Origin of the sequence: Pseudomonas sp. NPDC087817, from assembly GCF_044742875.1 — a bacterium.
Lineage (GTDB): Bacteria > Pseudomonadota > Gammaproteobacteria > Pseudomonadales > Pseudomonadaceae > Aquipseudomonas.
On sequence record NZ_JBIUVJ010000011.1, the window covers coordinates 12,686 to 120,685 of the forward strand.

General features: G+C 60.6%; 72 protein-coding genes, 1 tRNA gene, 1 rRNA gene and 1 pseudogene. 21 read left to right on the forward strand and 54 right to left on the reverse strand.

Annotation, left to right across the window (positions count from 1 at the left end):
- The 5 genes from cysW to dibA form a co-directional block, all read right to left on the reverse strand.
- The coding region (cysW, locus tag ACIONG_RS11450; RefSeq protein WP_401299324.1) for a sulfate ABC transporter permease subunit CysW at window positions 1–762 on the reverse strand (762 nt) is incomplete at its 3' end.
- A gap of 13 nt (window positions 763–775) precedes the next feature.
- A complete protein-coding gene (cysT, locus tag ACIONG_RS11455; protein ID WP_401299327.1) occupies window positions 776–1,594 on the reverse strand; it encodes a sulfate ABC transporter permease subunit CysT in 819 nt (272 codons plus the stop codon).
- Window positions 1,595–1,664: 70 nt separating this feature from the next.
- Complete coding sequence (locus ACIONG_RS11460) at window positions 1,665–2,678, reverse strand: sulfate ABC transporter substrate-binding protein (protein WP_103306516.1); 1,014 nt, start codon at window positions 2,676–2,678, stop codon at window positions 1,665–1,667.
- Window positions 2,679–2,816: 138 nt separating this feature from the next.
- Window positions 2,817–2,999, reverse strand: a complete 183-nt coding sequence (oscA, locus tag ACIONG_RS11465) for a sulfur starvation response protein OscA (RefSeq protein ID WP_034151822.1) — start codon at window positions 2,997–2,999, stop codon at window positions 2,817–2,819.
- 299 nt (window positions 3,000–3,298) lie between these two features.
- Window positions 3,299–5,218, reverse strand: coding sequence for a phosphodiesterase DibA (gene dibA / locus ACIONG_RS11470; RefSeq protein WP_103306515.1), 1,920 nt, complete (start codon window positions 5,216–5,218; stop codon window positions 3,299–3,301).
- Window positions 5,219–5,364: 146 nt separating this feature from the next.
- On the opposite strand from dibA, the gene desA reads away from it, so the two are divergent.
- Together desA and ACIONG_RS11480 are read left to right on the forward strand one after the other, a co-directional pair.
- Window positions 5,365–6,549 (forward strand): delta-9 fatty acid desaturase DesA, encoded by a 1,185-nt coding sequence (gene desA, locus ACIONG_RS11475; RefSeq protein ID WP_103306514.1) that lies wholly within the window; start codon window positions 5,365–5,367, stop codon window positions 6,547–6,549.
- A gap of 235 nt (window positions 6,550–6,784) precedes the next feature.
- Window positions 6,785–7,774, forward strand: a complete 990-nt coding sequence (locus ACIONG_RS11480) for a GGDEF domain-containing protein (protein ID WP_401299332.1) — start codon at window positions 6,785–6,787, stop codon at window positions 7,772–7,774.
- Between the two features lie 120 nt (window positions 7,775–7,894).
- Here ACIONG_RS11480 and ACIONG_RS11485 read toward each other — a convergent pair whose 3' ends face one another.
- The 3 genes from ACIONG_RS11485 to gabD form a co-directional block, all read right to left on the reverse strand.
- Window positions 7,895–9,106 carry an HDOD domain-containing protein gene (locus tag ACIONG_RS11485; protein ID WP_401299335.1) on the reverse strand — a complete coding sequence of 404 codons (1,212 nt, stop codon included), beginning with the start codon at window positions 9,104–9,106 and terminating at the stop codon, window positions 7,895–7,897.
- A 141-nt stretch (window positions 9,107–9,247) separates the two neighbouring features.
- Entirely contained in the window at window positions 9,248–10,525 is a 1,278-nt protein-coding gene (gene gabT / locus ACIONG_RS11490; RefSeq protein ID WP_401299337.1) for a 4-aminobutyrate--2-oxoglutarate transaminase, read from the reverse strand.
- Window positions 10,526–10,710: 185 nt separating this feature from the next.
- Window positions 10,711–12,153, reverse strand: coding sequence for an NADP-dependent succinate-semialdehyde dehydrogenase (gabD, locus tag ACIONG_RS11495; protein WP_093440380.1), 1,443 nt, complete (start codon window positions 12,151–12,153; stop codon window positions 10,711–10,713).
- A gap of 442 nt (window positions 12,154–12,595) precedes the next feature.
- Between gabD and ACIONG_RS11500 the strand changes: the two genes are divergently transcribed.
- Both ACIONG_RS11500 and ACIONG_RS11505 read left to right on the forward strand, forming a co-directional pair.
- A tRNA-Arg gene (locus ACIONG_RS11500) sits at window positions 12,596–12,672 on the forward strand.
- A gap of 203 nt (window positions 12,673–12,875) precedes the next feature.
- A complete protein-coding gene (locus tag ACIONG_RS11505; RefSeq protein WP_401299339.1) occupies window positions 12,876–13,916 on the forward strand; it encodes a virulence RhuM family protein in 1,041 nt (346 codons plus the stop codon).
- 53 nt (window positions 13,917–13,969) lie between these two features.
- Here the strand turns inward: ACIONG_RS11505 and ACIONG_RS11510 are convergent, their stop codons facing one another.
- From ACIONG_RS11510 to ACIONG_RS11530, 5 genes are all read right to left on the reverse strand, one after another.
- Window positions 13,970–14,242: a hypothetical protein gene (locus ACIONG_RS11510; protein ID WP_401299342.1), complete on the reverse strand. Its 273-nt coding sequence runs from the start codon at window positions 14,240–14,242 to the stop codon at window positions 13,970–13,972.
- A gap of 21 nt (window positions 14,243–14,263) precedes the next feature.
- The gene (locus ACIONG_RS11515) at window positions 14,264–14,869 is read right to left on the reverse strand and encodes a hypothetical protein (RefSeq protein WP_401299345.1); all 606 of its coding nucleotides are present in this window, start codon (window positions 14,867–14,869) and stop codon (window positions 14,264–14,266) included.
- Window positions 14,866–15,447, reverse strand: a complete 582-nt coding sequence (locus ACIONG_RS11520; RefSeq protein ID WP_213028725.1) for an RNA polymerase sigma factor — start codon at window positions 15,445–15,447, stop codon at window positions 14,866–14,868. The genes ACIONG_RS11515 and ACIONG_RS11520 overlap by 4 nt, the downstream gene beginning before the upstream one ends.
- A 30-nt stretch (window positions 15,448–15,477) precedes the next feature.
- The gene (locus tag ACIONG_RS11525) at window positions 15,478–17,157 is read right to left on the reverse strand and encodes a von Willebrand factor type A domain-containing protein (protein ID WP_401299347.1); all 1,680 of its coding nucleotides are present in this window, start codon (window positions 17,155–17,157) and stop codon (window positions 15,478–15,480) included.
- Between the two features lie 87 nt (window positions 17,158–17,244).
- Complete coding sequence (locus ACIONG_RS11530) at window positions 17,245–17,808, reverse strand: YbhB/YbcL family Raf kinase inhibitor-like protein (protein WP_401299350.1); 564 nt, start codon at window positions 17,806–17,808, stop codon at window positions 17,245–17,247.
- Window positions 17,809–17,947: 139 nt separating this feature from the next.
- On the opposite strand from ACIONG_RS11530, the gene ACIONG_RS11535 reads away from it, so the two are divergent.
- Window positions 17,948–19,471, forward strand: a complete 1,524-nt coding sequence (locus ACIONG_RS11535) for an FAD-dependent oxidoreductase (RefSeq protein ID WP_401299353.1) — start codon at window positions 17,948–17,950, stop codon at window positions 19,469–19,471.
- 46 nt (window positions 19,472–19,517) lie between these two features.
- On the opposite strand, the gene pgaD is transcribed toward ACIONG_RS11535, so the two are convergent.
- The 13 genes from pgaD to ACIONG_RS11600 all read right to left on the reverse strand — a co-directional run bounded on the left by pgaD (window position 19,518) and on the right by ACIONG_RS11600 (window position 34,786).
- Entirely contained in the window at window positions 19,518–20,051 is a 534-nt protein-coding gene (gene pgaD / locus ACIONG_RS11540; protein ID WP_401299356.1) for a poly-beta-1,6-N-acetyl-D-glucosamine biosynthesis protein PgaD, read from the reverse strand.
- Complete coding sequence (pgaC, locus tag ACIONG_RS11545; RefSeq protein ID WP_401299359.1) at window positions 20,048–21,403, reverse strand: poly-beta-1,6-N-acetyl-D-glucosamine synthase; 1,356 nt, start codon at window positions 21,401–21,403, stop codon at window positions 20,048–20,050. The genes pgaD and pgaC overlap by 4 nt, the downstream gene beginning before the upstream one ends.
- A 1-nt stretch (window position 21,404) precedes the next feature.
- A complete protein-coding gene (gene pgaB, locus ACIONG_RS11550) occupies window positions 21,405–23,402 on the reverse strand; it encodes a poly-beta-1,6-N-acetyl-D-glucosamine N-deacetylase PgaB (RefSeq protein WP_401299362.1) in 1,998 nt (665 codons plus the stop codon).
- Window positions 23,403–23,414: 12 nt separating this feature from the next.
- Window positions 23,415–25,895, reverse strand: coding sequence for a poly-beta-1,6 N-acetyl-D-glucosamine export porin PgaA (pgaA, locus tag ACIONG_RS11555; RefSeq protein WP_401299365.1), 2,481 nt, complete (start codon window positions 25,893–25,895; stop codon window positions 23,415–23,417).
- A gap of 259 nt (window positions 25,896–26,154) precedes the next feature.
- On the reverse strand, window positions 26,155–27,660 hold the full coding sequence (locus ACIONG_RS11560) for a YdgA family protein (protein WP_103306499.1): 1,506 nt from the start codon (window positions 27,658–27,660) through the stop codon (window positions 26,155–26,157).
- A 317-nt stretch (window positions 27,661–27,977) separates the two neighbouring features.
- Window positions 27,978–28,613 carry a hypothetical protein gene (locus ACIONG_RS11565; protein ID WP_047290746.1) on the reverse strand — a complete coding sequence of 212 codons (636 nt, stop codon included), beginning with the start codon at window positions 28,611–28,613 and terminating at the stop codon, window positions 27,978–27,980.
- Between the two features lie 93 nt (window positions 28,614–28,706).
- A complete protein-coding gene (locus ACIONG_RS11570) occupies window positions 28,707–30,149 on the reverse strand; it encodes an efflux transporter outer membrane subunit (RefSeq protein ID WP_401299369.1) in 1,443 nt (480 codons plus the stop codon).
- Window positions 30,146–31,048, reverse strand: coding sequence for an HlyD family secretion protein (locus ACIONG_RS11575; RefSeq protein ID WP_103306497.1), 903 nt, complete (start codon window positions 31,046–31,048; stop codon window positions 30,146–30,148). The genes ACIONG_RS11570 and ACIONG_RS11575 overlap by 4 nt, the downstream gene beginning before the upstream one ends.
- A complete protein-coding gene (locus ACIONG_RS11580) occupies window positions 31,045–31,254 on the reverse strand; it encodes a DUF1656 domain-containing protein (RefSeq protein WP_401299372.1) in 210 nt (69 codons plus the stop codon). Before ACIONG_RS11580 ends, ACIONG_RS11575 begins: the two co-directional genes overlap by 4 nt.
- Window positions 31,251–33,314, reverse strand: a complete 2,064-nt coding sequence (locus tag ACIONG_RS11585) for an FUSC family protein (protein WP_401299375.1) — start codon at window positions 33,312–33,314, stop codon at window positions 31,251–31,253. The genes ACIONG_RS11580 and ACIONG_RS11585 overlap by 4 nt, the downstream gene beginning before the upstream one ends.
- Window positions 33,311–33,739: a MarR family winged helix-turn-helix transcriptional regulator gene (locus ACIONG_RS11590; protein ID WP_103306495.1), complete on the reverse strand. Its 429-nt coding sequence runs from the start codon at window positions 33,737–33,739 to the stop codon at window positions 33,311–33,313. The genes ACIONG_RS11585 and ACIONG_RS11590 overlap by 4 nt, the downstream gene beginning before the upstream one ends.
- 185 nt (window positions 33,740–33,924) lie before the next feature.
- Window positions 33,925–34,170 (reverse strand): DUF2789 domain-containing protein, encoded by a 246-nt coding sequence (locus ACIONG_RS11595; protein ID WP_401299379.1) that lies wholly within the window; start codon window positions 34,168–34,170, stop codon window positions 33,925–33,927.
- A gap of 154 nt (window positions 34,171–34,324) precedes the next feature.
- Complete coding sequence (locus ACIONG_RS11600; protein WP_103306493.1) at window positions 34,325–34,786, reverse strand: aminoacyl-tRNA deacylase; 462 nt, start codon at window positions 34,784–34,786, stop codon at window positions 34,325–34,327.
- A gap of 175 nt (window positions 34,787–34,961) precedes the next feature.
- Between ACIONG_RS11600 and ACIONG_RS11605 the strand changes: the two genes are divergently transcribed.
- Together ACIONG_RS11605 and ACIONG_RS11610 are read left to right on the forward strand one after the other, a co-directional pair.
- Complete coding sequence (locus tag ACIONG_RS11605) at window positions 34,962–35,492, forward strand: NfeD family protein (RefSeq protein WP_401299383.1); 531 nt, start codon at window positions 34,962–34,964, stop codon at window positions 35,490–35,492.
- Between the two features lie 2 nt (window positions 35,493–35,494).
- Entirely contained in the window at window positions 35,495–36,253 is a 759-nt protein-coding gene (locus ACIONG_RS11610; protein ID WP_003220464.1) for a slipin family protein, read from the forward strand.
- 17 nt (window positions 36,254–36,270) lie between these two features.
- On the opposite strand, the gene ACIONG_RS11615 is transcribed toward ACIONG_RS11610, so the two are convergent.
- The 7 genes from ACIONG_RS11615 to ACIONG_RS11645 form a co-directional block, all read right to left on the reverse strand.
- Window positions 36,271–37,215 (reverse strand): sulfotransferase family protein, encoded by a 945-nt coding sequence (locus tag ACIONG_RS11615; RefSeq protein ID WP_103306491.1) that lies wholly within the window; start codon window positions 37,213–37,215, stop codon window positions 36,271–36,273.
- The gene (locus ACIONG_RS11620) at window positions 37,203–37,988 is read right to left on the reverse strand and encodes an aspartyl/asparaginyl beta-hydroxylase domain-containing protein (protein WP_401299386.1); all 786 of its coding nucleotides are present in this window, start codon (window positions 37,986–37,988) and stop codon (window positions 37,203–37,205) included. The genes ACIONG_RS11615 and ACIONG_RS11620 overlap by 13 nt, the downstream gene beginning before the upstream one ends.
- A complete protein-coding gene (gene cysC / locus ACIONG_RS11625; RefSeq protein WP_103306489.1) occupies window positions 37,985–38,590 on the reverse strand; it encodes an adenylyl-sulfate kinase in 606 nt (201 codons plus the stop codon). The genes ACIONG_RS11620 and cysC overlap by 4 nt, the downstream gene beginning before the upstream one ends.
- Window positions 38,574–40,091, reverse strand: a complete 1,518-nt coding sequence (locus ACIONG_RS11630; RefSeq protein ID WP_401299390.1) for a TolC family protein — start codon at window positions 40,089–40,091, stop codon at window positions 38,574–38,576. Before ACIONG_RS11630 ends, cysC begins: the two co-directional genes overlap by 17 nt.
- A gap of 46 nt (window positions 40,092–40,137) precedes the next feature.
- Window positions 40,138–47,364 (reverse strand): Ig-like domain-containing protein, encoded by a 7,227-nt coding sequence (locus ACIONG_RS11635; RefSeq protein WP_401299475.1) that lies wholly within the window; start codon window positions 47,362–47,364, stop codon window positions 40,138–40,140.
- Between the two features lie 139 nt (window positions 47,365–47,503).
- The gene (locus ACIONG_RS11640; protein ID WP_213027176.1) at window positions 47,504–48,349 is read right to left on the reverse strand and encodes a sulfotransferase; all 846 of its coding nucleotides are present in this window, start codon (window positions 48,347–48,349) and stop codon (window positions 47,504–47,506) included.
- A 150-nt stretch (window positions 48,350–48,499) separates the two neighbouring features.
- The gene (locus ACIONG_RS11645; RefSeq protein ID WP_401299393.1) at window positions 48,500–50,080 is read right to left on the reverse strand and encodes a glycosyltransferase family 39 protein; all 1,581 of its coding nucleotides are present in this window, start codon (window positions 50,078–50,080) and stop codon (window positions 48,500–48,502) included.
- Window positions 50,081–50,318: 238 nt separating this feature from the next.
- Between ACIONG_RS11645 and ACIONG_RS11650 the strand changes: the two genes are divergently transcribed.
- Together ACIONG_RS11650 and ACIONG_RS11655 are read left to right on the forward strand one after the other, a co-directional pair.
- Window positions 50,319–50,906 (forward strand): phage tail protein, encoded by a 588-nt coding sequence (locus ACIONG_RS11650; RefSeq protein WP_103307298.1) that lies wholly within the window; start codon window positions 50,319–50,321, stop codon window positions 50,904–50,906.
- Window positions 50,907–50,960: 54 nt separating this feature from the next.
- Window positions 50,961–51,272, forward strand: a complete 312-nt coding sequence (locus tag ACIONG_RS11655) for a DUF6916 family protein (protein ID WP_103307297.1) — start codon at window positions 50,961–50,963, stop codon at window positions 51,270–51,272.
- Between the two features lie 16 nt (window positions 51,273–51,288).
- Here ACIONG_RS11655 and ACIONG_RS11660 read toward each other — a convergent pair whose 3' ends face one another.
- Genes ACIONG_RS11660 through ACIONG_RS11675 form a run of 4 tightly spaced genes read right to left on the reverse strand, consistent with a single transcriptional unit; the run spans window position 51,289 to window position 55,988 of the window.
- A complete protein-coding gene (locus ACIONG_RS11660) occupies window positions 51,289–51,783 on the reverse strand; it encodes a GNAT family N-acetyltransferase (RefSeq protein ID WP_401299398.1) in 495 nt (164 codons plus the stop codon).
- A 12-nt stretch (window positions 51,784–51,795) separates the two neighbouring features.
- A complete protein-coding gene (locus ACIONG_RS11665) occupies window positions 51,796–53,892 on the reverse strand; it encodes a biotin/lipoyl-binding protein (RefSeq protein WP_401299401.1) in 2,097 nt (698 codons plus the stop codon).
- Window positions 53,893–55,212 carry an efflux RND transporter periplasmic adaptor subunit gene (locus tag ACIONG_RS11670; protein ID WP_401299404.1) on the reverse strand — a complete coding sequence of 440 codons (1,320 nt, stop codon included), beginning with the start codon at window positions 55,210–55,212 and terminating at the stop codon, window positions 53,893–53,895.
- Window positions 55,209–55,988, reverse strand: a complete 780-nt coding sequence (locus ACIONG_RS11675; protein ID WP_401299407.1) for an efflux RND transporter periplasmic adaptor subunit — start codon at window positions 55,986–55,988, stop codon at window positions 55,209–55,211. Before ACIONG_RS11675 ends, ACIONG_RS11670 begins: the two co-directional genes overlap by 4 nt.
- Window positions 55,989–56,475: 487 nt before the next feature.
- On the opposite strand from ACIONG_RS11675, the gene ACIONG_RS11680 reads away from it, so the two are divergent.
- Complete coding sequence (locus tag ACIONG_RS11680; RefSeq protein WP_401299410.1) at window positions 56,476–57,165, forward strand: NYN domain-containing protein; 690 nt, start codon at window positions 56,476–56,478, stop codon at window positions 57,163–57,165.
- Here the strand turns inward: ACIONG_RS11680 and ACIONG_RS11685 are convergent.
- The 12 genes from ACIONG_RS11685 to ACIONG_RS11740 form a co-directional block, all read right to left on the reverse strand.
- Window positions 57,146–58,729 (reverse strand): efflux transporter outer membrane subunit, encoded by a 1,584-nt coding sequence (locus ACIONG_RS11685; protein WP_401299413.1) that lies wholly within the window; start codon window positions 58,727–58,729, stop codon window positions 57,146–57,148. The two genes, ACIONG_RS11680 and ACIONG_RS11685, sit on opposite strands and share 20 nt — an antisense overlap.
- Window positions 58,726–59,796, reverse strand: a complete 1,071-nt coding sequence (locus ACIONG_RS11690) for an HlyD family secretion protein (protein ID WP_401299416.1) — start codon at window positions 59,794–59,796, stop codon at window positions 58,726–58,728. The genes ACIONG_RS11685 and ACIONG_RS11690 overlap by 4 nt, the downstream gene beginning before the upstream one ends.
- 27 nt (window positions 59,797–59,823) lie before the next feature.
- Entirely contained in the window at window positions 59,824–61,362 is a 1,539-nt protein-coding gene (locus ACIONG_RS11695; RefSeq protein WP_401299419.1) for an MFS transporter, read from the reverse strand.
- Window positions 61,363–61,585: 223 nt separating this feature from the next.
- Entirely contained in the window at window positions 61,586–62,503 is a 918-nt protein-coding gene (locus tag ACIONG_RS11700) for a LysR family transcriptional regulator (RefSeq protein WP_401299421.1), read from the reverse strand.
- A 61-nt stretch (window positions 62,504–62,564) separates the two neighbouring features.
- Window positions 62,565–63,422, reverse strand: coding sequence for a hypothetical protein (locus ACIONG_RS11705; RefSeq protein WP_401299424.1), 858 nt, complete (start codon window positions 63,420–63,422; stop codon window positions 62,565–62,567).
- 128 nt (window positions 63,423–63,550) lie between these two features.
- Window positions 63,551–64,417 carry an ABC transporter permease gene (locus tag ACIONG_RS11710; protein ID WP_401299427.1) on the reverse strand — a complete coding sequence of 289 codons (867 nt, stop codon included), beginning with the start codon at window positions 64,415–64,417 and terminating at the stop codon, window positions 63,551–63,553.
- A 20-nt stretch (window positions 64,418–64,437) separates the two neighbouring features.
- Window positions 64,438–65,298 carry an ABC transporter ATP-binding protein gene (locus ACIONG_RS11715; protein ID WP_401299430.1) on the reverse strand — a complete coding sequence of 287 codons (861 nt, stop codon included), beginning with the start codon at window positions 65,296–65,298 and terminating at the stop codon, window positions 64,438–64,440.
- Between the two features lie 5 nt (window positions 65,299–65,303).
- Window positions 65,304–66,329, reverse strand: a complete 1,026-nt coding sequence (locus ACIONG_RS11720; RefSeq protein ID WP_098966545.1) for an ABC transporter substrate-binding protein — start codon at window positions 66,327–66,329, stop codon at window positions 65,304–65,306.
- A 19-nt stretch (window positions 66,330–66,348) separates the two neighbouring features.
- Window positions 66,349–67,245, reverse strand: a complete 897-nt coding sequence (locus ACIONG_RS11725) for a TauD/TfdA dioxygenase family protein (protein WP_401299433.1) — start codon at window positions 67,243–67,245, stop codon at window positions 66,349–66,351.
- Window positions 67,246–67,614: 369 nt separating this feature from the next.
- The gene (locus tag ACIONG_RS11730) at window positions 67,615–68,982 is read right to left on the reverse strand and encodes an HlyD family type I secretion periplasmic adaptor subunit (protein WP_401299435.1); all 1,368 of its coding nucleotides are present in this window, start codon (window positions 68,980–68,982) and stop codon (window positions 67,615–67,617) included.
- Complete coding sequence (locus ACIONG_RS11735; RefSeq protein ID WP_103306856.1) at window positions 68,972–71,128, reverse strand: type I secretion system permease/ATPase; 2,157 nt, start codon at window positions 71,126–71,128, stop codon at window positions 68,972–68,974. The genes ACIONG_RS11730 and ACIONG_RS11735 overlap by 11 nt, the downstream gene beginning before the upstream one ends.
- Before the next feature lie 34 nt (window positions 71,129–71,162).
- Window positions 71,163–72,515, reverse strand: coding sequence for a TolC family outer membrane protein (locus ACIONG_RS11740; RefSeq protein WP_123529544.1), 1,353 nt, complete (start codon window positions 72,513–72,515; stop codon window positions 71,163–71,165).
- A 355-nt stretch (window positions 72,516–72,870) separates the two neighbouring features.
- Here ACIONG_RS11740 and ACIONG_RS11745 point away from each other — a divergent pair, with 355 nt between their 5' ends.
- The gene (locus ACIONG_RS11745) at window positions 72,871–89,406 is read left to right on the forward strand and encodes a LapA family giant adhesin (RefSeq protein ID WP_401299440.1); all 16,536 of its coding nucleotides are present in this window, start codon (window positions 72,871–72,873) and stop codon (window positions 89,404–89,406) included.
- Between the two features lie 147 nt (window positions 89,407–89,553).
- Window positions 89,554–89,892, forward strand: coding sequence for a tryptophan synthase subunit beta (locus tag ACIONG_RS11750; RefSeq protein WP_103306853.1), 339 nt, complete (start codon window positions 89,554–89,556; stop codon window positions 89,890–89,892).
- 135 nt (window positions 89,893–90,027) lie between these two features.
- On the opposite strand, the gene lapD is transcribed toward ACIONG_RS11750, so the two are convergent.
- Both lapD and lapG read right to left on the reverse strand, forming a co-directional pair.
- Complete coding sequence (gene lapD / locus ACIONG_RS11755; RefSeq protein WP_103306852.1) at window positions 90,028–91,974, reverse strand: cyclic di-GMP receptor LapD; 1,947 nt, start codon at window positions 91,972–91,974, stop codon at window positions 90,028–90,030.
- Between the two features lie 14 nt (window positions 91,975–91,988).
- Window positions 91,989–92,681 (reverse strand): cysteine protease LapG, encoded by a 693-nt coding sequence (lapG, locus tag ACIONG_RS11760; RefSeq protein WP_401299446.1) that lies wholly within the window; start codon window positions 92,679–92,681, stop codon window positions 91,989–91,991.
- A gap of 196 nt (window positions 92,682–92,877) precedes the next feature.
- On the opposite strand from lapG, the gene ACIONG_RS11765 reads away from it, so the two are divergent.
- From ACIONG_RS11765 to ACIONG_RS11785, 5 genes are all read left to right on the forward strand, one after another.
- On the forward strand, window positions 92,878–93,588 hold the full coding sequence (locus ACIONG_RS11765) for a GntR family transcriptional regulator (protein ID WP_401299449.1): 711 nt from the start codon (window positions 92,878–92,880) through the stop codon (window positions 93,586–93,588).
- 771 nt (window positions 93,589–94,359) lie between these two features.
- Window positions 94,360–95,136: a DUF3050 domain-containing protein gene (locus ACIONG_RS11770; RefSeq protein WP_401299452.1), complete on the forward strand. Its 777-nt coding sequence runs from the start codon at window positions 94,360–94,362 to the stop codon at window positions 95,134–95,136.
- Window positions 95,133–96,062: a diiron oxygenase gene (locus ACIONG_RS11775; protein ID WP_401299455.1), complete on the forward strand. Its 930-nt coding sequence runs from the start codon at window positions 95,133–95,135 to the stop codon at window positions 96,060–96,062. The genes ACIONG_RS11770 and ACIONG_RS11775 overlap by 4 nt, the downstream gene beginning before the upstream one ends.
- Window positions 96,063–96,075: 13 nt before the next feature.
- Window positions 96,076–99,471: an amino acid adenylation domain-containing protein gene (locus ACIONG_RS11780; protein ID WP_401299458.1), complete on the forward strand. Its 3,396-nt coding sequence runs from the start codon at window positions 96,076–96,078 to the stop codon at window positions 99,469–99,471.
- A gap of 24 nt (window positions 99,472–99,495) precedes the next feature.
- Window positions 99,496–99,963, forward strand: coding sequence for an SRPBCC family protein (locus ACIONG_RS11785; protein WP_401299461.1), 468 nt, complete (start codon window positions 99,496–99,498; stop codon window positions 99,961–99,963).
- Window positions 99,964–100,098: 135 nt separating this feature from the next.
- Here the strand turns inward: ACIONG_RS11785 and ACIONG_RS11790 are convergent, their stop codons facing one another.
- Both ACIONG_RS11790 and ACIONG_RS11795 read right to left on the reverse strand, forming a co-directional pair.
- The gene (locus ACIONG_RS11790; RefSeq protein ID WP_371857642.1) at window positions 100,099–100,884 is read right to left on the reverse strand and encodes a methyl-accepting chemotaxis protein; all 786 of its coding nucleotides are present in this window, start codon (window positions 100,882–100,884) and stop codon (window positions 100,099–100,101) included.
- 69 nt (window positions 100,885–100,953) lie between these two features.
- Window positions 100,954–101,979 (reverse strand): annotated as a pseudogene (locus ACIONG_RS11795) (cache domain-containing protein); the annotation flags it as partial.
- 329 nt (window positions 101,980–102,308) lie between these two features.
- Here ACIONG_RS11795 and ACIONG_RS11800 point away from each other — a divergent pair.
- The 4 genes from ACIONG_RS11800 (at window position 102,309) to ACIONG_RS11815 (ending at window position 107,658) form a co-directional block, all read left to right on the forward strand.
- Entirely contained in the window at window positions 102,309–102,809 is a 501-nt protein-coding gene (locus ACIONG_RS11800) for a sigma-70 family RNA polymerase sigma factor (protein ID WP_401299464.1), read from the forward strand.
- A complete protein-coding gene (locus tag ACIONG_RS11805; protein ID WP_401299467.1) occupies window positions 102,809–103,810 on the forward strand; it encodes a FecR domain-containing protein in 1,002 nt (333 codons plus the stop codon). The genes ACIONG_RS11800 and ACIONG_RS11805 overlap by 1 nt, the downstream gene beginning before the upstream one ends.
- 87 nt (window positions 103,811–103,897) lie before the next feature.
- A complete protein-coding gene (locus ACIONG_RS11810; protein ID WP_401299470.1) occupies window positions 103,898–106,402 on the forward strand; it encodes a TonB-dependent siderophore receptor in 2,505 nt (834 codons plus the stop codon).
- 77 nt (window positions 106,403–106,479) lie between these two features.
- Window positions 106,480–107,658 (forward strand): PepSY-associated TM helix domain-containing protein, encoded by a 1,179-nt coding sequence (locus ACIONG_RS11815; RefSeq protein ID WP_401299473.1) that lies wholly within the window; start codon window positions 106,480–106,482, stop codon window positions 107,656–107,658.
- A 72-nt stretch (window positions 107,659–107,730) separates the two neighbouring features.
- Here the strand turns inward: ACIONG_RS11815 and rrf are convergent.
- Window positions 107,731–107,846, reverse strand: a 5S ribosomal RNA gene (rrf, locus tag ACIONG_RS11820).
- Window positions 107,847–108,000 lie beyond the last annotated feature (154 nt).

Genomic DNA, 108,000 nt, shown 5'->3' on the forward strand with positions numbered 1-108,000 from the left:
GGCCACGTGGTTGTATTCGTTGTAGAGGATCTCGACGTGCAGCGGCAAGGTGTTGGTCACCCCGCGAATGTGCCCGGAGACCACCGACACCGCACCGAATTCACCCATGGCCCGCGCAGTACAAAGCACCACGCCATAGATCAGGCCCCATTTGATGTTGGGGACGGTAACGTGCCAGAACATCTGCCAGCCGTTGGCGCCGAGCAGGCGCGCGGCCTCCTCTTCTTGCGTGCCTTGTTCCTGCATCAGCGGGATCAGCTCACGGGCCACGAACGGCACGGTGACGAAAATCGTCGCCAGCACGATGCCCGGCAGGGCGAAAACGATCTGGATGTCGTGATCCTGCAACCACGGCCCGAACAGGCCCTGAGCACCGAACATCAACACATAGACTAAACCTGCGATCACCGGCGATACCGAGAACGGCAGGTCGATCAGCGTCACCAGCATGCTCTTGCCGCGGAATGAATACTTGCTCACGCACCACGCAGCGCTGACGCCGAACACCAGGTTCAGCGGTACCGAAATCAGCACGGCGAACACCGTGAGTTTCAGCGCCGACAGTGCATCCGGTTCAAAGATCGCCGTGAAGAATGCGCCGAGGCCATTCTTCAAGCCTTGGGACACGACGATGAACAGCGGGAGCAGCAGAAACAGGAAAAAGATCAGCCAGCCAAGACCGATCAGGATTCTGCGCGAAGTGGCGCTGCCACGGCGCGCAGCGTTGGCCGAGGACGCGGCCGCAATAGACGATTGGGACATGGTTCGCGCCTCCTTATGGGGTTTCGATGCGCCGCTGCAGCAAGTTGATCAGCAGCAACAGGACGAAGGAAACCACCAGCATCTGCACGCCGATGGCGGTAGCGACGGTGTAATCGTACTGGTCGAGTTTGACCATGATCAGCAGCGGCAGGATCTCGGTTTTCATCGGCATGTTGCCGGCGATGAAAATCACCGAACCGTACTCGCCGACGCCACGGGCAAAAGCCAGGGCGAAACCGGTCAGCCAGGCGGGCAACAGCGCCGGCACCAGAATGTGGCGGAACACTTGCAGCGGTTTGGCACCGAGGCACGCGGCGGCTTCTTCGACTTCACGGGGAATGTCGGCCAGCACCGGTTGCACCGTGCGCACTACGAACGGCAGGGTCACGAAGGTCAGCGCGAGGGTAATGCCCAGCGGCGTGTGGGCAATCTTGAAACCGAGGTCGGCGGCGAACTGCCCGACCAGACCGGTCGGCGTGTACAGCGCGGTCAGGGCAATACCGGCGACGGCCGTCGGCAGCGCGAACGGCAGGTCGATCATCGCGTCGATGACCTTGCGCCCCGGGAACGTGTAGCGCACCAGCACCCACGCCAGCAGCGTACCGATAATGCCGTTGATGATCGCCGCACACAACGCGGTGCCGAAGCTCAGCTTCAATGCGGCCAATACGCGCGGTGCGGAGATGATCGTCCAGAACTGTTCCCAGGTGAGTTGGGCGGCGTGGACGAACATCGCCGCCAGCGGGATTAGCACAATCAGGCTGAGGTACACCAAGGTGTAACCCAGCGTCAGCCCGAAGCCGGGTATGACGGGGGAGATACGACGCGACATAAAAGTCCTTGGTTAAAAAACGCGCGAAGCCCCGAAGGTAAATCCGGGGCTTGTTTATGGCTATGAAAACTTACTGCGCCTGATAAATCTGGTCGAACACGCCACCGTCGTTGAAGAACTTCGGTTGCGCGGTTTTCCAGCCGCCGAAGTCCTTGTCGATGGTCACCAGGTCCAGTTTCGGGAACTGCTGGGCGTACTTCGCCGCCACGTCCTTGTCACGCGGGCGGTAGAAGTTCTTCGCGGCAATTTCCTGACCGGCCGGGCTGTACAGGTGCTTGAGGTAGGCTTCGGCGATCTGCTCGTTGCCCTTCTTCTCGGCGTTCTTGTCGACCACGGCCACTGGCGGCTCGGCGAGGATCGACAGCGACGGCACGACGATGTCGAACTTGTCGGCGCCGCCATCTTCTTTCAGCGCCAGAAACGCTTCGTTTTCCCAAGCCAGCAACACATCGCCCTGACCGTTGTTGACGAAGGTGATGGTCGAGCCACGAGCGCCGGTGTCCAGCACAGGTACGTGTTTAAACAGGGTCTGCACGTACTCTTTGGCTTTCTCTTCACTGCCGCCGTTGGCTTTCAGGCCGTAGGCCCAGGCGGCGAGGAAGTTCCAGCGCGCACCGCCGGAGGTTTTCGGGTTCGGCGTGATCACCGAGACGTCGTTCTTGACCAGGTCGCCCCAGTCCTTGATGCCTTTCGGGTTGCCCTTGCGCACCAGGAACACGATGGTCGAAGTGTACGGGGTGCTGGCGTCCGGCAGACGCTTCTGCCAGTCGGCTGGCAGGGTCTTGCCGAGTTTGGCGATTTCGTCGATGTCGCCGGCCAGCGCCAGGGTCACGACGTCGGCGCGCAGGCCGTCGATCACAGCGCGGCCCTGTTTACCGGAACCGCCGTGGGATTGCTGGATTTTCACAGTGTCGCCGGCATGATCCTTCTGCCAGAACTTGATGAATTCGGCGTTGTAGTCCTGATACAGCTCGCGCGTCGGGTCATACGACACGTTGAGCAGTTCGTAATCCTTGGCAACCGCGGAACCGGCAAACACAGCGCTGGCCAGGGCGGCCAAAGCGTAACGGCGAATCGACGACATGGTGAAAGCTCCTGGAATTCTTGGTGGTGGCTTTTTCTTATGTACTGCTGGAATCGGGTTGCCCGCTGGTAAAAGATCGCAGCCTTCGGCAGCTCCTGCCCACAGCCCCCTGCAGGAGCTGCCGCAGGCTGCGATCTTTCAGCCCGGTTGTTTGCCGGGTTGCTGCAAACGGAATTTCTCTTTGCGTTCGATCTGGACGACTTGCGCGTTGTGCACAGTGATCTCCACCGCGCCGAAACGCAGATCGCGCAGGGCGCTCTGGATTTCACGCAAGATGGTGGTTTCGTCCTGACCGTCAACGCTGCGAAGGGATGCGCTCATGGTGCTGCTCCTTTGAATGGGATATGCCTGGCAGTGGGCGGCACTGCGTTCGGCGTGGGAGCAATATAAGAGAGGCGCGGATATTCTTAAAAAGACTATTTAAGAATGTTTATATAACTAGAAAACATTATCTGGCGGAGCAAGGGTTTGCGCGTATCCGGGGCCGACAGATAACCCTGTGGTGAGGGGATTTATCCCCGATGGACTGCGTAGCAGTCCCGATTTTTTGGGGCCGCTGCGCGCGCCATCGGGGATAAATCCCCTCACCACAGGTTTTGTGTCAGCCATAACAGGACTTGTTAACCGATAACGGGTGCTTTCGCCCAATCAATCTCCATCGCCGGAACCGGCCGCCCAAACCAGTACCCCTGCCCCAGATCACATTCCTGCTGCAGCAGAAACGCCGCCTGCTCACCCTGCTCGATCCCCTCGGCATGCACCTGCATACCCATGCTCCGGGCCAGCGCGATGATCACCCGGACAATCGCCGCGTCATCCTCGTCCCACGGCAACCCGGCAACAAAGCCCTGATCGATCTTCAATTTCTGCACCGGCAGACGCTTGAGCCTCAGCAACGACGAGTAGCCCGTACCAAAATCATCAATCGCCAGGCGAATGCCCAATTCACGCAAACGATGCATCTGCTCCAGCGCCACTTCCGGGTCGTCCATCACCGCGCTTTCGGTGACTTCCAGTTCCAGACAGGCCGGATCCAGCCCGGTGTCGCGCAGCACCTGCGCGACCTGCTGATACAGTTCGCGTCGGGCAAACAGTCGCGACGACACGTTCACCGCGACAAACGACAGCACCACACCGTCCAGTTGCCATTGGCACATCTGCCGGCAAGCCTGCTGCATCACCCAGGCGTCGATTTCGGCAATCAACCCGGTGCGCTCGGCGATTGGAATGAACTCGGCCGGCGACACCAGCCCGCGCTGTGGATGCTGCCAGCGCACCAAAGCTTCGACACCGATCAGACGGCTGGTTTGCAGATCATGGACCGGTTGGTAATAGACCCGCAGTTCCTGCTGTTCCAAGGCCCGGCGCAGTTCAAAGGCGATTTCCACCCGTTGCTGGGCGTGGGCGGTCAGTTCTTCGGTGTACAGCGCGTACCCATTACGTCCGCTGCCCTTGGCCTTGAACAGCGCCGCGTCAGCATTACGCAATAACTGATCGGCGCTCAGCGCGTCGCTGGGGAACAGGCTGATGCCGATGCTGGCGTTGATGAACAACTCGTGGCCATCAAAGCAGAACGGCTCCTTGAGCGCGTCGAGAATGCGCTGGGCCAGCGCCGCCGCCTGGCCGGGCTGTGGACAACTTTCCGCCAGCACGGCGAATTCGTCGCCGCCCAGGCGCGCCAATGTGATGCCCGGCCCGAACAACGCCTGCAAACGCGCGGCCACCGCTTTGAGCAGGCGGTCGCCGACGTTATGCCCGAGGCTGTCGTTGATCATCTTGAAGTGGTCCAGATCGAGCAACAGCAGCGCACAACCGCGCTTATGGATCTGCGCCGACGCCAGCGCCTGCTCGGCACGGTCGCCGAACAACAGGCGATTGGGCAGATCGGTCAGCGGATCGTGGTGGGCGAGGTGCTTGAGCTCATGTTCGGAATGCTTGATCGCGCTGATGTCGGAAAACACCGCCACGTAATGGCTGAGCCGGCCCTGATCATCATGAATGACGCGGATGGTTTGCCACTGTGGATAAATTTCGCCGCTTTTACGCCGGTTCCAGATTTCGCCACTCCATTCGCCCAAGGATTCCAGCGTAGTGAACATCGCCTGATAGAAGCTCGGCGGATGATGGCCGGATTTGAACAGGCTCGGTTGTTGGCCGAGCACTTCTTCGCGCTGATAACCGGTGATCTCGATGAACGCGCGATTGACGTGAACGATCAGCCCATGATGGTTGGTGACCAGCACCCCTTCACGGGTGCAATCGAACACGGCGGCCGCTTGGCGCAGGCGCTCACGGTCGGCATGACGCTCGCGCAATCGCGCACCGATCCCGAGAAACTCACACAGCCGCGCCCGCGCCAGAAAGATCAGCCCGGCGCTGACAGCGGCGAATACATAACCGTTGATCAGTTGCCATCGCGCAATATCGGCGGAGTTATCGAAGAAACTGTTTAATAAATGATCAGTGCCCAGCAGCCACACGGCGGCAAGCACAAGATAGAGCAGCGCTGCACGCAAAGCATCGCGATAAGTGGCAGACATTCGGCTGTCCATGTCCCTACAAAAAGGTTGGAATTATAGGTCAAGAAACATCCAGCGACTCTTATCTGAAAGGGCGACTGGTTTTATCTGTGTGCTTGGTGATAATGCAACGGCTGTTTTTATCTTTATCGAGGGCCCTATAGCCTATGTGGTACGAAGGTTTTCTTGGCTTGTCGGCCTGGTCACTGGTCGCAGTCACCCTGCTGATGACTCACGTGACAATTGTCGCCGTCACGGTCTATCTGCACCGTTACTCGGCCCATCGCTCCCTGGAGCTGAATGCCGGCCTTAAGCACTTTTTCCGCTTCTGGCTGTGGCTGACCACGGCGCAGAACACTCGCGAGTGGACCGCCATCCACCGTAAACACCACGCCAAATGCGAAACCGAAGATGACCCGCACAGCCCGGTCATCAAGGGTTTGTCCACCGTACTGCGTACCGGCGCCGAGCTGTACCGCGCCGAAGCCCAGAACCCGGAAACCCTGCGCATCTACGGCAAGAACTGCCCGGAAGACTGGATCGAGCGCAACGTCTACAGCCGCTACCCGCTGCTGGGCGTGGCGATCATGGGCGTCATCGACCTGCTGCTGTTCGGCACCATCGGCATCACCATCTGGGCGATCCAGATGATGTGGATCCCGGTGTGGGCTGCCGGCGTGATCAACGGTCTCGGTCATGCGGTCGGCTATCGCAATTTCGAGTGCCGCGACGCGGCGACCAATCTGGTGCCCTGGGGCATCCTGATCGGTGGCGAAGAATTGCACAACAACCATCACACCTACCCTAACTCGGCCAAGCTGTCGGTGAAGAAGTGGGAGTTCGACCTCGGTTGGGCGTGGATCAAAGTCTTCAGCTTCCTGCGTCTGGCCAAGGTGCAGCGTGTTGCGCCGATTGCTCACCGTGTCGAAGGCAAAGGCAATCTGGACATGGACACCGCGATGGCAATCCTCAACAACCGCTTCCAGATCATGGCCCAGTACCGCAAGCTGGTGATCGGGCCGCTGGTCAAGCAGGAACTGGCCAAGGTCGATCATTCGGTGCGCCACCAGTTTCACCGGGCCAAACGCCTGTTGTCGCGGGAAACCAGCCTGCTGGAGGATCGTCACCACGCACGCATCCAGAACATCCTCGAGCACAGCCAGGCGCTGAAAGTCATTTACGAAAAACGCCTGGCCCTGCAGCAGATCTGGGTCAAGACCAGCGCCAATGGCCACGACATGCTCGCCGCCATCAAGGAATGGGTACACGAGGCCGAGGCCAGCGGCATCCAGTCCCTGCGCGAATTTGCCGATCAGCTGAAAACCTACTCGCTGCGCCCCGCCGCAGCCTGATTGTGTTGAATGAATCCCCTGTGGCGAGGGGATTTAGCCCCGATCGGTAGCGTAGCTAGCGCAATTTTGACGACGCGTTCTCATTGTTGAAACGCGTCGCCACTACCGCCCGGCAGAACCCCTCTGCCGCTGGGAACTTCGCTTCCATTCCCCTATCTCAAAGACACTTCGCCATCCCGGCGGGCTGTACTGTGGCCGTTGTCGAATTGCGGCACGCCCTTTGAGAACTGTGCCGATGGTCAACAACAATCAAAAAGACTCATCCCTCCCGCAATGGCCCGAGGCCGCGCAAACCCTGATGGCGCTGATGCACGCCCAAGGCGAAGTGGCGCGGTTGAGCGAGCGCGAACAACTGTTCAGCTCGCTGCTCGTCAGCGTCAACGCCGTACTCTGGGCTTTCAACTGGGAAACCCGTCAGGTGCTCTACGTCAGTCCTGCCTATGAACGGATTTTCGGTCGCTCTGCAGGCCTTTTATTGGCCGACTCCAACCAGTGGCGCGACAGCATCTACCCTGACGATCTGGATTACGCCGAACGCAGCCTCGCCGAAGTCCTGCACACCGGGGCCGTCGAAAATCGCGAATACCGCATCATCGCCGCTGACGGCCAAGTGCGCTGGCTCAGCGATAAATGCTTCATCAATCGTCAGGACGACCCCGGGCAACCGGTGATCATTGTCGGCATTGCCGAGGACATCACCGACAAAAAGCAGATGGAAACCGAACTGCAGCGTCTGGCCACCACCGACGTACTAACGCAAAGCAGCAATCGTCGGCACTTCTTCGAATGCGCCAATCGCGAGTTTGAAGAGGCGCGTCTGCAGGGTGCACCACTGGCTTTCCTGCTGCTGGATATCGATGATTTCAAAGTGATCAACGACAGCTACGGTCATCCCATGGGCGACTCCGTGCTGCAACAGATCGCCGAGTGCGGGCGCAGTTCTTTACGCCGGGGTGATCTGTTCGGGCGAATTGGCGGTGAAGAGTTTGCCGCAGTATTTCCGGGCTGTGCGCCGGACATGGCCATGCAGGTAGCCGAGCGACTGCAACAGGAGATTCAGCGTTTGAGCTTCAGTCATGAAGGCCAGACGTTCGGCATTACTGTCAGCCAGGGTCTGGCCCGTCTCAGCGAAGGCGACGAAAGCCTCGACAGTCTGTTCGCCCGCGCGGATGCGGCGATGTATGAGGCCAAACGACAGGGCAAGAACCGCGTTATCTCTGCATAACCTTTATTCAAATGATCCACAAAACCTGTGGGAGCTGGCTTGCCAGCGATGAGGCCAGCACATTCAGCAATGATGTGTCTGCGCCTACGCCATCGCTGGCAAGTCGAATCGTCGCACGAGTTATTTGCGCATCCGCATCAACTCCGGCAATCCGATCTTCAGCAACCGCGCCGTGCGACTCTTCGCCAGTTCTTCAACACCTTCATGCTCGGTCAGACGCGCCAACTGCGCAGCCATGTTCATCACCAGCGCCTCACGGGAATACACCCCGCCGCCAAGCTGATAGACCGAGGCAATCAACTCGCGCAGTTCCAGCGGCAACCGCCAGCGTGTGCGCAGCGCCGAACCATAAGCGGCGCCAAACTCGGCCAACGCTTCACCGACCTCCTCCAGCTCATCCAGCGCACCACCGGCCTGCTGCCACTCCTGCAAACAACGCAGCAATGCCAGATCACCCAAACGATGCAGCATGCCTGCGCAGTAGCAGCGCTCCTGATCCAGATCCAACAGGCGCGCGAGCGTACGGGCGTATTCGGCCGTATGCAGCGACAGCCCCCAATATCGCTCGGCGTAATCCGCCAGGCACGGGTCACTGAGTCTGGCGCTGCGCTTGAGCGCCAGCCCCAGAATCAGATTCATGCTCTGCCCGGTGCCGAGTCGATGCAGTGCCTGCGCGAGCGTTTGAACCGCGGCGCCATGGTGCTGTGCCGCACTGTTGGCCGCTGCGATCAGTACTGCCGTGATTTGTGGATCGGTTTTGATCTCATCTTCCAGCAGCTTCAGATCGAGGCCATTGGGATTGAGGCTGCGTTTGACCGCCAACTGCACATCGGTCATCAACGGTGCGCCATCAGCCTGCTCACGGCGCCGCTCAAGAAAGACTGACAAGGTCATGCCCGGCGCCAATGCCGGGATCTCACAGAACACTTCTTCCCCGGCATTGAGCAACAAACCCTGCAAACGCTTGGTCAGACTTTCCATGTTCAGCGGTTTGGTCAGATACGCCGTGGGCGCCAGCGGTATGGCTTCGCGCACGCTGGCGCTGTCGTTGCGGCTGCTCATCAGAATGAAGGGCAGCGGCGGATTGCGTTTACGCTGACGCACGCTGCGCAAAACACTCAAGCCATCGATACCGGGCAATTCCCAGTCGACGATGGCCAGGTCATAAGGGACTTCGCTGAGCATCGACATTGCTTGCTGGCCATCGGCACACAGGTCCAGCCGCGCATCGCAACGTACGTTCAGCAGCACTTGTTTGAGCAAATCGCGAGACCATGGATCGGCCTCGGCAATCAGCACTCGGGGTACGGCGGGTAAATCAACGGCAGTCATGCGCGCTCTCCCTTGCAATGCCTGAACCTTAGCCAATGCTGGCCTTTCGATACAGCGCTAAAGCGCTCGATGTGTTTCAAGGGGCATAAAAAAACCCGCCGAAGCGGGTTTTTTGTCGATCAAGTCACATCGCTCAGAGCCTTACAGCTCCGAGAAGCACTCTTCGATGATCGCCAGACCTTTGTCCAGTTGCTCATCCGGCGAGGTCAGCGGTACGAGTACGCGCAGCACGTTGCCGTAAGTGCCGCAGGACAGCAGGATCAGACCCTTGTCGCGAGCCTTGGCCACCACGGACGCCACTGCAGCCGCGTTCGGCTTGTGGCTGTCGCCGTTTTCGAACAGCTCAACAGCGATCATGGCGCCCAGGGCACGGACTTCACCGATGACCGGGTACTTGGCCTGAATGGCTTTCAGGCCAGTGACCAGACGCTCACCGACAGACTTGCAGCGATCCAGCAGTTTTTCTTCTTCGAACACTTCCATCACTGCCAGGGCAGCAGCACAAGCAATCGGGCTACCGGCGTAGGTGCCGCCGAGGCCGCCTGGCGCGATGGCGTCCATGTATTCGGCCTTGCCGCAAACACCGGCCAACGGGAAGCCGCCAGCGATGGATTTGGCGAAGGTGGTCAGGTCGGCAGCAACGCCCATCTGTTCCATGGCGAAGAAAGTACCGGTACGGCCAGCGCCGGTCTGTACTTCGTCAGCGATCAGCAGAATGCCGTGCTGGTCGCACAGCGCGCGCAGGCGCTTCATGAATTCTTTCGGCGCGACGTAGAAACCACCTTCACCCTGTACCGGCTCTATGATGATCGCGGCGATGTCTTTCGGCTCGGCGTCGTTCTTGAAGATGCGTTCGATGGAAGCGATCGAGTCGTCGATGCTCACGCCGTGCAGTTCGTTCGGGTACAGCGCTCGGAAGATGCCGCCTGGCATCAGGCCCATGCCGGCCGAGTAAGGCACGACTTTACCGGTCAGACCCAGGGTCATCATGGTGCGACCGTGGTAAGCGCCAGTGAACGCGATCACGCCGGCACGGCCAGTGGCGGCACGGGCGATTTTCACGGCGTTCTCTACAGCTTCGGAACCGGTGGTGACCAGCAGGGTTTTCTTGTCGAAATTGCCTGGCACCTTGGCGTTGATTTTTTCGCACAGCTCAACGTACGGCTCGTAAGCCAGAACCTGGAAGCAGGTGTGGGTCAGCTTGTTCAGCTGTTCGGTCACGGCAGCAATGATTTTCGGGTGCACGTGGCCGGTGTTCAGCACAGCGATACCGCCGGCGAAGTCGATGAATTCACGACCTTCAACGTCAGTCACGGTAGCGTTCTTTGCCGACTCGGCGAAGATCGGGTGAATCTGGCCAACACCACGTGGAACAGCTGCGGTACGGCGGGCCATCAGTTCAGCGTTAGTCTTGCTCATTACAGTCCTCATTCACCGCTCATCGGGCGGCGTGGTTCAAGGATTAAGCGGGAGGAATCGGCGGTGGCAGCATGCGATGATCGACTGCCACGGCGTTCCCGGCCGCAGAGAAAATTCCGGTTTGAAACGACGCAAAGGGACAGCGCTCTCGTGCCCTTTGCGTTTACAGCGATCCCTTTCCCGGCTTAGATGCCCAGGCAGAGGTATTTGATTTCCAGATAATCTTCGATGCCGTACTTGGAACCTTCACGGCCCAGACCCGAGGCCTTGATGCCGCCGAACGGCGCGACTTCGTTGGAGATCAGCCCGGTGTTGACGCCGACCATGCCGTATTCCAGCGCTTCCGCTACACGGAACACACGACCAAGGTCACGAGCATAGAAGTACGAGGCCAGACCGAACTCGGTGTCGTTGGACATCGCGATCACTTCGGCTTCGTCTTTGAAGCGGAACAGTGGCGCCAGCGGACCGAAAGTTTCTTCCTTGGCCACGGCTGCGTTCTTCGGCACGTTGGTGAGGATGGTCGGCTCGAAGAAGTTGCCTTCCATTGGCTTGCCACCAGCCAGTACGGTGGCGCCCTTGGCCACAGCATCAGCAATGTGCTCTTGCACTTTGGCCACGGCTTTTTCGTCGATCAGCGGGCCAGTGGTGGTGCCGTCTTCCAGACCGTTGCCGATCTTCAGCTTGGCCACAGCCACTTTCAGCTTCTCGGCGAATGCGTCGTAAACCGAATCCTGAATGTACAGACGGTTGGCGCAGACACAGGTCTGGCCGTTGTTGCGATACTTGGAAATGATCGCGCCTTCGACGGCCTTATCCAGGTCCGCGTCGTCGAACACGATGAACGGCGCGTTGCCGCCCAGTTCCAGCGAGACTTTCTTGATGTCCTTGGCGCATTCCGACATCAGCTGACGGCCGATTTCGGTGGAGCCAGTGAAGGACAGCTTGCGCACGATCGGGTTGCTGGTCAGCTCGCTGCCGATATCGCCAGCGCTGCCGGACACCACGCTGAACACGCCGGCAGGAATGCCGGCACGCTGAGCCAGTTCGGCCAGTGCGAAAGCGGAGAATGGAGTTTGCGAAGCAGGCTTGAGCACCATGGTGCAACCGGCAGCCAGCGCTGGGCCAGCCTTACGGGTGATCATCGCGGCAGGGAAGTTCCACGGGGTGATCGCCGCAGTTACGCCGATTGGCTGCTTGATCACGATCAGGCGCTTGTCTGGCTGATGGCCCGGAATCACGTCACCGTAGATGCGCTTGGCTTCTTCGGCGAACCATTCGATGAACGAGGCGGCGTAAACGATTTCGCCCTTGGCTTCGGCCAGCGGCTTGCCCTGTTCGAGGGTCATCAGGCGCGCGAGGTCGTCCTGGTTCTCGATCATCAGTTCGAACCAGCGACGCAACTTGCCTGCACGTTCTTTGGCGGTCAGTGCACGCCAGGCCGGCAGCGCCTTGTCGGCGGCTTCAATGGCACGGCGGGTTTCGGCAGCGCCCATTTTCGGCACGGTGCCGAGGATTTCGCCGGTGGCCGGGTTGTTGACCTTGATCGTCTGACCGTTGTCCGCATCGACCCAAGCGCCATCAATGAAGGCTTGCTGGCGGAACAACAGGGTGTCTTTAAGCTGCATGTCGGCTTTCCTTAACAGCACCGCGGCCTGCGCGGAGCAAATTATGATTGTAGAAAGGCGCCTCGCAAGGCTGCCGTCAGGGAAATCTGTGAGCGGGTGAGGCGCATTGATCGTGCTCGACTCGAAACACCTACGCTTCAACACCCGATCAACGAGCGTTTGAAATCTCAAACGGATCGTAGGAGCAAAGGGGTTAAAGGACAATAGGGCGTTCGAAAAAAAGAACAAAAACGCCGCGTTTGTGGAAATTTTCAGATCAACGCGCAAAAAGCATCCGCCGCAGCGAAACCATAGATCAGCCCCGCGAAAGCGCCAAGCGAGGGATTTGCAGGACGTTACAGCTTTATGGAATGCAGGCACTCAAACCGACACGCGCACTGACAAAACCCGCCGAAACCCAGCATGGACGCCCCGAGCCGACCTAGGTATGATGTCGCCCGCTGCACCAGTAGCTCAGCTGGATAGAGTACTGCCCTCCGAAGGCAGGGGTCGTGGGTTCGAATCCCGCCTGGTGCACCACTGGTTTAAACGAGAAAGCCCCGGACTGTGATGGTCCGGGGCTTTTTTGTGGGCAATGAACTTATGAAAAAATCGAGTCTGGAAACAAAATTTCACGACAATTGGGTTCATTAGGTCAGCGGTTTTCGCCACACTATGCAGCCTCCCCCGAGTCCTTTCCAAACAATTTATAGACTCGCCAGAACTGGTCGCGGAATAACTCAATGACTGATCAGAACGACACAGACTATCCTGCCGCCCCTCAAGGAGAGCTTTTGCTTTTTCAAAGCTCCGACGGCCAGGTCCGCCTGGAATGTCGATTCGGGTCCGAAACGCTTTGGCTATCGCAGTCCATGATTTGCGAACTGTACGGTAAGGCCAAGGCTACTATCAGCGAACATATAAGCCATATTTTTGCCGAGGGCGAGTTGTCGGAGGATTCAGTTGTTCGGTTTTACCGAACAACTGCCGCCGACAACAAACCTTACAACGTCAAGTATTTCAGCCTGCCCTTGATTATCGCGGTGGGATACCGTGTCCGCTCCAAACGAGGAACCCAATTCCGTCAATGGGCCACGCAAGTACTTCAAGGGTACCTGATTAAAGGCTTCGTCATGGACGACGAGCGATTGAGAAACCCTCCCGTAGGGCACTCACAGGTACCTGACTACTTTGATGAGCTGCTTGAGCGCATCCGAGATATTCGAGCCAGCGAGAGGCGGGTTTATTTGAGGGTGAAGGATATCTTCGCGATGGCGGCCGATTATGTGCCATCCAACAAGGACACGACTGCGTTCTTTCAGATCATCCAAAATAAACTTCATTTCGCCAGCACCGGCTTGACTGCCGCTGAGTTAATAGCACAGCGCGTTGACGTCTCAAAAGCGCATATGGGTCTAACCAACTTCAAGGGAGATGAAGTGCGTAAAAGCGATGTCACAATCGCTAAAAACTATCTCACTCCAGAGGAGATCAATGCTCTTAATCGTATCGTTACGATGTGGCTGGATTTCGCAGAAGATCAAGCATTGATGCGCAAGCAGATTTTCCTGCGTGACTGGCAGGAGAAACTGAACCAATTTTTGGAATTCAACAGCCGCCAGATTTTGCAGGGATCGGGACACACCAGTAATCAAGCAGCAGAAGAAAAAGCCCGAGCTGAATATGAGATCTATGCCGAACGGCGCAGAGCTTTGAAAGAAACAGAGGGCGAACGGTCCGCCATTGAGGCACTTCGCGGCATTTCAAGAAAGAGTCGGCCCTGACCCCGCAGCCTTGGATCAGGCAACTACGCGCTGGACCCGCACCTGAAGCTCATTTACTCCGTCGTCCAATCAAACTCATCGTAATCCTCATCCTCGTCTTCTTCCCCCTCAACCTCCCCCTCAAAGACGTCCTCTTCCTCAAGCACATCCTCTTCCGGCTGATTCAGGAGAAACTCCTTACGCGCTTCGGTAATCGCGCGGCGCATCTCTTCGCCCTTTTGCGGGCAATTGAGGAGTTGGGCGATGCGGTCGATTTTTGGTGCCACAGTGTTCTCCAGCGATTCAGCTATGGCCCGATAGTGCGCGTTTTTAAGGGGCAATGCCAAATGGCTGGACGAACAGAGCGGTCAGTTCTTCTGGATTTGTTCGAGCCGGGCGTCGAGGTCGGCGTTTGGGTAGCGTTTGTGCAGGTTGTTGAACAGGGTGTCGGCGGCTTGTGATTGGCCGGATTCGCGCAGGCGCAGGACTTCGCGCAGTTGTTCGTCGAGGCCGTTGGCCGAGGCGGCAGCGCGTTTGGCTGTTTTGGTTTGGTCGGCGGTGTCGGCGCTGAAGGCATCGCTTTGCATTGGCGCAGCGAGTTCCATCATTGGCACAGGTGCGGGCCGAGGGGCTGCCGGGGCAGACAAGCGGTGCAGTTGCGCGCCACCCGGTTCGGCCATGGGTACCGAGAGGCTGGGGGCCGGAGTGTATTCGTATCGAGGCAGCGGCTCGGGCGTGCGTTGAACCAGCGATAACATCAAGGTCACGCCCACCACGCTGGCGAACGCGACTTGCCAGCGCGGTTTGCGGCTGGCGTCGAGCCAGCGTTGCCACAGGCTTGGCTTCGGTGTTGGCGCTGCACGGTGAGCTGCCTTGAGAATGCGCGCGTCGAGGTGCGCGGGCGGTTCGCCGTGGTGTTGCTCGCGATAGTGCTTGAGCAGTTGTTCTTCGGGTGTCTGGCGGGCGTCGTTCATGTCAGTACCTCCTCGGCCAGCAGCCGACGCAGTTTTTGCTGGGCGTAGCGCAAGCGGCTCTTGACGGTTTCCAGCGGTGTTTCGGTAAGGCTGGCGATTTGTGCCAGGTCGAGGTCGCCGTGGGCGCGCAGCAGGAACACCTCGCGCTGGTCGGCGGGCAGGGTTTGCAGGGCGTTTTCCAGACGCAGGCTGTCGCGGCTGAGGTTGAGCAATTCTGCAGGATCGGTCGACTCATCGCTGACAGCGTGGACCTGTTCATCGTAACTGTCGTGCAGTGGCTGCTGGGCGCCGTGCTTGCGCCAGTGATCGATCAGGCGATTGCGGGCAATCTGGAACAGCCACGTACGAAATGTCGCCCGTCCCTGTGGCTGACTGGCGCTGCGGATCAGGCTCAGCCAGGTCTCCTGAAAGACCTCATCGGTAAGCTCCGGTTTACCGCTCAAACCGAGCAGAAATCGATACAGGCCCTGACGATGACGGGCGTACAAGATCTCGAACGCCGCGCCGTCGCCCTCGCGGTAACGCGCCAGCAACGTTTCATCGCTGCTGGCGGTCGGGCTGTCTGGTGAAGCAAACAGCTGATTGATGAAGCTTTTCAGACGACTCACTTATTCAACCCGTCGCTCAGTGGGCAGCGTATTCGATGCGGTTGTGTTGCGCAGGCTCTGCGCCAATTCGACCAGTTGCACAAACTCGTTACGCAGGCCAAAACGGTCATCGCCTCGTGCGCCACGGGCCAACGCTTCGGTGTCTTTCAGGCTGAAATCTCCGGTATAGCGGCCGTCCTTGAGTTGCTGGGAAAACGCGGCGACGGCGGCGGCAAAGCGCAGGTCTTCGCTGGCCGATGCAACCTGACTGGCAATCGGCCGCTCGATCAGCAGACTTTTCCCACCATCGGGCTGTTGATAACGCACACGCAGCATCGCCAATTCCCCGTTCTTTTCGGAAACAGCCTTGTCGGATTGACCGTAACGCAGCGGCTCCAACCAGCCCTTCTCCCCCGCCGGAACAATTTCGTACAACGCGGTCACCGTGTGTCCTGCACCGATTTCGCCAGCATCGACTTTGTCATTGCTGAAGTCCTCACGTTTCAAGGCACGGTTCTCGTAGCCGAGCAGGCGATATTCACTGACCTGCGCCGGGTTGAATTCCACCTGCAATTTGACGTTTTTCGCCACCACGGCGAGGGTCGAGCCAAGTTGATCCACCAGCACTTTGCGTGCCTCGCGCAGGTTGTCGATGTAGGCGTAGTTGCCGTCGCCAGCGTCGGCCAGTTGTTCCATCAGGTGTTCATTGTAGTTATCCACACCAAAACCCAGGGTGGTCAGGGAAATTCCGCTTTTGCGTTTATCCACAGCCATTTGCTTGAGGCTATCGAAGTCGCTGACGCCGACGTTGAAATCGCCGTCGGTGGCCAGGAGGATACGGTTGATGCCTTTGGGAATAAACGCCTGTTGTGCCATTTGATAGGCCAGTTCGATGCCCGAGGCGCCAGCGGTCGAGCCGCCTGCGGTCAATTGCTCGATGGCTGTACGAATTTTCGCTTTTTCCCGTCCGGAGGTCGGTTCCAGTACCACTCTCGATTCGCCGGCATACACCACCAGCGATACGCGATCCTGCTCGCGCAATTGATCGACGAGCAATTTCAGCGTGCTTTTGACCAGTGGCAGGCCTTCGCGACGATCCATCGAGCCTGACACGTCCACCAGAAACACCAGATTCGCCGGGGCCAGTTCGGCCACCGCGCGGTCGGACGCCTTGATGCCGATGCGCAACAATCGTGTGTGCGGGTTCCACGGCGAAGCTGCCAGTTCGGTGGTCACGCCAAACGGTGAGCCATCGCTGGGCAGTGCGTAATCGTAGGGAAAGTAATTGACCATTTCCTCCAGCCGCACCGCCCCTTCCGGCGGCAGGCGCCCCTGATTGAGCAAGCGGCGGACGTTGGCGTAAGCGCCCGTGTCGACGTCAGCGCTGAAGGTTGAAACCGGAGTGTCGGCGACGCTGTGGATCGGGTTGTCGGCAAGCGTTTGATATTGCTCACGCGGCTCGTCGCGATAGCCCTGTGGATAACTTTCCCCGGCAGGCATCGCCGCGAAGCTGGCAATGGGCATCGGACGCGCGCTGCGCTTGGCCATCGCGGCATCGGCGAGGATCACCTCATGTTGCACCAAGGGTGCAGGCTGAGCTGGCGCAGCAGCCGATTCAGGATTGGAAGAAACGCCGCAACCGGCGACGGCCAGCAGCACACCGACCGCTACAGGTCGCAGAGAAGGCAGAGGAAGGGACATGGGGCTGACCTCGGGATGAAAGTGATCATTCATCCACTGAGACGAGCAGCCCTTTCAGTTCGGGTTAAACGCCGCTAAAAAATTTTTTCAGCGGTGATAACGCCGCACTACGCTGCTGTTGCGCAGCACATGGCCTTTGATTTTTTCCATCAGCTCGGCGCGGGTCAGACCGGCAGGCAAGGCGTCCGGTGCGAGATCCAGAGCGTAAATCTGAATGATGTAGTGGTGAGCGCTGTCGCCAACCGGAGGGCACGGACCCATGTAGTGGGTGTTGCCCTTGCTGTTCGTGCCGCCGACGCCTTCGAATGCGGATTTGGCGCCGACACCCGCCGCGATCTGGTGAGTCGTGGCTTTGATGCCGTAATGAATCCAGTGATCGACGCCCAGGCCTTTCTGGCCGTCCGGGTCGTGCATGACGATCGCGTAGCTCAGGGTGCCGGTAGGCCCGGCGTTCCAACTCAAGGCCGGCGACTGGTTCTTGCCGCCGCAACCTGCCGCATCGCTTGCCGCCGCCGAGGTGAACAGGCGATTGTCCGAGACACCGGGGATGTCGAGGGTGAAGCGCTCCTGGGCCGCCTGCGCCGGAAACTGCACGCAAAGGGCAACGGCAACGGCCGCCAGCCAAGGGTTGAGAGAGGTCAATCGGGTCATTCCGGGAGCACCTTGTGCAGTGAGGCCGTCGTCGGCTTGCAAACTATAGCTGTACCGTTCGTGCCGTGGCAGTAGCAAATGGCTGAACCTCGCACTGTCGCGCAAACTCGTATGAGAAATGCCCGCGAGGAAGCCGAATATGTCCCTGCACCGTGTCGCCTGTTTCGCTGATGTCCCTGAAGACCGTGGTCTGGAAGTGAAAATCGGCGACTGCAAAATTGTTCTGCTGCGCGCTGCCGGCGAATTACGCGCGTTTCAGGGTGAATGCCCGCACGCCGACGCGCCTTTGGCTGACGGTGCGTTGTGCAACGGGCACCTGATATGTCCATGGCACAAGGCTGTTTTTCGCGTGGAAGACGGCGCTCTATGCGAACCGCCCGCCCTCGATAGCCTCAAGCGCTACCCACTGGAGCTGCGCGGCGAAGACATCTGGGTGGATGATCAACCGCTGTCGGATCCACACACGCCGCCAGCAGACGATGCGCGCACATTCGTGATTGTCGGCGCCGGAGCGGCGGGCACCGCGTGTGCAGCGGCGCTGCGGGAAAAGGGTTTCGGCGGACGCATTGTGCTGATCGATCACGAACCCGAGGCCGGTTACGACCGCACGGTACTGAGCAAGTTTGTCCTCGCCGGAGAAATGCCCTCCAAAGAAATACCATCGCTGCGCGATGACGACTTTTACCGCGAACAGCACATCAATCGGGTTTCAGGCGAAGTCGTTGCGCTCGATGCCGAGGGAAAAACCGTTCATTTAAAAGATGGCCGCACACTGCATTACAGCGCCGCCGTGCTGGCGACTGGCGGCGTCCCCAACCCGTTGCAGTTGCCCGGGGCTGACCTGCCAAACGTGTTCGTTCTGCGCTCAAAGGCCCAGGCCGAGCAGATCATCAACGCCGCCCAGCCCGATCAACGCGCAGTGATCATCGGCGACAGCTTTATCGCCCTCGAATGTGCCTCGGCACTGCGTCAGTTTGGCCTCGACGTCACGATACTCGCCCGCCATGCAGTGCCTTTCGCGGCTCAATTCGGCGAAGCCGTGGGCAAGGCGATCCGCACGCTGCATGAAAAAAACGGCGTGAAATTCATTACCGAGCACGAGGCGACAGAGATCATCGGTGACGGCAAAGTCGAGGCAGTGCTGCTGGACAATGGATTGCGCCTTTCAGCCGATCTGGTCCTTGCAGGCATCGGCGTACACCCGGCCACCGAGGCTTTTGCCTCGTTACCCCGGGAGCAAGACCTGTCGTTGCGCGTCGATGGCGGCATGCGCGTGACCGAAGGTCTGTGGGCGATTGGCGACATCGCCACGTTCCCGCTGAACGGCCAGCCCCAACGCATCGAACACTGGCGTCTGGCCCAGCAACACGCACGGATCGCGGCGGCCAATATGCTCGGTGGCGAGGAGCATTACCTCGATGTGCCGTATTTCTGGACCTGGCATTTCGGCAAGAATTACGACTACCTCGGCCATGCCGAACAATGGGATGAAGTGGAATTTCTCGGCGAGCCCGAACAGCCGCCCTTCATCGGTCTGCTCGGTCGTAACGGCATCGTTGTTGCCGCCGTAGCGTGCGAGAAAGAAAGAGCGATGGCGCTGCTGGCTGAACGCATGAAACAGCCTCTGCCAATGGAAGAAGCCTGGACACTGATCCAGATCTGACCACCGTTCTTGATCGTTCCCACGCTGCTGCGTGGGAACGATCAAATCAGGTCGACCGATTGATCGGTTCGCGATTGTCGTCATCCTCGGCGTGCAGAAAGATCACTCGCGGGTGTTCGATTGGCGCCAACGGTGGCGGCAACTCTGCCTGCTGCACCGGCCAGAAATGCGTCACCACCTGACTGATATCGCCTTCCTGATCGTTGTGAATGGTCATCACCCCCGGCGTGCGGAGTTTCTGAAAGCGGTCATCACACAGCTTGAAACTTTTGCTCAGCCCTTCGTCGTCGATCACCGGCGAAGGTAAACGCCGCTGGGCAAAACTTCTGCTTTTGCGCTGCTGATAACGCGCCCAGGAAATCAGGATCACCGCGTTGACCAACGCCACCCACAGATAAATCTCTAACGTACCCAGCGCTTCAAACGCCGAGTTGTCGATGCGCGGTCCGCCGGCATGGGTTTCGATCAACGGCCAGAGCCCGCGTACCAGCAGAAACAGCAGGCCAATCCACGCCAGCACGGTGAGAATCACATCGACCACAACCAGAAATGGTCGTTGACGGGTCCGGATGATTTTCATTTGATGACCTCCTCTTCGTCGTCCCCGACCGGTTTGATCCCCCGATCAGGGCTGACCCAACGCGCACGTTTCTGATGCTGGCCGAACAGCACTTTGGGAAAACTGACCAGCGTGGTCAGCAGGCTGATCAGCCAGAACACCAACGGATACCAGACCACCCAGAACATGGTCCTGCCCAGACCCGGTTCGTAGCGACGGTCAATAATGATGCTGACGGCGAACTGCACCAGGCAGACGAAGGCCAGCAGCAGCCCGGTAAACGCCGGTGGCATCAGGTGATCCACTGCGATGGCTTCCGGCATGACCAAGAACTTGCCGACACCCCAGAAAATCACCGACAGCAGGAAGGTAAACGCCCAACCGGTCGACAGGCAGTATTCGAACAGCAGTGGCCACAGATAACGATGGCGGTACTGCCAGATGCCGCGAATGTTCTTGAACAGCACTTCGGCACCACCCTGTGCCCAGCGCAAGCGCTGCTTCCACAGCCCGCCGAGGGTTTCCGGCATGAGAATCCAGCACAGCGCACGCGGCTCGTAGAAGATGCTCCAGTGATCGAGTTGCAGCTTCCAGCTGATGTCGATGTCTTCAGTGATCATGTCCGGGCTCCAGTAGCCGACCCGGTTCAGCGCAGTGCGGCGGAACGCGACAATCACGCCGGAGACGGTGAAGATCCGCCCGAACACCCGCTGCGTACGTTTGATCAGACCGATGATCGACGAGAACTCACCGACCTGCACCCGCCCGACCAGCGTTGAACGCGTGCGAATTCGGGGGTTGCCGGTCACCGCACCCAAACGCGCGTTGTCGAGCATTGGCGCCACCAGATAGGCCGCCGTGTTCGGCGCCAGTAGCGCATCGCCGTCGATGCACACCAGATACTCACTGCGCGCGGCGATGGCGCCCATGCGCAGGGCGACCGCCTTGCCCTGGTTTTCCGCCAGATGCAGCACACGCAGGCGCGGATCTTCCTGGGCCAGCCGGTCGAGCACTTCGGCGGTGTTGTCTTTGGAACCGTCGTTGATCGCAATGACTTCGATGTTCGGATAATGCTGGGCCAGCGCCGCGTGAATGGTATCGGCGGCGTTGTCACCTTCGTTGTAGCAGGGGATCAGAATCGAGATCAGCGGCTCGCCTTCCAGTGGCGGCGGCAGCGTGTCGTCCTTCCACGGCCAGTGGCGCTCCCAGTGCAGCCAGAAATACAGGCCACCGGCAATCCACAACCCGGACATGAACAACGGGTAGAAGAACACGAAGTCCATCAGGAACTGCCCGGTGACCAGGAAGATCAGCCCCAGCGGAACGCCGAGGACAATCGCCAGAACAAGCAGGGCTAACAGTCTATCCAGCATGTCATGGGTTCCATTTGTTGGAGAGCGCAGGCCTTACGGTTTTCAGGTCCGGCAGGTTGTCGAGGAAGTTGTCCGGGTAGTAGCCGAAACTGGTCGCGCCCTGACGCTTGAGGCGACCCATCCAGTCCGCGAGATGCGCGCCATCGATATTGGCCTGATCCTTTTTCGTCCAGTCCCGGGCCTGCAATTCGAACACGGTGCGGTTCAGTGCCCCGGGGCGTTTGCTCACGGTTTGCACCAGCGATTCCAGCCATGGGCCGGACTCTGCCTGAGTCTGTTTTTCCATCAGCGGCATGGCCATCGGCGCCGTCCAGTCGTATGTCGCGAGGAAGTCGTCGAGGTTCTGCGCGTACCATTCTTCGCTGTGCGGATTGAGCATCGGCTCGGCGAAGATGTTGCGCGCGGTCAGCACCTGCGGACCACGAATGGCGCGGACTTTGGCGGTCAGCTCGTTGGTGAAGTCGATGAGGTATTTGCTCTTGAAGCGCGTCCAGCGCTGCATCGCCGCCGGGTCTTCACGCAGTGCCGCGATCGAACTCGGCAAACCTTGGGCGCCATAGGCTTTCAGCGCCTGCGGGCTGGCGTCTTCGAAGTCCGAGAGCACCGCGTCGTCGTGATAGAGGATGCCGTCGACCGACGTCAGGCGCGCCACGTCTTCGTAGATTTCACCGATGATTCGCCTGACTTCAGGATCGAATGGCGACAGGCGTTGGTACTGATTAGGGTCTACCGAGGTGGTGCCGGTTTTCGGGTCCCAACGGGTCACACGCGGCAACTTCGAATCGAGGCCGAAACTCAGCACCGGCATCCACGCAAAGACTTTGACGTGGGCCCGAGTGCGCAACTGCCAGGCGACGCGATCAAAGATGTCTGCACGCACCGGCAGGTGACGGTTGGGGAAGTACAGCGAATGCACTAGTCCATCGCCTTTCGGATCGGCGAAGGCTTGCAGGAACACCGTGTTGGCGCCCATGTCAGCCATGCGCTGAACCAGTTTGCCAAGGTTGATGTCCTGTTGCGCCGGGTCCGGATCGTAAACGTTGTCGAGATCGACATGCACCACGCGCATGGCGAAATCCGACTGCACCCCGACCACGCTGTTGGCGAAATGCTCGCCGTCCGGGTCGGACGCGACGAGGAAACGCGGGCTGCTCATCAGGTTGTCGAGGGCATCGAGACCGTCGTCGAGGGTCAAGGCCATTTCATAGCCTTCCTCGCCGACCACGGTCAGCGAAGTGCCGTCCGCCGTGCCGTATGGCCAGACCCAGACCCGCGGTTTTTTACCGGTGACCTTGCGGATCTTCTCCGAGATGTTGTTCACGTCGGTACGAATCCGCGCCTGGAAATCAGCCTCGGATTCGTAGCGTTTGGTCACCGGATCGTAGCGCCGGGTCGCCGCCGCCGGCTGCATGTTGCCCTGCGGGTTGGCGAGGATGCCCTTGTGGTTGGCGTCGGTGTGGGCGGCGATTTCCACCAGTCCGGATTGGGAAATCTCGCGTATCTGATCCCACGTGAGAAAGTCGGAACGTGCACGCGGGGCGCCGGCGAAGTCCACCGGTTGATTCAGTGGCGTGTCGATCCAGGTGCCGACCGGTGCCAGCAGTGCGTGCCAGTTATAGGCGCGCAACACCGGCAGCACGCGAGTGTAGAAGCTCGAATAACCATCATCGAAGCTGAGCAGAATGGCTTTCGCCGGCAGCTCCGGGCCACCCCTGCGCGCCGCCATGATCTGGTCGACCGTCACCGGTTTGTAGCCGTTCTCGCGCAACCAGGCGAGCTGCTCGATCATGCGCTCGGTGCGCACAGCGACCACGGCCTGATCGGGATCGCGATCCTCGACATCGTGATAGGCAATGCCCAGCACATGATTTTTCGGCCAAGGTTTTTCGCTGGCCGCCAACGGACGCTCGGACGGCGGGGCGAAGGCCGGAGCTTGCTGGGCGCAGGCGCTGACCAGCAGCGCTCCCAGCAGAAGGATGAAACGCGAAATAAAAGGCATCTTCAAACTCTTCTAGAAGCGGAAAGTGAGGTCGACAAGCAGACGCAGATCGGTCTCCCGATCACCGTCGTAGGGCCGGTTGATCACACTGAACAAACCGCCCACCTCGAACACGTCGTTCCAGGCATATCGCTGGCCGTAGCCGAGCAGCGCCATGCCGCCGGTGCCGTGATCACGCTGGCTGTACGTCCCCGCGCCGGCCTGGAACTGCTGGCTCCAGGATGTTTCGTAGCGGTGGTAGAGCACGTGATTGACGTTGACCAGCGGCATCACGCTGAAGTCGGATTTGGGATTGAAGTACGGCACGTCATCGGATTTGGAGTTGTGGCTGGTGCCGACTTCCAGACCCGCATCAACCTGCACGTTCGGCGCGCTGTACACGCCCTCGCGACCGGTGAGCAAGGCTTCGACGCGATTGTTGCCGTCGCTGAAGTGCGACGGGCTCACCGACAGTTTCCACTCGCGGCTTTCGTTGGCGCGCCAGCGGATGAAACCACTGCCGCCGTTGGCCTTGATGTCGCTGTTGAGCGCGCGCAACGGCGTCTCGGCCGACAGGTATTCGAGGCTGCCGCCGTACTGCCAGTTGTCGTTGATATCGCGGGCGATCGCCAAACGCGCGCCCTGCTTGTCACCGTAACCGTAGGAGTGGTTGGAGACTTCGGCTTCGAGGGTCATGTCACGGGTGCGACGTTCCAGGCCGACACGCTGGAAGCGATGGTTGCCAGTGCCTTCGGCAAAATCGCCGGTGGCGTAACCGGCACCGGCGAATACGCGCCAGTCTTCGTCGATCGGTGGGCTGTACAGCGTCGTCTGGATACCGAAATCGCGGCTGCCACTGACTGCACCGGCATTGCCACTGCCGCCGCCATTGGCCTTGCCGCCATAGGCTTCGACGCGCAGTTCGGACATGTCATGCACTTCGCGCTCGCGGGCCAGACGCTGCACTTGGCGGTTATCCGGATAACGGGCAACGACGTCGTCGGTCAGCGCATCCATTTGCCGCCATTCCTGCAATTCCATGGCCGTGTGGGCCTGGCCAATTTCCAGGCCCATGTCACGCGGCACCATGCTCTCGGTTTCCTTGAGTTGCATTTCTGCGCGGCGCGGCCAGTTGCGGGCCAGGTACAAATCGGCCTGAGCCAGACGCAGGCCGATGTTGCCCGGAGCCTGATCGACGAGGGTTTGCAAGCGCTCCTCACCGTGGGGCAGATCAGAACCGTAGGTACCGGCCTGGGCCGCGAGTTGCTGGGCATCCATCCATTCATCGTTGGGGTTGCCGATCGGCAGGCCCTTGAGTTCGATGCGTGGGCGCTGTGATTTGGCGGCATCCTCGGCGACTTTGCGTGCATCTTCAGCGCGGTCGCTTTCCAGCAATGAGTAGTACAACGCCGTGGTGTCTTCGAGGCGATCGCCGACATCGGCGTCCGGCGCCGCCAGCACTTGGCGATAGAGGTCGGTGGCGATTTCTGGCTGACGCTGATCGAGGTACGACGCCGCGACCCAACGCAGGGCATAGGTCGGAATCTTCACGCCTTCGGCTTGCAGCTTTTGATATTCAGTGATGACGTCCGCCGTGCGCGCCCGGGCCTTGAGTGCGCCCATACGGTCGATGCGCCAGCGGATCACGTCGTCGTGAGCCGTGGTGTCCGGCGTCCAGGTGGCGAGCAGTTTGTCGTAGTCGGCCAAGGCGCGATCAGCGATGACGTAGCGTTCTTTTTCGCTGCGGGTGGCCAGTTCGGCGAGACGCACGCGCTCGGCAGCCAGATCGCCTTCGAGGCGACGCAGAGTCACCGGATCGATCAGACCGGGACGTTGATTGGCCAGGCGCAGCGCTGGCTCGGGCAGACGCGCCTTTTGCAGGGCGACCACGTATTCGCGGGCGACTTCCGGTTTGCTGCCGGCACGCTTGAAGGCCTGATCGTATTCGAAGAGGGCATCGTAGGGTTTGTTGTCGCGGGTCAGGGCGTAGCCCAATGCGAGACGGCGCGACGGATCATCGGGTTTGGCCACTACCAGCGCTTTGGCGCGGGTCACCGCTTCGTCGGGTTTGCCGGCGTCAGCCTGTGTCAGGGCCAGGCCCAGTTGCAGGTCGGCGTTGTCCGGCTCCAGCGCCAGCGCCTTGTTGTAGACCTGAGTCGCCTGATCCCAACGCTTGAGGTTGCGGTAGGCACGCGCCGTGGCGGTCAGCGCCTGAACCGGCAGGACGCGGTCGCGGCCCTGGGTTTCATAGACCTGCACCACTTCGGCGTCGAGCCCGGCCCAACCGGCGATCTGCAGGTGATCGCTGATCTGTCCGGTGGTCGACGGACCCGGCGGCACCTGACGCAGCACATTCAGCGCAGGCGTGGTCTGCCCGGCACGGGCGTCCCGCACCATCTGATCGTAGGGTGTGTCGGCAAACGCCAGTGCCGGCCAAAGCAATTGGCTGCACAGTGCGACTCGGAACAAAGGGCGTAAACCACGATGTAATACGGGAACATCAATACGCGGCATTCGTCAGCATCCTTACATGGCCAGCCGGGTCGCAATGCCCTCCTTGCCCATTCGTAACGGAGACCGAGCCAACAACGCTCAGCCAAGCTTAGTCCGGCAGTCTTGCATGCAAGCGTAGACCAATATCCACAACACAATAATTGTTCAGATTCGTCACAACGGCTGGGCTGAAACACCGCGAAAACCCATACGCCAGACAGCAAAACGCCCGGCGTCTGCGCAATGACAGAGGCCGGGCGTAGCTATTTAAAGCGCAGGATTACTGCACTTGCGTGACGCCTGCGAACTTGCTCATCAGGAAACCGACGAACTGCTCAACGGTCATTTTCTGGCCGTTGAATTCCACCTGATTGGCGGCGTAATGCAGCTTGGTCACGACGTTGGTGCCGTCCACGACCGCCATTTGCGATCCAACGGCCATGCCCGCGAACATGTCGGCCGCTTCTTTGGATTGGTCGACAATGGCTTTGGCGTCGGTCTGACCATCCAGTTGCGCCTGCACGCTGAGCAGATCAACCAGCATTGGCTTGGACACCTGGATATTCAGGTCAAGCAGCGCGATCAGTTGCTTGCCCAGTTGATCCGGCGGCAAGTCCATCGATTGCGGCTTGGTCAGGTCAATGACCAGATTGGCCTTGCTCTCACCGTTGGCGGTGTTGAACGAGAGGTTTTCCAGGGCAATCTGCGGGCCGGCCGCGAGGAGTTTTTGCAGATCGGCTTTGACCTGGGCATTTTCCGCGTCGGTCAGGTTCAGCTCGGGTGCTGGCAAACCTTGAGCGGCGGCTTCAGCGGCAGCCTTTTCATACGGCTGCAATTTGGTCTGGTAGATCTGCATCAGCGACATCGTCGACGGGATGTCGAGGTTCTTCAGGCTCACGGCCATGTTTGCCGAACCGATTTTCTTGTCGTTGAGGCTGACTTCGCCAATCTTGTAGTCAGCACGACCGGAAGCATTGCTGCCGTTTTCTTCGGTGAGGTTCTTCATTTCGAAGTTCTTCACGCCAAGCACCGATTGCTTGGTGCCGAAGGTGGTTTTGCTGTTGGTCAGCACCAGCGTGTTTTCGCCGGTGTAGTAGCCGTAGCTGCTCTTGGCGAGATTGCTGGCCAGCGTCAGACCGTTGAGTTCGATCTGTACCGGCGCCTGATCTTCGGCCACGGTCACCAGCTTCAGGTTGTCCATGTAACCGTCAGCCTTGACCTTCTGCGCTTTGGCGCTAGCAGAGATGTTCATCGTCAGGCCGGAGAATTTCAGGCTCGACTGTTCATCCAGCGCGGTTTCAAACGGCAGCAGATCGAGGGTGCTGGTGGTGGATTCGTCGTAGCCAATGCTGGTCACGCCTTTGAGTGGCGCGGCGCCCTTGGTGGCGGCAAACCACTTCTCGGTGGCCGGATTCTTTTCCAGCTCATAGTTGCTGGTAGCCATGACCGGCAACCATTTCAGCGAGACCAGCCGCGAGAACGGCAGCGGGCCATGCTCGATGTGGTCGACGAACAGCAGTTCGACCGGTTTGTCACCGAACATTTCGCCTTCGCCCTTGAGGCGATAGTGCGCGGTGCTGGTGAAGGTGTGACGCTCCAGCGACACCAGTTCCAGCGACGCGGTGCCGTTGGAGCCGGCCATGGCGGTTTGCAGCTCTTTGTTGGCATTGCTGACGGCGTTGTTCAGTACGCCTTCGATCTTGGTCCCGGTGTACCAGGCCCCGCCTGCGCTGATCGCACCAATGGCAACAACAATTCCGAGAAGCACGCCTGCTGATTTATTCATGAATGACCTGATCGATTTCCGTGGCTGTGAGTGTGGTCGTCTTCCCTGAACCCGTGACCGGGTCGCGGCTCGACTCCGCTGAATTAGCGGTGGAGATTAGCACTGGCCGCGCCCGGCGGCCCAATGTTTAAAGGTGAAAGAGTGTCTATGGGGAGTGTGGACAGTCGACAGGCTGGAAGAGTTTCGCTGTTTTTGCGGACGCCATCGCTGGCAAGCCAGCTCCCACAGGGATATCCAGCGAACACACAATCTGTGAACACCACAAAACCTTGTGGGAGCTGGCTTGCCAGCGATGAGGCCAGATGATTAGCCGGGAATCAGGAGTACTGAACCTCGATCTCGTCCAATTGATGATCAAAGCTCTTGAGTCGGGCAGTCCAGGTATACACCAACACTTCAAAGTCCCGATCGATCACCGCCCCGCCCGGCCCATCAGCGCGCGGGTCACAGAAATCCAGTTGATAGCGCTCGCGGGCCATGGCCGTGGCGACATCGGACAATTCACGGGCATTGTTCAACCAGTGCCAGCCCTCGTCGGCGATCTGTTTGTCGAGTTCCAGACACTGCTTCTTCAGCGCTTCGAGGCTTTTTTCCAGCGGCGTGCCGGTGAGTTCGCCCATGACTTCGGCGAAGGTCCGCCCGGGCTGCCAGTAGCTGCCCCAGAAATACCGGTCGAACACGGTTTCGACCCGACGCAGGGCGACTTTGGTGTCCCAGATCAGCACCAGGGTTTTGCCCTGTTCAAGTTGTCTTTTCTTGACGCGCTGCACCTGAACCGAGGCCCACGCCACCACGACGATGGCCATGACCGCGATCAGCGCCGTCGCGCTGTCGAGGAACACCATCGCCTTGTCGATCTGATGGGCCAGCATGATGCCGTAGAAATAGGTCGCCGAGAGCAGCACCAGCGCTACCAGGGCGCACCAGAAGCCGAGAGCGTAAGGGTTTTTCATTATTGGTTTCCCCTAGACCAGCGCTAGCAATGTGCGCTGAAAGGGCGCCTTGCTCGGGGCGCCCTTCCAACACTTCAAAGCATAGCTACGGCGTCAGGGTTTGCTCGCGCTTGAAGCTTGCGTTCGTCCGCTTTCCCAACCGCCGCCCAGAGCAAGGAACAAATCGATCTGGCTCATGGCAACCTGGGTGTTGGCGGCGGCCAGTTGCGCGGTGACATCGGTGTAGGTGCGGGTCGCTTGCAGATCGGCGAGGAACGACTCGCGGCCCGCCTGGAAGAAGCGGTGAGTCTGGTCTGCGGCGAGTTTCGCCGACTGCTCGGCATCGGCCAGGGCATCGCGACGTTGCAGCAACGCGGTGTACTGAGCGAGACCGGTCTGGGTTTCGCGAATGGCGTTGAGCACCACGCCGTCGAAATGCGCCAATGCGCCTTGGGTCGACGCTTCGGCTTCGCGGATGCGCGCGCGGGCGCCGTTGGTCGGCACTTTCCAGCTCAGCGACGGGCCAAAGCCCCAGCGGTTGGTCGATGGATCACCCAAGTCGTCGATGAGACCGACTGTGCCGATGGTCGCGCCGATGCTGATGTCCGGGTACAACTCGCCAGTGGCGACGCCAATCCCGGCGGTCGAAGCCGCCAGACGTCGTTCGGCCTGACGAATATCAGGGCGTCGCTTGAGCAGCGCAGCGCCGTCACCGACGGGCACCAACTGCGCGATTTTCGGTAGTTCGGCGCAGGTCGCGGTGCCGGCCGGCAGTTGATCGACCGGTTTCGCCAGCAGCATCGACAGACGGAACAGCCCCGCCTGACGCGCCGCTTCATAGCGCGGCAGATCAGCACGCAGGGATTTGAATTGGGTTTGCGAACGGGTGACCTGGGTTTCGTCGCCACGCCCGGCATCGCGCAGACGCTGGATCAGCGTGGTGCTTTGCGATTGCAGGTCGAGGGAGTGCTCGGCGATTTCCCGCTCTTCATTCGCCGCGCAGATCTGGGTGTACGCGCGAACCACGTCCGCCACCAAGGTGATGCGCGCGGTGTCCGCCGCCGCCTGAGTCGCGTCGGCATTGGCCTTGGCGCCTTCGATGCCGCGCTGCAAGGTGCCCCACAGATCGAACTGATAGGAAGCGCTGATGCCGATGTCGCCGACGTTATCGACCGGGACTTTTTCCGGTAGCAAGAAGGCCTGACCGGACTCTTGCAAACGCTGCGCGCCCATTTTTACGCCCGCGCTCCAGCCGCCCGCCGCTTCGGCCTCATCGACCTGAGCACGAGCCCGTTGCAGGTTCGCCGCCGCCACCCGCAAATCAGTGTTGGAAGCCATGGCCTGCTGCACCAGTTGATCCAGACGAGGATCCTTGTAAAGGCGCCACCAATCCGCCGGCACGGGCGCCGACACCACCGGTTTGCCGGCCACCGCCAACTCGCCCTGAAAGTCTTTGCGCTGGACCGCCGCGTCCTCGGGCACGTGGTAATCCGGTCCGACCATCTGACAGGCCGAGAGCATCATGCCCAACCCGGCGATCATCAGGGCCCTATTCATTGCCCGGGCTCCTGCTGGCGGTTGTCGACTGGCTGGTCGTCGATGATCGACACCGTGGCAGTGCGCCCGGCAATCATGCGGAAGTCATGCGGCACTTCATCAAAAGCGATGCGCACCGGAATCCGCTGCGCCAGGCGCACCCAACTGAACGCCGGGTTGACGTTGGGCAACAAGTTGCTGCCGCTGCTGCGGTCACGGTCTTCGATACCGGCGACGATGCTTTCGACATGCCCACGCAGTTTGGCGCGGTCGCCGATCACACGGATATCCACCGACTGGCCGACATGAATGCCGTCGAGTTTGGTTTCTTCGAAATAGCCGTCGATGTGAAACGAGTTGCTGTCGACCACCGACAACACCGGACGCCCGGCGGTAACGAATTCCTGCGGGCGCGGTGCACGGTCGTTGACGTAGCCGTCCACCGGACTGCGGATCACCGAGCGGTCGAGGTTGAGCTGGGCGCTGTCCACGGCCACCAGCGCTTCGGCCAGCGCCGATTGCGCGCGGGCGACTTTCGATTGGCTTTCTTCCAGTTGCTCGGCCGGCACGAGGTTGCCGAGGCCACGGTTACGCTTGGCTTCACGTTGCGCTTGGGCGAGGGTTTCTTCGCGATCCGCGACGGCCGCTTTTGCCTGACGCAGGGCCAGCTTGAAACGGTCCTGGTCGATGCTGAACAGCACTTGGCCGCGCTTGATCAACTGGTTGTCTTTCACTTCAACCTGCTGGATCAATCCGGACACGTCCGGCGCGATCTGGATGATGTCGGCGCGAATATGGCCGTCACGGGTCCATGGCGCGAACATGTAATACATCACCATGCGCCAGACGAGGACAACGGCAAAAGTCACGATCAGCAGGGTCAGTACCACGCGACCGATGGTCAAAAACGGTTTTTTCATGTCATCAGGTATCGACTGAGTGAGTCCACGCCGTACAGCAGCACGGCGTAGAGAGCCACGTTGAACAATGCCCGGTGCCAGACCAGACGGTAAAAGTGCGCGCGCGTGAGCACGGCATGCACCAGCAAAAACAGCACATAAGTGATGCCCATCAACACCAGCAAGGTCGGCAGGAAAATGCCGCTGATGTCCAGATCACCGATCATAGGGGCGCTCCATCGGGCAGCGGTTCTTCGGGCTCGGCGCTGGAGACGAATTCGACGCCGGGCAGCAAGGCCAGGCGCAAACCGCTCAAGGCGTGCAACAGGTGTAGACGGGGTTCTTCATCGCCGTGGCCATTGAGGGCGCGGCGGGTGCGGTCCATGGTCATCAGCAAGGCGGCCGGCGCTGGCAAGCGTTCGCCGGCCTTGAGGCAGGCGCGGAAATACTCGCCGACTTCACTGACCACTTGCTGCAACAAAACGTTCGGTGCGCCGGTCACTCGCGGGGTGTAGGCGAGCAGGTCGAGCAGGTTCAAACCGACGCGTACTTCACGCATGGCGATACCGGTGTCCTGGCCGGTCATCGCCAGCCGAGGCAGGTGCTGCATGAGACGATCAAGCAACTGCACGCCCAGTTGCCGGTGTTCGGCAAGGTTGGCCGGCTCGGTCATGTGCACGATGTCCTTCCAACTGAAGCGGGTCAGGCGTTTGGCGGCCAGTTCGACGCCGAACGGGCGGGCGATCAAGGTCCAGATAAACGCGAACAGCAAGCCCATGGGCCCGGCCAGGTTGGAGTTCACAAAAGCAAAGAAGTCCGCGTCGTACGCGCCCTGAATGCTGATGAACGACGAGGTGTTGACCAGCGTCAGCAGCATGCCGAGATAGAAACGCGGCTGCACCGTCAGCGTACCCACGCAAATGAACGGGATGGCAAACGCCAGCACCAGCATCGGGAAGTCGTGCAGGTTCGGCAGAATCAGAAACAGATAAAGACTGGCGAACAGCACCGACATCCCGGTCCAGAAAAAGAACCGGTAGATCTGCGGCGCCGGGTCGTCCATCGAGGCGAAGAAGCTGCACGCCACCGCCGCCAGAATCACCGCACTGCCGCCGTCCGGCCAGCCGAGCAGAATCCACAGCGTCGAGGCGACGATGATTGCCAAAATCGTCGAAGCCACCGAATACAGCATCAGGCCACGGTCGATAAACGGTGTCAGACGACCGAGACGCCAGTGGCGGTAGACCGCGCGCCAACTGTCCTGGCGCTCGCAGAGAATCGCATCCTGCAGACTGCGGCAGTCCTGCCACAGATCGATGAACTCGCCGAGGCGATAAATCGAATTGGAGAACAGCAATTGCTTGCGATCTTCCAGCGCTTCGGCGCTCGGTTGCAGGGCTTCGAGCTGATCTTTCAGTGCTTGCCAGCGATCAAGGTCGGCATCTTTGTGGCCGAGCCACTCACGGGTCGCGGCCAGCAGCGGTGCGAATTTTTCCACCAGCTCCGGCGTGCGTCGCTCAAGGGCGTAAAGCGAATCTTCCAGGGCGTCGATCACCGGCAACAGATGGATCATCCGCCCGCGCAGTTCCTTGGTGTTGCGCACGGTTTGCGGCCGCGAGCCTTCGTGGGGCAACTGCCCGATCATCAATTCCAGGCTGTTGAAATTGGCGACCATGGCCATGCGCAGTGCGGTGACCTCTTCGGGCTGCACATCGCGGCTGAGGAATTTCAGGCTGTAAGTTGTCGCGTCGGCGAACCATTTGCCCACGGCATCGTTGAACACTGGCGCCAGTCGGCGCGGCCAGAACATCGCGCCCACCACGGCGGCAACGGCGATGCCGAGGAAAATCTCTTCAGTACGGGCTTCCGCCACGTCCCACACCGCCAGCGGGTTATCCACCGTCGGCAAAGCAATCAGCGGCAGGGTGTAACCGGCGAGCATCAGCGCGTAGCTGTTGGCCGTGCGCAGATGCAAGGAGAGAAACAGCAGAATCCCCGTCCACAGCGCAATCACCACCACCAGCACATACGGGCTCTGGACAAACATCGGCACGAAAAAAACCGCTGCCGCCGCACCAAGAAAGGTGCCGATGGCGCGGTACAAGGCTTTGGAGCTGGTCGGCCCGAGGTACGGGCTGGAGACGATGTACACCGTGGCCATCGCCCAATACGGACGTGGCATTTGCATAAGCATGGCGATGTACAGCGCCAGCATTGACGCTGCAAAAGTGCGGACCCCGTAGAACCAGTCCCGGGCCGGCGGAATGCCAGTAAAAAAACCGTTCAAGAATTGACCACCACTGGCGGACTTGCCGCCTCAAATGCGCGCAGTACCCGAAGCGTAGCCTCCAGATCACTCTGATCGATGCCCTCGAGCACTTCGTGACGCAGACGCACCAGCTCGATTTCCACCGCTTGCACCAGCTCACGCCCGGTGTCGGTCAGGCTCAGGCATTTGGCGCGGCGATCCTGCGCATCTTCAGTCCGGCAGACGTAGCCCGAATGGCACAACTGATCGAGCAGACGCACCAGCGACGGACTCTCCATCCCGGCCGCCTGCGCCACCTGCACCTGCCGCACACCCTCGCCGAGCCTGCCGATCATCAACAACGGCACGGCGCAGGCTTCGGAAATTCCATAGTTGACCAGCGTGGTCTGGCAGATCTTCCGCCAATGCCTGGCGGCCACCACCATGGCACTGCTGATGTTCATCTGGAGAGCGTCGAGGGAATTCGGCACGGGGAAATGCACACTGTTAGTTTGCTAACTATCAATATCGCATTGGTGGGGAAATTCAGTCAAGTTTTGAAACAATTGATGCGCATCGTAGGTAACGATGAAGTTGAAGCGATTTTTAACCTCAAACGGGTGGCCAGCATGACTGCCGAGAGTGCCCTTCATCCCTGCCGGCCCTTACGCAATAACACATCCAACTGATCCACCACCTCCGCCCAATCGGCATCATCGAGAATCTCGTCACGCAAAAAATCCGCCTGACTCTTCGACCAGAAAAACGCGTCCGCCAAATGCAGCTCGGGTTTCAGCGGTGAATGGGTGGCGATGAATTGTTCGATGCTGACCGGGTCGTTTTCCAGGCCGAGTTGCTTGAACAGGGAGGGGAGGCTGTGGGTCGGACTTTCCATTGCTTAACTCCTTCAACAAATCTGTGTGTGGAAGATCAATCGCGGGCAAGCCCGCTCCCACAGGATTTTCAGGGGAACACAAAATGTGTGTACACCTCAAAACCTGTGGGAGCGTGGCTTGCCCGCGATGGCGTCGGCACTGACGCCACAACAGCTAATGACTCAACTCCCGCACCTCGGCATGCGGCACCATTTTCAGGAACTCCGGCATGCTCATGTGCAGCAGGTAATTGTGATTGCCGGCTTCCAGGTAGATGTCTTTCTGCCGGGTCAGCAACGGGTCGATGACCATGTCCAGTCCGTAGGAATCCCCCAACGGCGGCACCGCGCCACGTTCGCAGTCATCGAAGATATGCGCCAGGTTGCTTTCGCGGGTCAGCTGCCATTCGCCGCTGCTGCGCACCTTGCTCAAGTCCAGATGCCGACTGGCCGGCAGCACGGCCATCAGGTAATGCCCGTGGTGGTCGTCGAGGATCACCGATTTCGCCACCCGTTCGGCCGGAACCCCGGAAACCCGCGCTGTTTCCAGACTGCTGGACGAGTGTCGGTGGGCGACGATGTCGAATTCGCAATGCGCCCGGGTCAGGCTGCTTTGCACCTTTTTGGCCATACGCATGATGCACCTCGGTGTTGCGCTGAACGTGTGTTCCTGTGTCCTTGAGTCTAGTTCCACAGGCTGCGGGCGAAGGGAAATCCGCTCACCGGACACATCCGCACATTGATCAGGATTCAGTCAGCGCAACGCTCAACTAGACTCAAAGAACCACCCCATGACTCTCCCGGAGGGTCACGTGAACAACCGATGTTGTACGTTGTTTCTGTTTCTGCTGGTAAGCGGCTCAGCCTTCGCTGCCGAGACATCGTTGCCGCCCATGAGCCCGGTTGGCCTCTGGCTGATCACGCTGGGCATCGTTTTCCTGATCTCCGAAGCCGCGCTGCCCAATTACGGCGTGATCGGTTTGGGCGGAATCATCATGTTCGTCATCGGCGCGCTGATCCTCGGCAATGCCGAACTGCCGGTGCCGATGATGATCGGCCTCGGCCTGATCAGCGCCCTGCTGTTACTTGCGTTGATCATCCGTGCCTTGAAAACCCGACCGCGCCACGCCGTCAGTGGCGATGCCGGCCTGGTTGGCAGTGTCACAGCGGTGACCGGCGTGCAGCCGGAGAATGCCCATAACGGCTGGGTGCAGTTGCAGGGCGAACATTGGCAGGTCCTCAGCGCCACACCGCTGCAGAGCGGGCAATCGGTGCGCGTAGTCGGGCGCAAAGGCTTATTGCTGAAAGTCACCGCGACTGACGCGGCTCAACACGGAGAGTGATCATGGGTCTGCAAATCGGTTTTGTTGCGCTGCTGTTATTGGTGATCGCCCTCGCCGGGTCGACGTTCCGCATCCTGCGCGAATACGAACGCGGCGTGGTGTTCCAGCTCGGACGCTTCTGGCAGGTCAAAGGGCCGGGGCTGATCCTGCTGATTCCGGTGGTGCAGCAAATGGTCCGGGTCGACCTGCGCACCGTGGTCCTGGATGTGCCGCCGCAAGACGTGATCACCCGCGACAACGTTTCGGTGAAGGTCAACGCGGTGCTGTACTTCCGCGTGCTCGACCCACAGAAGGCGATCATTCAGGTCGAAGACTTTCTCTCGGCCACCAGCCAACTGGCCCAGACCACTCTGCGTGCGGTGCTCGGCAAACATGAACTCGATGAACTGCTGGCCGAGCGCGAGCAACTGAACATCGACATCCAGCAAGTGCTCGATGCGCAGACTGACGCCTGGGGCATCAAGGTCGCCAATGTCGAGATCAAACACGTCGACCTAAACGAGTCGATGGTCCGGGCGATCGCCAAACAGGCCGAAGCCGAACGGGAACGGCGAGCGAAAGTGATCCACGCCGAAGGCGAGTTGCAAGCGTCGGAAAAACTCATGCAAGCCGCGGAAATGCTCGGTCGTCAGCCCGGCGCCATGCAACTGCGCTACATGCAGACCCTGAGCTCGATTGCTGGGGACAAGAGTTCGACGATTGTCTTTCCACTGCCGATTGAATTGCTCAAGGGCATGGCGGATTTGTCGGGAAAATCCTGAAAAGCGAAAGAACGCTTTCAAGCGTTGCGCAGCAACTCAAGATCCAGAAAAGAACGCTGGGCAAAGTAACGCACCCGCTCCTCCAACAGCGCCGAGGCCTCACGACGCTTGTCTTCACCATCGGCAACGAAGGGTTGCGACGGCTGCTTCGCGTGTAAATCCACCGCCGCAAACACCTGCTGGCGCTGTACATCATCCAGGCGGAAAAACCGTGCCAACCGCCCCGCCATTGCCTCTGGCAATTCGCTGTAATTCACCGGCAATCCACCCGAGTCGCGGCAGTGAATCAACCCGGCCTCAAGCAACCGCCCCAAACGTCGGGCGATGAAATCCTCGCGACCTGCGAACGGCAAACCATCCTCCAGCACGCAGTCACCGAGCATGCCCGGCACCATGTGCATACCCGGGCGACGCAAATGAGAGACGGCGATTTCCAATGGATCGCGATACACAAACAGCCACGGCGTATGCGGAAAACATTCCTGCAACAACGACCATTCGCCGATGTTCCAGGCATCCAGTTTGATCACCAGTCGCTGTTCTTCGCCTCGGCGGCGCTGCCCGTATGCCGAAAGCAACCCATTGATCGCGGCCTGGCGCTCAGGCGCAGGCAGATCACTGCGCAACAACGCATCGAGCGGCGGCGGTTCGGAGATCACGATGTGATCGTCGAGCCGGGCGAGCATCTGGCTGATCAGCGTCGAGCCACAGCGCGAGGCGTGCAGAATGAAAGCGCTTGGCGCCAGACCCGGACTCTGCGCATGCCAGTCGCTGAGCGCCGCGAGCGGCGTCTGCCGACGGAAAGCCTGATTGAACGGCAGGCGCAGTGCATCGTCGACCGCGTCGCGGAAAAACGGCTGATGCAGCGGCCTGTCGCCGAACCAGCACCAATCCACCTGCCACTGCCCGGCAATCGGCCAGATACCAATCGGCAACCAGCCGTCGAGGTTCAGCCGTTCCATTGTTCATTCCATTGCCGACGACCGTTGCGCATCGCCGCACGAAGTTCTTCACGCGAGAACGGCAAGCCTCGTGCGGCAGCCAGCTCCAGAGTTCGGCTGATGAACTGTTCAGGATCGTGCAGCTCCCGCAAGGCTAGCGCCAGCGAGGCATCGTTGGCGACCAGCCGTTGAAAACTCTGCAACGTCGTCTCTGCCAACTGCGGTTCAGGCGTGCTCGCCAGGCCTTCAGCAATCCGCTCTTCCAGCCACGCATCGGGCCGACAGTCGAGGACCAGATGCACCCGCGCCGACCTATCACGGTTGTCCACCCGATGCGGTCGCGCCAGATCGAGAAACCAACACTCGCCCGTCCTCATGGGGATGCGCTGGCCGTCGAGCCAGAAGTCCACGTCGGGCGGGCTGAGCAAGGGAATGTGCAGACGCCGATCGGCATCCGGGCCATCGAGATCGTAATCGCGGTGTTCGTGAATCCGGCCACCCGGCCCCAGGCGCAACAAGCGTGCACTGACGATTTTCAACGGCAGATCGCGCAGCCCCTGTCGCCACCGATCATCCTGCAACCACGGTGCGCGACGCAGCGGCTCGCCGCTTCCGGGGGACAACTCGGTCAGCGCATCAGCCGCCGAAATCAGCGCCACGCCGCTCCAGTCTCCCGAAAAGTAATCTGTATTGAAGTGACCGTGCCAAGCGTCATCGGCAATCGCCGCCAGTGCTTGCAACAACAGCGGCAAATCCACTGTCACCGGCAGACGTGAAAACGCCGGACGGCTCATGCGTGTGGCAACACCGAGCACTCGCCGAGCCAGGTCAGCAGGCGATCAAGGCAGGCCTCGACCGATTGCACCCCGGTGTCGACCACCAAAGACGCCTGCAACGGTGGCTCGTACGGTGCCGACACCCCGGTAAACCCCGGCAATTCACCGCGTCGCGCACGGGCGTAATGCCCTTTCGGATCACGCTGCTCGCACACCGCCAACGCGGCGTTGCACCAGACCTCGCAATAGTCCTCACCCAAGCGTTCAGCGAACACTTCGCGTAACTCTGCCAATGGCGCAATCATCGCCAGAATCACGATCTGGCCATTTTCGACCAGCAAAGCGGCCAGTTCACTGGCGCGGCGAATGTTTTCCCGGCGATCCCCATCGGTGAAGCCCAGATCGCGGTTGAGGCCGACGCGCAAACCATCGCCGTCGAGCACTACGCTCTGCACACCTCGCGCGAACAACTCAGCGTGCAGCGCTTGCGCCAGCGTCGATTTGCCCGCCGCCGGAAGCCCAGTCAAGAGAATCGCCGCACCTCGATGGCCGTTGCGGGCTTCGAGTTGTGTACGGCTGATGCTGGCGCTCGGCGCCAGCACATCACTGCGCCGAGGCATGGGCGACTGCCGGCACCGAGATATCCCCCGCCGCCCACGCCGACTCGCGATTGGCCAGCGCGGTGGCGATCGACTGCACTTCGGTGGATTGCACCTGATCAGGCAACGGATCGAGGCCGGCGCTGGCGAAGATCTGGCCGTAGGCATTGCGCAGATCGGCGTACGACAGGTCGCGACGCAAATCCGCCTGCAAGTTGTTCAACTCACCCTGAATCAGCTCCAGTTCACCAATACCGGCAGCCTTATGACGATTGCGCAATTGGCCGACGATTTGCCCGTCAATGTCGGACAGTTGTTGGTTGGTCTTGAACTGACGCAAGGCTTCTTGATAGTTGGCGTTGGCCACATAGAGCTGCGCCAGCACCGCAATCGACATCGCCTGACGCCGCGCACTGGCGACTTCTTCGCCAGCCTTGGCGACGTTGATCGCCGCCGGCGCGGAGATCACGTTGAACAGGTTCCAGGTGACTTTGACGCCGTAGTCGGCCCAGCCCTGCTCGACCAGGAAGGAGTTGCTGTCGTAATGCCCGCCCGCCGAAAACTCCAGGCCCGGCAACAGACGCAACATGGCTTTGCGGGTTTCGGCGGCGCTGATGCGCGTCTGGTAATCCTGCTCGCGCAGTTCCGGGCGGCTGGTCAGGGCTTCTTGCTCAAGCTTGGCCAGACCAACCTTGAGCTCGGGAATCTGGTAGCCGTCATCAGTAGCCAGTGTCAGGTTGGTGCCCAGTGGCAAATTGATCAGCGTCGCCAGCTCGGTTTTCGCCAGCGACAAGGCGCGGCGCTGTTCTTCCAGCTGTCGGGTGGCTTCGATCAGCGAACGCTGATAACTCAGCGATTGCACCGGATCACCAATGCGTTGATCGCTCAGGGTCTGGCTGTTGTCGCGGGCGGTCTGCACCCGCGCCATCAGGCTGTCGATCTGCTTGAGCAGACGTTCGGCGGCCATTGCTCGCCAATAGGCCGAGCGCACGTCCTGGACGATGGTGTTGATCACTTTGCGCCGCCGTTCCTGCACGATCAGGCGCTGGTCGCCCTGCTGTTTGGCACTGATGTAGCTGACGCCGAAGTCCAGGACGTTCCAGACCATGGTCAGGTCGGCAACCTCGCGGTCACGATCCTGCGAGGTCGACGGTTCCAGAGACTGAGTGCCGGTACGCACGCTCTGGCTGCTGGAGGCGTTGACGTTGTTGCGCCCGACGTACCCGGCATCCAGTGCCATGCGCGGCAGCATGTCGAAACTGGCGAGGTCGAGCTGCCGCTTGGCCAGCGCTTCCTCCATGATTTTCAAACGACCTTCGAGGTTGTATTTCACCGCGCGGGCCATGGCCTGGTGCAGGGTCAACGGGCCGCGCAGCGGTTCCTGATCCTTGTACATGCTTTGCAGATCGGTTCTGGCTCGTTGTTCGCTGACGCTGCGCTCAATCGGCTCACTGGTCACTGCACATCCGCTGATCGCCAGCGCCAGCAGGCTGGCGCCGAACAACTTCTGACTTGTCTTCATCCCTGGATCGCCCCTAGGTCCCGCACAGTGTTGAGTAGTTGTTTGTTCAGGCCGACATTTCGCTGATGCCGATCTGTTGCAGAGCTGCCGCCAGGCTGTCGACCCGCTGCTGCTCGGTGTCTTTGAGTTGTTGCAGTTGCTGCCCCAGCGTCGGTGCGCCAAAGACGCCGCGCAGACCCTGGGAAACATCGCCGGCCTTGAGCGACTGGCTGCCGAAGGCGTTCAAGGAATCACGCTCGGCGTCGCTGTTCTGGTTGAACAGGCTCGCCAGCGTGCTGCTGGCGAATACGCCGCCATCGCCACCACCAAAGCCGAGGAAGCCGTGGCCGGAACCGTCGCCGCCGCTGTCACTGCTGCTGAACACCTGCGCGATGAAGCTGCGGCTGAGGGCCCCGTGATTGATGAAAATATCGCCAATCGGACGAATGCCGTTGCCGATCACCCGTTGTTCGAACAACGGCGCGAAGGTCAGCGGTGAACCGAGATCGCCGGTTGGCGCAGTGAAGATGACCGGTTGCAGCGGCACGTTCGGCGGCGGTGGTGGCACCACCGGGTCGCTGCTGCGAATGAGCGGATCCGGAATGACGACGCTGGTCGGCGTGGTCGGCACGGTTGGAGGAATGATCACCGGCACGGTGTTGATGGCGTAGTTATTGGAGCTGCTGACTCCGCTGCCGCTGTTCCCGGACGCATCGCTGACCCCGGCACTGTTGACGCTGATCGCGTTGCTGGCGCTGTTGACGTTGGCGTTCGGCGTCAGGGTTGCGGTCCAGGTTTTGCCGCCATCGCTGCTGCTCAGGTTGGACAAGGTGCCGTTCGCCACCACGAGGTCTGACAGATCGAAACCGCTGACTGCCTCGTTGAAGGTAATGGTCACCTGCGAGGTCTGACCGATGCCCATGTTCGGGTTGGCGATGACGACCGTGGCGGTCGGCCGTTCGCTGTCCAGCGCGTAGTTGTTCGACACCGCGACGGTACTGCCGACGTTGCCGGCCAGATCGGTGACATTGCTGGTGTCCAGCGCGATGAAATTGCTTGGATCGGTCACGCTGGCCGTCGGGGTGAACGTCGCGGTCCAGGTCTTGCCGCCGTCGCTGCTGCTCAGGTTGCTCAAATCGCCGTTGGTCACGCTCAGGTCGGACAGGTCGAAATTGCTCACCGCCTCGCTGAAGGTGAAGGTCACCGTGGTGGTCTGGCCGATACCCAGGTTTGGATTGGCGACCACGATGTTGACGGTTGGCCGCGTAGCGTCGAGCGCGTAGTTATTGGAAATCGCAACGCTCGCGCCAATGTTGCCGGCCAGGTCCTGCACGCCGGCGGTGTCGAGGATGATCAGGTTGGTCGCGTCATTGACGTTGGCGGTCGGCGTCAGCGTAGCGGTCCAGGTAACCCCGCCGTCGCTGCTGGTCAGGTTCGACAGCAGACCATTGGCAACGCTGATGTCCGACAGGTCAAAACCGCTGACCGCTTCGCTGAAGGTGATGGTCACCGTGGTGGTTTCACCGATGCCCAGGCGATTGTCGGCGACCACGATAGTGGCGGTCGGCAGCGCCGTGTCGATGGCGAAGTTGTTCGAATCGGTGGAGCCGACACCGCTGTTGCCCGAGGCGTTGGTCACGCCGGCATTGTTGAGGGTGATCAGATTGCTGGTGTCGGTAATGTTGCTGGTTGGCGTGAACGTCGCCGTCCAGGTCACGCCGCCGTCGCTGCTGCTGACGTTGCTCAGGGTGCCATTGGCAATGCTCAGATCGGCATTGTCGAAACCGCTGACGGCCTCACTGAAAGTGATGGTCACCGTGGAAGTTTCACCGGCCTTGAGCGCGGTATCCGCGACGACAATGGTCGCGGTCGGCACTTCGGTCTGCACCGCGTAGTTGGCCGAGTTGGTGGTACCGGTGCCGGTATTGCCCGCCAGATCACTGACGCCGCTGTTGTTCAGGACGATCAGGTTGGTGGCATCGCTGGCGCCGATGGTTGGGGTAAACGTCGCCGTCCAGGTGATGCCGCCGTCGCTCGACGAGACGTTACTCAGCGTGCCGTTGGCGACGCTCAGGTCGCTATTGTCGAAGCCGCTGACCGCTTCGCTGAAGGTGATCGTGACGAGCGCGGATTCGCCGGGACGCACATCACTATCACTCATGACGATCGTGGCGGTCGGACGCTGACTGTCGACCGCGTAGTTGTTCGAATCGGTGGTGCCGCTGCCGGTATTGCCCGCCAGATCGGCGATGCCGGTGTTGTCCAGGGTGATGAGGTTGCTGGTGTCGGTGACTCCCGCAGACGGCGTGAACGTTGCCGTCCAGGTGATGCCGCCGTCACTGCTGCTGACCGCGCTCAACGTACCGTTGGCGATGGTCAGGTCGGCGTTGGTGAAGCCGCTCACCGCCTCGCTGAAGGTGATGGTCACCAGCGAGGTCTCACCGACACCCAGTGCCGTGTCGGCGACCACGATGGTCGCGGTCGGCCGTACGGTGTCGACGACGTAGTTGTTCGAATCGGTGGTGCCGCTGCCGGCGTTGCCGGACAGATTTTGCACGCCGGAATTGTCGAGGGTGATCAGGTTGGTGGCGTCGGTGATGTTGCTGGTCGGCGTGAAGGTTGCCGTCCAGGTGATGCCGCCATCGCTGCTGCTCACCGCCGTCAGGGTGCCGTTGGCAATCGTCAGGTCGGCGTTGGTGAAACCGGTCACTGCTTCGCTGAAGGTGATGGTCACCAGCGAGGTCTCGCCGATTTTCAGCGAGGGGTCGGCAATGATCACGGTCGCCGTCGGCACTACGGTGTCGATGGTGAAGTTGCCGGAATTGGTGGCGCCGGTGCCGGCGTTACCGGCCAGGTCGGCGATGCCGGCATTGGCCAGGGTAATGACGTTGGTTGCGTCATTGATTCCGGCCGCCGGCGTGTAAGTCGCGGTCCAGGTAATACCGCCATCGCTGCTGCTGACGGCGGTCAATGTGCCGTTGGGAATCGTCAGGTCAGCGTTGGTAAAGCCGCTCACCGCTTCCGAGAAAGTGATGGTTACCAACGACGTTTCACCGGCGCTCAGGCTGGCATCCGCCACCAGGATGGTGGCGGTCGGGCGCTGACTGTCGACCGCGTAGTTGTTGGAATCGGTGGTGCCGCTGCCAGCATTGCCAGCGAGGTCGGCGATACCGGTGTTGTCCAGGGTGATGAGGTTGCTGGTGTCGGTGACTCCCGCAGACGGCGTGAAGGTGGCCGTCCAGGTGATGCCGCCGTCACTGCTGCTGACCGCGCTCAACGTACCGTTGGCGATGGTCAGATCGGCGTTGGTGAAGCCGCTGACCGCCTCGCTGAAGGTGATGGTCACCAGCGAAGTCTGGCCGACGCCGAGCGCCGTGTCGGCGACCACGATGGTCGCGGTCGGCCGTACGGTATCGACGGCATAGTTGTTGGAAACGGTGGTGCCGCTACCGGCGTTGCCTGACAGGTTTTGCACGCCGCTGTTGTCGAGGGTGATCAGGTTGGTGGCGTCAGTGATGTTGCTGGTTGGCGTGAAAGTCGCTGTCCAGGTGACGCCGCCATCGCTGCTGCTCACCGCCGTCAGGGTGCCGTTGGCAATCGTCAGGTCGGCATTGGTGAAACCGGTCACCGCTTCGCTGAAGGTGATGGTCACCAGCGAGGTCTCACCGATTTTCAGTGAGGTGTCGGCAATGATCACAGTGGCTGTCGGCAGCACCGTGTCGATACTGTAATTGTTGGAGTTGGTCGTGCCGCTGCCGGCGTTGCCGGCCAGGTCGGCAATGCCGGTATTGGTCAGGGTAATGACGTTGGTTGCGTCGTTGATCCCCACCGTCGGCGTGTACGTCGCGGTCCAGGTAATCCCGCCGTCGCTGCTGCTGACGGCGGTCAATGTGCCGTTGGGAATCGTCAGATCGGCGTTGGTAAAACCGCTCACCGCTTCCGAGAAAGTGATGGTTACCAACGACGTTTCACCGGCGCTCAGGCTGGCATCCGCCACCACGATGGTGGCGGTCGGGCGCTGGGTGTCGATGGCGTAGTTGCCAGAATCGACGGTGCCAGTGCCGGCGTTGCCCGCCAGGTCGGCGACGCCGGTCTGGTCGAGGGTGATGACGTTGGTGGCATCGGTGATGTTCGCGCTCGGCGTGAACGTCGCGGTCCAGGTCACACCGCCGTCGCTGCTGCTCACCGCCGTCAACGTGCCGTTGGCAATGGTCAGGTCGGCGTTGGTGAACCCGCTCACCGCTTCGCTGAAGGTGATGGTCACCAGCGAGGTCTCAGCGATTTTCAGGCTGTTGTCAGCGAAAACGATGGTCGCGGTCGGGCGCACGGTATCGATGGCGTAGTTGTTTGAGTCAGTAGTGCCGCTGCCGGTATTACCATTCAGATCGCTGATACCGGTGTTGTTCAGGGTGATCAGGTTGGTCGTATCGGTGATGCTCGCGGTCGGCGTGAAAGTCGCCGTCCAGGTGATGCCGCCATCGCCGCTGCTGACCGCCGTCAACGTGCCGTTGGCGATGCTCAGGTCGGCGTTGGTGAACCCGCTCACCGCTTCGCTGAAGGTAATGGTCACCAGCGAGGTTTCGCCGATTTTCAGCGCGTTGTCGGCGACGACGATGGTCGCCGTCGGCCGCACGGTGTCGATCGCGTAGTTGTTGGAATTGGTGGTGCCGCTGCCGACGTTGCCGGCCAGATCATTGACCCCGGTGTTGTCCAGCGTGATCAGGTTGGTGGTGTCGGTGACGCTTGTGGTTGGCGTCAGCGTGGCCGTCCAGGTAATGCCGCCGTCGCTACTGCTCAGTCCGCTCAGGATGCCGTTGGCCACGGTCAGATCGGCGATGGTGAAACCACTCACCGCTTCGTTGAACGTGATGGTCACCACCGAGGTTTCGCCTGCCGCCAGATTGGTGTCGGCAACAACAATGGTCGCCGTCGGCCGTACGGTATCGATCGCGTAATTGTTCGAGTCGGTGGTGCCGCTGCCGGCGTTGCCCGCCAGGTCAGCGATGCCGGTGTTGTCCAGGGTGATGAGGTTGGTGGTGTCGGTGATGCTGGCGGTCGGGGTGAACGTCCCCGTCCAGGTAATGCCGCCGTCGCTGCTGCTGACTGCCGTCAGCGTGCCATTGGCGATGGTCAGGTCGGCGTTGGTGAAACCGGTCACGGCTTCACTGAAGGTGAAAGTCACCAGCGAGGTATCACCGATCTTTATTGCCGTATCGGCCATCACAATGGTCACGGTCGGCCGGGCGGTATCGATCGCGTAATTGACGGAGTTGGTCGTACCGACGCCCGCCACGCCGTCGCTGATCGCATTTACCCCAGTGTTGTCGAGGGTGATCAGGTTGGTGCTGTCGGTGATGTTGTTGGTTGGGGTGAAGGTCGCGGTCCAGGTGAGGCCGCCGTCACTGCTGCTCACCGCCGTCAGCGTGCCATTGGCAATCGTCAGGTCGGCGTTGGTGAAACCGCTCACTGCGCGGCTGAAGGTGATGGTCACCAGCGAGGTTTCGCCGATTTTCAGCGCCGTGTCGGCCATCACGATGGTTGCGGTCGGCGGCTCCACATAGGCTGTGTTGAGCGTGCCACCGTTGTTGTAGATCGCCGCGAAGGCCAACGGCACAGAACCGGTGACGCCGCCGCCGAGTTCTGTACCGCCGGCGCCGCTGCCGGCAGCGTTGCCGCTGATGGCGCTGAAGTTGGCGGCGGTGATCAGCACCGTGCCGCCCTGGTTCCAGATCGCGCCGACCCCTCGCCCGCCATCGCCGCCGTTCAGATTGTTGCTGCCCAGGCCGCTGCCGCCACCACCACCGCCGCCCGCGCCGATGTTGTTGCTGATGACCGAAGTACCGACGATTTTCAGGGTACCGGTGGAGGCGTTGTAAATGCCGCCGGCCGCATTACCGCCGACACCGCCGACCTTGTCCCAGCCGGAACCGCCACCGCCGCCGCCAATGGAAATGGTGCCGTTACTGGCCGTGCCGCCATTGCCGCCGTTGCTGTAATCGGCCGTGCCCACCCCGCCGGCGCCGCCCGTCGTGGAGCCACCGCGACCGCCCATGTGCGTCGCGTCGTAACCGCCACCGTAACCGCCGACGCCACCGCTGCCAGCCTGGCCGCCCAGCGTACCGGTGCCCGGCCCGGCGATGCCGCCATGACCGCCGCCCTGACCGCCGAGGCCGCCGCCCCCGCCACCACCGCCGCCATAGTTGGCGCCCGTGACGCCACCACCGCCGCCGCCACCCGCCGCCGCGTTACCGGTGACCGAGACATTTTTCAGCGTGAGGACTCCGGCGTTGAATATCCCGCCACCCATGGCGCCGGTCGCGCCGTAGCCACCATTGCCACCGTTGCCGGAGACCAGTCCCCGGGTGATCACCAGACCATCGAGGGTCACAGTGCTGGCCGAGGTGACTTCCACGACGCGGGTTTTGTACTGACCATCGAGGGTCACGTCCGCCACGCCGTCGTTGTTCAGGTCGCCATCGACAGTGATGCTCTTGTTGATCAGCAGTTCAGAGGTGAGTTGCACGGTCATGCCGGAGCTGAACGTGACGATATCGCCGTTCTGCGCCGACGCCAGGGCTGCCCGCAGCGAGCCGACCCCGGTGTTCGCATTGTTGGTGGCGGTCCACGTGGCCAGGCCCCACTGATATTCACTCATGGCCTTGGTCGACAGCACGTTGGCGCTTTCGATGGTGCCGGTGGCGATTTCCAGATCCCAATCGCCACCCACGCCGGTACGGTTGTTCGAAGCCGCCACATCACGGCCGGTCAGCTGTGCCAGAGAATCGACGAAGCTCAAGCCGCGATCGCCTTCAGCGGTGTAGCAGCCGTAGATCAGGATGTCGCCGCCGGCATTCATGTCCTTGCCGATTTCACCGAGGATCGCGCTGCGTTGCGCGACGTTGTCGGCAGACAGATAGCTGTTGCCCAGCCACAGGTCGCCGGCATTGCCGTGAGCAATGATCTGCACCGAACTGACGCCCTGATGCTGACTGAGGTAATCGGCGATCTGCTGCAAACCGTCCTTGCTCGCATCGAGCTTGACCACTTGCGCGCCGGGCGCGACACCTTTGAGCAGGCTGTCGGCATCCTTGACCCGCGAATCGACAAACACCACGCTCTGGCCTGGCACTGCGACAGGGCTGACGGCCGGGGTGGCGTCAGCCTGACCGTGGGTGTCCTTGCTGATCGTCGGGTGATCGGCGGTGGGCGTCTTGGCCGCGTCCGCCGCGGGGTGGCTATCGGCTTGGGCTGCGGTGTCGGCCACGGTGGCGGCGACAGCGCCGTCGAACAGCATGCGCGGTTCCAGCGGCATGATCATCGGCGCCGCCAGCGTGCGTTGGCCTGCGGTTCCCTGCGCTTGCTTCTTGCTCCACCACATGTTGCTCACCCGGACTCGAACACAGTTGTTGATGCATCAATGAAAAACGCCGCGATCAACTGATCGCGGCGTCGGACTTCATACGAATGACATTGGCGGCGCTGGCTGAGCCATCGAGCCAGAAGGACAAATCGGCGTATTGCTTGAACAGATCCGGTGGCAGGATGGTGCGCCGCGACTGCAGGGCCACCTTGGGTTTGACCTTGTGCAGGCCAGCCACGCCGAGGGCCTGATCGAATTCCGGGGCGTCATAGGCCAGGTGCTCGAAATCGTGTTCGAACCATGGCTCGCCGATGAACTCGTAGACCAGCCGCAACACCCGTTCCGGGGCCTGGGTCAGCAAGTCATAGTCGATGATCAACAGCGAATCGGCCTGCTCGCCGTAATAGGCTTCCTTGAGCGCCGCCCAGGCGAAACCGACCAGACGATTGCGCTGGGCCAGGGTTTCACAGCGGCTGTAGACGGTGTTGCGCTCGACGGCATCGCCGAACAGCTTGGTGTTTTCATAGGGATTGGCGCGGTACAACCGCTCGAGACTGTCCATCACCCAGGCGACGTTGCGCACGCAAGCGATCACTTTGGCCTTGGGAAACAGGTCATTCAGCGCCGGCAGCCGCGAGCTCCATTGCCGGTTGGTGTCGAACACCACCGGTTTGTCAGCCTTGTCGGCGTAGAAGGACTCAAACAGTCCGCGCAGTAAACGGCGGCGCATCTGAGTGTCGATGACCGCGCCGAATTCGCTGCCGGCGCTGCATTGTTCGAGGACGCTGGAGAAGAGGGAGCCGACCGGGCTGGTCATGCCGGCGTGAAAGCGCGGGTTCTGCAAAAGAATCGCAGAAAGCAGGGTCGAGCCTGAGCGCGGCAAGCCGGAGATAAAGTGGAACTGCTGCAATCCCTTCACCGTAATCGAAAGTCCTTTTGTCCGACAAAGCGTAGTTCAACAAAAACCCTTCGACTAGTAGTGTTTTGATATCAATTCAGAGCAATAATGACTAAGCAGCCAGTTTTTAATCGCGAATAAAAAGGTGAAACGATTTACTTCGCCCCAGGCTTATTCAGCCGCCGATTTCGTCACGAACAGTCGCGCTTGAACCCCGCCCGCGTGCACCTCGCCACTGGCTTGCCAAGCCTTGGGCAGCGACGGGAACTCGCCCGGATCACCGAAGGTTCCGACCAGCCAGACCCGGTCCTTGCCGGGCAACTCGGCAAGGCTGTCGAGGTAGACGTCGGCGGTCACCAGCGTGCCAAATCCGTACTCGTTCGGCCGCGTCGAATGGCCGTCCGCCGTGGGTGGCGTGTAGAGGCGCACTTGAGCACCGGTGCGGTCGTAATAGACGTAACTCAGGTACCAGAGCATGTCACTGGTGACAATGCGGTCACCGGGCTGGAAATGCTGATTGACGTAATTCACCACATGGTCGAGCTGATCATTGCTGTCGACCGTGGCGTTGTTGTTCACGCCCACCATTTCCACCGCGATCAACGACACCAGCACCGCCAGCGCGAGCACCCGCACGCGGCTGTACAAACGGTCAATGGCCAGCGCCGCCAGCAGCGGCAGGCCCAGCGCATAAGCGGTCAGATAGCGCTCGATGAACACTGGCGTGATCCACGACACGGCAAACACCAGCACCAGCGGCAGTCCGGTGTAGAGCGCCAGCAGCACACTGCCACGGGACACGCTGCGATCACGCACCACCGCCACCGCCGCCAGCACCAGAAGCGCCAATGGCAGCGCCAGAAAAACCGGCAACGGCAGCTGCTCGCCGTCGTCCTGAATCAGCCATGACCAGACCATCGACGGCAGTGACGACAGCGTGACCGGGTCTTCCCAGCCGACATCACCACCGACTTTCAGTTGCTCCATGTGCTGCATCAGATCGAGCAGATTGGGCAGCCACGGCAGGTACAACGCGACGATCGCCAGATTCGCCAGCCACCAACTGGCACGCTGGATATGCCGGAACCGATAGCCGTGCTGCACACGGATCAGCCCCAGATAAACCCAGTGGCACAGCGCTGCCAGCACGGCGAAGTAGTGGGTGTAGAACGCGGCGCTCATCAACAGCGCATAAAACACCAGATAGCGGTGGCGTTGCGGGCGGCGGATCCAGTAGACCAGCGCCAGCGTAGCCGCGATCAACAGCAACCCGAGCAGCGAATACATGCGCACTTCCTGGCTGTAGCGCACCGCCGTCGGCAACAACGCCAGCAGCACGCCGGCGATGATTGCCGCGCGGCGCGTGGCCAGTCGATCCACCAGCCACACGCCGAGGCCGACCGCTGCAATACCGGCCAACGCGCTGAGACAGCGCAGCGCAAAAATGCCGTCGCCGAACAGTTCGATCCAACCATGCAGCAACATGAAATACAGCGGCGGATGCACATCGAACGCCGCGTGCTGCCAGATCCCGGCCAGCGAGTAACGCGCCAGCAGCAGGCTGGAGCCCTCGTCGCCCCAGATCGCCGCCGCCGTCAGGTCGTAAAAACGCACTGCCGCCGCCAGCAGCAGGATCGGCAGCAACCAGAGTTCCCTGCCCCAGCGGATCAAAGGCAAGCTGCCAAACCCCGACCCCGGTGTCGCGTGCGGGTCCTGTGTGTCGCCTACCGGCGTGACTCTGTTTACCGCCATCGTTGCCTCTTCGCCGCGCCGCAAGACCACGCACCCATGAGTCGAAACCTGCCCGTCACTGTAGGTCAGCCACGGGACCACCGTCGATGCCGGTTTGCGCTTTCACGACATCCGGCAACCTTGCCAATCCGCGTCTACGCTCTGGCGTGGCGAGACCTGGCCATGGCAGGTGAAGGCATCGGCACTGCCCGAATCCACGATTGGCCCGCCGACCACCAATCAAAAGGATGAGGATCTTATGGACGTTTACATGGGCACTGTTCTGACGTTTGCCTTCAACTACGCGCCCAGTGGATGGGCGCAGTGCAACGGGCAGTTGATGAACCTTTCGCAATACCAGGCGTTGTTTGCACTGCTGGGCACCACCTATGGCGGTAATGGTGTCCAGACCTTCGGACTCCCCAACCTGCAAAGCCGAATGCCGATCTGCCAGGGCAACGGCCCGGGCCTGACGCCGCGGGTGATGGGTGAAATCTCCGGCGCCGAACAAGTCACCGCGACCCTCAACAATCTGCCGAACCACACCCACACACTGGCGGGCCTCACCGCCAACACCACCGTGCAACTGGCCAACCCGGCGAGCAACCCGGTGGGCACGCCGACGGCGACCAATTCTTACATGGGCGCTTCGGGCACCGGTCCGGGGCTGGCCAATATCTACTCCGACGCGCAAGGCGCCTCCGCCATTCCCCTCAAAGGCGCATCGACTACCATCAGCGGCACGATCAGCCCCACCGGCAATGGCTTGCCGATGGCGATCATGAACCCGTATCTGGTGCTCAACTTCAGCATCGCCCTGCAGGGCATTTTTCCTTCGCGCAACTGACCGATCGCCGGGGGAGCCTTCTCCCCCGGCCTCCCAACTGGCTGGAGCGAGACCATGCTGCAAACGGTTAAAAGCGAACATTTCGAGGCGCTGCTGGGCCGTGTCGGCACCCTGCAATTGCCCGATGGCAGTGCGCTGCAAATCCACATCGGGGAACTCGAAGAAAACCCGCTGGCGAAAATGCGCTACAGCGAGCGCATGCCGTTCTGCGTCCAATTGAACAGTCTGGAACCGACTGAATTTGTCGACGGCTTGTGTGCCCTGGAGCTACCGGAACTGGGGCGGGTCGAAGGTATCTTCGTCTCACGGGTGCCACCGATGGGCCGGGACCCGGCGCTGGCTTACTTTCACGTCACCTTTAACTGACTCGTTTGCGTACGGGTTACTGGGGATACCAGACCAGACGTTCGGCGGCGGGATTGCTTTCTTCAACGGCAAAACCCAACGCCAGATAATGTCGGCGCGCGTGGGGATTGTTGGTCCAGACCACCGTCGCCACCGGGCAGCGAAGCTGTTGCGCGGCTTTCTGCACCCCTTGCAGCACGGCGCGGCCAAAACCCTGGCCGCGCGCCTGCGGGTTAAAGGCCAGATACAGCACGCGAATCTCGTTGGCGCCGAAATCGGTACTCAGCGCGCCGATGGCCGTGCCGAGTTTTTCCACCACGTAGTGCATGGCATTCGGGTAGTTGTCGCCCATACCCTGCTCCTGCACCTGAAACTGCTGGGCGACCACTTGTTGCACCCGCTCCTGCTCGCCGTCGATCCATTGCAGATCCGGCCGCGCCGTCTGATACAGGCTGTGCAGAAATGGCCCGTCGGTTGCCCGCGAAGGCCGCACCACCAATCCCTCAGCTGCCACTGCTGCGTTATCCGTCATCGCCACTCTCCGTTAGAAACCGCTTTCCCTGACCCCCAGCGCCGCCATCCGCCGCCACGCGACGCCCAACAATGACTCGCCGCTGCCCTGCAAAACCACCACACCGCGCAACGGTTGCAGCGGTGTCGCTGCTGTATCGAGCGCACTCAATCGCACGCCGTATTGCGCCTGCACGGGTTCCGCGCGTTGCTGTTGATCGCGGCGCACGGCAATCGGCCCGTGGTGATCGGAGGTCAATGCCTCCTGATCGACGTAAGCCACGCCGTTGGTGTCGATTTCATTCAGTTGCACGGCGAGCGCCGGGTGCATCGGGTCATCAGCGATGAAGCGGCCACTGGCGCCGGGCTTGACCCGCCACAACTCGGCCTCGGCCAGATAGCCGCGCAGGCGTGCGCCATCCTCGACGACCCGGGCCAATGCGTCCTTGGTCGACAGCCAGCGGCCAACCGTCAGGTTCGGCAGTAGATCCCGCACGCTGCCGGCATGCGGTGCGCGTAGCAGCAAGCGCTCGCGCTGGGCCGTCAGGCCTCGATACTCGGCGACGGCTTCGGCCAGCCGTTGCTCGACGATGCCGGCATCGGCGGCGGTTTCACTGCGACCGGCCTGACGCCGCATCAGCAACTGCTGGATCTGGATCTCGCGGCGGACAATTGCCAGTCGCGACTCAAGGTCCGGCGATTCAAGTTCGATCAGTACATCGCCCTGCGCGACTGTTGCACCGTCCTGCACCTTCACCGCTTTGACCCGCGCCGCGGTCGGCGCATGCAAGGCGCTGGCGCGCCCGGCCTCAAGCATCGTCGGCAATTCCACCGAGCTGCGCCACGGCACGATCAGCACCAGCAACAGCGCGAGTACCGCCAGACTGCTGAGCAACACCCGCGGACCATGCGCCTGCTCGCGGCGGGTCCACCACTGGCGCCACTCACGCATGATCGGCAAAAAGATGAACCACACCAGTTCCACCAGCATCAGGAAAATCCCCAACACCTTGAAGAACAGGTGATAGACCGCCAGCGCGATCCCGAAAAACAACGCCGCACGCCACAACCACGAGCCATACCCCCAGATCAGCAAACGCCGTTGCATCTTCGGCGACCAAGGCTCCGGCGCGGGTGCGCCATAGCCGAACAAAAACTCGCGCAAGCGCCAGCGACACAAGGCAAACGCGCGGCCCTGAAGGTTGTCGACTTCCCAGAAATCACTGATCAGAAAATAACCGTCAAAGCGCATGAACGGATTGAGATTGACCACCAGCGTGGTGATCCATGTTGCGCTGGCGAGCATGAACGCAGCCGTACGCCCCGGGCCATCGGGCATCAGCGACCACACCAGCAAGGCGACACACGCCAGCAGCAGCTCGGCCAGCACGCCGCCCGCCCCGATCAGCAACCGGGCGCGACGATCATTGACCCGCCAGGCATCACTGACATCGGTGTAGAACATCGGCAGCAGCACCATGAACGCCACGCCCATACTCTGCACCCGGCAACCGGCGCGTTTGGCCATAAACGCATGACCAAACTCGTGACACAGCTTGGCGAAAAACAGCGCCACCCCGAACGCCAGGGCGCCGCCGAGGCTGAACAGGTGCGGGAAGGTGCCAACAAACCGTTGCCAGTCCCGCGAGACCAGAAACACCCCCAGCGCCAACGTTGCCGGCAAACCGTAGCGCAGCAGGCGCGGACCGAAGCGTTCCAGCCACGGCCAGGCGCGATTGAGAAACGCGTCCGGGCGCCATAGTGGAATGCGGAAAAACAGATATTGATGCAGCAGGATTTGCCACAGGCTCTGTTTCTGCGCCAAGGCCTTGAGCCGATAACTGGCGCGTTGCTGATCATCCATGGCGCTGATCAATTCGTGACCGCGCAGAAACTCCAGCAACTGCTCAAGCTCGCCGTCCGCAAGCGGCAGACCCGGTTCGCGATTGGCAGCGCGCAAGACTTGTTCGGCATCGCCCAGCGACCAGTGACGCAACAGGCGCATCGCTGCCGCACCGAGTTTGAAATAGCGACCGCGCACCGGATCGGCCAGCGTCCAGCGCGGCGAGCCGTCCAATGCCGGCGCTGCGGGCGACAATTGCAGGTCGGCACGCAGGCTCGGCAGATGCATTTACAGGCCCACGCTCTGGCGCAGGCCGGCCAGTGGCCGACGCAGCAGGTACAACGCCAACGGTGCGCGATCGCCGAAGATTTTCGCGGTACCGCGCAGGCCGATGCGCGGTGGGGCATCGGCGAAATTGGCGTCCAAGCGGTACGCAAGTTGCCCGCCGGCGGTCGGTTGCGCCTCGTAGGCCGAGCGCTCCAGCGTGGCGAGGTGGCGCTTCAGCGGATCACTGTCGAGAAACAGCGAGACTTCGGCGCCAGGGTCCAGCGCGATCACATCGCCCACCGCCAGTTCGATGCGCAGTTCAGCCTGGTTCGGATCGGCGATTTCCATCAACCGCTCGCCGGTCTGCACCGGTTTGCCGGTCAAGCGCTCGGCATCGGCAAACACTGCGATGCCGTCGCGTTCGGCACGCACTTCACTGCGCTTGAGCAACTCGCGGGCGTAGTCGCGTTCGGCGCGTTTCTGCTCGGCGCGGGCGGCGAGCAAATCGACCCGCGAGCTGGATTCGGCATCGGCAAACGAGCGCTGGGAATTGGATTTCAGTTCCGCCTCGGCCACGCCCAATGCGCGTTCAGCGACATCGGCCTGGGCCCTGAGCGTGGTGTTTTCAAACCGCAGCAAGACGTCGCCGGTTTTCACCGTCTGATTGGGTTTGACCAGAAATTCGGCGATCACCCCGTCCAGCGGCGCTGCCACCACGCGCCCGCCCAGCGGCACCACTTCGGCCGGCGCCAGCACCGATTGGCGCACCGGGATCAGCAGTCCGAGCAATACGACGGCGACCAGCGCCACCTGCCGTTTGCGTGTCCAGCGCAGTCGCCACGGTTTGCGTGGTTGCAGCGCCAGCCAGGCATGGCTGTAGGTATCGCCCAATTGCGATAACAGCACTTGTTCGGAGGGATTCCACGGCACATCGCGGGCCAGCCATAAACCGCCGAAGACCTGACCGTCGCGATCAATCAACGGCAGCCAGAACACCTGCGCGGCAGACAGGCTGCGCCAATCGGCCTGGATCGAGTCGCTGACCATTTCTGGCGTAATCACCCGTGCCTGTTTCAACACGTCCTGCTTGAACAGCTGTGCCACGGCTTGCTCGACAAACGCCACGAACGGCGCATTCGGCTCTACTGCACTGACGCCTGTCACCGCTTGCACCTTGCCGGCGATCAACAGCGCCGCATGGCGAAAACCGAACAGCGACTGGCCGTCATTGACCAGGCTGTAGGCCAGTTGCGAAGCATCACGGGCGGCGCGGGTCTGGCGTTCGAGGTCGAGAAACCGCGCGAACACCTGCTCGGCGGTGCCGCTCACCGGCGCGTTCACTTAAGCTCCGGGAAACGCGCCGTGCCGCTCATGCCGGCCAGCAAGCCTTTGGCTTCGGGAAGTGTTGCGACTAGCAACAGTGTCTGACTGCCCTCATCGATTCGCGCGCCCAGGCGTTTAACCGTGGCATCGATCGGCTGGCCGGTTTCATCAGGGACGAAGCTGAAGGTCTGGCCGGGCTTGAGCCGAGCCATCCAGCGCGACGGCACCAGCAGATGAATTTCCAGGGTGCGGTTATCGACGACATCGAGCAGCGGCGCGCCGGCCGGTACGCTTTCGTAGCGCTGAACCTTGCGCTCCACCACTTGCCCATCGAACGGCGCGATCACGCTGCAGCGTTTGACCTGCACCTGATAAACCTGAGATTGCGCCTGGGTCTCGCTGACCTTGGCCTCGGCCCGCGCGACTTCGAAGCGGCCAACAGAATTGAGCGCGGCCAGTTGCTTGTTGTGCGTCAGCTCTTCACCGGCACCACGATTGGCGGCCTGCGCGGCATTGAGCTGGGCCTGATAGGCCGAGCAATCGAATCGCGCCAGGGTGTCACCCTTCTTGAACGACTCGCCCTCGCTGAACGGCAACTCGACAATCCGCCCCGACAACTCACTGGCCAGCGTCGCCTGATCGCGAGCGCGCAACACACCCCGGGCCTCACTGCTCGCGGCAACTGCGCCAGTCGCTGCGCTATCCAGCAGCGGATCGTCTGGCCCGGGCGTTTGCGCCTGAACCGTGCACGTTAAGAAGGTCAATCCGATAACCCAACCACGACAACGCGACATAACCGCTACTCCCTGACGGATGTGCGGAGTCTACGACAGCGGGGGTTAGCGTCAAGCGAAAGGCCAGTACTCCATGGAAATGTAATGTTTCAAAAGAGAGGGCTGCTCCATAGTTGTTTAAAAAAGGTAGGCAAACCTCCGACTTCCTACATGAGTTGAGGACACTACCAATTGCTCATTACGAAAATGGTGATAGACAAGCTACCTACGAGAATAAACGCAGGCCAAATGTACCTTTCTCTGCAACAACCTCTAATACAGAAGCCCTTAAATGGCTTGACCCCGGTTGGTATTAGCAACCAAAACTGGCGAGCCGGTGCTGGAGATAAACCAGCGGAGTGAGCCTGCAATTTTTTGGTGGTTGACCTGCATGACGCGCTCAATCTAGGATTGCCTTACTCAACCCCGTACGTAGCGATTCAGTTCGCTGGCAGTTGGGGATGAAAAAACCGGCCTAGGCCGGTTTTTTCGTTTCTGAGGATTTTTTGTGCGAACCGCATTTTTCGTTGATGGCTACAACCTGTTTTACGGCTTGCTCGCTGGTACACCCTATAAATGGCTGAACCTGCACAGCCTGCTGACGCACATAGCCTTCATCGAAAACCCTCAAAGCTCAATCGTATCGATTGACTATTTCACTTCTCCAATCAAACCCCAGTTGGCAACCCGTGGCCGCGTTTCCAAAGAGGCTCAGGATGCATACGTGAGGGCTTTGCGTGCCAGCAAGGTCGCCGTGCATTTCGGAAGACATCAATTAGAGCCAGCCAAAGCGCCAAGGTTTGTAGATAAAAACACCCATGCGTCACGTCAGGACAAAGTCGATATCTGGAAGCTGGAAGAAAAAGAAACCGATGTTCATATAGCAATCAGCATGTATCGCACCGCGAGCCGACAAACAATGCTCGAATGTGCCGAGAGTATTGATCAGATCATTCTGGTTTCCAGTGATACCGATATGACCCCTGCACTGAAGGCGCTTCGAACAGATTTTCCCGCCCTGATCATTGGAGTGATCCTTCCTTATCGGACGGGTTCTGTTCGCCCTCCTCCAGGTTCTTTGAAAGATAACTCGCACTGGTTGAGACGCGTTATTTCCAATGAAGAACTGCGACTTCATCAATTTCCAAACCGTGTGGCTACGCACAAAAAACCAGTGATCAAACCGGATTATTGGTAACCATTTTATCGATTGGATAAACAGACTCCCAACCCCCACCCAACGCCCGGTACAAGCCAACCATCGCCAGCGAAACCCCGGTCGAACTCTCCACCCACTGTTCCTGCGTCGCCAGCAACGCGCCTTGCACGGTGAGGACGTTGACGAAGTCGACCACGCCTTCGACGTATTGCTGTTGCGCGGTGCGCAGGGCGATCTGGTTCTGGCGTACGGCTTCCGCGAGGCTGCCTGCGCGGCGCTGGCTGGCGTTGTAGGCGGTCAGTTGATCGTCGATTTCATGCCAGGCGCGCAGCACGGTTTGCTGGTAGCCGATGGCGGCTTCCTGTTGCTGGGCTTCGCGCAGTTGCAGCATGCCGCGCAGGCGGCCGCCGTCGAACAACGGCAAGCTGAATTGCGGGCCGATGCCGAAGGCACGCGAGCCCCAGGAGCCGAAATCGCTGAGTTGCATGGCTTGCGAACTGAGGTTGCCGGACAAGGTGATGCGCGGATAGAAATCACCCTTGGCCACGCCAATGTTGGCGGTCGCCGCGTGCAGGCGCGCCTCAGCCTGGCGGATGTCCGGACGCCGTTCCGCCAGTTGCGACGGCAGGCCGATAGCAACTTGCAGCGGCGACTGCGGCACTGCGGCGTCTGTGGATAACTGTTTGGCCAAGGCCTGCGGTGGCTCGCCCATCAACAGGCTGATCGCGTTGATCAGCTGTGCTTGCCGTTGTTCCAGCGCAGGCAATCGCGACTCGATGGCGGCGACTTGCGCGGCGGCTTCGGCGACGTCGAGATCGGTCGCCACGCCGTCGTTCAGACGCAATTGCGAGAGTTTCAGGCTGTGCCGCGCCACGTCGAGGTTTTGCTCGGTGACGGCGCGGGTGTTCTGCACGCCACGCAACTGAATGTAGTTTTGCGCGGTGTCGGCAAGCACTGCCAGCAGCACACCGCGACGGTCGTTTTCGGCGACTTCGAGGTTGGCGTCGGCGGCTTCGGTTTCGCGGCGCACACGACCCCAGAAATCCAGCTCCCAGGACGCAGAGAAACCGGCGTCCCACAGGTTGAACGCGGAATCGCCGTTGTGCCCGGAGGGGTCGTTCAGGCCTTTGCCGCTGTTGCGTTCGCGGGCGTAGCTGCCAGTGGCGGCGATGCTCGGGTAGCGGTCGGCGCTGATCACCTGGCGTGCAGCGCGACTTTGTTGCAAGCGGCTGCTGGCCAGTTGCAGGTCGAGGTTGCTGCGCACGGCGCGTTGGGTCAGGGCCGAAAGTTGCGGGTCGTTGAAGACTTCCCACCAGCGTTCATTCAGGGGTTCGCTGACGGCCTGGCTTGGGGCGGATTTGCTCGGTTTGGCCCAGTCGGCTATTTGTGTGGCTTCGGGTTTCTGGAAGTCGGGGCCGACGGTACAGGCGGTGAGGCTTGCCATGAGCAAGGCACTCAAGGTGAGTGGCTGCAAATGGCCTAATCGCTGGCAAGCCAGCTCCCACAGGGATTGTGCAGGTTGACCGAATTGTTTCGTCCCAACGGTGGACCTTGTGGGAGCTGGCTTGCCAGCGATGGCGTCAGTCGATTCAACACTGTTCATCGCTGAGTCACCTCACGCACCGACGTCGCCGAACTGCGGGTATCGATACTCGCCTCCACCGACATCCCCACCCGCAAACGCTCGGCCAGCGGCTGACCCGGCGTCAGCACAATCTTCACCGGAATCCGCTGCACCACCTTGGTGAAGTTGCCGGTGGCGTTATCCGGCTTCACCGCCGCAAAGGTCACTCCAGTCGCCGGAGCAATACTTTCGACGCGACCGTTCAGGGCCTCGCCGCCGAGGCTGTCGACGCGCACTTGCACTTGCTGCCCTGGCTGCACGTCCGTCAGTTGGGTTTCCTGAAAATTGCCGACCACGTAGGCCTGCTTCAATGGCACCACCGCCAGCAACTTGCTGCCCGGCGTCACATACGCGCCGACCCGCACCGCACGCTCGCCCACCATACCGTCCTGCGGCGCAGTGATGCGCGTGTAAGAGAGTTCGAAACTGGCGATTTCCAGCGCCGCCTGGGCGTGTTTCAACGTGCCTTCAGCGGCATCACGCTGGGCAGTGAGAATGTCGACCTGCTTGCGCTCGGCCGCCAGTTTCGCCGTGGCCGTGTCGAGACGTGCCGTGGCCTGATCGATACGCGTGCGCGCCTGTTGCGCGTTCTGCACGGTACCGGCACCCACGCCGGCGAGATGGTTGTAGCGGTTCAGCTCCTGTTGGGCGAAGGCCATTTCGGCCTTGGCCGACACCACCGAAGCCTGCGCCTGCGCGATCACCGAGGTCTGGCGCTCCAGCGTCGCCTTGGCATTTTGCAGTTGTGCCCTCGCGACCAGCGTTTGTGCATCGGCGGCTTCAGCGGCGGCACGTAGATCTCGATCATCGATCAGCGCCAGCAACTGCCCGGCCTTCACTTGCTGGTTATCCTCCACCAGCACTTCCTTGATGAATCCGGCCACGCGCGGCACCACCAAAGTGAAATCAGCGGAAACGAACGCATCATTGGTGTTTTGCTGAGTACGTTTGCCAAACAGGCCCGGCACTGCCAGATACAGCAGCACGCCTACCGCCAGTGCAGCCGCCACGGCGACCGCGAGTTTTTGCTTTGCTTGAGTCGTCATAAAAACCTTCATTGTTCAGTACCGCAATCAGGTCGGCGCGCGCGGCGGAAAAATCCGCGTCGGCAGCCAGAAAATCAGCAGGATCAGCGCCACTGCGACGCCAGCCATGCACAGATAAAGATCGGAAGAAGTCAGCACCACGGCCTGTTCATGCAGGCGATGGGCAAGGCCCGGATCGCTGTGATCGGCCAGTGGCGAGTTGCCGAGGCTGTCGACCAACATGGTCGAGTGAAAATGCAGACGGGCCGTGGTCAGCGCCTCGATCACCCCGGTGGCCACCACCGCCGCGAGGCCTTTCACGCTGTTGAACCATGCGGAGGCAAACGGTCCATCCATTGGCTGGATGCTGCCGGTCGAGAGCATCAACAGCGGTAGCACCGACATCGGCTGGCCGAAGATCTGCAGCCATTGCAGAACGTAGAAATTGTCGCGAATCCACTCCGAGGTCAGCAGCGACCCACCGAGGCAGGACAGCGTCAGCATGCTCAAACCGATCCCCAGCACCCAGCGACAATCGACCCAACGCAGGTTGCACAGCGCCGCCACCAGCGGCAGCGCGATCAACTGCGGCAGCGCCGCAATCAGCATGATCGGCGCGGTCTGCACCGGGCGATAACCCTGTACTTGCGCCAGATAGCTCGACGGAATCAACACCACCGCCTGCAACACCACCAACACACCGGCCAGAGTCATCAGCGCGAACGACAGGTTGCGGATACCGAGCATCTGCAACTTGAAAAACGGAATCGGCTGCGACCACTCGTTGATCAGAAACGCCACCAGCAGCAGCGATCCCGAACCGAGCAGCGCGCAGATCAGGTTCGACTCGAACCAGTCCAGCCGATTGCCTTGCAACAGGCCGATCACCAGCATGCAGATCGCCGGAAACCCCAGCAGCAGGCCTTTCCAGTTGAACGCTTTGAGGCGCTCAAGGCGCAGCGGATCCTGCGGGATGCCGTAAGCGATCATGACCATGGCGATCAGGCACGGCACGATGATTTGCCAGAACGTCCATTGCCAACCGACATATTCGGTCCACAACCCGGCCAGCGGCGTGCCGAGCCCCGGACCAAAGGTTGCGGTGAGCGCGTAACCGGCCAGGCCATAAAGTTTGAAGTTGGGCGGCAGAAAGCGCAGGGCGACGGTCATCAGCATCGGCGGCAACGCACCACCGGCCAGGCCTTGCAGAGTGCGCATCAGCAGCAGGCTTTCGTAGTTCGGGGCGAATGGACAGAGCACGCCGAGCAGCGTGAACAGACTGATCGCGCAGAGGGTGAAACGGCGCAGCGAAAAGGTCACCGAACACCACGGCGCAAACGCCATGGCCGCCACTGAGGTGGCGGTGTAACTGGCGACCAGCCAGGTGCCTTCGTCGTAGCCGATGTTCAGCGCGCCGCGAATATCGGCCAGGGCGACCTTGGTCACCATCTCGTTGAGGCCCGACACCAGCACCGCCAGCAGCACGCCAACCAGGCCGATGATGATCCGCGCCCCGAACGCCGGTGGCGTGACCGCCGTGGCCGGGCTGGCCGCGGCGATGGGCGCCGTGACCGTCAGGGATGTCATGAAATAACTACTCCGGGGGAAAATACCGGAGCATCTTAGTCGGGCTTTCAACTGACGAAAATTGACTTATTGGCAGCTTATAAGTGCGTCAGACGCAATAATTAACCCCTGTAGGAGTGAGCCTGCTCGCGATAGCTCTGTGTCAGTCGACGCATGTATTGAATGACACACCGCCATCGCGAGCAGGCTCACTCCTACAGGGGGGTTTGTGTGATTTTCGGGATCAGGGCTGGGCAGCCAGCCAGGTCTCATCGCAACAAGTCTTGAGGGTTTCGCGCAGCCAACGGTGCGCCGGGTCCTTGTCGAAGCGCGGGTGCCAGGCCTGGGTCAGCATCATGGTCGGCAACGGGATCGGCAGGTTGAACGAGCGCAGCTTCAATCCCAACCGTCGCACGCTGAGTAGCGCTTCCTTGGGTACCGGCAAAATCAGGTCGGAGTCGGGCAAGGCAAACATCGCCGCGTGAAAACTCGGCGCGATCACCGCCACCCGCCGCTCCAGCCCCAACGCATTCAGCGCGGTATCAATCGGGCCGCGGGCAATACCCCGCCGCGACATGCTGATATGGGAAAACCCGGCATAGCGCTCGGCGGTGATTTCGCCTTCGAGCAGCGGATGATCTTCACGCACCAGACCGACGAAATGCGTGGAAAACAGGTTCTGCACTTTGACTTCTGGAGTGACTGGGCGGGTGTTGCTGACACTCAGATCGATACGCCCTTCGCGTAGCGCTTCGTCGTCACCGTCGCCCTCCGGGACGAAGCGCAATTCGCAGTGCGGGGCCTGCTGGTCGAGGGTGTCGAACAGCTTGCCGCCATACACGCCGATAAAAAAGTCGTTGGCGCGGATGCTGAAACGGCGGCGCAAAGTGCTCAGATCGACGTCGTCCGCCGAGCGAAACAGCAGCGCCGCCTGCTCGACCACATCGCGCACCTGTTCACGCAGCTCCAGGGCCTTGGGCGTTGGCACCAGCCCCCGGCCGGCACGCACCAGAATCGGATCGCCAATGGCTTCGCGGATTCGCGTCAGCGTACGGCTCATAGCCGCCGGGCTGAGGTTCATCCGCCGTGCAGCGCCAACCACACTGCCCTCGTCGAGAAGGGCGTCGAGGGCAACCAGAAGATTCATATCCGGGAGTTGCATGCTGAGCACTCGTAGCGGATCTGGATTGATCCGGACGCAATGCTAGCAGAGGGCTGAGCCCTTAGTTGTTGATCGGCTTCATTTCAAAATGCAATTCGTTGATGCGCTCTGCGAGAGGATCAGGGGTCTCCGCTATCCTTGGCAAACAGTCCTGTAGCTCAAGACTTTCCTTACTGGGAAGCGTCACTTCTTGCACGATGTCAGCAACACGAGGTCCGAAATAGAGGAAAGTTTCCGGAATAATCTCTGCAATTGAGATACGACGCTGCTCCGGCCCCACAAACAAAACGTGATACTGCTTTGAATCAACTCCAGCGCAATTGAAATTCGAACTGAAATCAGCCGCATGGGCGACTCTGTACAGGATCTGTAGACGTTTGGTCTCCGAGAAAAAATGGTCCACGTAAAACGCGCTCATACCTGTCATGAAACAAATCAGAGCGGCAGAAAAAATCACTGCCAATGGATTTTGATGTGTCTCGGACCAAAACTCACTGTCTCGTACTTTGACGAAAAGATAGATCGCGGCGACAACCGCCCCTGCAACCAGGGGCCAAAACAGAAAAATCATCAGTTGAATAACAGTACCGGCCACTAACGTCATAGGAAGGGCTGATGCATCAAAGGGAAAAATACTGTTGATATCACTTATCGCCTTCATTCTGGCAAAGTAGGTGGCTGCACCAATGAGTATCGTCCAGAAGAAAGCGGAGACTGCGTAATTACCGAAGTGTCTCAGAATCTTTTGTTCGATCAGAATTACGACGCCAAATATGGCAGCGATCATCGAAGCGCACGTTACGGCCAAAACCCAACCCGGTGTCAGCAGGTCATTTGAGGATATGACGAGGCTTGTAACAAAAAGAAAAAACGACAGTGACAAAACCCACCCTACAACATTGGGTTTACCTGCATTCATATTCGATTCAAACCCTTCTCTGGCCAAAGAAGAAATTCCTTTTAAATGTGGATTTCAATGCACCTTTAACGGCCCCCTGCCACAAAACTTAAACATTGAAATACCAACATAAAAGAAGCTTTAACCAATCAGCGCTGCATGCCCCAGCGCTTCACTGTCACCCGCTCCAGCGTGTCGAACACCAGATTCTCCACCAGCAAGCCGATCAGGATCACCACGGCCAGCCCGGCAAACACCTTGTCGGTGTACAGCTCATTGCGGTTCTGAAAGATGTACCAACCGAGTCCGCCCTTGCCGCTGGTTGCACCGAACACCAACTCAGCCGCGATCAACGTACGCCAGGCAAACGCCCAGCCGATTTTCAGCCCGGCGAGAATCGACGGCAGCGCTGCCGGAATCAGGATGAACAGCACAAAACGCATGCCCCTCAGCCCGTAGTTGCGCCCGGCCATGCGCAGGGTTTCCGACACGCCGAGAAACCCGGCGTAGGTGTTCAGCGCCAGCGCCCACAGCACCGAATGCACCAGCACGAAAATCAGACTGTTCTGCCCCAAACCAAACCACAGCAGAGCCAGCGGCAGCAAGGCAATCGCCGGCAGCGGATTGAACATCGAGGTCAGCGTGCTCAGCAGATCCCGTCCAAACTGAGTCGACACCGCCAGTGTGGTCAGGGCAAACGCCAGCACGATACCGATCAGATAGCCCTTGAGCAGCACCACCAAGGATATCCACACCTTGCCCAGCAACTCGCCGCTGAGCAGACCGTCGTACAGCGCATGGCTGGTCTGCACAAAGCTTGGCAGCAGCAAATCGTTGTTCTGCACCCGGGCGACGATTTCCCAAATGACCGCGAGCAAAATCAGAATCAGGCTTTTGCGCAGCCAGCCCTGTTGCCACAGCCGCTGGCTCAGCGGTAATTCGCGCTCGACCGGCACGCTGGTCAGCGGTTCGAGCACGGTTTCGAATTCTTCACGTACAGATGATGAATGGCTCATCGGGCTATCCTCCAGGCCGCTCAATAAGCGATGCGAATGTCGTTGAAGTCGTGGTCCAGTTCGGTTTCCGGCGACAGGCCTTCGTCGAACAACAGCCGATGAATGCGCCGCGCCGATTCCTGAAACGCCACACCGCCAAGGCTTTGCAAGTTGTATTGATGGCTGTGCACTTCGGCCCTCACCCGCCCCGGGTGCGGCGACAACAGCAGGATGCGATTGCCGATCACCAGCGCCTCCTCAATCGAGTGCGTGACGAACAACAGTGTGAAGCGCACTTCTTCCCAGAGCAGCAGCAACTCTTCCTGCATCTTACGGCGGGTCAGCGCATCCAGTGCGGCGAACGGCTCGTCCATCAGGAGGATTTTCGGCTGCATCGCCAACGCCCGGGCAATCGCCACCCGCGCCTTCATGCCGCCGGACAAGGTATGCGGATAAGCATCGGCAAACGCCGCCAGACCGACTTTTTCCAGGTAGTGCAGCGCGCGTTCTTCGGCCTCTTTTTTCTTCAGGGTTTTTGAGGCCAACAGCGGAAACATCACGTTCTGTTTGACGGTTTTCCACGGTGGCAGTTGATCGAACTCCTGGAACACCACGATCCGGTCCGGCCCCGGCGCGTCGACGCGCTGGCCCTGCAGACGGATCTCACCGTCGCAGGGCTGGATGAACCCGGCGACGGCTTTGAGCAAGGTGGATTTACCGCAACCGGACGGGCCGAGGAGCACAAAGCGATCCTGCTGATCGACTTCGAAACTGACCTGGTGAGTCGCCCGCACCACCCGTTGCGGCGTGCGGTATTCGAGACTGACTTGATCGACCGCCAGCAACGCTTGCGTGCTGGCGACCGGGTTGCTGGCCGCGTGGCCTGGCAAAGGGGCGTTCATGTCGGTCAGCTCCCTTGCAGCGGTTTGGCGTCCTGGAAGAAGTAATCCTTCCACGATTCAGGTTTGTTCTTGATCGCGCCGACGCGGTAGAGGAACTCGGCCAGCGGATAGGTATTTTTCGGCGTGACGCTGAATTCGAACTGCGGGTTGTCGATGATTTTCAGCAGCTCGGCACGGTCGATTTTGGCTTTGGTCACGCGGATGTAAGTGTCCGCCGCCGCGCCTTTATCGTTCTGCGCAAATTGCGCCGCTTCGGTCAGGGCCTCGACGAACGCCTTGTAGGTTTTCGGGTTGTCGTTGCGGAATTTCTCGGTGGCGAACAGCACGGTTGGCGAGTTCGGGCCGAGGATGTCGTAGGAGTTGAGCACCACATGCACATTCGGGTTCTGCAGCGCCTGATCCTGGAACGGCGGATTGGAGAAATGCCCGGTCAGCTCGGTACCGCCGGCGATTAGCGCCGCCGTCGCGTCCGGGTGCGGAACGGCGATGGTGTACTTGTCGAGGCGATTGAATTCCTTGTCGCCCCATTGCTTGGCCGCCGCGTATTGCAGGAAGCGCGACTGCACCGACACCCCCACCGCCGGCACAGCAATGCGATCCTTCTCGGTGAAATCGGCGATGGTTTTGACCTTGGGATTGTTACTCACCAGGTAGTAAGGGAAGTTGCCCAGCGAGGCCACGGCTTTGACGTTCTGCTTGCCATGGGTGCGATCCCAGATAGTCAGCAACGGGCCGACACCGGCGCCGGCAATGTCAATCGAGCCGGAGAGCAGCGCGTCGTTGACCGCCGCGCCGCCCGAGAGCTGCGTCCAGTCGACCTTGATGTCGAGGCCTTCCTGCTTGCCGTACTTCTCGATCAGGCCCTGATCACGCACCACGTTGAGCAATAAATAGACAATGCCGAACTGTTCGGCGATACGGATTTCACCTTCGGCGTGGGCCACGGTCGGCGCCACCAGGCTGCCGGCGATCAGACTGAAACCGAGGCCAATGGCGGCGGCCAGCGGTGCAAATGGAAGACGTTTGGACATGATCGAATCTCCGGCAAAATCAGAAAGGCGCGTCGCCCTGGATGGTGGTGCGATACAGCTTGCGGCGCAGGTGCGCGGGGCAGCCGGCGGCGAGGTGGATCAGCGAACGGTTGTCCCAGAACACCATGTCGTGGGGCTGCCACCGATGGCGGTAGATGTTTTGCGGCAGCACGCTATGGGCGTAGAGCTCGGCGAGCAGCTGTTTGCTCTCGTCCTCTGGCAGACCGACGATGCGCGTGGTGAAGCCTTCACTGACGAACAAAGCCTTGCGGCCGTTTTCCGGGTGGGTACGGACGATCGGGTGCACCACTTCGGCGACCTGGGCAAGTTGCTCCGGGGTCAGGGTCGGGCGCCAGTTGCCTTCGAATTTGGTTTCGCTGTAACGCGCGGTGTAGGAATGCGCGGCCGAGCGCCCTTCAACGGCTTTGCGCAGCGCTTCAGGCAGGTTGTCCCAAGCTTTGTGCATGTCGGCGAACAAGGTGTCGCCACCCTCCGAGGGCAGCTCCTGCGCGTGGAGCATCGAGCCGAGGCTTGGCAGCTCTTTATAGGAGAGGTCGGAGTGCCAGAACTTGCCGGCATCGCCGAGGCCAATGTTCTGGCCGTTCTCGACGATGTTGGAAACGATGAGAATTTCCGGGTGGTTGGCCAGCAGGAACTGCTTGAGCACGTGGATCTGCAACACGCCGAAGCGGCGGCTGAAATCGATCTGCTGTTGCGGGGTGATGCGTTGGTCACGGAACACCACGACGTGATGATCCAGGTGCGCGCGGTGAATGCGGGCGAAGTCCTGGTCGTTGACCGGACGGGTCAGGTCCAGGCCGACGATTTCGGCACCGACGGCACCGCTGAACGGACGAATTTCAAAGGTTTGCGGCGCGGCGGTCGCGGCGCTTGGGGTGGCAGTAGCTGCGGACATCTTTCAATCTCCCACGCACGGCACGCTCACGGGCGCGCTCGTCGATCAGACACTCACGCGGATTGCGTGTTGGTTCAGGTCGTGCGGCGCGCCGATTGGTCGGCAGGTACGCAGGGGAGTAACTTTATAGCTATAAGAATTGGAAATTAAATACCGTTAATGAATAACGATATGGCGGTTGGTGAGGAATGGACTGGATGGTGAGTGACGGTTTTTGTCACTTCTGGGCGTAATGTGGCGATTTCACTGATGCCATCGCTGGCAAGCCAGCTCCCACAGTTTCCGATGTCGAGCACACAATCGTGTTCCAACCGAAAACCCTGTGGGAGCTGGCTTGCCAGCGATGAGGCCAGTAAGGCCACTGAAGATTTAGCGTTCGTGCAGTGCCTCGGCCCGGGCCCGGATAATCGGCTTGAGCAGATAACTCAACACCGACTTCTTGCCAGTGATGATATCCACCGACGCGACCATCCCCGGGATGATCAGCAATGGCTTCTCATCGGTGCCCAAATGGCTGCGCTCGGTGCGCACCTTGATCATGTAGTAGGTGGTTTTCTTGTCTTCATCGGTGATGGTGTCGGCGCCGATCTGCTCCAGTTGGGCCTTCAGCCCGCCGTAAATGGTGTAGTCATAGGCAGTGAATTTGACGATGGCTTCCTGCCCCGGATGCAGGAACGCGATGTCTTGCGGACGAATCTTCGCTTCGACGAGCAAGGTGTCATCCAGCGGGACGATTTCCACCATGTCGCTACCCGGCTGGATCACGCCGCCGATGGTGTTGACCAGCAACTTGTTGACGATGCCGCGCACTGGCGAGGTGACCAACGTACGGCTGACACGGTCTTCCAGTGCCTTGCCGGTGGCCTGGGCCTTGTTCAGGTCGGTGCGGGCTTCATTGAGTTGTGTCAGCGCTTCACTGCGGAATTTGCCACGGGTTTCGTCGATCTTGCGCTGCACTTCCTTGATCGCCGATTCGGCGCGGGGAATCGCCAGCGTAGTAGCGTCGAGCTGACCACGGGTTTCCACTTCGGCACGCTTGAGGCGCAGCACCTCTACCGGGGACACCGCGCCCTGCGCCACCAACGGCTCGGACATGTTGATTTCCTGGCGTTGCAGGCCGAGTTGCTGGCGGTATTGCGCCTGTTTGGAGGTGAACTCGCGCAGCTCTTGCTGACGCTGGATCAACTGCTCCTGCAAGCCGCCAATCTCGTCGTGCAGTTGCTGGCGGCGGCTGATGTAGAGGGATTCTTCGCTTTTCGCCTGACCCGGCACGGCTTTGAGCACGTCCTCGGGAAACGCCAGCGGACGGTCATCGACCTCGGCGCTCAGCCGCTCGACGCGCAGCAACATCGACAGCCGATCGGCCTCGGTTTCGCCGACGTTGGAAGCGAATCGCGTGTCATCCAGCCGAATCAACGGTGCGCTGGCCTCGACGATCTGACCTTCCTTGACGAACAGTTCGGAGACGATCCCGCCCTCGAGGTTCTGGATTTTCTGGATCTTCGACGAAGGAATCGCCTTGCCGTCGCCCTTGGTCACTTCGTCGATCACGGCGAAGTTGGCCCAGAGCAGCAGGAACACGAAGAAGCCGATGATCGCCCAGATCGTCAAGCGCACGACGCGCGGGGCGTCTTCGATCAGCGCTTTGTTGACCTCCGGCAGCGGCTGACCCTGCAAGGATGCAGAGCCTTTGAAGTAGCGACGGATCGAATCCTTGAAACCCGACTTAAGCAACACTGATCTGCCCCTTCTTCAACGCTTCCATCACGGCGGCTTTCGGGCCATCGGCGAGAATTTGTCCACGGTCGATCACCAGCAGGCGATCCACCAGCGACAACAGAGATGCCCGGTGCGTCACCAGCACCACGGTCTTGTTTTCAATCACGGCGGCGAGGCGTTGCTTGAGGCGTTCTTCACCGGTGTTGTCCATGGCGCTGGTCGGCTCGTCCATCAGCAGGATCGGCGGATTGAGCAGCAGCGCCCGGGCCAGTGCAACGTTCTGCCGTTGACCGCCGGAGAGGTTCTGTCCGCGCTCACCCACTTGCAGCTCATAACCTTGCGGGTGCAGACGGGCGAATTCATGGACACCGGCCAGTTCGGCGGCTTGCAGGACCAGCTCGTCTTCTACATAACGCGCACCGGAGACGAGGTTGTCGCGCAGGGTGCCGGCCAGCAGCTGGATGTCCTGCGGCACGTAGCCGATGTTGTAGCGCAGTTCGCTGACGTCGATCTGGCGGATATCCACGCCGTCGACCAGCAACGCGCCGTCGTCCGGCTGATACAGGCCGACCAGCAGCTTGGCCAGCGAGCTTTTGCCCGAACCGCTGCGGCCGATGATGCCGATCTTCTCGCCGGGACGGATCACCAGGTTGATGTTCTTCAGCGCCGGATTCTGTTGTTCCGGATAAGTGAAGTTGAGCTGGCGGCATTCGATGGCGCCTTGCAGCACCTTGCGGCTCAGCGGGCGCTCTTCGAAGTTGCGCTCCTGCGGCAGCTCCATCATCTGGTCGACCGAGGTCATGGTCACGCGGGCTTGCTGGTAACGGGTCAGCAGACCGGACAGCGACGCCAGCGGACTCAGTGCACGACCGCTGAGCATGTAGCAGGCAATCAGGCCGCCCATGCTCAAGTGACCATCGATGATCTGGTACACGCCGAAGACGATCATGATCACCCCGGCCAGTTGCTGGATCAGCAGGGTAATGTTCATCGCCAGACCGGAGAGCATTTTCACCCGCAGTTCGAGGCGGCTGAGGGTGCCGATGGTCTGTTCCCACTGATATTGGCGTTCGCTTTCGGCGTTGTTGACCTTGACCGCGTCGAGGCCGGCGAGGGTTTCGATCAGGCTCGACTGACGCTCGGCACCGAGGGCCATGGTGCGTTCCATGGTGGCCACCAGCGGCTTCTGCAACGCGTAGCCGATCAGCAGCGCAATCGGGAACGCCAGCACCGGGATCCACACCAGATGCCCGCCGAGAATGGCGATGACAATAAAGATGAGGATGGTGAACGGCAGGTCGATCAGGCTGGTCAGGGTCAGCGAGGCGAGGAAGTCGCGCAGGCTCTGAAACTCATGGATGTTCTGGGCGAAGCTGCCGACCCGCGCCGGGCGGTATTTCATCGCCATGCCGACGATGCGCTCGAACAGCGTGGCCGAGATGATCAGGTCGGTTTTCTTCCCGGCCAGATCCAGGCACAGGCTGCGCAGGCTTTTGAGGATCAGGTCGAAGATGTAAGCGCCAGTGATGCCCAGGGCCAACACCCACAGGGTCGCCTCGGCCTGGTTGGGCACTACGCGGTCGTAGACGTTCATCACGAACAGCGGCGCGGCCATGGCGATGATGTTGATCAGGAAACTGGCGGCGATGGCGTCGGCGTACAGCCAGCGCGAACGCTTGAGGGTGTCGCGAAACCACGAGCGGGCACGCGGAATCAGCGTGCCGTGGTTGACGTCGAATTTGTGCTGCGGCTGGGCGAAGAAGACTTTGCCGGTGTAGTCGTCAGCCAGCAGTTCACGGCTGACCACGGACTCGCCACCATCGCTTTCGCTGAGCAGCACCCGCGCTTCGTTATCACCCTGCCAGCCGAGCAGGACGGCACTGCGACCATCCTTGAGCAGCAACAGCGCCGGCATCGCAATCGGCGGAATCTCCTCCAGCTTGCGCTGCAGCACCCGACCTTGCAGGCCGGCGCGAGCCGCCGCGCGGGGCAGCAACTCGACACTCAAACGTTGTTTGGGCAGCGGCAGGCCGGTGGTCAGCATCGCCGCGCTGGCGGGCTTCTGGTGCAGCATGCAAAGGGCGAGCAGACCGTCCAGTAACGGATCGTCGTGCAACGCGCGTGGATCATGACTGAGTTGAACTCGACTGACTTCTGATTCCACGCTCGACACTCTTTGACAGTTGAAAAGGGATAACTCAATTCATCCCAGGCAGCTGGACCTTGGGCTTCACGTCGTTTTGCACAACGGATGCCAACGGTGCGACCACTCCCTGGCTTCTGAGCAACTCGCCCATGGTCGCCTTGATTCGATACTGAGTAAATAACTGAATGTTTTTGATTTCCGCCAGACGCCGCGAAGCGGTGAACAACTCGTTTTCGCTGTCGAGCAAATCGAGCAGGGTTCGCTCGCCGAGGCTGAACTGGCGCTGGTACGCGGTACGCACCGAGGTGCTGTGATCGACGTACTGCTGCGCGATCGGCACTTGCGCGTTGGCGTTGTTCAAGGCGTTCCAGGCCAGGCCCAGTTCTTCGTTCAACTGACGCAGGGCGTTGTTGCGGATGTCCAGCGCCTGGTTCGACAGGTACGACTTGGATTCCAGATCGGCCTTGTTGCTGCCGCCCGAATACAGGTTGAAGCGCATGCGCAGCATGGCCTGCCATTCGTTGTTGTGACCGTTCTGGCCGTCGAGATCGTTATCGGCGGTGCGGCCCAATTCAGCATCGAAACGCGGGTAGAAGGTCGACTTGGCGGTTTCGTACTGCTTTTCGGCAGCGGCGATGTCGGACTCGGCCGAACGCAAGATCGGGCTGTTTTCCAGCATCTGCTGGCGCGCCTCATTGAGGTTGGCCGGCATCATCGCCATGAACGGCGCCGGACGCTCGAGCTGGTCAGGCATCTGGCCAACAGCGCTGAGGAAGTTGGTTTCCGAGTCGGCCAGATTGGTCTGTTCGGTGATCAGATTGTTGCGGGCCTGGGCCATCCGCGCTTCGGCCTGATCGAGGTCGGCACCGCTGCCGACGCCGCGCTGGGTGCGCAACTGGATCTGGTCGTAGATGCGCTGGTGGCTCTTGAGGTTTTCTTCGGCCAGACGCACGAATTCACGGCGGGTCAGCACGTCCAGATACACCTGGGCGACGGTCAGCGCAGTGCGCTCGGAAGTGCCGAGCAGCGAGTAGGCGCGGGAGTTAACGGTGGCTTGTTGACGCCCGACCTCGCTGGACGTCGCAAAACCGTCAAAGACCATTTGCGAGAGACGTAAACTTGACTCGCTGCGGTTCAGGGTTTCCCAGTGATTGCCGCCGCCATTAGCGCGGGTGGTCACGCTGTCGGTGCCTTCACGGCCGTAACCGCCGAGCAGATCGACCTTGGGCAGGTATCCACCTTTTGCAGCCTTTAACTGATAATCCGCGGCCAAACGACTGTTGACCCCTGCCTGGATTTCCGGATGGACATCCAAGGCCTGTTGCATGGCTTCTGGTAAGGATTGTGCTTGTGCGAATGAAGCGGCGAGAGCGAAAGGTAGAGCCTTGAACAAATGCGAACGCATGGTAAAGATTTCCCAGAACTACTTGTCTTGAATCACAGCAAAACGTGGTGCTGCGGCGGATGATGGCAACCGGAATGACCGTATGTCGGAAAGTTCAAAACAGGAACTGGATCACACGCTGAAGGACAGGTCGCCGCGGAAATATCAATGTGACATTAGTGGGGCGATTGTTTAGGATGGCACCCAGAAGGTCAATAGTTTGGCATAAAGTTAATAGCGAAAGAATCTAGCCAAATTATTGACGAAGAGACGCGTCAAACTTGATTCGCAAATTTTTAAAGTACGTCCAGACTGAATCGGCGCCGAGCCATCAGGCAATGGAAGTCAACTGAACGTAACACCCGGAGAGTCTTCAATGAGCAGTGTTGTTGCCATCGTCAAAAGCATTGTCGGTCAGGTATTCGTGGTCTCCCCTGAGGGTGTACGCCGCGTGCTCGTTGAAGGCGATCGTCTGTTCGTCGGCGACCAGATCGACACCGGCCTCTCCGGCGCCGTGTCGCTGGAACTGGCTGATGGCCGCACTCTGGATCTGGGTCGCGAAACTCAGTGGAGCGCCAACGCGCCCGACTCCAGCACTGACCTGGCCGAAGCCACCGCGCAGGCTGCGCCGTCGGTAGCAGAACTGCAGCAAGCGATTGCCGCGGGTGTCGACCCGACTACTGCTCTTGAAGCCACCGCTGCCGGCCCTTCAGCTGCGGGTACTGGCGGTGCGGCTGGCGGCGGCCACAGCTTCGTGATGCTCGATGCCACGGCGGGTCGCGTTGATCCGACCATTGGCTTCCCGACGGAGGGGATCAACTCCGGCGCGCAAGCGGCGCAAAACATCACTGGTGGACAGACCACCGACACCACCACCAACGCCCTGCGTGAGTCGACCCTGAGCCTCAGCGCCACGCCGACCATCACCGAGGCCGGCGGCGTGCTGGTGTACACCGCGACCCTGACCCAGGCGCCACTGACCGACCTGACCATCACCCTGTCCAACGGCGCGGTGATCGTGATTCCGGCCGGTTCCACCACCGGCACCGTCAACGTGCCGCTGGCACCGAACGACACCGTTTATAACGACCCGACCCAGATTGACGTGACCGTCACCGGTACCACCGGCGGCAACGGCATCACCGTGACCACTCCGACCACTCCGGCCACGACTCAGGTCACCGACACCATCGACACCACCACCGTCACCCTGACGGCGGGCCCGAGCGTCACCGAAGGCGGCCAGATCACCTACACCGCGACCCTGACCAACCCGGCGCAAACCCCGGTGACCGTCACCCTGTCGAACGGCTCGACCATCACCATCGGCGCCGGCCAGACCACTGGCACCGTCAACGTGCCGACGCCGGCCAACGACGTCTATAACAACGGCAGCACGGTCACCACGACCATCACCGGTGCCACCGGCGGCAACTTCGAAAACTTGGTGCCGAACCCGACTCCGGCGGTGACCACCATCACCGATTCGATCGATAACACCGGCCTGACCCTGACCGCCACCGGCACCGTGGTCGAAGGTGGCCAGATCACCTACACCGCGACCCTGACCAACCCGGCGCAGACGCCGGTCACCGTCACCCTGTCGAACGGTTCGACCATCACCATTGAAGCCGGCCAGACCACCGGCACCGTCAACGTGCCGACCGCACCGAACGACGTCTACAACAATGGCGGCACCGTCAGCACCACCATTACCGGTGCAACCGGCGGCAACTTCGAGAACCTGGTGCCGAACACGACGCCAGCGACCACCATCGTGACCGACTCGATCGACACCACCAGCGTGAGCCTTACCGCCACCGGCACCGTCGTCGAAGGTGGCGAGATCACCTACACCGCGACCCTGACCAACGCTGCGCAGACACCGGTCACCATTACCCTGTCGAACGGTTCGACCATCACCATTGAAGCCGGCAAGACCAGCGGCAGCGTCAACGTGCCAACCGCGCCGAACGACGTCTACAACAATGGCGGCACCGTCAGCACCACCATTACCGGAACATCCGGTGGCAACTTCGAGAACCTGGTGCCGAACACGACGCCAGCGACCACCACCATTACCGATTCGATCGACAACACCGGCCTGAGCCTCAGCGCCACCGGCTCTGTTGCCGAGGGTGGCTCGATCGTTTACACCGCGACCCTGACCAATGCCGCGCAAACTCCGGTGACCGTGACCCTGAGCAACGGTTCGGTGATCACCATCGAAGCGGGCAAGACCACCGGCACCGTGACCGTTCCAGCGCCTGCCGATGACGTCTATAAAGATGCCGGCAAAGTTGAAGTGACGATCACGGACGCTACCGGCGGCAACTTCGAGAATCTGGTGCCGAGCACCGTTCCGGCCGTTACCGAAGTCACTGACACCATCGACACCTCGACCGTAAAACTGACCGCCGACACCACCGTGGCTGAAGGTGGCACCGTCACTTACACCGCCACTGTCGGTGCGCCAGTGACCGGTTCGCCTGTCGTCGTGACCCTGGCCAACGGTCAGCAGATCACCATCGACATCGGCAAAACCACCGGCACTGTGACCACCACCGCGCCTAACGACGCGTTGGCCGGCAATGCGCCGCTGACCAACTCGATCACCGGTGTTTCTGGCGGTAATTACGAAGACCTGGTGGCCGACAAAACCCCGGTTTCGACCACCGTCACTGACGTCACCGACACTACCGACCTGACACTGAGCGCGACCGGTTCCGTGGCTGAGGGCGGTTCGATTGTTTACACCGCGACCCTGACCAATCCGGCCGGCACGCCGGTGACCGTGACCCTGAGCAATGGCTCGGTGATCACCATCGAGGCGGGCAAAACCACCGGTACCGTGACTGTTCCGGCCCCTGCCGATGACGTCTACAAGGACGCCGGCAAAGTCGAAGTGACCATCAAGGACGCTACCGGCGGCAATTTCGAGAATCTGGTGCCGAGCACCACTCCGGCCGTCACCGAAGTCACTGACACCATCGACACCTCGACCGTAAAACTGACCGCCGACACTACCGTGGCTGAAGGTGGCACCGTCACTTACACCGCCACCGTTGGTGCGCCGGTGACCGGTTCGCCAGTTGTGGTGACTTTGGCCAACGGCCAGCAGATCACTATCGAAGTGGGTAAAACCACCGGCACCGTGACCACTACTGCGCCGAACGATGCGCTGACCGGCCACGCGCCGCTGAGCAACTCGATCACCGACGTGAGCGGCGGCAATTACGAGAACCTCGTTGCCGATAAAACCCCGGTCAGCACCACGGTCACTGACACCACTGACACCACAGACCTGACGCTGAGCGCGACGGGGACCGTGGCCGAAGGCGGCCAGATCACTTACACCGCCACGCTGACCAACGCAGCAGGCTCGCCCGTCACTGTGACCCTGTCGAACGGTTCGGTGATTACCATCGACGCCGGTAAAACCACCGGCACCGTGACCGTTCCGGCACCTGCCGATGACGTTTACAAAGACGCCGGCAAAGTCGAAGTCACCATCAAGGACGCCACGGGCGGCCATTTCGAGAACCTCGTTCCGAGCACCGTCCCAGCCGTCACTGACGTGACCGATACCATCGACACTTCGACCGTGAAACTGACGGCCGACACCACCGTAGCTGAAGGTGGCACCGTCACTTACACCGCGACTGTTGGCGCGCCAGTCACTGGTTCGCCGGTTGTCGTGACCCTGGCCAACGGCCAGAGCATCACCATCGAAGTGGGTAAAACCACTGGCACCGTCACCACTACCGCGCCGAACGACGCACTGGTGGGCCAGGCACCACTGAGCAACTCGATTACTGGCGTCACCGGCGGCAACTACGAAAACCTCGTCGCCGACAAAACCCCGGTCAGCACCAGCGTGACCGACACCACTGACACCACCAATCTGTCGCTGAGCGCGACCGGTTCCGTGGCTGAAGGCGGCCAGATCACTTACACCGCCACGCTGACCAACGCAGCAGGCTCGCCCGTCACTGTGACCCTGAGCAACGGCTCGGTGATCACCATCGAAGCGGGGAAAACCACTGGCACCGTAACGGTTCCAGCGCCCGCCGATGACGTCTACAAAGACGCCGGCAAAATTGAAGTGACGATCAAGGACGCCACCGGTGGCAATTTCGAGAATCTGGTGCCGAGCACCACTCCGGCCGTTACTGAAGTCACCGACACCATCGACACTTCGACCGTCAAACTGACCGCCGACACCACCGTGGCTGAAGGTGGCACCGTCACTTACACCGCGACCGTTGGCGCGCCAGTCACTGGTTCACCTGTCGTAGTGACCTTGGCCAACGGCCAACAGATCACTATCGAAGTGGGCAAAACCACCGGCACCGTGACCACTACTGCGCCGAACGATGCGCTGACCGGCCACGCGCCGCTGAGCAATTCGATCACCGACGTGAGCGGCGGCAATTACGAGAATCTCGTTGCCGACAAAACCCCGGTCAGCACCACCGTGACCGACACCGTCGACACCACCAACCTGTCGCTGAGCGCGACCGGTTCCGTGGCTGAAGGCGGTTCGATCGTTTACACCGCGACCCTGACCAATGCGGCTGGCTCGCCGGTCACCGTGACCCTGAGTAACGGTGCAGTCATCACCATCGAGGCTGGCAAAACCAGCGGCACCGTGACCGTTCCGGCGCCGGCGGATGACGTTTACAAAGACGCGGGCAAGGTCGAAGCGACCATTTCCACTGCCACTGGCGGCAATTTCGAGAACCTGGTGCCGAGCACCGTTCCGGCCGTTACCGAAGTCAGCGATACCATCGACACTTCGACCGTGAAACTGACCGCCGACAGCACCGTGGCTGAAGGTGGCACCGTAACTTATACCGCCACCGTTGGTGCGCCAGTCACTGGTTCGCCGGTTGTCGTGACCCTGGCCAACGGCCAGAGCATCACCATCGAAGTCGGTAAAACCACTGGCACCGTAACCACCACTGCGCCGAACGATGCACTGGTCGGCCAGGCACCACTGAGCAACTCGATTACTGGCGTTGCCGGCGGCAACTACGAAAACCTCGTCGCCGACAAAACCCCGGTCAGCACCAGCGTGACCGACACCACCGACACCACCAATCTGACGCTGAGTGCGACCGGGACTGTGGCTGAGGGCGGCTCGATCGTTTACACCGCGACCCTGACCAATCCGGCCGGCACGCCAGTGACCGTGACCCTGAGCAATGGCTCGGTGATCACCATCGAAGCGGGTAAAACCACCGGCACCGTCACCGTTCCGGCACCTGCCGATGACGTTTATAAAGATGCCGGCAAAGTCGAAGTCACCATCAAGGACGCTACCGGCGGCAACTTCGAGAATCTGGTGCCGAGCACCACTCCGGCCGTTACTGAAGTCACCGACACCATCGACACTTCGAGCGTCAAACTGACCGCCGACACCACCGTGGCTGAAGGTGGCACTGTCACTTACACCGCTACCGTTGGTGCACCAGTCACCGGTTCGCCTGTCGTGGTGACGTTGGCCAACGGTCAGCAGATCACCATTGAAGTCGGCAAAACCACTGGCACCGTTACCAGCACCGCGCCAAACGACGCTTTGGTTGGCCAGGCACCACTGAGCAACTCGATCACCGGTGTGACGGGCGGCAACTACGAAAATCTCGTAGCAGACAAAACCCCGGTCAGCACCAGCGTGACGGACACCACCGACACCACCAACCTGTCGCTCAGCGCCACCAACTCGGTCGCCGAGGGCGGTTCGATCACGTACACCGCGACACTGACCAACGCCGCTGGCTCGCCAGTGACCGTAACCCTGTCGAACGGCGCCGTAATCACCATCGAGGCTGGCAAAACCACCGGCACCGTGACCGTTCCAGCCCCGGCTGATGACGTTTACAAAGACGCAGGCAAGGTCGAAGCGACCATTTCGACTGCCACGGGCGGCAATTTCGAGAATCTGGTGCCGAGCACCGTTCCGGCTGTCACCGAAGTCACCGATACCATCGACACCACCACCGTCAAACTGACCGCGACTGAATCGGCAGCTGAAGGTGGCACCGTTACTTACACCGCGACCGTTGGCGCACCGGTGACCGGTTCGCCTGTGGTTGTGACCCTGGCCAATGGTCAGAACATCACCATCGAAGTCGGCAAAACCACTGGCACCGTCACCACCACCGCACCGAACGACGCGTTGACCGGCCACGCGCCGCTGACCAACGCGATCACTGACGTGAGCGGCGGCAATTACGAAAATCTGGTTGCCGACAAGACCCCGGTTTCGACCAACGTCACCGACACTGTCGACACCACCAACCTGTCGCTGACGGCGACCGGTACTGTGGCTGAAGGCGGCTCGATTGTTTACACCGCGACGCTGACCAACGCGGCAGGTTCGCCGGTCACCGTAACGCTTTCGAATGGTTCGGTAATCACCATCGAGGCAGGCAAAACAACGGGCACCGTGACCGTTCCGGCACCTGCCGATGACGTCTACAAAGACGCCGGCAAAGTCGAAGTGACGATCAAGGAGGCAACCGGCGGCAACTTCGAGAACCTCGTTCCGAGCACCACGCCAGCGGTGACTGACGTCACTGACACCATCGACACCTCGACCGTCAAACTGACGGCCACCGAGTCGGCAGCCGAGGGTGGCACTGTCACCTACACCGCCACCGTTGGCGCGCCAGTCACTGGCTCGCCGGTTGTCGTAACGTTGGCCAACGGCCAGAACATCACCATCGAAGTGGGTAAAACCACCGGTACCGTCACCACCACCGCGCCAAACGACGCGTTGACCGGTCACGCGCCGCTGACCAACTCGATCACTGACGTCACCGGCGGCAACTACGAAAACCTCGTGGCCGACAAAACCCCAGTCAGCACCACCGTGACCGACACCGTCGACACCACCAACCTGTCGCTCAGCGCCACTGGCACGGTGAACGAAGGTGGCCAGATCACCTACACCGCCACCTTGACCAACGCGGCCGGCAGCCCGGTCACCGTAACGTTGAGCAATGGCGCGACCATCACCATCGAGGCCGGTAAAACCACCGGCACCGTGACCGTCGACGCACCGAAGGACGACGTCTACAAAGACGCCGGCACTGTTGAAGCGACCATCAAGGGCGCGACCGGTGGCGACTTCGAAAACCTCGTCACCAATACGACTCCGGCGGTCACCACCGTCAACGACACCATCGACACGTCCACCGTGTCGCTGACCGCCACGGCCAACGTCGCCGAAGGCGAAACCGTGGTCTACACCGCGACCGTCACTGCGCCCGTGACCGGTTCGCCGGTTGTCGTGACCCTGTCCAACGGCCAGACCATCACCATCGCTGTCGGTGAAACCAGCGGTACCGTGAATTTCGTTGCGCCGAACAGCCCATTGGCGGGCGGCAGCTCGTTGAGCGTGACCATCGACGGCGCGACTGGCGGCAACTACGAAAAACTGGTGACCGACGGCAAGTCGGCCGACACCACGGTTACGGACACCACCGACACCACCAATCTGAACCTGACCGCTACCGATTCGGTGGCTGAGGGCGGTTCGATCGTTTACACCGCAACGCTGACCAACCCGGCCGGCACACCGGTGACTGTGACCCTGTCAAACGGCGCCGTAATCACCATCGACGCGGGTAAAACCACTGGCACCGTCACTGTCCCGGCTCCGGCTGATGACGTTTACAAAGACGCGGGCAAAGTTGAAGCGACCATTTCGACTGCCACCGGCGGCAACTTCGAAAACCTGGTGCCGAGCACTGTTCCGGCCGTGACCAACGTCACCGACACCATCGACACCACCACCGTCAAACTGACCGCGACCGAGTCGGCGGCTGAGGGTGGCACCGTTACTTACACCGCAACTGTCGGTGCTCCTGTGACCGGTTCGCCGGTCACCGTGACCCTGGCCAATGGTCAGAACATCACCATCGAAGTGGGTAAAACCACCGGCACCGTGACCTTCACTGCGCCGAACGATGCGTTGACCGGCCACGCGCCGCTGACCAACGCGATCACCGACGTGAGCGGCGGCAATTACGAGAACCTCGTTGCCGACAAGACCCCGGTTTCGACCAACGTCACCGATACCGTCGACACCACCAACCTGTCGCTGAGTGCGACCGGCACCGTGGCCGAAGGTGGCCAGATCATCTACACCGCGACCCTGACCAACGCTGCTGGCTCGCCAGTGACCGTGACCTTGTCGAACGGCGCCGTGATCACCATCGAAGCCGGCAAAACCACTGGCACCGTGACTGTTCCAGCCCCGGCTGATGACGTTTACAAAGACGCAGGCAAGGTCGAAGCGACCATTTCGACTGCTACCGGTGGCAACTTCGAAAACCTGGTGCCGAGCACTGTTCCGGCCGTGACCGAAGTAACTGACACCATCGACACCTCGACCGTGAAACTCACGGCGACCGAGACCGCCGCTGAAGGTGGCGCGGTTGTTTACACCGCGACTGTGGGTGCGCCAGTCACTGGCTCTCCAGTTGTGGTGACGCTGGCCAATGGTCAGAACATCACCATCGAAGTCGGTAAAACCAGCGGCACCGTGACTTTCACTGCGCCGAACGATGCATTGACCGGCCATGCGCCGCTGACCAACTCGATCACCGGTGTAACCGGCGGCAACTACGAGAATCTGGTTGCCGACAAGACCCCGGTTTCGACCAACGTCACCGATACCGTCGACACCACCAATCTGTCGTTGAGCGCCACCGGTTCTGTCGCTGAGGGCGGTTCGATTGTTTACACCGCGACGCTGACCAACGCTGCTGGCTCGCCAGTGACCGTGACCTTGTCGAACGGCGCGGTGATCACCATCGAGGCGGGTAAAACCAATGGCACTGTGACCGTTCCGGCACCGGCGGATGACGTCTACAAAGATGCAGGAAAAGTCGAAGCGACCATTTCGACCGCTACTGGCGGTAACTTCGAAAACCTGGTGCCGAGCACTGTTCCGGCCGTGACCGAAGTGACCGACACCATCGACACTTCGACGGTCAAACTGACTGCCGATACGTCCGTGGCTGAAGGCGGCACTGTCACTTACACCGCCACTGTTGGCGCCCCCGTGACCGGTTCTCCGGTCGTGGTGACATTGGCCAACGGTCAGCAGATCACCATTGAGGTCGGCAAAACCACTGGCACCGTGACCACCACTGCGCCGAACGATGCATTGACCGGTCACGCGCCGCTGACCAACTCGATCACCAACGTAGACGGCGGCAACTACGAGAACCTCGTTGCCGACAAGACCCCGGTCAGCACCACCGTGACCGATACCGTCGACACCACCAATCTGTCGCTGAGCGCTACCAACTCGGTCGCCGAAGGTGGCTCGATCGTTTACACCGCGACTCTGACTAACGCCGCTGGCTCGCCAGTGACCGTGACCCTGTCGAACGGCGCCGTTATCACCATCGACGCTGGTAAAACCACCGGCACCGTGACCGTTCCGGCTCCGGCTGATGACGTCTACAAAGATGCAGGCAAGGTCGAGGCAACCATTTCAACCGCCACCGGTGGCAACTTCGAGAACCTGGTGCCGAGCACTGTTCCGGCCGTTACCGAAGTGACCGACACCATCGACACCTCGACCGTCAAACTGACTGCCGATACGTCCGTGGCTGAAGGCGGCACTGTCACTTACACCGCTACTGTTGGCGCGCCAGTGACTGGCTCGCCTGTGGTCGTGACCCTGTCCAACGGTCAGAACATCACCATCGAAGTGGGTAAAACCACCGGCACCGTGACCACCACCGCCCCGAACGATGCGTTGACCGGCCACGCGCCGATTACCAACTCGATCACCGACGTGAGCGGCGGCAATTACGAGAATCTGGTTGCCGACAAAACGCCGGTTTCGACCACGGTCACCGATACCGTCGACACCACCAATCTGTCGTTGAGCGCCACCGGTACCGTGGCCGAAGGTGGTCAGATCACCTACACCGCGACCCTGACCAACGCTGCTGGCTCGCCAGTGACCGTGACCCTGTCGAACGGCGCCGTCATCACGATTGAGGCGGGCAAAACGACTGGCACCGTGACCGTTCCAGCTCCGGCTGATGACGTTTACAAAGACGCGGGCACCGTGCAGGCGACTATCAGTACCGCCACCGGTGGCAACTTCGAGAACCTGGTGCCAAGCACGACACCGGCCGTTACCGAAGTAACTGACACCATCGACACTTCAACCGTGAAACTCACTGCCGATACGTCCGTGGCTGAAGGCGGCACTGTCACTTACACCGCTACTGTTGGCGCGCCAGTGACTGGCTCGCCTGTGGTCGTGACCCTGTCCAACGGTCAGAACATCACCATCGAAGTGGGTAAAACCACCGGCACCGTGACCACCACCGCACCGAACGATGCGTTGACCGGCCACGCGCCGATTACCAACTCGATCACCGACGTGAGCGGCGGCAATTACGAGAACCTCGTTGCCGACAAGACCCCGGTTTCGACCAACGTCACCGATACCGTCGACACCACCAATCTGTCGCTGAGCGCTACCCCATCAGTCGCTGAAGGTGGCTCGATTGTTTACACCGCGACCCTGACCAACGCCGCTGGCTCGCCAGTGACCGTAACCCTGTCGAACGGCGCCGTCATTACGATTGAGGCGGGCAAAACGACTGGCACCGTGACCGTTCCAGCTCCGGCTGATGACGTTTACAAAGACGCGGGCAAGGTCGAAGCGACCATTTCCACCGCGACTGGCGGCAACTTCGAAAACCTGGTGCCGAGCACTGTGCCGGCAGTCACCAACGTCACCGACACCATCGACACCACCACGGTCAAACTGACCGCGACCGAGTCGGCGGCTGAGGGTGGCACTGTTACCTACACCGCGACGGTTGGTGCCCCTGTTACCGGTTCGCCGGTGGTCGTGACACTGGCCAATGGTCAGAACATCACCATCGAGATGGGTAAAACCACCGGCACCGTGACCACCACCGCACCGAACGATGCGCTGACTGGCCACGCGCCGATTACCAACTCGATCACCAACGTAACCGGCGGCAACTACGAGAACCTCGTCGCCGACAAAACCCCGGTCAGCACCACCGTGACCGATACCGTCGACACCACCAATCTGTCGCTCAGCGCTACCCCATCAGTCGCTGAAGGTGGCTCGATTGTTTACACCGCGACCCTGACCAACGCCGCTGGCTCGCCAGTGACCGTAACCCTGAGCAACGGCTCGGTCATCACCATCGAGGCAGGCAAAACCACCGGTACCGTAACCGTTCCAGCGCCAGCCGATGACGTTTACAAAGACGCCGGCACCGTGCAGGCAACCATCAGCACCGCCACTGGTGGCAACTTCGAAAACCTGGTGCCAAGCACGACACCCGCCGTCACCAGCGTGACCGACACCATCGACACCACCACCGTCAAACTGACCGCGACCGAGTCGGCGGCTGAGGGCGGTACCGTCACCTACACCGCCACGGTCGGTGCGCCAGTCACCGGTTCGCCGGTCACCGTGACCCTGGCCAACGGTCAGAACATCACCATCGAAGTGGGCAAAACCACTGGCACCGTGACCACCACCGCGCCGAACGACGTGTTGACCGGCCACGCACCGCTGACCAATTCGATCACCGGCGTAACCGGCGGCAACTACGAGAATCTCGTAGCCGACAAAACACCGGTCAGCACCACCGTGACCGACACCGTCGACACCACCAACCTGTCCCTGAGTGCCACCAACTCGGTCGCCGAGGGCGGTTCGATCGTTTACACCGCCACGCTGACCAACGCTGCAGGCTCGCCAGTCACCGTGACCCTGTCGAACGGCGCCGTGATCACTATCGACGCTGGTAAAACCACCGGCACCGTGACCGTTCCGGCACCGGCTGACGACGTCTACAAAGACGCCGGCACTGTGCAGGCGACGATCAGCACCGCAACGGGCGGCAACTTCGAAAACCTGGTGCCGAGCACGACGCCGGCTGTGACCAGCGTGACCGACACCATCGACACCACCACCGTGAAGCTGAGCGCAACCGGCACAGCGGCCGAGGGCGGCAACGTCGTCTACACCGCCACCGTCGGCGCACCTGTGACCGGCTCGCCTGTCGTCGTGACCCTGGCCAACGGTCAGCAGATCACCATCGACATCGGCAAAACCACCGGCACCGTGACCACCACCGCACCGAACGATGCGCTGACCGGCCATGCTCCGCTGACCAACTCGATCACCAACGTCACCGGCGGCAACTACGAAAACCTCGTTGCGGACAAGACTCCGGTCAGCACCACCGTGACCGATACCGTCGACACCACTAACCTGTCGCTCAGCGCGACCGGCACCGTGGCCGAAGGTGGCTCGATTGTTTACACCGCCACGCTGACCAATGCCGCTGGCTCACCAGTGACCGTGACCCTGTCGAACGGTGCAGTCATCACCATCGAAGCCGGCAAAACCACCGGCACCGTCACCGTTCCAGCGCCAGCCGACGACGTCTACAAAGACGCCGGTACCGTGCAGGCGACGATCAGCAACGCCACCGGTGGCAACTTCGAAAACCTGGTACCAAGCACGACTCCGGCCGTGACCAGCGTGACCGACACCATCGACACCACCACAGTCAAACTGACCGCAACCGGTACAGCGGCCGAGGGTGGCACCGTCGTCTACACCGCCACTGTGGGCGCGCCAGTCACCGGCGCACCTGTCGTCGTGACCCTGGCCAACGGTCAGCAGATCACCATCGACATCGGCAAAACCACCGGCACCGTCACCACCACCGCACCGAACGATGCGTTGACCGGTCATGCGCCGCTGACCAACTCGATCAGCAACGTGACGGGCGGCAACTACGAAAACCTCGTGGCCGACAATACCCCGGTCAGCACCACCGTGACCGACACCGTCGACACCACCAACCTGTCGCTGTCGGCGACCGGCACCGTGGCCGAAGGTGGCCAGATCACCTACACCGCGACCCTGACCAACGCTGCTGGCTCGCCAGTGACCGTGACCCTGAGCAACGGCTCGGTGATCACTATCGAAGCGGGCAAAACCACCGGCACCGTGACCGTTCCGGCTCCGGCTGACGACGTCTACAAAGACGCCGGCACCGTGCAGGCAACCATCACTGGCACCAGCGGCGGCAACTTCGAGAACCTGGTGACCAACAACACACCAGCCGTGACCAGCGTCACCGACACCATCGACACCACCACCGTCAGCATCACCGGCAGCACCTCGGTGACCGAAGGCCAGACCGCCAGCTACACCGTCAGCCTGAACCACCCGGCGCAAACCGAAGTGACCCTGAAAATCGTCTACAGCGGTACCGCCGCCGACGGTTCCGACTTCACTGGCGTTTACACCGTGAAGATCCCGGCAGGTGCGAGCAGCGCGCAGTTCAACGTCGCCACCATCGATGACAAGATCACCGAAGGCACCGAGAACTTCGTGGTCAAGATCGACTCGGCCACGGGCGGCAACTTCGAGAACCTCGCGGTCAGCAGCACCAACGGCAGCGTCAGCACCTCGATCATCGACAACGATGCGCCGCCGGTCATCGACCTCGATGCCAACAATTCCAGCGGGGCGACCGGTGCCGACTACAAGGTGACCTTCACCGAAAACACCCCGGGCGCCGGCGTGTCGATTGCTGACACCGACATCAGCATCACTGACCCGGACAGCACCATGCTGACCGGCGCCACCGTGGTGCTGACCAACCGTCAGGACGGCGATGCGTTGAACCTGGGCAACAGCGTCAACGGCATCACCATCAATGCCAACAGCACCAACGGCACTGTGACGCTGACCCTGTCGGGCAATGCGACGCTGGCCGACTACATGCAGGCCATCAAGAACATCAGCTTCACCAACGGCAGTGAAAACCCGAGCACCGTGCCGCGGATCATCACCGTGACCGTGACCGATGGCGGCAACTACTCCAACACCGCGACCACCACGGTCAACGTGGTGGCGGTCAACGACGCACCGGTCGCCGCACCGAGCAACGTCACCGGTACTGAAGACACCCCTCTGGTACTCGGCTGGTCGACCTTCGGTGTGACCGACGTCGACAGCCCGGCCAGCAACCTGGGCATCAAAATCACCCAGCTGCCGGGCGAAGGCAAACTGCAGTACCTCGACGGTTCGACCTGGAAAGACGTCGCCAACAACCAGACCTTCAGCAAGGCTGATATCGACGCTGGCAAACTGCGCTTCATGCCGGATGCCAACGAGTCGGGTGTCAACGGTTACGGCGGCACTGGCATGGGCAACAACCAGGCTGACTACGCGCAGATCAAGTTCCAGCCAACCGACAGCCAACTGCTGGGCAACACCGGCACGGTGAAGATCGACATCACGCCAGTGGCGGATGCCCCGACCGTGAGCGTGGCCGACAACAGCGTGAAGTCCACCGGCCTGATCAAGGAAGTCTGGACCGGCCTGTCGGGCCTCGGCACCAGCGGCAACGGCGCAGATTCGACCACGTTGAAAAACGTGATCGACGGCGCTGGCACGCCGAACTCCAGCGGCAGCGTGACCAACGTGCAATCCGACGGCAGCGTGGCAGCAGGTACGGCGTCGAAGACGTCCGGCCTGATCTATCTGGAAGCCGGCAAGACCTACACCTTCAGCGGCGTCGCCGATGACAGTCTGCTGATCACCATCGGCGGTAAAAACGTGGCGTCGGGCACCTGGGGCGCGGGCGGCGCGATCAATGGATCGTTCACCCCGACCACCAGCGGCTACTACACCCTGGACATCTACCACCACAACCAGAGCGGCCCGGGCAGCTACGACGTCAACCTGTCGGTCAATGGCAGCACGCCGATCGACCTGAGCAGCGCCGGCGTACCGATCTACACCGGTGTGCAGGATCTGGTGAACTCTGGGGTGACTGTCTCCGACCTGCACGGCACCAACGGCGAAGGCTATTACGACGGCTACAAACTCAACACCGGCGCCGAAGGCACCACGGTGAAACTGTCGGCGATCAGCACCGCGCTGACCGACACCGACGGCTCGGAAACCCTGAGCGTGAAGATCAGCGGCGCGCCGGTCGGCTCGGTGCTGAGCGACGGCGCAGGCCACACGTTTACCGTCACCGCGAGCAATGGCGAAGCCAACGTCACTGGCTGGAACCTCGGCAGCCTGACCGTGACCCCGCCGACCTACTACAACGGCCAGTTCAACCTGACCGTGACCTCGACCTCCACCGAATACGTGGGCGGTTCGGCCAGCAGCACCGCGACCATTCCGGTCACCGTGGTGCCGGCGGTCTATACCGCTTCGGTCGCCACTTCCGGCGATGACACCTTCAACGGCACCGATGGCAACGACATCATGGTCGCCGACATTGGCGGTCTGACCGTGGTGCCGGGCACCAACTACAACATCGCGTTCATGGTCGACAGCTCGGGCAGTATGAGCACTTCGTCGCTGAACGCCGCGAAAGACTCGCTGACCTCGGTGTTCAACACCCTCAAGCAGAGTCTGGGCGGCAGCAACTCGGGCACGGTGAACATCTTCCTGGTGGACTTCGATACTCAGGTCAAACAGTCGGTGTCGGTGAACCTCAACGACCCGAACGCGCTGACCAAGCTCAAGGCTGTGCTGGACTCCATGACGTCCGGGGGCGGCACCAACTACGAGGACGTGTTCAAAACCACCGCCAACTTCTTCCAGAGCGCTGAAGCGGTGGCCAACACCGGTGCGAAGAACCTCACGTACTTCATCACCGACGGCCAGCCGACCTACTACCAGACCGGCGAGTCGACCAACCCGTACCTGTACGGCAACAAAACCCTCGATAGCCTGATCACCACCACCAACTACAAGTTGGGGACAGCCGTCAGCCTGTATCCGGACAGCTCGCACCAGATCGATATCAGCGCGAACGGCTCGGTGACGGTCTGGACCAAATCGGGCGGTAACTGGACGTACCAGAACTTCGGCACGCTGCACGCCCAGGGCGACGGTACCTACGAGTTCTCTGGCCTGGCGGGCAGCGGTAGCAGCACCGATTACTACACCACCACCAACGCCAACAGCAGCTTCGCATTGCTCAGCGGTCTGTCGAACGTGGAAGCCATCGGCCTCAACAGCGGCGTCAGCCTCAACGACCTGAAGCCGTACGACTCGGACAAGACGCCGCAGACCAACATCGATCCGAAGGATCTGGCCAACTCGATCATCGGCCACACCGAAGCGACGATGCCGGGCAACGATATCGTCAGCGGTGGCGACGGCAACGACATCCTGTTCGGCGATCTGGTGAGCTTCAACGGTATTGCCGGCGAGGGTTACCAGGCGATGCAGGCGTTCGTTGCGCAGCAGACCGGCGTCGACGTCAGCAAAGTCACCACCAGCAACGTGCACCAGTACATCACCGAGCATTATCAGGCGTTCGATGTGTCCGGCGCACATGACGGCAACGACACGCTGTTGGGCGGAGCGGGCAATGACATCCTGTTCGGCTCCGGCGGCAATGACTTGCTCGATGGCGGCAAAGGCAATGACATCCTGCTCGGCGGCACCGGCAACGACACGCTGATCGGCGGTCAGGGCAACGACATCCTGATTGGCGGCTCGGGTGCCGACACCTTCGTCTGGAAGTCGGGCGACACCGGCAACGATGTGATCAAGGACTTCAATGCCAGCCAAGGTGATCGCATCGACCTGCGTGACCTGTTGCAGGGCGAGACCGGCAGCACCATCGACAACTTCCTGAAGATCACCACGGTCGACGGCGTGTCGTCGCTGCAAGTCAGTTCGGGCGGCAAGTTCAACTCCGGCGACGCCGCCGCTGCCACGCCGGACGTGACGATCAAACTGGAAGGCAATAACTGGTCGAGCGCCAACATCCACAACCTGATCGCCGGCAGCGATCCGACCATCAAGGTTGACCACAACAACAGCTGATCCGTGAACAAACGGCCGCCCCTCTGGGGCGGTCGTCACATTCAGCGCCAGCGCACCGGTGACGATTGCGTCACCGCACCGCATACTTGCGCGCAGTTGGCTATGCTGCTGACAGCATGACGCTGGTTCATTTCCGAGGGATGCTCAATGTTTTACGTGCAACGCGATGCGCAAGGCCAGTTGATTCGCGTGGAAGCTGCGGCGTACGCCGAGGCCACGGAAACGCTGCCGGCCGACCACCACGAAATCCAGGCGTGGTACGCCAATGAAGCCGTGGAAAACAGCCTCAAACAGCTCAAGCAGAGCGACTTTGAAATGATTCGGGTACTCGACGACCTGATTCAGGTGCTGACCCAGAAAGGCGTGATCCGCGTCACCGACCTGCCGCCGGCAGCGCAGGCCAAGCTGATGGACCGTACCCAGGCACGGGAAGCGTTGGGCGGGTTGAGTCAGTTGATTGATGATGAAGAGACCGGGTTGATCTGATGTTCCAGGGCTGATCGTTCCCACGCTCCGCGTGGGAATGCATCAAGGGACGCTCTGCGTTCCGGCCGCACCGCTCAACTACCTTTGTGACGCAGAGCGTCACGGGCTGCATTCCCACGCGGAGCGTGGGAACGATCAGTTCCAGGGCTTCGGCTCACCGAACAACTGCCCCTGAACCCCATACAAGCCCATCTCGCGAATCACCGACAATTCCCCTTCCGTCTCGACCCGCTCGGCAATCAGCGGCAGGTCAATGCTGTGGGCCGCGCGCTGGATCGCTTCGATGAACAGACGCTTGTCGCTCTCCTGATCAATCGCGCGAATGTAGCTGCCGTCGATCTTCAGGTAAGCCAGGCCCAACCGCGCCAGGTTGCCGATCATGCTGAAGCGTCCGCCAAAGCGTTGCAGGCTCAGCGAGAAACCCAGCTCACGCAGACGTCGGGTCAACTGCTCCAGTACCGCTTGCTCCGGCAATTGCTCTTCGCCGATTTCCAGGGTCAGGCGTGGGCCAAGGTTGGAATGCGCGCGCAGGATCTCGAAGACTTTGTTCAGCGCCTGCGAATCGGCCAGGGTCGCCGAGGAAAGATTCAGCGCCAGCGAATCCTCATGCGCTTTCATCTGCTCCAGTACACGTTCGAGCATCAGGCGATCCAGGCGTGCGGTCCAGCCGAAACGCTCCAGCCATGGCAGGAAACGCCCGGCCGGAATGGTCTGGCCCTGCTCATCGAGCAAGCGCGAAAGCACTTTGTAATGCAGCACCAGTTGCGTGTCCTGCGCGGCCACCACCGGTTGGAAATACAGCTCGAAACGTTGCTGACTCAACGCCTGATCCAGCAGGCGATGCCAGGCATGGTGATCGTCACCGACATCCGCCGTCAGGCTCTGATCGATGCACGCCCAGTTCTGCTCGCCCTGCCCCTCGGCCTGCGCCAGCGCCTGATCGCCAAGGGTCAGCACGGCTTGCGGCGAGTCGCCATGGGCGAACGGCGCGAGGCCGATGGAGGCGACCGCCGGCACATCCGTCGCGCCCGTCGCGTGCAAGCTGCCCAGCGCGCTGTCGAGGTTCTGCGCCAGTTGCAGCGCTTCTTCGCGCACCAGCCCCGGCGCCAGCACGGCGAATTCACCGCCGCGAATACGGGTGACGAGGTTTTGCGTTTCCGGGTATTTGGCGCATTCGCGCGACAGTTGCTCGCCGACCGCTTTCAACAATTCGTCGGTGCGCTGACCACCGAGACGCTGGTTCAGTCCGGCCAGATCCTTGACCCGCAACAGCAGCAGATAACCAGAACTGGCCTGCTCCGGGTTGCTCACCCGATTGTTCAACTGCATCTCGAAATAGCGCCGGTTAGCCAGACCGGTAAGGTTGTCCTGATAGGACTCGGTGCGCAGTTTTTCACTGCGCTCGGCCTGCTCCTGGAACAGCGCCTTGAGCTTCTCGACCATCTGATTCATCGCTTGCACCACGCGACGCAACTCAGGGGTGCGCGGCAATTCCGGCAGGCTGAGGAATTCGCGACGGGCGATGGCGTGGGACTGTTTGACCATGTAATCCAGCGGCTTCAATTGCCGGCGCAGCAACAACGCACCGAGCACCGCACTTACCGCGCCGCAGATCAGCAGCCAGCCAAGGCTGCCCAACGCGCTCTGCCACAGTTTGGCCACGGCGAACATCGGATGGCTGACCACCTCGACCCGCGCCGCCTGCTCCCAGCCACGGCTGACCAGCGCGTCGCCACCGGCAGGTTCGAGACCGATCAGTTTGACGAACCAGTCCGGCACATTGCTGACGGCCGGGATGCCGTTGCGCTCGACAATCGTCTGGTCGGTCTTCAGATCGACCACACGGATGCTCGCGTAATAACCGCTGTCGAAGATCGAACTGACCAGCAACTCGACCATCGCCGGGTCGTCGATATTCGGCGTCAGCGACAACGCCAGCGCCGTGGCGGCGTCCTGGGCGTGGGAGCGCAACTGGTTGACGTACTGGGTGCGCGAGCTCTCCAGACTGACCATGAAGCTGCCGGTGAAGGCGACCACCAGGAACAGACAGATAGCGATCAACAGCTGTTTGAACAAAGACATCTGAGCGCGTGCTCCTAGTTAATCGTTTCGACCGGAAAACCTTCGGCCTGCATTTTCTTCAACACATCCTGCCAACGCGACAGGCGTTTGGTGTCGCCAACCTTTTTGTTGCCCTTGGCCCCCGGCAGATACAGACCCTCAGCATTGAAAGAGTAGACCGGCAGCAAATCGGTTCGCTGGGAGGCTGGCTGGATCGGATCAATCAGGCTGTCGAGCACCAACGGCATCGCATCGGCAGTGGCATAGTACGTCAGCACCATGTGCGCGCGGTTCTGGCGCAGGGCCTTGACGTAGGTGATGCGCAGCTTGTCACTGGAAACCCCGAGATGGCGCAGGCTGAAATATTTGGCGATCGCATAGTCTTCGCAGTCGCCGGCGCCCTTCCACAGCGCTTCGATCGGGGTTTCCCAATAGTCGACCTCGTGCCACAGGTCGATGTCCTCGACGTAGCGCATCTGTTTGTTGAAAAACAGGTTCACCACTTTGAGCTTTTCCATTTCGCTGACTTGTTTCTGTGTGGCCAACAGATTTTGCCAAGCGTCGATCCGCTGCTGGCCGGCGCCCAGCGGTCCATAGAGGGCCGTGGCCTTGCGGCTGATGGCGGAAAAATCCCAATCGGCATGCAGACCGCCCAGCATGAGGCTGGCCAGCAGCAGTGCGCAGCCTAGCCAGCGCAGAGTCCGGGGGATCGCGAAACGTAGCGCCACAGCAGGTTTCCGGGGGGCAGGAAGGAAAGCGTTTGATGGTGAAGCTTAGCCCGCTAAAAAACAATGGCACCATGAGATCATCGCCAGCGCGCTAAACTGTTTTCAGGCACACAACCTTTACACGGTTTGACAACTTGTAGAGCAATCACTAGTGTCCTTTGGATCCAAATTCCGCCGACCTACAGGGTGCGTAGTCGTGACACAGAAGCCCAAACCGCTACAGAGCATCAAAGTCGATGGGCCGATTCCCGCGCACCTGGCCCGCTCGATCATCGAAGAAACCCTGCGTGCTGCCATCCTCGATGGTCGTTTGCCGTGCGGCACCGCCCTGCGCCAGCAGGATCTGGCCGATCTGTTCGGTGTCAGTCGCATGCCCGTGCGCGAAGCCTTGCGCCAGCTCGAAGCGCAGGAACTGCTGAGCGTTACCGCACACAAGGGCGCCGTGGTTGCGGCGTTGATTCAGGGCGACGCCACGGAAACCTACGAATTGCGGATCCTGCTCGAGACCGAAGCCATGCGCCAGTCCATCGCGCTGCTGACGCCAGCCGATCATGCACGCGCCGCCGGTTATATCGAAGAACTCGAGACGCAACACGACTACACGGAAATCGGCCGTCTCAACCGCTTGTTCCACATGGCGCTGTATTGCAAAGCCCCCAACCAGCGCCTGTTACGCCTGGTCGAAGACGGACTTAACGAGGAAGAACGTTTCCTGCGCTTCAACCTTGAAGCCATGGGCCTGGGCAAACTCTCTCAGGACGATCACCGCGCCATGCTGCAAGCGGTGATCGAGCGCGATATCGATCACGCCGTCGCACTGCTCAAACAACACCTCAATCGCGGTGTCGAGGTTATCACCCGCTATCTCGCCAGCCCCGCCGGACAACAGCGCAAAGCCGCGCGCTGAACCCTGCACGCCGGGCCCGGACCAGTGCGTCCGCCCGGCGAATAACCCGCTTACAAATCCCTCCTGCCGACAGCCACGAATCCGCTGGCATATCCCCGTCTTCGCTCTACCCTCCCTGCGCCGATCAGCCCGGAAATTGCACTCCTGCAATGAAAAATCGGTAATAGCCGTGGCGGCCATTTACCCGCACTCTTGAACAGCCAACCCAAAAAAGAACGGGCGACGCACCGCACCGCCGGCGCAGTCCCCGCAACAGGAACCTACGGAAGGAGCCTTGTCACGGGAAAAGGAAAGAATCGGCGTCGTTGCGGGCCAACTTTCATCCCCTCAAAAAACTTCATTCTTTTAATTAAAAAGTTGCTTCGAGTGAGGCATTCACTCTGTTTATTCGATTTTGGCCTTTATTAGCCGAAAGGAGCAACTACGCCCAAATAAAACTTATTCAAATAGTTTTATCGGACACTCTCATACTTGAAAAAACGACAACTGAAAATAATCAAAATTACACTTGTTAAGTTGTTTGGCGATGTATTAGTTTTTCTCCGCCGAGCTTGAACTCCACGACCCAGGCAAGCACCGGCCAACAGCCAGGGTACCAACGGGCAGTAAAGTGCCTGAGCCGCCCTGCAGTAGCGCCCATACATTTAATGTAACTTCAATGATTTGTATGCGGCCGTCGCTCGCCTGGAAAAAAGAATAACAAGCCGCTGTTCCATTGATTGCGAAGTTGAAATAACACAGCCATTTCATATCAAGGATAAAGGCCCCGTCATGTCTCCAACAAAGCAACAACTCGCCCTGAAGAAAGCCGAACTCAGCGCTCACCCGATATTCGCCGAGATCGATTCAATGACTGTTTTGCGCCGTTTCATGGAAACCCACGTGTTTGCCGTGTGGGATTTCATGTCGCTGACCAAGCGCTTGCAACAGGAACTGACCTGCACCCGCCTGCCTTGGCTGCCGCCGCGTGATCCGCATGCAGCCCGACTGATCAACGAGATTGTTCTGGGCGAGGAATCCGACGACCGCTTGAGCCACGGTCATTACAGCCATTTCGAGTTGTACCTGGACGCGATGCGCGAAGTCGGTGCGAGCACCGCAGCGGCGGAGCGCTTCGTCGCGCTGCAGCAGGAAGGCGTGAGTTATGAAGTGGCGCTGCAAAGCGTCGAGGTCGACCCGGCCGCCGCGCAATTTGTCCGCGACACCCTGCGTATTGCCCTGCATGCGCCGGGGCACAGCGTTGCCGCCGCGTTTCTGCATGGCCGCGAAAGTGTGATTCCGACCATGTTCCAGCGCATCCTCGACGATTGGGGCATCGGCATCGAACAGGCGCCGACCTTTCGCTATTACCTGGAACGGCACATCGAGGTCGACTCCGAGGATCACGGTCCGGCGGCGGAGCAACTGCTGGAGCGTCTGGTCGATGGCGATCCGCAGCGCGAAGCCGAGGTTTACGCCAGCGCCATCGCCGCCGTGGAAAGCCGCATCGCCTTGTGGGATGGCCTGCGGGTGAGCATGCGCGAGCCATTGGCGGAGGTGGCCCAATGAACGCCGCCGACTATCAATCCTTCGCCGAGGCCTGGGAAAGCCGCGCGACCATCCGTACCCGCCCGCGGCGGATGCTGGAAAACGACGAACGCCTGATCTATCCGCTCAGTCGCCAACCGTTGGTGCTCAGCGACACCTTCCTGCGTGAGTGCCCGCAGCAGCGTGATTTCGCTCTGGTGCAGACGCTGTACAAGTTCATCAATGACGTGGTGATTTTCGAGACTGAAATCGTCGACAAGACCGCACGCAGCATCGCCAAGAACCACTTCGCCGTGGCGTTCCCTTTCGCTTGCCGTTACGACGCGATGACCGTGGTGGTCGACGAGGACTACCACGCGCTGGTGGCCATGGATTTCATGCAGCAAACGGTGGCCATGACCGGCATCGAGCCAATCGAACTGCCCGACGAAATCGAGCTGAGCCGGGCCATCCCCGCCGTAATTGCATTAGCACCGGAACACCTGCGCAGCGCCGTCGAGCTGATCTGCGTGGCCATCGCCGAGAACACCGTGACCGGCGATGTCGCGGCGTTCGCCCGGGACGACACGGTCAAGCCGTCGATCAAGGGCCTGATGGCCGACCACTTGCTCGATGAGGGCCGCCATTCGAGCTTCTGGGCGCGGATGGTGCGCATCTATTGGCACACCGCAAGCACAGCGGATCGCGAAGCCATTGCGCAGATCCTGCCGGTGTTCATCGGCCATTACCTGACCAACGACATCCAGAAAGCCTTCGACCTGCGCCTGATCGATGCCCTGCCGGTCAGCGAGGCCACACGCCATTCGCTGAAGGAGGAAATGACCGGACTGGCCTTCCCGATCAATCGCCACCATCCGCTGGTGGGCAACATCGTCAAGTTCTTCCACAGCAGTTCGCTGCTCGACACACCGTGCGTGCAGCACGCCCTGCGCGATTACCTGGTTTGATGAGGAGGCCGACATGAAACGTCTCGACATTTTGCTGAATGGCGTCAGCCAGGCCATGACCGACCTGGCGCATGAACTTGAACAACACGGTCATTCATTGGCGCGTAGCGGCGCCGCGCAACCGACGATGGATTTGATCATCGACGACGGCTTCATCGGCGCCGGCGATTTCTGCGCCATCCCCCACCTGCATCTGCGTTTGGGTGTCGGGGCGCAAAGCCTTGCCGGTCTGCCGTCACTCGACCTGCTGTGCTTCCTGGGTTCGTCACTGATCAGCCGCGTGCCGATTGCCGATGAGCCGTCCGGCAACGGCCAGGCACTGCGGCAAAGAGTGCTGGCGCAAGTGGTGGACGAAGTGTCGTTGCTGGTCAGCCGCTATTCCCGCGACCCGGAATATTTCCAGCAAGCCACTGCGGTGACTGCGCCGGATTTCGAACGGATGGAAAACCTGCTGTTCCTCGACAGCCTGGCTTACGTCCATCGCCTCAACGACACGACAAATGTGCCACTGCTGCAACAAGCGCAGATTCCACTGATCGAGCGTCTGCAACAGAGCCTGATCCGTCATGCTGATCGTCCAGCGTTGCACCTCGCCGAGCAGTCGATCAGCTATCGCCAGTTGCATGCGCACAGTCGGGCGATTCAACAGCGCTTGCAGCCCCTGCTCGACCAGCATCCGCAACCCTGGGTCGTCGGCATCTGCCTGCCGAAAAGCCCGACGCTGTTCGCCTCGATTCTGGCGATCCTCGGCAGCGGTGCGGTGTACCTGCCGCTGGAGCCGAGCCATCCGTTGCAGCGCCAGCAATACATCCTGCAAAACGCCGGCGCGTTGCTGTTGCTGCACGACGGTTCGCATCCGCTCAGCGAGTCGATCCCGGGGCTGGATGTCAGCCGCATCGACAGCCTCGATGCCGACCTTTCGCAACCGTTGATGCGCCAGCGCCCCGAACTCGATGCGCCGTGCATGGCGCTCTACACCTCGGGCACCACCGGGCATCCAAAAGGAGTGCTGCTCAGCCAGACCAACCTTGCGCACTTCACCGCGTGGTATGCCGACTACGTGCAGTTGCACGCTGAGAGTCGGGTGTTGCAGTTCTCTTCGCTGAGCTTCGATTCATCACTGATCGACATCTTCCCGACCCTGCTCACAGGTGCCGAACTGGTGGTGCCCGACGACACGCAGCGGCGCGATCCACTGCAACTGGTGGCGCTGATCCGCCGCCGACAGTTGACCCATGCCTTCTTGCCGCCGGCACTGTTGAGCATCCTGCCGCTGGAGCAACTGCAAGGCGTGCAACAGCTGATGACCGGCGGCGATGTTTGCGAACCGTTCGTCATCGAGCAACTGACTCGACAAGGCAAACTGCACAACCTCTATGGCCCCACTGAAGCCACGGTGCTGATCACCGCCCGACAACTCAAACCCGGCGACAGCAACCGCAGCCTCGGCGCGCCGATCGCCAACAGCCAGGTGCTGATTCTCGATGACGACCTGCAACCGGTGACGCAGCACACCGTCGGCGAATTGTTCATCGTCGGCCCCGGTGTCTGCCTCGGCTATCTGAACAATCCACAGCAGACTGCCGAACGCTATCTGACGTTGAATCTGCCGGACGGCCAACAGCTGCGCGCCTACCGCAGTGGCGACATGGCCAAGTGGGGCGAGCACGGCATCGAGCTGTGCGGGCGGCGCGACAATCAGGTGAAGATCCGCGGTTTCCGGGTCGAGCCGGAAGAGATCGAACGCTGCCTGCGCGAGAGCCAGCTGTACCGGCAAATCGCCGTGGTGATAGACAGTCAGCGACGGATTCTGGCGTTCCTCGCCCGGCCGCAATCGGACGCTGCCCGCGATGCGCTGAAAGCCCACGCCCAGCAATTTTTGCCGGACTACATGCAGCCGGTAGCGTGGACTGAATTGCCGCACCTGCCATTCGCCAGCAACGGCAAAGTCGACCGAAAAGCGCTGCTGGCATTGCCGGTAAGCGTGCAGGACAGCGGGCCGAAATGCATGCCGGCTAACGAGGACGAAGCGCTGCTGCTGCAGATCTGGGCCGAGTTGCTGGAGCTGCCGACCAGCGACATTTCCACCGACGAAAGCTTCTTCAATCTCGGTGGTCACTCGATTCTGCTGTCGCGGATGTTGCTGCGCCTGCGTGAAGAGTTCGGTCGCAGCATCTCGATCAACCGCTTCATCGAACTGCCGACCATCATCAAACTCGCGACCCTGGTGCGCGGTACCGATGACAGCGCCGTGCTCAGCGCCCAGGCCATGGCCGACGCCGAACGCACGCTGGATATCGAGCCGCTGCCGATCAGTCGCATGGGCGATGTGCACAAGGTGATTGTCACGGGTGCCAACAGCTTTGTCGGCGTGCACATCGTCGAGGCGCTGCTCGGTTGGGGCGCCAGCGAAGTGGCGTGTCTGGTGCGCGACGGTGGTGGGCAAACGGCGGCGCAACGCTTCGCCCAGGCGTTGCGCGAGAACCGCCTCGAACATCTGGACCTGAGTCGGGTGCGGGTTTACGCGGCTGACATCTGCCGCCCGCAACTGGGGCTGACTGACGGCGATTATCAGCGGCTGTATCGCGAGTTCGGCGCACTGGTGCACAACGCCGCCAACGTCAATCACGTCCTCGATTACGAGTCGTTGGCAGCGGACAACGTCGAGCCGATTTTCGAACTGCTGCGCCTGTGCGAAGGGCGCAGCAAAAAGGTCTTCAATTTCGTCTCGACGCTGTCGGCTTCAAGCACCGTTGATGCCGAGGGTCGCGTGCTGGAATTGCCCGCTGCAACGACGCCACCGATCTACATTCGCAACGGCTACAACCTGTCGAAATGGGTGGGCGAGCGCATCCTTGAACGGGCGCGCGAACGCGGTGTGCGCGTCAACCTGTATCGCCCCGGCAACATCAGCTTCAACAGCCTCAGTGGCGTCTGCCAGCCGCACAAAAACCGTTTGATGCTGATGCTCAAAGGCTCGATCCAGCTCGGTCAGGTGCCGGCCTTCGCATTGAATTTCGACCTGATGCCGGTGGACTTTCTCGCCCGTTTCATCGCTTTCCATGCCAGCCGTTATTCGCCCGAGCGGGCGGTGTTCAACCTGCACAACCCCGAGCCCTTGAGCTGGGACGCCTATGTCGCCTCGTTCCGCGAAACCGGCAGCGAATTCTCGCTGGTCAGCGTCGCCGACTGGCAGCAACAGCTCGGGCGAGTCGATGCCGACAACGCGCTGTTCGGCGTGCTCGGTTTCTACCTCAACGGCTTCGAGGAAGACATCGGCGACATCTCCCTGATCGGTCACGCCAATGCGCAAGCCGGCGTGCAGCAGATGGGCGCGCACTACCCGCAGAAATCCCCGGCGCTGCTGCGTCGCGGCTGCGATTACCTGAAAGAAATCAACTTCATCTGAAGCCACAAAAAAAGGAGCAACACCATGAGCACTTTGCAACCCGACACCCTGATCAAAAACCCGAATGGCTGCCACGTAGTGTCGTCGGTGGAAGTGCCGGCGGACGCCGCGCAGGTCTGGGCGGTGGTCGGCAACTTCGGTGGGTTCGACCGTTTCATTTCGGCGCTGTCGCACATCGAAACAATCGGCGAGGGCGTGTCCTCGCTGCGCAAGAAATGCTTCAAGGATGGCAACGTGGTGGTTGAACAGCTCAACTCCCGAGATGAACACGCACGAAGCATGACCTGGACGACGATTTACAACACGTTGGAGGTGGCCAATCTGTGGGCGGCGATGAATGTGGAATCGCTGGGCGCAGGCAAATCCCGGGCGACGTGGACGATCATTGCCGAGCCGGCCAGCGGAGGCGCCGAGGCGCTGCCGGGGTTCAAGGACTTCGTGCAGGGGTTTGCCGATGATGCGATGGGGAATGTTTTAAAGCTGTTTGTTTAAAGCTTTAGTTCAGCGGTGATTGCACCACCGCTATCGCTGGCAAGCCAGCTCCCACAGGTTCCAGGTCGGTCACACATGCTGTGTTCGCCAGAAATCCTGTGGGAGCGGGCTTGCCCGCGATGAACGATAACGCGGTCAGATCTTGAAGCTGTCGACCAACTGCTTCAGGCGATTGGCCTGCTGCGACAACGCATCACAATCCTTCAACGTCTCGTTGAGGTTGGCCACGCTCTGCTGGTTCAACAAGTTGATCTGGTTGACGTCGACGTTGAGGGTTTCCACCACCGCCGTCTGCTCTTCCGTTGCGGCAGCGACCGACTGGTTCATGCCGTCGATTTCGCCAATGCGCTGGGTCACGCTGACCAGACGCAAACCGGCCTGGTTGGCCACTTCAACGCTCTGCTCGCTGGACGCCTGGCTGGCGTTCATGGTGCTGACCGCTTCACGCGAACCGACCTGCAACGAAGTGATCATCTTGTGGATCTCTTCCGCCGATTCCTGGGTGCGGTGAGCAAGGTTACGCACCTCGTCCGCCACCACCGCAAAACCACGACCCGCTTCACCGGCACGCGCCGCTTCGATGGCCGCGTTGAGCGCCAACAGGTTGGTCTGCTGCGAGATGCCTTTGATCACATCGAGAATGTGGCCGATGTTGTCGGTGCTGGCATTCAGGGTTTCGATCTGGGTGCACGACAGGCTGATCTTCTGCGACAGCTCGGTCATCGCCAGAATGGTTTGCTCAACCACCTGACGGCCGTCATCGGCTTGCTCGCTGGCGCCACTGGCGTGTTGCGATGCGTCGGCGGCGTTGCGGGCGATTTCCTGCGTGGCGGCGCCCAGTTCATTGATCGCGGCGGCGACGCTGTTGGTGCGCGCACTTTGCTCGTCGGAACCGACGATGGATGCGTTGGATGAGGCCATCACGCGTTGCGACAGGTCATGGACCTGACGGGTTGCCGACGACACTTCGGAGATCGAGGCGTGAATACGCTCGACGAACTGGTTGAACGAGCTGCCCAGTTCACCGAATTCGTCTTTGCTTTCCACGACCAGACGACGAGTCAGATCGCCTTCGCCCTGAGCGATGTCCTGCATCGCGCGGCCCATGGTAATCAGGGGACGCATCAACACAGTGATCAACAGACTCAGGAACACGGCAATGGCGCCTACCGCCACGAACATCGCGATCAGCGCCGAGGTACGGAACTGGCTCAGTGCGGCGTAGGCTTTATCGCGATCAATCGACAGACCGATGTACCACTCGGCATTCGGCAGACCGGTGACCGGGGTGAATGACAGGATGCGCTCCTGACCGTTGAGCACCACGTTCTGATTGCCCTTCTCGATGCGCACGTTGGCGTTCGGATAGATGTCCTTCAGGTTCTTCATCACCTGATCTTTGTCCGGGCTGACGATCACCTGACCGTCGCCGCTGACCAGGAATGCATGGCCGAGGCCACCGAAGTCCACCGAGTTGATGATCTTCACCAGGGTTTCCAGGCTCAGGTCACCGCCGACCACACCGAGCAGTTCGCCGTTCTTTTTCACCGGCATGGCGATGGTCACCACCAAACCACCGACGGCGGCCATGTAAGGCGGCGTCAGCATGGTTTTGTCGGCGGCGACCGCTTGCTTGTACCAAGGTCGCTGACGCGGGTCGTAGCCGTCCGGCATCTTCGCATCAGGGCGCTGGGTGAATACACCGTTGGCCTGGCCGACGTAGGTGAACTGGAAGTTCGAAGTGAAGGCCGGTTGATCAACCAGTCCCGGGAAATCGGCGTCCTTACCCTGGTGGGCAACGTTCTGCGCGAGATTTTCCAGCACCAGGATCCGCCCGCTCATCCAGTTCTGCACGCTGCTGGCGGTCAGGTCGCCGGCCTGCTGTACAGACGACTGCAGATTCTGGCGAATGGTATTTCGCTGCAGATAGTCGTTGTAGAGGGTGAACAAAGCGAAAGCCAGGACCACGACGCCCGAGGCGGCCAACAGGATTTTATGGCTGAACTTGAGATTCATTTCATGGGACTTCTTATGCAAAAGTGGGGATGCGTTCGGGGATGCAACATTCCATGTAGCTCCAAATGTCCAATAGCTGGCAGGCAGCGTTCTGATGGCCGCTCTACTTTGGTGCACGCATGTCTCACCAGTCTGTCGGCACCATTCGAGGAAATCTTAGGGCTGTGGAGAAAATGGACGTCATTTACGTCGGATTCCCGCCGAACGGCGTGCTAGAGCGCCCGCAAAGAAGTTTTTTATGAGTGATGTTTGAGCGGCAGTTGCAAATTCTGAAACCCTTGATGACAATGCGACTAATTATCATTTGTGACGTTGGGGCTGTCGCGTTCATGTCCTCTCCTGAGTTTGCAGTACAGGCGCTCTACAGTAGTCATCACGGCTGGCTCAACGCTTGGCTGCGCGCGCGGCTGGGCAATGCAGCGGATGCGGCAGATCTGGCGCAGGACACTTTCCTGCGCCTGCTGCAACGTACCGAACGCCTCGAACTCAAGGCACCCCGCGCTTTCCTGCGTACCATCGCGCGGGGCTTGGTCATCGACCATTGGCGTCGTGAAGAAATCGAACGCGCCTATCTGGAAACCATCGCCCATCTGCCTGAAGCCGAAACGCCGAGTGCCGAAGCCCGGGCGCTGGTCATCGAATTGCTGGAGAACATCGCGCGCATGCTTGAAGGACTGAAGCCGAAAGTGCGTCAGGCATTTCTGCTGGCGCAGTGCGAAGGCTTGACCCACAAGCAGATCGCCGAGCACATGGGCTTGTCTCTACGTTCGGTGGAACGCTACGTCGCCGATGCGCTATATCACTGCTATGTGCTGCGGTACGAAAGCTGATGCCTGTGGATAACCTCTCCCTCGGGCGCCGTGCCGAGCCGCAACCGCAAGTGGTCAAACAGGCCATTCACTGGCTGCTGCGCCTGCGCAACAACCACGGCAACTCGCAGTTGAACCGTCAGTGCGAACAGTGGCGTGCCGAACATCATGAGCATGAATTGGCGTGGCAACGGGTGCAGTCGCTGCAAGCCGAGCTGAGCAACAACCTGCGCACAGTGCCCGGCGCACAAGTGGCGTTCAATACGCTGGAAAACAGTGCGCAGGGGTTGGGTCGCCGGCAAGCCTTGAAGCTGTTGTCAGGCGCGTTGTTGATGGGCTCCGCGGCATGGCTGGCCAAGGACACCGCCGCATGGCAGCAGTGGAGCGCCGATTACGCTACAGCGACCGGCGAGCGGCGCGGCTTCCAGTTACCGGACGGTACGCGGATCGAACTCAACACCGCCAGTGCGGTAGATCTGGACTACACGGAGCAGCAAAGGCTAATCAGACTGACGCGGGGCGAAATCATCGTCACCTGTGGCGGCGCGGACGAAGGCGCGTCGGTCGAGCGGCCATTGCGCATACAAAGTCGCCATGGCGTTTATGAGCCGCAGGGTGCGCGGTTCATCCTGCGTCAGGACAGTGATTGCACGCGACTGAGCGTCACCAGTGGGCGCGTCGCCATTCACGCCGCTGGCAGCTCGATCGAAGCGCTCGCCGGGCAGAGTTATCTGATTGATCACCTTCAAGTGCGCCCGGCACCGGCGGTGGATATGGATGTCGGCGCCTGGGTCGATGGCTTGATCGTCACGCGCAATATGCGTCTGGGGGATTTCCTGAGCGAGGTCGGTCGCTATCGTCAGGGCTTTCTCAACTGCGCGTCGGACGCGGCCGATTTGCGCTTGTCCGGTGTGTTCCGCCTGGAGGACACGGACAAGCTGCTGGCCATTCTGCCGCAGACCCTGCCGGTGCAATTGCGCTACCGCACTCGCTGGTGGGTGACCCTGGAACGGGTGGCGTGAAATTATTTTGGCGGGTTTTCGCAGCAAGTCCGGCTTAGTCAGTAAGCACTTCAACTCAGCCTTCGCGACTTCCTACGGAAACCCACAATGACTGTCCGCGCTACCTGTAAGAACCCTCTGTATTTCACTGCCGAATCGGGCCTGCTGCGCCATGGCGTTCGGGCTGCGCTGATTTCCACCGCATTGGGTGCTGGGATACTGCCGAGCGTTAGCCTGGCAGCGGGTATCAGTGCCGAAGAAGTCAGCCATCGCTACAACGTCGCCTCCGGGCCGTTGGGTGAAGCGTTGAATCAGTTTGCGCGTCAGGCCGGCATCACCTTGGCGATGACGCCGCAGCAGACCCAGGGTCGCCAATCTCCGGGCGTAAAGGGTGAGTATTCCACCGATCAGGCACTGAGCCATTTGCTCGGCGGTTCGGGTCTGGAAGCGGTCAGCCAGGATGGCAGCAGTTATGTACTGCGTCCGGTAGCCGAAACCGAAGCACTGGCCCTGCCGACCACGGACATCAAAGGCTTCGCCCTCGGCAACGCGCTGGGCAGCATGGACGGCTACAACGCGACCCACAGCCAGATCGCCACCAAAACCAGCACGGCGCTGCTGGAAACCTCGCAAAGCGTGTCCGTGGTCACTCGTGAGCAAATGGACGACCAGGGCTCGCAAACCGTCTCGCAAGCAATGCGCTACACACCGGGCGTGCTCACCAACCCGTATGGCGCCACGCACCGCTATGACTACGTGGCGATGCGCGGTTTCAACGACGGCTCGGTGGATAACATCTACCTCGATGGCCTCAAGTCGATGGGCGACAGCGGCACCTACAGCACCATGCAGGTGGATCCGTATTTTCTTGAGCGCGTGGACATTCTCAAAGGTCCGTCGTCGGTGCTGTATGGACGCAGTTCGCCGGGCGGTCTGGTGGCACTGACCAGCAAAAAACCTCTGTATGAGGCCTACCATCAGGTTCAAGCCACGATCGGCACTCAGGGCCAGCGCGGGGTCGGTTTCGACTTCAGCGGTCCGGTCGATGACGACAAGCGCATCGCCTATCGTCTGACCGGTTTGACCGATCAGTCCGACACGCAATTCGACCACAACAAGGAAAAACGCTTCGCCCTCGCGCCGAACCTCAGCATTGATTTCAGCGAGGACACTTCGCTGACACTACAGGCGTATCTGCAACATGACCCGGATGGCGGCTACCACGGTGGCGTACCGGCTGACGGCACGATCCATCAGCGCAATGGCCAGCGGATCTCTCCAAACTTCTTCGAAGGCGAGCCGGGAATCGATGGCTACTCGCGCGATCAGCAGTCGTTCGGTTATCAGTTCGAACACCGCTTCAACGATGTCTTCACCGCACGCCAGAATTTCCGTTACCTCGACTCGAAAGTAAACATGGATCAGGTCTACGCCTATGGCTGGACCACGCCGACCAGCAACGAGCTGAACCGCTACTACACCGGTGGTGACGAGCGCTTGCATGCGTTTATCGTCGACAACATGCTCCAGGCCGAATTCTTCACCGGCGCGACCAAGCACACGGTACTGATGGGTGCGGATTATCAGCGACGCAAGACCGTGGTCGACTGGGCCAGCGGCGGCCTCGCGCCGATCATCGCGTTTAACCCGGTTTATGGCAACTCGGCGATCGACATGTACGGCGAGACCAGTTATCTGCGTCGCCTGGAGCAGACCGGCGTTTACCTGCAAGACCTGATCGAGATGGACAAATGGCGCTTCTCGCTGGGTCTGCGTCAGGACTGGGTCGAGACCTCTGACGAAAACCGCATCGCCGAAGCCGGACGGCCGCTGGGCACTGAAATCAATGACCGCCGCACCAAGCTGACTGGGCGCGCCGGAGCGCTGTATTTGTTCGATAACGGCCTGGCGCCGTATATCAGCTACTCCGAGTCGTTCAACCCCAATTCCTATGCTGACAGCGCGGGCAACCCGCTGGCTCCAACCGATGGCACCCAATGGGAGGTCGGCCTGAAGTATCAGCCACCAGGCACCGATAACCTGTTCACTGCGTCGCTGTTCCGCATCGATCAGGAAAACCTGGCGACCAAACTGCCGCAGGAAAACTTCTATCGCGCTGTAGGCGCTGTTCGCTCTCAGGGGCTGGAACTGGAAGCGCACATGCAGTTCACCGATAACCTGAAGTTACTCGGCAGCTATACCTTCACCGATATCGAATACTCGAAGTCGATGGTCAGCACCCTGAGCACGGCGACCGACGTGATCGAGAACAAAGGCAATTCGCCGACCCAAGCGCCGCGTCATATGGCCTCATTGTGGGCCGACTACAAGTTCGACAGCGCAGCGCTGGATGGCCTTCGTTTAGGCGGCGGTGTGCGTTATGTCGGCTATAGCTGGGCAGATGCCGAAAACACCTTGAAGGTGCCGTCCTACACCTTATTCGACGCATCGATCGGCTATGACTTGGGCAAAGTCGGCTTGAAGGGCGTTGACGTACGTCTCAATGCGAACAATCTGACAAACGAGTCCTACGTGGCTTCCTGCGCCAGTCTGAACTTCTGTTACATGGGTGAAGAGCGCAACGTCGCCGCGACCGTCAGCTACCAGTTTTAAACCATTGCCTTGTGCATAAAAAAGCCAGCCCCTGACCTTCAGGGGCTGGCTTTGTCGTCTCTGTGGGGAAATTTTTCGTGCGCGCATTTCTGGTTTTGTTGCATCGCTATATCGGATTGGCCACAGCAGTGTTTCTGCTGCTGGCCGGGATCACGGGGAGCATTCTGGCGTTCAATCATGAGATGGATGAGTGGTTGAATCCGCAGTTTTATGCGGCGTCTGCCGAGGGTGAACGACTGGCACCGGGGGCGCTGGTTGATGCGGTGCAGACGGCTCATCCGAAACTGCAGGTCTGGTACATGGAGTACCCGCATGAGGTCGGGCATACGGCGTTGCTGGCAGCAGTTCCACGCAATGATCCGGCGACCGGCAAGCCGTTCGATGAGCGTAATCAGGTGTTCTATCTGGACCCGGTCAGTGCCGAGCAGAAGGGGCAGCGTTACTGGGGAGAGTGCTGCTTTGCGCGAGAGAACTTTGTCCCGTTCATTCTCGAATTCCACTACAACCTGACGTTGCCGGGTAACTGGGGATTGCTGTTGATGGGGCTGGTCGCCATTGCCTGGGTGATCGATTGTTTTGTGGCGCTGTGGCTGACATTGCCGCGTGGAAAGCCGTTCTGGAAGAAGTGGTCGACCGCCTGGAAGGTGAAAGGCGGGCATGCCTATCGTCTCAACTTCGATCTGCACCGAGCCGGGGGACTATGGCTATGGCTGTTGTTGCTGCCGATCGCGATCAGCAGCGTGGCCATGAACTTGCCGAGTCAGGTGTTCAAGCCCGCAGTGTCGTTGTTTTCAGCCGTTGAACCGAGCGTCTATGAGGCCCGAGGACGAATGCCTCCCTCGGAATTGGGAGTGACTCAACTGAGTTATCAACAGGCTTACGACAGGGCATTGCAGGAGGGGAAAAGGTTGGGGCTGACAGCGGCGATCGGGGAGTTGTATTACAGCTTTGAGTACAACTTTTACGGTGCAGGGTTTGGACAACATGACACCGAGGCCCATGGCAAATCCTGGTTGTTCTTCCATGGTACGGACGGGCGATTGTTAGGGCAGGAAATCGCGGGACAGGGAACGTTGGGAGAGCGGTTCTATCGGTTGCAGCTGCCGATACATGGGGGACGGATCATTGGTTTCACTGGGCAAGTAATGATCGCGGTATTAGGTATCTTGATTGCGGCATTGTCAGTGACGGGCGTCTACATCTGGTGGCGCAAGTGGCAAGCGCGGCGTATCAGCAAGGCACGTAAAGCCGTTTGATCGTTTGATTTGATAGGCCCTGAAACGAGAAAACCCCTGTCTGGATTAGCAGACAGGGGTCTCGGAATTCAATCTTGACGATGACCTACTCTCACATGGGGAAACCCCACACTACCATCGGCGATGCATCGTTTCACTTCTGAGTTCGGGATGGGATCAGGTGGTTCCAACGCTCTATGGTCGTCAAGAAATTCTGTATCTGGCCCGTCAACACGGTAACAAGCCAGTAAAAAGGGGAACTTCTACTAAAACAAAACCCCAACTGCTTTCGCAATTGGGGTTTCGGAATTTAATCTTGACGATGACCTACTCTCACATGGGGAAACCCCACACTACCATCGG

Coding starts and splice junctions, on each gene's coding strand:
- cysT (WP_401299327.1), bottom strand. CDS start 1,594: ATGTCGCGTCGTATCTCCCCCGTCATACCCGGCTTCGGGCTGACGCTG.
- ACIONG_RS11460 (WP_103306516.1), bottom strand. CDS start 2,678: ATGTCGTCGATTCGCCGTTACGCTTTGGCCGCCCTGGCCAGCGCTGTG.
- oscA (WP_034151822.1), bottom strand. CDS start 2,999: ATGAGCGCATCCCTTCGCAGCGTTGACGGTCAGGACGAAACCACCATC.
- dibA (WP_103306515.1), bottom strand. CDS start 5,218: ATGTCTGCCACTTATCGCGATGCTTTGCGTGCAGCGCTGCTCTATCTT.
- desA (WP_103306514.1), top strand. CDS start 5,365: ATGTGGTACGAAGGTTTTCTTGGCTTGTCGGCCTGGTCACTGGTCGCA.
- ACIONG_RS11480 (WP_401299332.1), top strand. CDS start 6,785: ATGGTCAACAACAATCAAAAAGACTCATCCCTCCCGCAATGGCCCGAG.
- ACIONG_RS11485 (WP_401299335.1), bottom strand. CDS start 9,106: ATGACTGCCGTTGATTTACCCGCCGTACCCCGAGTGCTGATTGCCGAG.
- gabT (WP_401299337.1), bottom strand. CDS start 10,525: ATGAGCAAGACTAACGCTGAACTGATGGCCCGCCGTACCGCAGCTGTT.
- gabD (WP_093440380.1), bottom strand. CDS start 12,153: ATGCAGCTTAAAGACACCCTGTTGTTCCGCCAGCAAGCCTTCATTGAT.
- ACIONG_RS11505 (WP_401299339.1), top strand. CDS start 12,876: ATGACTGATCAGAACGACACAGACTATCCTGCCGCCCCTCAAGGAGAG.
- ACIONG_RS11515 (WP_401299345.1), bottom strand. CDS start 14,869: ATGAACGACGCCCGCCAGACACCCGAAGAACAACTGCTCAAGCACTAT.
- ACIONG_RS11525 (WP_401299347.1), bottom strand. CDS start 17,157: ATGTCCCTTCCTCTGCCTTCTCTGCGACCTGTAGCGGTCGGTGTGCTG.
- ACIONG_RS11530 (WP_401299350.1), bottom strand. CDS start 17,808: ATGACCCGATTGACCTCTCTCAACCCTTGGCTGGCGGCCGTTGCCGTT.
- ACIONG_RS11535 (WP_401299353.1), top strand. CDS start 17,948: ATGTCCCTGCACCGTGTCGCCTGTTTCGCTGATGTCCCTGAAGACCGT.
- pgaD (WP_401299356.1), bottom strand. CDS start 20,051: ATGAAAATCATCCGGACCCGTCAACGACCATTTCTGGTTGTGGTCGAT.
- pgaC (WP_401299359.1), bottom strand. CDS start 21,403: ATGCTGGATAGACTGTTAGCCCTGCTTGTTCTGGCGATTGTCCTCGGC.
- pgaB (WP_401299362.1), bottom strand. CDS start 23,402: ATGCCTTTTATTTCGCGTTTCATCCTTCTGCTGGGAGCGCTGCTGGTC.
- pgaA (WP_401299365.1), bottom strand. CDS start 25,895: ATGCCGCGTATTGATGTTCCCGTATTACATCGTGGTTTACGCCCTTTG.
- ACIONG_RS11560 (WP_103306499.1), bottom strand. CDS start 27,660: ATGAATAAATCAGCAGGCGTGCTTCTCGGAATTGTTGTTGCCATTGGT.
- ACIONG_RS11565 (WP_047290746.1), bottom strand. CDS start 28,613: ATGAAAAACCCTTACGCTCTCGGCTTCTGGTGCGCCCTGGTAGCGCTG.
- ACIONG_RS11570 (WP_401299369.1), bottom strand. CDS start 30,149: ATGAATAGGGCCCTGATGATCGCCGGGTTGGGCATGATGCTCTCGGCC.
- ACIONG_RS11575 (WP_103306497.1), bottom strand. CDS start 31,048: ATGAAAAAACCGTTTTTGACCATCGGTCGCGTGGTACTGACCCTGCTG.
- ACIONG_RS11580 (WP_401299372.1), bottom strand. CDS start 31,254: ATGATCGGTGATCTGGACATCAGCGGCATTTTCCTGCCGACCTTGCTG.
- ACIONG_RS11590 (WP_103306495.1), bottom strand. CDS start 33,739: ATGAACATCAGCAGTGCCATGGTGGTGGCCGCCAGGCATTGGCGGAAG.
- ACIONG_RS11595 (WP_401299379.1), bottom strand. CDS start 34,170: ATGGAAAGTCCGACCCACAGCCTCCCCTCCCTGTTCAAGCAACTCGGC.
- ACIONG_RS11600 (WP_103306493.1), bottom strand. CDS start 34,786: ATGCGTATGGCCAAAAAGGTGCAAAGCAGCCTGACCCGGGCGCATTGC.
- ACIONG_RS11610 (WP_003220464.1), top strand. CDS start 35,495: ATGGGTCTGCAAATCGGTTTTGTTGCGCTGCTGTTATTGGTGATCGCC.
- ACIONG_RS11615 (WP_103306491.1), bottom strand. CDS start 37,215: ATGGAACGGCTGAACCTCGACGGCTGGTTGCCGATTGGTATCTGGCCG.
- ACIONG_RS11620 (WP_401299386.1), bottom strand. CDS start 37,988: ATGAGCCGTCCGGCGTTTTCACGTCTGCCGGTGACAGTGGATTTGCCG.
- cysC (WP_103306489.1), bottom strand. CDS start 38,590: ATGCCTCGGCGCAGTGATGTGCTGGCGCCGAGCGCCAGCATCAGCCGT.
- ACIONG_RS11630 (WP_401299390.1), bottom strand. CDS start 40,091: ATGAAGACAAGTCAGAAGTTGTTCGGCGCCAGCCTGCTGGCGCTGGCG.
- ACIONG_RS11635 (WP_401299475.1), bottom strand. CDS start 47,364: ATGCTGTTCGACGGCGCTGTCGCCGCCACCGTGGCCGACACCGCAGCC.
- ACIONG_RS11645 (WP_401299393.1), bottom strand. CDS start 50,080: ATGGCGGTAAACAGAGTCACGCCGGTAGGCGACACACAGGACCCGCAC.
- ACIONG_RS11650 (WP_103307298.1), top strand. CDS start 50,319: ATGGACGTTTACATGGGCACTGTTCTGACGTTTGCCTTCAACTACGCG.
- ACIONG_RS11655 (WP_103307297.1), top strand. CDS start 50,961: ATGCTGCAAACGGTTAAAAGCGAACATTTCGAGGCGCTGCTGGGCCGT.
- ACIONG_RS11660 (WP_401299398.1), bottom strand. CDS start 51,783: ATGACGGATAACGCAGCAGTGGCAGCTGAGGGATTGGTGGTGCGGCCT.
- ACIONG_RS11665 (WP_401299401.1), bottom strand. CDS start 53,892: ATGCATCTGCCGAGCCTGCGTGCCGACCTGCAATTGTCGCCCGCAGCG.
- ACIONG_RS11675 (WP_401299407.1), bottom strand. CDS start 55,988: ATGTCGCGTTGTCGTGGTTGGGTTATCGGATTGACCTTCTTAACGTGC.
- ACIONG_RS11685 (WP_401299413.1), bottom strand. CDS start 58,729: ATGAACAGTGTTGAATCGACTGACGCCATCGCTGGCAAGCCAGCTCCC.
- ACIONG_RS11690 (WP_401299416.1), bottom strand. CDS start 59,796: ATGACGACTCAAGCAAAGCAAAAACTCGCGGTCGCCGTGGCGGCTGCA.
- ACIONG_RS11695 (WP_401299419.1), bottom strand. CDS start 61,362: ATGACATCCCTGACGGTCACGGCGCCCATCGCCGCGGCCAGCCCGGCC.
- ACIONG_RS11700 (WP_401299421.1), bottom strand. CDS start 62,503: ATGCAACTCCCGGATATGAATCTTCTGGTTGCCCTCGACGCCCTTCTC.
- ACIONG_RS11705 (WP_401299424.1), bottom strand. CDS start 63,422: ATGAATGCAGGTAAACCCAATGTTGTAGGGTGGGTTTTGTCACTGTCG.
- ACIONG_RS11710 (WP_401299427.1), bottom strand. CDS start 64,417: ATGAGCCATTCATCATCTGTACGTGAAGAATTCGAAACCGTGCTCGAA.
- ACIONG_RS11715 (WP_401299430.1), bottom strand. CDS start 65,298: ATGAACGCCCCTTTGCCAGGCCACGCGGCCAGCAACCCGGTCGCCAGC.
- ACIONG_RS11720 (WP_098966545.1), bottom strand. CDS start 66,329: ATGTCCAAACGTCTTCCATTTGCACCGCTGGCCGCCGCCATTGGCCTC.
- ACIONG_RS11725 (WP_401299433.1), bottom strand. CDS start 67,245: ATGTCCGCAGCTACTGCCACCCCAAGCGCCGCGACCGCCGCGCCGCAA.
- ACIONG_RS11740 (WP_123529544.1), bottom strand. CDS start 72,515: ATGCGTTCGCATTTGTTCAAGGCTCTACCTTTCGCTCTCGCCGCTTCA.
- ACIONG_RS11745 (WP_401299440.1), top strand. CDS start 72,871: ATGAGCAGTGTTGTTGCCATCGTCAAAAGCATTGTCGGTCAGGTATTC.
- ACIONG_RS11750 (WP_103306853.1), top strand. CDS start 89,554: ATGTTTTACGTGCAACGCGATGCGCAAGGCCAGTTGATTCGCGTGGAA.
- lapD (WP_103306852.1), bottom strand. CDS start 91,974: ATGTCTTTGTTCAAACAGCTGTTGATCGCTATCTGTCTGTTCCTGGTG.
- ACIONG_RS11770 (WP_401299452.1), top strand. CDS start 94,360: ATGTCTCCAACAAAGCAACAACTCGCCCTGAAGAAAGCCGAACTCAGC.
- ACIONG_RS11775 (WP_401299455.1), top strand. CDS start 95,133: ATGAACGCCGCCGACTATCAATCCTTCGCCGAGGCCTGGGAAAGCCGC.
- ACIONG_RS11780 (WP_401299458.1), top strand. CDS start 96,076: ATGAAACGTCTCGACATTTTGCTGAATGGCGTCAGCCAGGCCATGACC.
- ACIONG_RS11785 (WP_401299461.1), top strand. CDS start 99,496: ATGAGCACTTTGCAACCCGACACCCTGATCAAAAACCCGAATGGCTGC.
- ACIONG_RS11790 (WP_371857642.1), bottom strand. CDS start 100,884: ATGGCCTCATCCAACGCATCCATCGTCGGTTCCGACGAGCAAAGTGCG.
- ACIONG_RS11800 (WP_401299464.1), top strand. CDS start 102,309: ATGTCCTCTCCTGAGTTTGCAGTACAGGCGCTCTACAGTAGTCATCAC.
- ACIONG_RS11805 (WP_401299467.1), top strand. CDS start 102,809: ATGCCTGTGGATAACCTCTCCCTCGGGCGCCGTGCCGAGCCGCAACCG.
- ACIONG_RS11810 (WP_401299470.1), top strand. CDS start 103,898: ATGACTGTCCGCGCTACCTGTAAGAACCCTCTGTATTTCACTGCCGAA.